The sequence below is a fragment of the Pseudomonas asplenii genome, assembly GCF_900105475.1.
Lineage (GTDB): Bacteria > Pseudomonadota > Gammaproteobacteria > Pseudomonadales > Pseudomonadaceae > Aquipseudomonas > Aquipseudomonas asplenii.
This window is the reverse complement of the sequence record NZ_LT629777.1, coordinates 5049687-5162178: the sequence shown is the minus strand read 5'-3', so window position 1 is coordinate 5162178 and position 112492 is coordinate 5049687. Positions and strand designations below refer to the sequence as shown.

The window sequence follows — 112492 nt, the reverse complement described above, 5'->3', positions numbered from 1 at the left end:
AGTCCTACTGAATCAGCTTCCAGTTCTTGTAGAACACCCGGCGCAGGGCGAACACCGCCCCTGCGAAACCGGCGATCACCCCACGCAGAATGAATGGCATGCGCGACGGCCGCACGATGTCGATGAACAGGCAGTAGCGCTTGCTGTCGTTCTTGTTGAACGAGGCGTGCAGCAGTGTGTCATCGAAGATGAACAGCGGATCGTCGTGCCAGAAGTGTTTGTCCTTGCGGCACTGGATGTAAACGCCGTCATGATGGGGCGCCGGTGCCATGTTGTAGAGCACGCGGAACATCATGCGCAGCGGGCCGAAGTGAAACGAGGTCGACTGGTTGGCGTTGAACACCGAGACGCCGATGGTCTTCACGTAGGGATACTTCTGTTGCAGTTCAGCGATATCCAGCTCGGTGTCGATCTTGCGTCCGTACCACTGGAAGAACAGCATCCCGCGCTTGTTCTGGGCCATGCGGCCGTCGAGGAACTCGATGATCTCGTCCTTGTGGGACATGGCCCGGTCGATGACCTGCTGCAGTTCACGCTGGCAGTCTTCGGGCAGGTCCTGCATCCGGTAAACGCCACGGTTGCGGCGGCTCAGCAGGTCGAACAGGGTGTTGAACGGCGATAACACCCACGTGTTGCGACCGCTGCCGATGAAGTATTTCTTCGCCAGTTCAGCGGTGTAGATACCATTGCGCAGGAAATCGTAGATGCCGCAGACCACCACTAGCGCGAGAAAGCCGAAGACGGTTTTCGGGAAGCAGTAGATGATCAGGAGCACGCCCAGCGTCCAGAGAAGCGAGACGATTTTCTTGCGGATGTTGAGGATACTCATGAACCTGCTCCCTTAGAGCGAATGCGTCAGGTGTGGCGGGCGCCGGAATGGCGCGTTGGAACCCAGGGAAAACCGTGACCGAGGCGACGGCTTGCCCGGATCAGCAGGCCGTGTCGGTATTACGGTACCTAGCATGATAGAAGTTCGGGCGATGGATAATCGTATCAAATGTTACTGTTTTGTAAGGTTTCTTAACAATTTATTTAATGCGGTTCGTGTATGCAGTCATTGATTATCGGGGATTGGATATCCGACCCCAACAAGGAGCAGGGCGTGAAGATGAAGTGGATTGCTGGGGTATTGGCCGTATTGATGTTGTCGATGGGCGGCGCGCAGGCAGATCAGCCGTCTTCATCGGGAAAGAGCAAGCAGAAGGGCCAGGCCGGTGAATTCGACTATTACTTGCTGAGCCTGTCCTGGTCGCCGACCTTTTGTCTGACGCATGCCGGTAACGAGCAATGCAAGGGCAAAGGCTACGGTTTTGTGCTCCATGGCCTCTGGCCACAGTATGCCAAGGGTGGTTGGCCACAGTTCTGTGCGCCGTTGACGCCACTTTCGTCCGCACAACGTCAGCAGGGACGCACCCTGTTCCCGACGGCAAAACTGCTCGAACATGAGTGGAACAAGCACGGCACTTGCAGTGGCCTGGGAGCCGACAATTACCTGAATACCACCGACCAGGCGTTGGGCAAGTTGCAGATCCCCGAGGCGCTGCAGCCGTCAACCAGCGTACGCGAGTTCTCCGCCGAGGAAATCGCCCAGTTGTTCCAGCAGAGCAATCCGGGTCTGCCGGCGGACGGGATTGCCGTGGGCTGCAGCGGTCCTCAATTGTCGGAAGTGCGTGTTTGCATGGGCAAGGACCTGGGCTTTGAGTCGTGCGGCAAGGGCGTGAAGAACCAGTGCCGAGACGGCAAGGTCCGCCTGCCGCCGATTCGCTGAGGGACATCGATTCCATGGGCGGTGCCGGATGACGCCGCTCATGTTGCAAGATCGTTCAAGACAAAGCGCAAATGACCTGCCACAGTCGGCTGCCATTTCCTGAAGTCCGAGCTTTATGTCAGAACATTCCTTGCCCCGCGCCGCGTTCCTGCGCGGTGCTGTGGCTATCATGCCGCTGTCGCTGGCAACCGCTCCCTGGGGGCTGCTGGCCGGCTCCATGGCCATCGAGGCCAACCTGACTCCGCTGCAAGGCCAAGGTCTGTCCAGCATTGTGTTTGCCGGTGCCGCGCAACTGGTGGCTATCGGCATGCTCAAGGGCGGGGCGGGGATCTTCTCGATTCTGCTGACCACCGCGCTGCTGACCTCACAACATCTGCTCTATGGCATGAGCCTGCGGTCGATGATCGCGCCGTTGCCGGGGCGTTGGCGCTTCGGTCTTGGGTTCCTGTTGACCGACGAGTTGTTCGCCCTGATCAGCCAGTATGACAAACAACAGTTTGATCGCTGGTACGCGCTGGGAGTGGGTCTGACGTTTTATATTGCCTGGAACCTGTTCACTCTGGCGGGGATCGTGCTGGGCAGCAGTATTCCCGGTCTTGAACATCTGGGTCTGGATTTTTCGATCGCCGCGACCTTCATTGCCCTGATCACCCCGGTGGTGCGTGATGTGCCGACGCTGCTATGTGTGGCAGTGTCACTGTTCTGTTCGGTGCTGTTCAGCTACTGGCAGTGGGGGACGGCGCTGGTGTTGTCGGGGCTGGCGGGAATGGCGGCAGGATTTGTCTGCAACAAGCTGTATCGGAGGCGCGAATGATGGTCTGGGCGGTAATTTTCGGGATGGGGCTGCTGGTGTTTCTCAACCGCTATGTATTTCTCGAACCTCGGCTGCCGTTGCGCCTGAGCAGCAACGCCCGGCAGTTTCTCGGTTTTGCGGTACCGGGCATGCTGACAGCGATCTGCGGGCCGATCGTGTTCATGCCCGAGCGACAACTGAACCTGCATCTGGACAACCCCTATCTGATCAGCTCGCTGGTGGCCGTCGCTCTGGTGCTCTATACCCGTAATACCCTGCTGAGCATGTTGCTGAGCATGGCGTTCTTTTTTCTCTTGCGCTGGTGGCTTTAGGGCCAGGTTCGTGGCTTTGAACTCGTCGCGTTTGCGTCGATAGCTCAGTTGCCCAAGGTCACCAGCGTTCCGGTGTCGGTATAGGCCAGCGACGCAGCGCAGTGCTCAAGAACCGCCCAGCAAGTCGTGGGCGTTGAGCAGTTCGTAGGCGATTTCCGGACGTTTTTCCAGCCCACGGCGAATCGCCGCCGGGATCGCCTGACGAGTCTTGCGGCACAGACCGGGGAGTTCTTCGATGTGAATGCCGATACCACGCATGGTCCGCACTTCGTTGGGCCCCGGGGCAATGCTCAGGCGAATCCCCAACTGCTCGTACATCCGTTGTTGCAGGCGCTCCAGGTCAGCCAGGGTTTTGAAATCTTCGAGTCGTTCGAGCAGGATTTTTTCTTCCTGACGAGTCAGGCGCAGGATCCGTCTATCGCTGCCGGGTGTCTCCAGCAACTGATCCCGCTCGCAGATGCAGGCGCCGGGAGGACAGGACTGGCGAATCGGAGGCATGGTGTTCATGACCTCCGATCATAGCCAAGCGCGAGGGCTTTTGCCCATGGGCAAATTTCATCTGGCGGGTGTATGAGCGGTTGAGTGTTACTGCATTTTCGCCACCGCGCTCAGCACCTGGTAGGCGGCCTTGACCCGCACCGGATTGGGGTAGTTCTTGTTGGCCAGCATCACAATACCGATGCCCTTGGATGGCACGTAGGCGACATAGGCGCCAAAGCCATTGGTGGAACCGGTCTTGTTGACCCAGCTGTCGGCACGGGGCGGTTTGGGCGTCTTGAACCAGGTGGTCTGTTGCGGCTCCAGCATCGTGTTCGAGTTGCCCGCGAGCAGTCTGTCCAGCGTAGCCGGGTAGGGGTACAACTCCCAGCCGAGGCCCTGGGTGGTATCGGCAAATTGATAGAACCCGCTGTGGGTCAAGGTAATCGCCTTCTGCAGCGGTGCCTCAAGCTGTTGCGGCTGCATGTTCACCTGGGCGTAATGCAGCAGGTCGCTGGACGTGGTCTTGATGCCGTAGGCCTCCGAGTCCAGTGCTCCCGGGCCAACCCGTGAAGGGCTGTCGTTCTTGGTGTAACCCTGGGCGTAGCGGCTCTGTTGGTCCTTGGGGACGGTGATGTAGCTGTCCTTGAGCCCCAACTTGGGCAGCAATGTCTTTTCCATCAGTTCGTTAAAGGGCTGGCCGAGACTCCGGGCTGCCAGGTAGCCGAACAGGCCGATGCTCGGGTTCGAATACTGTCGCTTCTCTTGGCCCGGATATAGCGGTTTCCACTGTCGGAAGTAACTCATCATCTTGTCCGGATGGTCGGCTTCGCTAGGGAACTGCAGCGGCAGGCCGCCGCCGGTGTAGGTGCCAAGGTCGAGTACGCTGATCTTGTCGAAAGCACTGCCGCGCAGTTCGGGCAGGTAACGACTGGCGTTTTCCGAAAGCGACAGTTTGCCTTCGGCCACGGCATAGGCGCCAAGGGTGGCGGTAAAAGTCTTGCTGACCGAACCGATCTCGAACAGGGTGTTTTCCGTTACCGGCTGTTTCTCCGTCTTGGAGCTGATGCCGTAGTTAAAGTAATGTGCCTTGCCGTTGACGAGCACTGCCACGGCCATGCCGGCAATGTTCTGTTCCTGCATGACCGGTTGAATCGCGGCATCGACGACGGCCTTGAGCGGGTCGACTGTCGTACTGGCTGCAACGCTGTTTGCGCTGCCGAGCAGGCACAGGGCAGTGATGAGCAATGTGCCATTAACTGGGTTTTTTCTAGACATAATCATGGAATTTTCCGTAATTTTGATTTTTTTCCGCATCCTGTCGGATTGATGGTGGCGCCTCTCGCCCATCCTCAAACGTGTGGCCTGATGATCGACTGATCTGGACGGTGGTTGCGGTGCGGAACTCAATCTAGGGGATGGGGCGACCGTCGACAAACGATGAAATCTCGGATTAGCCATTAGAAAAATTAGGAGCAAAACATGGTTCGGCCCAGTTTGCCGCTTAATGCCCTGCGGGCTTTCGAAGCATCGGCGCGGCATCTGAGTTTTACCCGGGCAGCGGTCGAGTTGTGTGTGACCCAGGCAGCGGTCAGCCATCAGGTCAAGAGTCTCGAAAACCAGTTGAAGGTTGCGCTTTTCAAGCGTCTGCCCCGTGGGTTGATGCTCACCGCCGAGGGCGAAAGCCTGCTGCCGGTGTTGTGTGAGTCCTTTGACCGGATTGCCCTGGCCCTGGGGCGGTTCGACGGCGGACACTACCGGGAAGTGCTGACAGTAGGGGCGGTGGGGACTTTCGCCGTGGGCTGGCTGTTGCCGAGACTGGCGGATTTTCGCGATAGCCATCCGTTTATCGACCTGCGTCTTTCCACCAATAACAACCGGGTGGATGTGGCCGCCGAAGGGCTCGATTTCGCGATTCGCTTTGGATTGGGAGCCTGGCATGGTGTCGAGGCCATGCGCTTGCTGGAAGCGCCACTTTCGGTGTTGTGCACCGCACAGATTGCCCAGCAGCTGCAATCACCGGCCGACGTGCTGACGCAGACACTGCTGCGTTCCTATCGTACAGATGAGTGGCCCGAGTGGTTCCAGAGCGCCGGTTTGCCGGCAAACAGCCTGGTAGCCCACAGTGTCGTCTTCGATTCGTCGTTGGCGATGATGGAGGCTGCGCGGCAGGGCGTGGGGGTGGCACTGGCACCGCCGATGATGTTCTCCCGTCAGTTGGATGCCGGTGATATCCGACAGCCTTTTGATATCGGTATCGTGACGGGCAGCTATTGGCTGACGCGTTTGCACTCACGCAGCGAAACACCGGCGATGTTGGCTTTTCGCAGTTGGTTGAGCGAGCAGCTTGAATGAGCTGTGTTCATGTATGGATCAGCGCCACGGCGAAAGAAACTACGATCGCGCAGGCAATGGCCAGGTTCAGGTTCATGGTCGAGCGTCCGACAGGTTGAGAGGTGGCTTATCCTGTCTTGAGTGCGCACAAATAAAAAATTCCGTTTTGCGATTTGAATGATCAATGGAAATGATGACTCCATTGACGAGCCGGGCCCCAGCAGCGCTCGCCGTTGCTAGCGCCGGTTCAACGCGTGAGCAAGTCGAACGCCAGCTTGAACAGCGGTACCGCTACACAGATGATGATCAGGCCGATCTGCCAGCGCATCACGTTGATCTGTGATTGCAGCCCAGACATCGATAATCGAAGGTCAGCTCCCTGCTGCTGTATCGATAGGCGTAGCTCGCTGCCTTGCTCCCTGATCTCGGCGCGCAGTTCGGCACCTTGTTCAAAGATCAGCGTGCGCAATTCATGATTCTGTTCCCTTAGCTCGTTGCGAAACTCGTTGCCTTGCTCCTTGATCAATGTCCGTAGCTCGTTGCTCTGCTCCCTGATCAGTGTCCGCAGCTCTTTACTTTCCTCGTTGAGGATCTGACGCAGTTCGTTGATCTGCTCATTCATCGTGGTACGCAGTTCGTTGATCTGCCCATTCATCGTGGTGCGCAGTTCGTTGATCTGCCCATTCATCGTGGTGCGCAGTTCGTTGATCTGCTCAGTCATCGTGGTGCGCAGTTCGTTGACCTGCTCAGTCATCGTGGTGCGTAGTTCGTTGACCTGCTCAGTCATCGTGGTGCGTAGTTCGTTGACCTTCTCGCTCATCGTGGCGCGTAGTTCGCCACACTGATCCTTGATCAGGTTGCGTAGATCCTGGCCCTGCTCCGAGAGCGAGGTCCGCAGACGTTCTTCGGTCTGTTGCAGATCAGATTTTGACGCAAGGTTTTGCACATCGGCCTCCCAGGCATCTGCCGCTGCCTTGGCTTTTTCGGGTGGGGCGCTGGCCGCAGTCAGCGCCTCGTATAAGCTCAGGGATAAATTCATCATGGCTCCTGTAATAGACAATAGCGATCCAGATGCGATAGTCGATTCAAACTGGCAGGAGCTGATAGTCAGGTCGTTCTTCAGATTTTGTAGGTAATTACCTGGCTTTTTGCATGCAATTGAACGGCGTTGTGCTGTCTGACAGCGGGCCATGGCACTATCGGTGCCGACAGGTTTTTCCGGCAGCCTGAAACACCTTTCATTGACTTGAATATCCCCGAATCGATCGCGAGGCATGATAATGGCCGCATCCTTTCACTCCAGGCACCTGTACCGATGTTCGAAATCAAACCGTTCAACCCCGAGACCTATCGGCAGCAGACCCGTCGCAGCACGCTGATCATCGCGGCGACCTTCGTGTTGCTGGCCATGTTGCTGTCCGGGCTGGCCGTGATGTTGTTCGGTACACCCGGTGGCGACAATTTTCGCTTCAATGCTGGTGGGGTGTTGGTCGCCGTGCTGCTGATGGCGGTGTTGATGCGCCAGGTCTTCTGGTCGCAACCCTGGATGGCCGCGGCCGTCTACGGCTGGCAGCTCAAGCGTAGCCTGATGCGGATCACCAACGTCATGCATCGGTTGAAGGCGGCGGTACAAACCCGTGATCCAGCGGCGATGAAACTGCTGCGCTTCTATCACCTGGGCTTGAACCAGATGCATCTGTTGGACGGCAACACCAGCAGCCTCGACCAGATGGCGGATGAGGTGGAGCAGCACAGGATTGCCATGCAGGAGCAGGGTCTGGACCCCGAGCAACTGCGGCTCGACCGGCAATGGCTGGAGCTCGTCAAGTAGGTCGGTGTCGGCTGAACATGTGACGCCAACTCCTCACCAGGTCTCCTATAGGATAGAGTCGACGCCTACGTCGATGTACCTCATTCGAGATCCGAGTCCTACAATGCAGCCACACCCGCAACGTCGCCTCTGGCAGGTCTATCTGGTTTTCCTCGCACCCATGGTGCTGTCCAATTTCCTGCAGTCGTTCTCCGGCACGCTGAACAGTATCTATATTGGCCAGATGCTGGGCACCGAGGCCCTGGCGGCGGTGTCCGGGATGTTTCCGGTGGTGTTTTTCTTCATTGCCCTGATCATCGGCCTGGGGGCCGGTGCTTCGGTGCTGATCGGCCAGGCCTGGGGCGCGCGTGAACCGCAGGCCGTCAAGGCCGTGGTGGGGGCAACGCTGACCCTGGGCGCGTTGATCGGACTGGGCGCGGCGGTGCTCGGGAGTATTTTTGCCCGGCCGGCCCTGCAAGGGCTGGGGACTCCTGCCGATGTGCTGGATGCCGCGGTCGGTTATGCGCAAGTGATGATGCTGACCATGCCGCTGTTGCTGATCTTCATCCTGTTCACTCAACTGCTGCGAGGTATCAGCGACACGCTGTCGCCTTTGCTGGCGTTGCTGGTGTCCACCTGTATCGGCCTGTTGCTCACCCCGGCGCTGATCCGGGGCTGGTTGGGGCTGCCGCAAATGGGCATCCAGAGCGCCGCCCTGGCCGGTCTGGTGAGTACGGCCTGTGCGATGTTGTTCCTGGGGCTGCGTCTGCGGCACAAGAACAGCGTCATGGCGCCGGATCGGGCGATGCTGGCGGCGATGCGTCTGGATCGCGACATCCTCGGCAAGATCTTGCGTATCGGTTTGCCGACCGGCTTGCAGATGATCGTGCTGTCCTTGTCCGAGCTGGTGATCCTGGCGTTGGTCAACCACCACGGATCCCAGGCCACGGCGGCTTATGGTGCGGTGACGCAGATCGTCAACTACGTGCAGTTCCCGGCACTGTCGATTGCCATCACCGCCTCGATTCTTGGCGCACAAGCCATCGGGGCAGGGCACCTGGAGCGTATCGGGCCGATCCTGCGCACCGGCATGCTGATCAATACCTGTCTGACCGGCGGACTGGTCGCCCTCGGATACGGGCTGTCCCATTGGTTGCTGGGCCTGTTCATTACTGACGCGGCGACCCAGGCAACCGCCGAGCACCTGTTGCATATCATGCTCTGGAGCCTGCTGGTGTTCGGCTTCCAGGCGTTGATTGGCGGCATCATGCGTGCCAGCGGGACGGTGATGGTGCCGGTGTTGATCATCATTTTCTGTATCGTCGGGATCGAGTTGCCGGTGGCTTATCTGCTCGATGCGCGCCTGGGACTTGAGGGGGTGTGGATGGCCTTCCCGGTGACGTACATCAGCATGCTGTTGTTGCAGATTGCCTATTACCGGCTGGTCTGGCGACACAAACGGATCGAACGCCTGATCTGATCGCCTGAAAAACCTTTGCGGCAGAGGGGCGCAGCTTGAATCGGGACACGCTTGAACAGCACCAGATACCGGTCTATTTCGTCGCGGTGATCGTCGCCATGCTGGTCGGGTTGGTGTCTCCAGCTATCGCGCAGGGCCTCGCGGCCCTGGTCACACCGGCAATCGCGCTGCTGATGTACGCGATGTTCCTGCAGATTCCCTTTCTCGACCTGCGCCGGGGGCTTGGCAACAAGGGCTTCATGACGGCGTTGCTGCTCGCCAACTTCGTACTGATCCCATTGCTGGTCTGGGGCCTGAGCCGTGGCCTGGCGGGGCATCCGGCCATTTTGCTGGGTGCGCTGCTGGTCCTGCTGACGCCCTGTATCGACTACGTGGTGGTATTCACTCAGATCGGCCGAGGCGATTCGCGGCGCATGCTGGCGGCAACGCCGATCCTGCTGCTGCTTCAACTGATCCTGCTGCCGGTCTACCTGGCCTTCATGCTGGGCGAGCAGTCGGTGCTGGTGATTTCGATCGGGCCGTTTGTCGAGGCTTTTCTATTGCTGATCGTCGCGCCGTTGCTGTTGGCCGTGATGACCTCGGCCCTGACCCGACGCTCGCGCCTCGCCACGGCCTGGTGCAATATCTGGGTCTGGATGCCGGTCCCGGCCATGGCGGCGGTACTGGTGGCGGTGGTTGGTTCGCAGATCGCCGCCGTGGTACGTGACATCGACCGTCTTGCGCCCGTGTTGCCGGTGTATCTCGGCTTCATGCTGCTGGCACCGCTGATGGGTGCCTTGGCCGCACGCCTGTGCCGGCTGCCGGCGAGCCCCGCCCGGGCGGTCATCTTCAGTGCCTCGACGCGCAACTCCCTGGTGGTGTTGCCGTTGGCCCTGGCGTTGCCCGAGGATATCCGCGGTCTGGCGGCTGCTGCCGTGATCACCCAGACCCTGGTCGAACTGGTGGGGGAGCTGATCTATATCCGCGTGATCCCGGCACTGGTCTGGCGCAAACGTCCCGACGACTCCTTGAGCTGAAGCCGTCTACAACTCCTCGATGGCGGCCCGGATCTGATTGGCGACCGGTTGCTCCAGGGTGCTGTAGAGCTGCGCCAGCACCCGGCCGCTTTTCGAGCGATAGACATGCGGGCCGGCCAAGGCCTTCAAGGCATGAAAATGCTCCTGCAGGTGATCGCAGTATTCGCGCGTTTCGCAGACGAAGAACTGGCCGCCCTTGGGCGCGATGCTCGGGAACGCCACCTCCACCCGTTCCTTGTAGGTGTTGGGCAGCAGGCTCAGGGGCTTGCGTTTGGGGTAGCTCACGGCCCCGAAGGGCACGCCATTGGCTTTCAAGGCTTCCAGCACGGCACTGGCGGTGGGTGGGGTGTCGCTGCCGCAGGCGACCAGGGGCAGGCCAGCGATTATCAATAGAAGGGCTTTCATCCTGACATTCCTTGTTTCATCACGCTTTTCATCAGTGGCGACCGATGGAAACTGACAGGTGGATCGGGTATTTCTGTCCGTGCAGATTGTGCAGGAGGCGTGTTTGGCGGCTTGTCAGCCATGTCTCGATATTTCCAGGCCATTATTGCGCGTGGTGTCAGTCACTTCGTATGGCGGCCCTGTCCGAATAGACAGGGCTATTCGCCTTCTAGCCGTGCTGCACTCCGGCACGCTTGAGCAACTGCTTGCAGCGCTCGGACAGGTGTTCGACCCGCAGGTGCTTGCCGGCCTTGGCATAACGTTCCCGCAGGCTTTTCAGCGCGGCAATTGCCGAGTAGTCGACAAAGCTCAGGTGGCGGCAGTCCAGCACCACCTTCTGTGGGTCGTTGGCCGGGTCGAACAGGTTCTGGAATGGCGTGGTCGAGGCAAAGAACAACGTGCCATGCAGGCGATACAGCTTGCTGCCGTCGGGCTCTTGGTGGGTGTCGGCGTACAGTTCACGGGCATGTTGCCAGGCGAAATTCAGCGCGGCGATCAGGATCCCGCACAGCACCGCTGTCGCCAGGTCGGTCAATACCGTGATCACGGTGACGGCAATAATCACCAGCACATCGTTCACCGGCACCTTGTTCAATACCCGCAACGAGGCCCAGGCGAAGGTCTGCTGGGACACCACGAACATCACCCCCACCAGCGCGGCCAGCGGAATACGTTCGATCAGCGGCGACAGGAACAGCACGAACAGCAGGATCATCACCCCGGCCACCACGCCGGACAGCCGGCCACGGCCACCGGAACTGAGATTGATCACGGTCTGGCCGATCATGGCGCAGCCACCCATGCCGCCAAACAGCCCCGAGACCATGTTGGCGACACCCAGCGCCGTGCACTCACGGTCCGGGTAGCTGCGGGTCTCGGTGATTTCGTCGGTGAGGTTGAGGGTCAGCAGGGTTTCCAGCAGCCCCACCAGGGCCATCAGCACCGCATAGGGTGCGATGATATGCAGGGTTTCCAGGTTCCACGGTACTTGCGGCAGCGTTGGTAGCGGCAGGCCGCCGGCAATGTGCGCCATGTCGCCCAGGGTACGGGTGGGCAGACCGCACAGGTAGACCAGCAGGCCGACCCCGAGGATGGCCACCAGTGCCGGCGGTACAGCGCGGCTCAGACGTGGCAACAGGTAGACGATGGCCATGGTCAGTGCCACCAGCGCGAGCATCACGGTCAGGGGTTCACCACTGATCCAGCCTTCGCCGTCCTTGAACTGCTCCAGTTGGGCCAGTGCGATAATGATCGCCAGGCCGTTGACGAAGCCGAGCATCACCGAGTGAGGCACCATCCGCACCAGCTTGCCCAGGCGCAACAGGCCGAACGCAACCATGATCAGACCGCCGAGCAGTACCGTTGCCAGCAGATATTGCACACCGTGTTGCACCACCAGCGCGACGATCACCACAGCCATTGAACCGGCAGCACCGGAGATCATGCCTGGCCGGCCTCCGAACAGCGCGGTCAGGGTGCAGATGATGAAGGCGCCGTACAGGCCCATCAGCGGGTTGAGGTGAGCGACCAGGGCAAAGGCGATGCACTCGGGCACCAGGGCGAAAGAGGTGGTCAGTCCGGCCAGGACATCGGCGTGTAGGCGGGCGGGTTTCATGGTGTACCTGAGGTAGGGGCCAGCGGGGGCAAGCGAGGGGTCTATGAAAGGCGGCGAATGTTACGGAAATGTCACAGGTCCTGCAAAAAACTCGGTCATTGCCACTAGGTGAATTCTTCCCCAGCGACTACCTTGGTAAAGGCCTGCGCAGACAGGAGTCTGCGTTTCCAGCTCATAAGAAAAAGAGAAATCGGTCCATGAAATTCGAACCCCTTTCGCGCTCGCTCCTGGCGACGGCGCTGATTCTGGCTGTTACCCCTGGTCATGCTGCTTCTCAGGCGCCGGTCGCCGGTGAGAACGGTATGGTTGTCACCGCGCAGCATCTGGCTACCCATGTCGGGGTCGATGTGCTCAAGGCCGGTGGCAATGCGGTGGATGCCGCAGTGGCAGTCGGTTATGCCCTGGCCGTGGTCTATCCTGCTGCCGGCAACCTGGGGGGCGGTGGCTTCATGACCGTGCAACTGGCCGACGGCCGCAAGACCTTCCTCGACTTCCGTGAAAAGGCACCGCTGGCAGCCACGGCCAACATGTACCTGGACAAGGACGGCAACGTCGTCCCCGACCTGAGTTCGAAAGGGCACCTGGCCGTTGCCGTGCCGGGTACGGTGTCGGGCATGGAGCTGGCACTGCAAAAATACGGCACGAAAAAGCGCGCCGAAGTGATCGCTCCGGCCATCAACCTGGCTGAAGAAGGCTTCACGCTCGAGCAGGGCGACGTCGACCTGTTGCACACCGCTACCGCCGAGTTCAAGAAGGATATCCACGATTCCGGCGCGATTTTCCTGAACCAGGGCGAGCCGATGCAGGTCGGCCAGAAACTGGTGCAGAAGGACCTGGCAAAAACCCTGCGGGAAATTTCCACCAAGGGCACCGACGGTTTCTACAAGGGCTGGGTTGCCCAGGCTATCGTCGATTCGAGCCAGGCCGGCAAAGGCATCATCACCCAAGCCGACCTCGACCAGTACAAAACCCGTGAATTGGCGCCCATCGAATGCGATTACCGTGGCTACCACATCGTTTCGGCGCCGCCGCCCAGCTCCGGTGGCGTGGTGATCTGCGAGATCATGAACATCCTCGAAGGCTATCCGATGGAGCAACTGGGCTATCACTCGGCCCAGGGCCTGCATTACCAGATCGAGGCCATGCGCCACGCCTATGTCGACCGCAACAGCTACCTGGGCGACCCGGATTTCGTCAAGAACCCGGTGGCGCATCTGCTGGACCGGGCCTACGCGGAGAAACTGCGGGCTGCGATCGATCCCCACAAGGCCGGGATCTCCAAGGATCTCAAGCCGGGCGTCGCGCCTCATGAGGGCAACAACACCACCCATTACTCGATCGTCGACCAGTGGGGCAACGCGGTGTCGGTGACCTACACCCTCAACGACTGGTTCGGGGCCGGGGTGATGGCCAGCAAGACCGGAGTCATCCTCAACGACGAGATGGACGATTTCACTTCCAAGGTCGGCGTGCCGAACATGTACGGTCTGGTGCAGGGCGAGGCGAATGCCATCGCGCCCGGCAAGACGCCGCTGTCGTCGATGAGTCCGACCATCGTCACCAGGGACGGCAAGACCGTCATGGTGGTCGGTACGCCAGGCGGCAGCCGGATCATTACCGCGACCCTGCTGACCATCCTCAATGTCATCGACTACAAGATGAACATCCAGGAAGCGGTGGATGCGCCGCGTTTCCACCAACAATGGCTGCCGGAGGAAACCAATCTCGAGACCTACGCGGTCAGCCCGGATACGCAGAAGATTCTCGAAAGCTGGGGCCACAAGTTCACCGGGCCCCAGCCGCTGAATCACCTGGCCGCGATCCTGGTCGGGGCACCTTCGCTCGGTGGCAGGCCGGTGGGGAACAACCGCTTCTACGGTGCCAATGACCCACGGCGCAATACCGGGTTGTCACTGGGCTACTGATTTTGCCCGCTTAGCGGCCCGGAGCTTGCGGGCCGTCCTCGGTTCAGCAACTGGCGTTGCTCGACGTGTAGTAGCGACCCTTTAAGGGCGGCTTTCCGTGGGCTCCAGCGGCCCGTCCCGCCTTGGAGTATAGGCCACGCTGCCATCCTCGCGGTTATGTGTCAGCCGGGCGCCGTTGGTGGGTTGGGTCACCACGGTGTCATGGTCGGCTGCGAGGTAGTCCAGGGGCAGTGCATCACCGGCCTTGAAACTGGTGATGATCAGCGTCCGCGTCGGGTCCCAGCGGCGGCCACTGGTCTTTTCCAGCCAGTCGATCAGGTCGTCGCTGTTGCCGTTGCGTGGGTAGTCCTGATTTTCCTGCACATAGTAGAAGGGCGTGCCCTGGTTGTTCAGGTACATCGGCAGCTTGTTGTCGACCTCGATCATCACCATCTGCCATTCATCCCATGGCGCTCTCTGACTGGCCTTGGCCTGCACGTCGTCGGCAAAGCGCATGACACCGCCACCGCTGTTGCTCCACGGGGAGACGACGCCGATGATCAGCAGCACAAGCGCCGCTGCCCCCGCGAAGCCCTTGGCCCAGCCGGGGCCGCTGGGTTTCCCTGCGGCGCGTTTTTCGGCCATGTGCCGGGTTACCCACCAGGCCGCCAGCAGTTGCGCGAACGGTACCAGGGGTAGTACGTAGTAGCTGCGCCGGCTGCCGCTGGCGGTGAAAAACGCGAACAGCAGGCCCAGGCTCCAGATCAGCCAGCGGGTGTTGGGCTCGATCCGTCGCCATTGGCGCAGCGCCAACCAGAGGCCGAGTAGCCAGTACGGCGCCCACGGCAGGGTGTAGGCCGGTAGATAGATCAGGTAGGTGTAGATCGGACCCATGTGGTCGAACGGGTCGAAGAACCGCACGACGTTTTCCCTGAACACCAGGGCCAGGCCGCTTTCGTTGTAGTTCGGCGCACCGTAAAGGTTCGACAGCACGAAAGGCAACGCATAGAACGCGAGAGCGATCAGCAGGGCAATCAACAGCCGCAGGTTCAGATGTTTTTTCCAGCGACCTTCGGTCAGCAGGTGCGGTAGCAAGATCAGTCCCGGCAGGATGAAACCGATCAGCCCCTTGAGCAGCGAGGTCAGCGCCAGGATCAGGAAAAACACCGTGTAGCGTCCCAGGCGCGTGTCATCCGGGCCGCGCCAGTACCACCAGACAGCGGCCAGCACGCCGAACACGGTAAGGATATCGGCGGTGGCCACGCGAGCCCAGAGCACGAAGTAGAAGGTTGTCGCCAACATCCAGCCCGCCACCAGGCCAGTGCCCTTGCGCCACAGGCGCTCACCGATCAGATAGACCAGCCACACGCTCAGCCAGGCAGCAATCACCGAGGACAGGCGCAGCGAGACATTGCCTAGCCCGCCCAGCAGTTTGGCGCTGGCGGTGATCAGCCAGTAGGAGGGCAGGGGTTTGTCGTAATAGGGCAGGCCCTTGAGGTACGGCTCGAAGTAGTTGCCCGACTGCAGCATCTGCAAGGCGATGTTCGCCCAGCGGGTTTCCGCACCCCAAAGCTCCCGTGTGCCGAGTCCCAGCAACAGGAGCACGGCCGAGACGCCCAATAGCAGGGTCAGGGCGCCCCTGTCGGTTTTCCAGTAGGTCAGGTTCATGGTTGAGTCTGTGGGAAGATAATGATTTCGCGGTCACCTTTTTTATAGCGTTTGCCATCGGGAGGCAGCAGCCCGATTTCCTCCATTTCTGCCGTGCCCTTGACGCGCATGACCACCCCGACCGATCCCTGTTTGCGTGCTTCGCTCATCCACTGCCCGATGGTCTCGAGCGTGACCTGGCGACCCTGCGCATCAGGGTAACCCAGGCCATATTTCAGTTCGCCGACGGTGTTGAACAAGTCGACCTGCGGCCGTTGCAGGCGCCAGGAAAGTGCTGCGGCAGTCCCCAGTTCGTTGCTCAGCAGGCGATGGGTCTGGCGCAGTTCATCGAGATGCTCGGCGATGAACTGGTCGGGCATCTTGTTGCTCACCACGCTGGCCGGCATGCCGGCCGGCAGCAGGGTCACCAGCAGGGCGCAGCCCACTGCCGGCATCGCCCAGAATGCCACGGGGCGCAATACCTGCAGGGCATTGGCGATGATCCAGACCATCAGCATGATGAACACCAGAGATAGGCTGAACACCTCGGCATGGCTGTTGGCATAGAGGCCGCTGGTGGCCTGCAGCACGATCAGGCCCACCAGGGCCGCCACGCCGAGGATCAGGTTGAGGATGCCGTTGAGGCGCAGTGCGCGGCCTTCGCCGTGCGCCACCCGGTCGATTACGGCGTTGCCCATCATCAGTGCCAGTGGCAGCAGGCACGGCATGATGTAGGTCGGTAGCTTGCCTTTGCTCAGGCTGAAAAATACCAGCGGCAGAACGAACCACAGCCAGAGGAAACCGCTGCCAGCCAGGCGCTTCTCCTGCCAGGCCTGCTTGAACGTTGGCACCAGCAGCACCGACCACGGCAGGCACGACACCACCAGCAATGGCAGGTAGAACCACCAGGGCTGGGCGTGCTGCGCGTTGTTACCGGCAAAACGCTGGATATGCTCGTGCCAGAAGAAGAAATTCCAGTAGTCGGGCTCCTGGGCGTGGACCGCCAGCACCCAGGGCAATGCAACCGCCACTGCTGCCACGACGGCGATCGGTCCCCAGCGCAGTAACTCGCCAAGACGGCGCTGCCAGATCATGTAGGGCAGGGCGATCAGCACCGGCAACAGCAGGGCCAGAAAACCCTTGGTCAGAAAGCCCATGCCGCAAGCCAGCCCCAGTATCGCCCAGGACCACAGGCGATGACGGGATTGCTGGCTGTCGGTCGCGAACCAGAAAGCGACCAGGCTGAGGTTCGACCACAGCGTGAACTGCGGATCGAGGTTGGCATAGCCGGCCTGTCCGGCGATCAGACCGAAGCTCATGAACAGCAGGGTCGAGGCGAAGCTTTTGCGCGGGTCGTTCCACAGGCGGCGGGCGATCAGGTAGGTCAGCAGTACACTGAGCCCGGTGCTGAGCGCCGAGGCAACGCGGACGCCGAACAGGTTTTCGCCGAAGATCGCCTGGCCGATGGCGATCATCCAGTAGCCGGCAATGGGTTTTTCAAAGTAACGCAGGCCCATGAAATGCGGGGCGGTCCAGTTGCCGCTCAGGAGCATTTCCTGGCTGATCTGGGCATAGCGGGTTTCATCGGGAGTCCATAGGCCGTGAAACATCATCGGCAGCAGGTAGCACAGCCCGAAGGCGAGTATCAATATCGGCAGCGACCAGCGCTTGAGCGCGGCAAGGGAAAGAAATGGCAGGTGAGCGTTCATGGGTCGGCCTTAGCGGTGTCTACCGCCACAAGGGTTTTAATCAGGATTTGCGACTGCCAGATACACGCTTGGCCGCACCGGCTCACGCTCGGGGGAGCGTGAGCCGGTGTATTCATGACGAAGGCGAAAAGTCGGATCGGGCAGCGAGTGAGACGTCAATCGAAGTCGGCGAGGCAAGATGCATTCACATGACGGCCGGGTTTGAGGGCCGTCATGTTTAAAATTGCAAAATGTCGTTACATGTCCGCCTATATTCTGGTGCGCAGGACGCTTTGCCAATCTTCGGCATTAAGCGTTCCCAGCAGGTTCAGCTGGCCATCGGCACCCACCGAGACAAATACTGAGCTGGTGTATTCGCTCTTGTTCGGATGTCGATAGCCCAGCTGTTTTTCGAGGTCGTCGATGCAGCCGCTGTGGGTCACCAGCACCAGGTTGCGATGCGCGGCCTTGTGGGCGAGTGCATCCTGGCCCAGGCTCGGCCCACAGCTCAGTAGCCAGTCGGCGGTGAGAGCGGTCTTGCCGAACATCGCCCTTGCCGTCTGCGTGGTGCGGGTAGTCGGGCTGCTCAGCACGTCGGTGTTGGTCATGCCGATGTTCTGGAGGGCGTTGCCGACATCGGTCGCGGAATGATTGCCTAACTGGGTGATGCCGTCCGCAGGGCCCAGGCACGGGTTGCTCGAGCGATCGCAGCGTTCGGCATGGCGCACCAGTACGATCACGTCCCCGGCCTTCCAGTGGGCATACACCCCAGTGCTGTGCATATGGTCTTCTACCGCCAGGTTCAGTGGGGTACGGGGCCACAGGGCGAAACCGGTAGCCGTCATTGTGGCCAGGGTAAGACCTATCGCCAGCAGTACTGATTTGGCGCGAAATGTGAGGGGCTGCTTCAACACCGCTTGAATTGCAGTAGGGATAACCACGACTTCACCCATTGATTGATTTGGCCCCTTGGACGGGCATTGACTCTGAAAAGGCAATCGGCGTCAGGCAACTCATGGGGCTGCTGATAACGATGGGGAGAATGTAAAGAGGGACAGGTGGGCGCGAAGTGAAAGCGTTGTGAAAATTTTGAAAGTGCGGTTAACCCAACGTTTTCGGCATTTTGAGCCAATACGTGGCGTTATTTTTTGAGGGCATTACGAGGGATGTACGGCATTGCCCGTGCCGATCGGCGACTCGATCGGCACGGGCAGCAGTGTTTGGGCACAAGCGTTACTCACCGCGAATATACTGTTCCAACTGCTGAATCAGGCTGGCCTGTTCGGCGATGGCTTCCTTGACCAGGTCACCGATCGACAGCAGGCCGATCAACTGACCGTTTTCCACCACGGGCAGGTGACGCAGGTGTCTGTCTGTCATGATGGCCATGCAGGTCTCGACTTTCTGGTGTGAATCCACAGTAATGACTGGCGCATTCATGATCTCGCAGACCTTGGTTTTCACCGAACTCAGTCCATGCAGGATCACTTTGCGCGCATAGTCACGCTCACTGATGATGCCCACCACCAGGCCTCTTTCATCGACCACCGGCAGGGCACCGACGTTTTTCTCGGCCATCTTGATCAGCGCCTCGAACACCGTGTGATCGTTGCGGACGGTATACACCTCCTGGCGCTGGCTACCCTTGAGTTTCAACAGTTCTGCGACGGTTTTCATCGATGGCTCTCTCATGCGGTTTCGTGTGGTTCTTGTGTCCGGCCACACTCCATGGCGGCCGGTCTTACAGAATCGTAGACTGATCCCGTGAAGATAATGCAGAAAGCGGCCTTCAGGCGTGAAAAAACGTCATTTTCCGCTGTCATGGGTTCAACTATCGCCGTTCAGTCGCTTCCAGTCCAGATCGAAGCGTGCCAGGTATTTGCGCAGGCGATCGGCGTCGTTCGGGTTGGCCTTGGCCTGGCGCGAGGCATTGAATAGCTGGCGGCCGGCATTCGAGAGGCTGCTGGCGCGCCGGCAGACCGCGATCACCGCATTGAGCTGCAGGCGGTCGAACAGGTCGAGTTCCCGGGCACCGTCACCCAGCAGATGATCCACGGCGTCCGCCGACTCGACGAGGCCCCAGGCACGTCGCAGGCGGACGATTTCCTCCTCGACTTGATGCTCGTCGATACGCCCACTGTCTGCCAGGGTGGCCATGCGGGTGATCGAGGCCGACAGTTCGCGGAAGTTGCCCAGCCAACTCGCCTGCTCGGAGCAGGCGAAGGTCAGGTAACGACGTCGTGCCTGGGCGTTGAAACGTGCCAACTGGCCTTGTTCGCGGGCGTGGCGTTCCAGTTCGAAATCCAGGTTGGGTTCGATGTCCTCGCGTCGATCCGCCAGACCGGGCAGGTCAAAGGTCCAGAGGTTGATGCGGGCGTACAGGTCCTCGCGGAACAGCCCCTCGGCGACGCGGCTGCGTAAATCGCGGTGGGTGCCGGCGATGATCAGGAAGTCGCTTTCCACTTCTCTGTCCGAACCAAGGGGGAAAAAACGTTTCTCCTCGATGGCCTTGAGCAGCATCGCCTGTTCGTCGAGGCCCAACTCGCCGATCTCGTCGAGAAACAGCAGGCCACCGTCGGCAGCCCGCAGCAGTCCCTCGCGACTGTTCTGCGCGCCGGTGAAGGCGCCTTTGGTGTGACCGAACAGTGTCGACATGGCGCCGTCGCCGCGCAGGGTGGCGCAGTTGACTTCGACGAACCGCCCCTGCACCTGGTGGCGGTTGCGCTTGAGTTCGTACAGGCGCCGGGCGAGAAACGACTTGCCGGCCCCGGTCGGGCCAATCAGCAGCATCGGTGCGCGTGAACGCACCGCGACCCGCTCGATCTGCTCGATGGTGCGGTTGAAGGCGGCGTTGCGCGTGGCGATCCCGGACTTGAGAAAGGCCAGCCCCTCCAGTTGTCTGTCACTGAAGCGCTTGGCGATCCGGTCGTAGCGCGACAGGTCCAGGTCGATCAATGTGTGGGTGCCGGTGACCCGCGCCTCTTCATTCAGGCGTCGTGCCGGGGAAGTCTGCACCAGCCGTGCGGGTACGTAACGGGCTTCGGTCAGCAGGAACCAGCAGATCTGCGCCACGTGGGTGCCGGTGGTGATGTGCACGAGGTATTCCTCATGCTCGGTGTCGAAGTGGTAGGCGTTGGTGAAGTCGTCCAGCGCGCCATAGACCTCTTCGAAGTCCCAGGGGTTGCGCAAGGTCATCGGGTGCAGGCGCACTTCGGTTTCCGGCGACACTTGCTGAATGTCGTTGCGTACCCGTTCGGCCAGGCTGATGTCGCGGGCATCGGTGCCGTGGATCAGTTCGAAGCGGTGTACCAGCAGGTCCGGCTGCTGGCACAGGCCCACGCTCGGGCGCCAGTGACTCCAGCGGTTGGCGCCCTTGCCGACGCGATCGAGGTTGGAGCCGATGAAACCGATGGTCACGCAACGCTTCGCAGACATTTTTATACTCACAGATATATCCTGATATCAAAGGATAAATAAATCATCGGGCGTCGTCACGAATGATGCAGCTTGGATAAGCTTTTTTAATATAAAAATACTTATAAAACATGTAGTTATGGATATTTTTGCGATTTATTGAAAAGTTGGCATCCTCGCTGCAATACCGTATTCAGCAGACAAGCCGGCAGACGCAAGCAGCCAGGCACTTGTCGTTGCTTTATCAGGACAGGGCCGGGATATCGGCCATCAGGAAGTGAAGAATATGCAAGACCAGACTTACACCTTGCTCGAAGTCGCCAACGGCAAACCGATCAAACTCTGGACCCAAGGGGTTCCGGTCGAGCCTGAAGCTCGCCAGCAATTGATGAATACGGCGAAGATGCCGTTCATCTTCAAGCACATGGCAGTGATGCCCGATGTGCATCTGGGTAAGGGGTCGACCATCGGTAGCGTGATCCCGACGGTGGGCGCGATCATCCCGGCGGCGGTGGGTGTGGATATTGGCTGCGGGATGATTGCCGCATGCACCTCGCTGACGGCCAGCGACCTGCCGGACAACCTGCAAGGTCTGCGCAGCGCCATCGAGCGGGCCGTGCCCCATGGTCGTACCAGCCCTCGCAGCGGGCGTGACAAAGGCGCCTGGGAGGATGTTCCGAATGTGGCCGACCTGGCCTGGTCGGCACTGGAGCCGCGATTCAAGGCCATTACCGACAAGTACCCGAAGCTGAAGAACGCCAACCATCGCAAGCACCTGGGAACCCTGGGATCGGGTAACCACTTCATCGAGGTCTGCCTGGATGAAGCGAACCGCGTCTGGTTCATGCTGCACAGCGGTTCGCGTGGTGTCGGTAACGCCATCGGCAACCTGTTCATCGAGCTGGCCCGGGCCGACATGCGCGAACACATCGTCAACCTGCCGGACCGTGACCTGGCGTATTTCGAAGAGGGTAGCCAGCACTTCGACGACTATGTGCAAGCGGTAGCCTGGGCGCAGGACTTCGCCCGGCAGAACCGTGCGGTAATGATGGAAGCGGTGATCGCTGCCACGCGCCAGGTGATCCGCAAACCATTCGACGTGGCGCTGGAGGCGGTGAACTGCCACCACAACTACGTACAGAAGGAGCGGCATTTCGGCGAGGAGGTGCTGGTGACCCGCAAGGGCGCGGTCTCGGCGCAGAAGGGTGAGCTGGGGATCATTCCAGGTTCGATGGGCGCCAGAAGCTTCATTGTTCGTGGATTGGGTAACGAGCAATCGTTCTGCTCCTGCAGCCATGGCGCCGGGCGGGTGATGAGCCGGACCAAGGCCAGGCAGATGTTCACCGTCGAGGATCAGATCCGCGCGACAGCTCACGTGGAGTGCCGCAAGGACGAGGCAGTGATCGACGAAATTCCGATGGCCTACAAGGACATCGACCAAGTGATGCACGCCCAGCGTGAGCTGGTAGAGGTGCTGCACACCTTGCGGCAGGTGGTGTGTGTAAAGGGGTAGGATCATGAATGATGGATATGAATCGAGGGGCCTGCGAGGTTGGCTTCCCGCGCTGGAAGACTACGAAGCGGCGCAGGTTCACGACGTGTTGTATCGGCACGATACGCTTGCCGCGCTGTTGATCCTCAGCCGGTCTGGCAACGGCTTTGTGCGTGAGGCTGCGGTTCGCGAGTTGTCGGGGCATGTGGGTGCCGAGGCGCTGGAGGTGTTGTTCGAACGCTTGAACGACTGGGTGCCGCAGGTACGGGAACAGGCCGCGTTGGCGCTGGAGCCTTACCTGGTGTCCGAGAACGCCAGATTTCTGCTGCAAGCGCTGAACGCCTTGCTGGCATTGGCAGGTGGCCGGCGTGCAGATCATGTCGACATCCTTGCCAGGGTGCGCTCTGCATTGCTGCTGGCGCCGTTACGTCAACCTATGGAGGAGGTTTTCCGGGCGAGCAAGGGCAAGGTCGCACGGTTTCTCTTCGGTGTCCTACTCGAAGATTCGACTACGCGCCTCGGGTTGCTCGAGGTGGCGCTGCGTCACCCGGACATGACCGTACGGCAGTTGGCGGTGGACACCTGTGCTGCATTGCCGGCGAAGGAGGCCCTGCCATTGCTGGACGAGGCGATGCGCACTTCGGCTGCCAGTGTCAGGGTCAAGGTGCTAAGGGTGTTGTTGACGCTGCTCGATGATCCAGGAGACGCCTTGGTCAAAGCCCTGTTGGATGCTTCGGCGAGCATGCGCAACCTGGCGATCTGGGCAGCGCCACGTTGGCAGGTGGATTGCCGCCAGGTGTTGTCGACTCGGTTGGCTGGCCCCGTTCCAGCCAGCAAGCATGAGTGGTTGGGGGTGATCGGCTTGGCCAGGGATCTGGATGAGCCTCAGGCAGATCCGATGCTGGTACAGGCACTGCGGTCCCGCTCACTGCATGTTCGGTTGCAGGCGTTGAATGCCTTGGGTGAACGAGGTGTTGCACAGCAGATCGAGGCCTTGGGCGATCCGTCGGAAAAGATCTTCAAGGCGGCGGTGGCCCTGCTTCGCAAGCAGCCCTGGGGGCTCTTCGACGGTGCGCTCGAACGGCTCATGGATGCCCAATGGCACCAACTGCCCGAGTCGCATCGCGGTCCGCTGTTGAGTCTCAAGCCGGGATGGCGACAGTTGGAATACCTGCTGCGGCGCCATGAGCAGGAAGGCAGCGGATCGAATGAATGGCTTGATCGACTGGCTGGCTGCTGTGCTTGTAGATGTACCTGGGGCGACACGAGTACACCCCGTGAGTTGCGCCAGGCATTACTGCGGCAATTACAGGTGCTTGAGGTGCAGGGGGCATTGCCCAGGGGCAGCGTTGATCGGCTCCGCTAGGAAAAGGGAAGGTATGAAGATGGAACACACCGAACGCCACCCGCTGGATGACGCCATGCGCACCCGGGTGCTTGAGGAGCTGGCGCGGATCGAGCGTGAGCGCAATGTGAAGGTGCTGTATGCCTGTGAGTCGGGTAGTCGCGCCTGGGGTTTTTCGTCGACCGACAGCGATTACGATGTGCGCTTCGTTTATGTGGAGAAGCCAGACTGGTTCGTCCAGGTCAGCGAGGCGCGGGATGTGATCGAGCGACCGCTGGACGATGAGCTGGACATCAGTGGTTGGGAGCTGCGCAAGACCTTGGGGTTGTTGCGCAAGTCCAACCCGACCCTGCTCGAATGGCTCGACTCGCCCCTGGTGTATCACCGTGAAGAGGCCGCGACCCGCTCGTTGCGCGAACTGGCGGAGGCGTTCTACAGCCCGCCTGCCGCGCGTAATCACTACCTGTCGATGGCCAAAAAGAATTTTCGCGGTTATCTGCAGGGGGAAACGGTGCGCTTCAAGAAGTACTTCTACGTGCTGCGGCCATTACTCGCGGTGCGCTGGATTGACCAAGGGCTGGGGCGGCCGCCGATGACCTTCGATGCGCTGCTGGGGACGGTCGATGATCCATTGCTGTTGGCGGAAGTCGATGAGCTGCTGCAACTCAAGCGCAGCGCGGATGAGGCCGCCTTCGGCCCGCGACGTCCGGCGTTGCACGGGTTTATCGAAGCGCAACTGCAGCGACCAGTGCCGGTATTGCCGTGCACCCACGAGAACAGTGAACGACTGGACCACTACCTGAGGGAGATGGTTCGTACCTATGCGTGACAGGAAGGCTATGAAAAAGGACATGATCGAACTGGACGGTGCCATGGGGGGCGGCCAGGTCTTGCGTAGCGGCTTGAGTCTGTCGATGCTGACGGGGCGGGCACTGCGTATTGGCAACATTCGCGCCAAGCGCAGTCGGCCCGGCCTGCTGCGCCAGCACCTGACTGCCGTGCTGGCAGCCGCCGAGGTCTGCGGTGCGAACGTGGACGGCGCGCAGCTCGGTTCGCAAAGCCTGTACTTCGAACCGGGACCGATTCGCGGCGGGGATTTTCGCTTTGCCATCGGCACGGCCGGGAGCTGCTCGCTGGTGCTGCAGACCCTGCTACCGGCCTTGTTGCGGGCTCCCGAGCCAAGCCGGGTGCTGATCAGTGGTGGCACCCACAATCCTCTGGCGCCGCCGTTCGAGTTTCTTGAACGGGCCTGGTTGCCGCTGTTGCGGCGGATGGGCGCGAAGGTCGAATTGCAACTGCTGCGCCATGGTTTCGTGCCGGCCGGAGGTGGCGAGCTGGAAGTGTTTGTCCAGCCTTCGACCTTGCAACCCCTACACCTGACCTCGCGTGGCGAGGTGCTTGAGCGTGATGCCCGGGTACTGCTCGCTTGCATTGCCGAAGGTGTCGCCGCGCGTGAACTGGCCAGGGTCGCCTGTCGCCTGCATCTGCCCGAGGAGGCGTGCCGTACGATATTTATCGACTCGGCGGACAGCCCGGGCAACGTGCTGCTGCTGGAGTATCGCTGCGAGCAGTTGAGCGAGCTGTTCTGTGCCTTCGGGCAAGTCAACATGCGCTCCGAGGCCGTGGCCGATGTGGCGATCAACGCCGCCAGGCTCTGGCTGAACAGCCAGGCGGCGGTGGCCGAGTATTTGGCCGATCAACTGCTGTTGCCCATGGCCATGGCGGGCGGAGGGAGCTTCACCACGCCGAAGATGACCGAGCATCTGCAAAGCAACATGCAGGTGATCGAAGCCTTCCTGCCGCTGAAAATGCGCTGTACGTCGGATGCAGATGGCGTATTGCGGGTCGAATGTCGAGCCTGATTCAGCGTTCCTGCTGCTGACGCCGGAACTGGCCCGGCGGCAGACCCTGAGTCGCCTTGAAACGGCGCGAGAAGTAGGCTTCATCGGCAAAGCCGCACAGTCTTGCGACCTGGCTGATGGGCTGGTCGCTATTGAGCAGAAGGGTGCGGGCCAGGTGCATGCGTCGTTCCAGGACCAGCGCCGAGAAGGTGTTGCCGATTTCCTTGCGCAACAGGTGCGTCAGGTAATTGGGTGAGAGGAACGCCGCGTCGGCGGTGTTCTTGAGGTTCAGCGCCGGGTCGGCGATGTGCTCGCGCAAATAGCGCGAGACCCGCGCCATGGCATCTCGCCGGCCCCGCCGGGCGGCCTTGTTCGCTGACAGGGCTTCGAGTTCGTTGCTGTAGCGGCTGCAGACCTTGCCGGTCAGTTGCAGCAGGCAGCCCTTGAGTGCCTGGCGGGTGCCCAGGTCGCGGCCCTGATCCAGTTCGCGCATTTTTTCCAGCAGCGCCAGAACGTCGGCGAAATCCTCTTCGTCGAGGATGAAGTCCAGGTGCTCCTGGTACTGGAACGGCGACAGCTCCGGCAGGTCCTGGATGGACAGGTCTTCCAGGTCCAGCGGATCGCAATCCAGATGCGCCAGGAAAAACGCCTGGGAAAAATTGATCAGGACGAAATTGCTGTCCTGCGGATGCGGGATCAGGTGCAGGCGATGGGGCAGGATAAACGCCAGGGCTCGTCGTGGGTAAGGCCGGATGGCGCCGCCAATGTGCTGCACGGTATCGCCGCCCAGGTTGATCTGGATCTGGAAGTAGTCGTGTCGGTGCGGGGTGACAATGGCCGGGCGTGCCTGCTGGTCACGAATATAGAAGTCCGGGCGGTCGCTGCGTTGTTGCATGCCATAGGTGCGCACGCGGGAGGAACTCGACATCGACACTGTCCTTGAGCGGCTGAAGCGGGATATCGGCATTCTAGGGCAATGGCGACATCCCGACATCCGGCTACCGCTTAGCGCTGGCCGATACTCAGCTCGAAGGTGTCGAGACCGTCGATCCCGGCGCTGATCCGATCGCCCGGCAGCAGGGCGCCAACGCCCGCCGGGGTGCCGGTGAAGATCAGGTCGCCGGCGCGCAGGGCAACTGAGCGTGACAGGTGGCTGATCACCTCCGGTACCGACCAGATCTGGTCCGCCAGGTCGCCGCGCTGGCGCTCGACCTCGTTGACCTTCAGCCAGATCGCACCACGTTGCGGATGCCCCAGGCTGCTGGCCCGGTGCAGTGCCGTGCAGGGGGCCGACTCATCGAAACCCTTGGCCCAGTCCCAGGGGCGTCCGAGTTTCTTGGCCTGGGCCTGGATGTCCCGGCGGGTCAGGTCGAGGCCGACGCCGTAGCCCCAGACATGGGCGAGGGCATGATTCGGCTCGATATTCTTGCCGCCTTCGCCGATCGCGACCACCAGTTCGACTTCGTGGTGCAGGTCTTCGGTCAAGGGTGGGTAGGCGACCACGCCGCTGGCCGGCACCACTGCATCGGCGGGCTTCATGAAAAAGAAGGGTGGTTCGCGATCCGGGTCATGACCCATTTCCCGGGCGTGCTCGGAATAATTGCGGCCCACGCAGAACACCCGTCGAATCGGGAAACGGGCGGACTCGCCGGCAACGGGCAGGGACGGGGTGGCTTGGGGGGCGAAAACATAGTCGCTCATGAGCAGTTCTCCTTGGTGGAATCGAGCCGTTGGTGATCGGCGATGACACCAGTGTGGAAGAACGGAGCGGCTTGGAGTTGGACAAATCCAGCAGGCTTCTGGACTTTTGCACGGCAGTTTGCCGCAGTGGGAGGAGGGGGCGGTGAGCAAGATGACAGGGCCATGCAAGCAGGCTGATCCATGACGGTAGAGCCTGCCCATCGCGGGCAGGCTGCAGGTTCAACTATCAGGCGCTCTTGGCCAACGCGTGGTGGGAGGCCCATTCGGCTTTCAGGGTCTGGAGTACGCGACCCATGAAGTCCTTGTCTGCGGCCGCCTTTTTCCCGGTATAGCCCTGGCCGCGACGGTACATCGCGAGGCAGGCCAGCAGGTTGGGCTGGGCGCGGCTGAAATGCTGTTCATCGATATGGGACGAGCGTCGATCGAGTTTTACCTCGCCGGTTTCGCTGATCCAGAGGATATGGTCGTCGTGGCTGTCCTTGCAGAATGCGAAGAGACCAGCCAATTGATCGATAGTCGGATGATTGTTCAGATTCATGTTAAAGCCCCTTTGACCACTCGTTAATCTGTCTGGTTTACGCGTGTATCGTTGCCAAGACGGCGAATTGCTGAGGTGCCGCATGCGGGCAAATACTGCCCGTGGATGTGGCGCCAGCCCTGGGGTGTGATGTGTGTAGCGGGGGGTGAGGTCCGCTACACGTGGCGTCTCGGCGAGAAGAAGCAGCGCTATCCTTGAACGGCGCTGACGACAGTAACGAAGTCAGCCACAAGCATTTTGAGGACGTTAGGCCGGTGCTTCTCGCCCGTTGGGACGATCACGACAGGTCAGCTTCATCAATCTGCCTTGTGGGCAGTACAGATCCGGAACAGCTCGACGGCTTGTCGAGCCTGTTGTCACAACAGCTTTTGCAGCGCTCCCGATCAGGGAGTGGCTTCATCATGCAAGTGCGAAAAGCGCGCGTCAATGGTTTTGTAGTGATTTTTTTATCTCACTACATATTGCGAATTCATGCCCACTTGCAATTTAGCCAAAGGGCTGATTGGCCGGAAAATGACCGGCAAGTCTTGGTTTTGTGGTGAAAACCAGTGGCGCCGCAGGTCTGGAGGGCGTCAGACTGTTGCAGAAGGTGCAACAGAGCGTTCGGCTTCTGCCGGTATAAACCGTCGGTCGATTGCCCTAAGCTCGATAACCTCTGAATCCGTCTCCGACACTGTTTTGGGAAACTCCATGTCACAGCTATTTCCGACCACGCGCTTGCGTCGTCTGCGCCGAAACGAAAGCCTGCGCGGCCTGTTCCAGGAAACCGAGTTCAGCCTCAACGACCTGGTTCTGCCCATCTTCGTCGAGGAGGGTATCGACGATTTCGTGCCCATCACCAGCATGCCTGGGGTGATGCGGATTCCGGAAAAGAAGCTGGCGAGCGAGATCGAGCGTTACGCTCGCGCCGGGATCAAGTCGGTGATGACCTTCGGTGTCTCCCATCATCTCGATGCCACGGGCAGTGATACCTGGAACGAGCAGGGCCTGGTGGCGCGCATGGCGCGAATCTGCAAGGACACTGCGCCGGAAATGGTGGTGATGTCCGATACCTGCTTCTGCGAGTACACCTCCCACGGTCATTGCGGTGTACTGCACGGCGATGCGGTGGACAACGACGCCACTCTGCGCAATCTCGGGCGCCAGGCCGTGGTCGCGGCCCAGGCGGGAGCGGACTTCATCTCGCCGTCGGCAGCGATGGACGGCCAGGTCCAGGCCATCCGCAGCGCCCTGGATGCCGCCGGTTTTCTCGATACCTCGATCATGGCCTACTCGACCAAGTTCGCTTCGGCGCTCTACGGGCCGTTCCGCGAGGCTGGCGGCACGGCGCTCAAAGGTGACCGCAAGGCCTACCAGATGAACCCGATGAACCGCCGCGAAGCGGTGCGCGAGTCGCTGCTGGACGAGCAGGAAGGGGCGGATGCCTTGATGGTCAAGCCGGCCGGCGCCTACCTCGACATCATCCGTGATATCCGCGAAGCCTCGCGCTTGCCGCTGGCGGCGTACCAGGTCAGTGGCGAGTACGCGATGATCAAGTTCGGCGCCCAGGCCGGTGCCGTCGATGAGCATCGGGTGTTGCGCGAGAGCCTGGGGGCGATCAAGCGTGCGGGTGCCGATATCATCCTCACCTACTTTGCGATGGATATCGCCCGCGACGGGATCTGAGCCACGGCTCGATATCCGCAGCCGTTTGCTTCATCCTGAGGGCTTCTCAGCCCTCGGGATCCTGCCTGCCCATGCGTTTGCGTCGATTCAGCATGACTCTTGCCGCCTTGTTGGCGCTGGCCGGTTGCGGTTCACAGCGTGCTCAGCAAAGCCTTGTCGAAGACCCGCAGCAGGTGCGTGCGCAGATCCTGCGCCTATTGCCGCCCAAGGTCGTGGACCGTGCCGGCTGGGCCGCCGATATCCAACTGGCGTTTACGCGTCGAGGGCTGTCACCGAGCGTCGAGAATCTCTGTTCCGTGCTGGCCGTGACCGAGCAGGAGTCGAACTTTCAGGTCGATCCAGCGGTGCCTGGCATGGGTCGGATTGCCCGGCAGGAAGTCGACCGGCGTGCGGCCAGGGTCCATGTTCCCGGCGTATTGGTGAGTGCAGCGCTGCGATTGCCCTCGTCCACGGGCAAGAGTTACAGCGAGCGGCTGGACAGCGCACGCACGGAAAAGGACCTGAGCCTGATTTTCGAGGACTTTATCGGCCAGGTCCCGCTGGGGCGTACCCTGTTCGATGGCTTCAACCCGGTGCATACCGCAGGTCCCATGCAGGTCAGCATCGCCTTTGCCGAACAGCAGGCACGGGATTATCCCTATACGGTCGAAGGCTCTATTCGCAATGAGGTGTTCAGCCGACGGGGCGGCCTGTACTTCGGCATCGTTCACCTGCTCGGTTATCCGGCGAACTATCCTGAGCCGCTCTACCGTTTCGCCGATTTCAATGCCGGTTGGTATGCCAGTCGTAATGCGGCGTTCCAGAGTGCGCTCAGCCAGGCTTCCGGGGTTCCGCTGGCCCTGGATGGCGACCTGATCAACTACGGCGCGCTGCTGCCCGGCACCACGGAACGCGCAGTCCGCCAACTCGGTCAGCGGTTGGGGCTGCGCAACCCGCAGATCCGCAGTCAACTGGAGCAGGGCGAAAGCATCACCTTCGAAAGCACCGAGGTCTACCGAAAAGTCTTCGCCCTGGCGGAAAAGGCCGCGGGCAAGCCGTTGCCGCGGGCGATCCTGCCGGGCATCACTCTGCAAAGCCCGAAGATCACCCGCACATTGACCACGGCCTGGTTCGCCAAGCGTGTCGACGAGCGTCGCCAGCGCTGCATGGCCAGGGCTGGCGGCTAAATCGCGAGACTACAGTGGCGCCGCCTGTTCATGGGCGATCAGCATCATCGCGGCCGACAGCGTGTGTCCGTCGGTGATGCGGCCAGCGGTGATCATCGCCAGCAATTCCTGGCGAGTGACGAGCAACACCTGGTCGACTTCACCATCGGTGCTTTCGGTCGCGTCCCCCTCGATGTCCACCCGGCAGACGGCGACTGCGCTGGCGATCAGCGAGGTGTTGCTGTGCAGCAGCCCCAGTTGCGTGACGTTGCGTGCCGGCCAGCCGGTCTCTTCCTGCAGTTCGCGGGCTGCGGCGTCGCAGGCGGTCTCGCCCTGGTCGATCGCGCCACGGGGAAATTCGATGGATTGGCCGCCGATGGCTCGGCGACGCAGCTGTGCCAGCATCAGGCGTCCGTCAGGCAGCACGGGGATCGCGACCACGCCGTTGATGGCCTGGCGTTCCTTGACGATGAAATAGCCGCCTTGCTTGACCACGTCGAAGTAGGGCGTGTGCAACAGGCATTCGGATTCGGTATCGGGCTTCATGCGGGATGTCACTCCAGAAAACAGCGGTCGAACAGATAGAGCGCGTCGGGCTTGAGGTTTTCCAGGGTGGCTTGCGGACGGCCGCCGTCCCCCTGTTTCTTGCGCCCGGTTTCGCGCAGGTAGCCGGCTTCGGTCATTTTCAGCAGGCGTTGTCGGGTACTGGTCTTGAGCACGGGACGTGCCAGTACCAGAGAGAAGATCGCGGTGGCTTCCGGGGCGCTGAACTCGGTGCCGAGGAACGTCAGGGGCAGGCTGCTGTAAAGCGATTTGGACAACAGTCGCTCCTGTGTGGCCGCCACCAATGCGTTGTGATCGAAGGGCAGGCGCACCGAACCGTTGGCGACACTGTCCAGGGCGAACCAGGCCTGTTGCTCGTTCAGGGGCGATGGCTGGTCGACGATGGCCAGGTAGAAGGTCGAGGATGACCAGCAGCGCGGGTCGCGAAAGGCATCACCGACGGTACCGACCTGTTCGATCCAGGCCAGCGGCAGGTTGACCTTGTCGCTGGTGCGCAGGCGTTCCACCGCATCGGCCAGCGTCAGGTCGGGCACCGCGCCGTTGACCACCAGGCCGGGCAGCGCCCAATGGGCCTGAAACGGCTCGGCCTCACGTTTGTGCAGCAGGATCTGCAGCGCCTGGGCTTCACGGCAGTAGAAAAGCACGCACAGGTCGACGGTGTGCAGATAGTCGCTTTTTTTCGGTGGGCTGGGTGTCGGGTCCGGCATATCAGTTCCTGTGTGCGGCGTAGAGGCCGTAGTCTACCGGATTCATCCCCGGTGCCATCCAGTGCGCGGGCAGTGTTTCGCCCAGCGCCAGGCGCTCGCGGAGCAAGGTGCTGCGCACGCCGACCTGTTCGTCCACGCAGAGCACCGAAAAACGTTCGAGCAGTTGCGTGCCCAGATGGAAATCCGGCAATTGCGCGGCGACGTCGTGGCCGACCACCAGGGCGATCTGCCGGGTCGGCAGGCCGGTGATTTGCGCGAGGGTGCACAGTAGCCCATAGCTGTAGACCGGTGCATCGGTCAGTTGGGCCAACTGTTGCTCGATCCGGCAGGTCGAAATGGCCGAGGAACAGAACGGACGCACCTGCTCGACAATCGCCTGCAGCCAGCCCAGGCGCAGTTCGTAGTCAGCCATGCGCTTGCCGTGGGGGTGCCTGAAGGAGGGGACCACCCACACCGAGCGGGCGTGGCGCGAGGCCTCGATCATCACCTGGGCGTGACCGGCGTGAGGTGGATTGAAGGCACCGCCATAGACTGCGAGTTCGTACATGGGAAGGTCTCCTTTTTTATGAAAGTATATGTCATGTACTTATTGGTCAAGGAGATTTCATGGGCTGATTTATTTATTGGTCAAGGTCCAAATATTTTCTTAGATCGGGCTTGATTTGAAAGTACATGACATGTACCTTTGTCTCATCGCAAAGGGAGAACCCGCCATGAACGCTCAAGTGATCAAGACCGCCGCCTTCGATGTCGATGCCCAGAAAGGCTTCACCCCTCTGTGCCCGGATGAGCTGCCGGTGGTCGGCGGCCACCTGATCGGCGCCGAGTTGAACTTCATGGCCTCGCTGGCCGAGATCCGTGTCGGCAGCAAGGACGCCCACAGCCCCAAGGCACCCTGGGTCGTCGAGTCCCATGAGCAGATGCTCAAGCCCACCGGCCTGGAACACGCTGACCTGACCTGGGTCAGCCACTGCGTCCCCGGTACCGAAGGCTTCACCCTGCTCGATGAGCTGCCGGCGCCCCAGGACTACGACTACTTCGTCTGGAAGGGCGTGGAGCCGGCGTTGCACCCTTACGGGGCCTGCTTCCACGACCTCTATCACCAGCTCTCGACAGGGGTGATCGAGTACCTGAATGCCCGTGAGGTGCAACAGGTGATCGTCGGCGGCCTGGCCCTGGATTTCTGCGTCAAGACCACCGCGCTGCAACTGGCGGGGGCCGGTTTCAAAGTCATCGTTTATCTGCCAGCCTGCCGGGCCATCAGTGCCGATGGCGCGCAACAGGCCATCCACGACCTGCAGCAGGCGCGGATCGCAGTCGTCAACAGTCGTGAACAACTGGTCCGTGCGACCGGCCACAAGGAGTAACTCATGGAAAGCGCATTCAACCGCGAAGGCGGCGTCATCCAGAGCTTGCTGGATACCGATTACTACACCTTCACCATGATGCAGGCGGTGCTGCACCAGCACCCCAACGTCGAGGTGGAATACCAGTTCATCGTCCGCTCCCGGGAGAAGCTCGGTCATCTGATTCCCGAAGTGCGCGCCGAGCTGGAGAAACTTGCCGGCCTGCAGATGCGCGAAGGCGAGCTGCGCTTTCTGTTCAACCGGCGCTTTCGCGAGTATCTGACGGTGGACTTCGAACAGTTCCTCGGCCTGTTCCGCTTCAACCTGCGCTACATCCACGTCAGTGAAGTGGACGGGCAACTGTCTATCCGCGTGCGGGGGCCGATGCTGCACTGCATCATGTTCGAGCAGCCGGTGCTGGCCCTGGTCAGTGAGTTGCGCAACCGCGACAAGTACCCGGATGTGGCATTGGAGGACGTCAGCCGCAAGCTCTACCAGAAGTTCGAATGGCTGGAGAAGAACTTCAGTCGCGAGGAACTGGCCGACTTGCGGGTCTCGGACTTCTCGACCCGGCGGCGCCTGTCGTTCCGCGCCCAGCGCGAGGTGGTGGACATCATGCGCCGCGACTTCCCAGGCGTGTTCGTCGGCACCAGCAACGCCCACCTGGCCTACGAATTCGACCTGCCGCTGATCGGCACCATGGCTCACCAGTGGCTGATGGTGCACCAGCAACTCGGTCGCCTGCGGGAAAGCCAGAACGCGGCCTTGGAAAACTGGGTGCACGAATATCGCGGCCGACTCGGTATCGCCCTGACCGACTGCATCAGCACCGACTTTTTCCTTGCGGACTTCGACCTGTATTTCGCCAAGCTCTACGACGGTCTGCGCCAGGACTCCGGTGATCCGATCGTCTGGGCCGACAAGGTGCTGGCGCGCTACCGGCAGTTGGGGATCGATCCGATGAGCAAGGAGCTGATGTTCTCCGATGGCCTGAACTTCGAGAAATGCCTGCCGATCATGCGCCACGTGCGGGGCAAGGCGCGTTTCGGTTTCGGCATGGGCACCAGCCTGGCGTGCGATGTCGATGGCGTCGAACCGCTGAGTATCGTGATGAAACTGGTACGGGTCCATGGTGAACCGGTGGTGAAGTTTTCCGATGACCCGGTGAAGAACGTCTGTGAAGACCCCTCGTTCCTGCGCTATGCGGCGCAGGTGTTCAAAGTGACTGAAATCAATCGGCAACTGGAGGTGTGAGATGGCAACCGTGGCTCAGGATCGTATTGCCCAGGCGCTGGGTGTGAACCGGCAACTGGCTCCCGGCGACGAAGCCGGAGAACTGGCCCGGCGTATCGAGTTCATCAAGGCCACGCTCAAACGCTCCGGCTGCCGGGCACTGGTGCTTGGCATCAGTGGTGGCGTCGACTCGCTGACCGCCGGCCGTCTGTGCCAGTTGGCGGTCGAGCAACTGCGTGAGGAGGGCGTTACCGCACGTTTTATCGCCATGCGTCTGCCGTACCGGACCCAGGCCGATGAGCACGATGCCCAGGCCGCGCTGGCATTCATCCGGCCGGACCAGATCAGCAGCGCGAATATCTCGGCGTGCGTGGAAGGCCTGATGGGCAGCCTTGAGGCCGAAGCTGTACAGGCGACACCGGCGCAGGTCGACTTCGTCAAGGGCAACGTCAAGGCCCGCGCACGGATGATGACCCAGTATGCGCTGGCCAACTTCGTCGATGGCCTGGTGGTCGGCACCGACCATGCCGCCGAGGCGCTGATGGGCTTTTTCACCAAGTTCGGGGATGGGGCCTGCGACCTGGCACCGCTGTCGGGTCTGACCAAGGGTCAGGTACGTCGACTGGCATCGGCGATGGGCGCGCCGCAGCCGCTGGTGTTCAAGACACCGACAGCGGATCTGGAGGAGTTGCTGCCCGGCAAGCCGGACGAAGCCGCCTACGGCTGCACCTATGCCGAGATCGACGCCTACCTGTTGGGTGAGCCGGTTTCGGCGCAGGTCAGCGCAATCATCGAGGCGGCCTACGCCAAAACCGCGCACAAGCGGGCCTTGCCGTATTCGCCGGTGTGAGCCCGATCAGTCGAGGGTGTTGTTCAAGGCCACGTACTGCAACAGCATGATGGTCTTGGCATCAACGATGTCCCCGCGCCGCACGGCTTGCAGCGCGTCCTCCAGGGACAGTTCGAGGACTTCCAGGTCTTCGCCCTCGGCCTCCAGCCCGCCGCCGTGGCTGACCTTGCTGTCGCCGTCGTACTCGCCCAGGAAGAAGTGCAGTTTCTCGGTGACCGAACCTGGGCTCATGAAGGCTTCGAAGATCTTCTGCACGTTCTGCACCCGATAACCGGTTTCCTCCTCGGCCTCGGCGCGGATCCGGTCTTCGGGGGAGGCGTTTTCCAGCAGGCCGGCGGCGGCTTCCACCAGCATGCCATCGTGGCCATTGACGAACACCGGGAAGCGGAACTGCCGGGTCAGCACCACCGTGCGTTTTTCCCGGTTGAACAGCAGGATGGTCGCGCCATTGCCCCGGTCGTAGGTCTCGCGGCTCTGGCGCTGCCAGGTGCCATCGCTGCGCAGGAAATCGAAGGTGGTTTTCTTCAGCAGGTACCAGTCATCCGAGAGGACGGTGCTGTCGATGATGCGAACCCGGTCTTTCGTAGCGGTCATGATCCACGCCTTGTGGTGGGCAAAGCGCAGATCATACTTGGATTATGGGGTATCAGTGCGGACGCTTGCGCGCCGGCTCAGGCACCACTGACCTAACTGATCAGGCCGCAGCGGCCAAGCGCTTCTGCCGACCGGCCACCACCATGAAACTCAGCAGCGCCACCAGCGGTAGGGCACTGCCCAGCACCATGATCGCCGCCCAGCCGCCTTGTTCGTACAGACTGCTGGCCAGTGCCGAGCCGATGGCACCGCCGATGAAGATGCTGGTCATGTACAACGCATTCAGCCGACCACGGCTGGCGGCGTCGAGGGCATAGACCGAGCGCTGGCCGAGCACCATGTTCATCTGGACCGCGAAGTCCAGTACCACGCCGGTCACCGCCAGGCCGATCACGCTGTAGGCCGGGTGGATCAGCGCCGGGGCGAAACTCAAGGTTGCCAGCAGCATCGCCATCAGCGAGGCTCGGTGAGTATGCCCGGCATCCGCCAGACGCCCGGCCAGCGGCGCGGCCAGCGCACCCATCGCCCCGACCAGAGCGAACAGCGCGATCTGTGACTGCGACAGACCATGGACCCGCGACAGTTCCAGCGGCACGGCGGTCCAGAACAGGCTGAAGGTGGCGAACATCAGGCCCTGGTACCAGGCGCGCTGGCGCAGCACCGGCTGGTCGCGGAACAGCTTGCCCAGTGAACCGAGCAGTTGCCCATAGGTGGCGCTGTGGTTGGGCTGGCGCTTGGGCATGGTGGTCAGGATCACCAGCATGATGAACAGCATCAGCACGGCGGCGGCGATGAACACCGTACGCCAGCCGAAGTAGTCGGCGACCACACTGGACAATGGTCGGGCCAACAGGATGCCCAACAGCAGGCCGCCCATGATCCCGCCGACCACCCGTCCGCGGGACTCCTCGGGCGCCAGGTGGGCGGCGAGGGGAATCAGGATCTGGACCGACACCGAACTGAAACCGATCAGCAGCGACACCAGCAGAAAGACCCCGGGTTGCCGGGACAGGCCGGCCGCCACCAGGCTGATCATCGAGACCAGCACGGTAGCGAGCATCAGTTTACGGTTCTCCAGCAGGTCGCCCAGCGGCACCAGGAAAAACAGCCCCAGGGCATAGCCGATCTGGGTCAGGGAGACGATCAGGCTGGCGCTGTGGGTGGAAATGCCCAGATCGGGGGCAATCAGTTCGATGATCGGCTGGGCATAGTAGATATTGGCCACGATGGCGCCGCAGCAGAAGGCGAACAACATCACCAGGGCGCGGGTCATCACGGGAGCAGCATGGAGGTGGGTCGGCATGGCATGGAGGCTCTGGAACGGGTCAGGCCAGCCAGTTTAGTGATTGCGCCGGGGTGGTGTAAGGCGGTGGCAGAAATAGTTGATATCAGTTGCGTTGATGTTCCGCAGAGCGACGGGCAAGGGGCCGGGTGGCGTCGGCAAGCCGCCCTGTCCTCAAGGGCGGCTTGGTCGGGGTGCTGTGATCAGAGATCGGTGGATTCGACCAGGCGTACCAGCTTGACTTTCTTGACCAGCTCCTGGGTCAAGTCGTCGATGCTGTCGAACAACTGCGCTTCGCTGAAACCCCAGCGCTGATGGACGATGTAGAACTTGCCTGTGTTCCGGTCAGTGCGGATGACCGTGGTGATCAACGAGCGGTCCCGGGAGCGGTTGATCAGTACCGATCCTTGCGGGGTTTTTTCGACCATGAACATCCCGGCACGACTGAGTTTCGGATGGGTGTCGAGCCTCGGCTGGCGCAGGTAGGTGACATTGCTGAGTTCGACCACCTGTCTCAGGCCAGCTTGCTTGAGCCCCCAGATCAGGTCCTCGATGCTTTTGTAGCGCACGCCGCGTATATCGCCAAATAGCGGTGCCTCGACGTGGAAGCGGACGCTGGTATTGCCGGCGCTGTCGACCAGGCTGCTCTGCACAATCGGCAGTTCCACCGGCACCGGGAGCGAACGCTCGTTGCTGGCGGGTCGGCAGACGACACTGTACTGGTCACCTTTCTGTTCGATCAGGAAGTCCTTCTGCTGGGTCAGAAGCCCCCGGTGAGGGCCAGGTTGCTGGCGCAGTGGCTGGGCCGAAACGTTCACTTCCAGTTGGGCGTCGGCCCGCACGAACTGGATATCATGCACAAAGATGCCCTGGCTGTACTCGCCCTGGTCACGCAGCACGCGCAGCGGCAAGGGTTGCCCGCCAACATCGACGGCGCGCAGGTTGACCGCGCCCACCAGGTCGGCCAGCCCGGGTTCGCCCCGCACGGGGCTGGCATGCGAATCCTGGGTCAGGGCAATCCAGCGATGCGGGCCTTGTTGCAGTTGATCGGTGCTGATCACCTGGCGGGCGTAATATTTCATCGACCTGGCTCGATTGGGGGTGTAGCTCTGCAGGCCGCTGCGGTAGCTGGTGGCACAGTCGAGTGCCTGGACGCGAATGTCATAACGGTGTGCCGTGCGAATCACCTCGTGCAACGCCAGCGGTCCGTTCGGGTCGATCTGCTGAATGGTGTCCTGCGCCGCCAGCGTGCTTCGCAGGCGCTGCGGCATGACGCCGGTACGGTGGAAGTCGTTGAGGAGAGCCTGATCGAAATCCCTCAGCAGGTTTTCCATGTACAGGGTCTTGACCTGATTCTCATTGGCCAATACCCGCATGTTGTCGATCAGGAACTGACGACCGGCCTTGGCATGGTAGGATGCACTGATGATGATGCCGTTGCCGGTCTGGTAGCCCCGTTCGATCAGTTGTGTCGAGACGTTCGCGTCGAGCAGGTCGGCGGCCAGTGTCCGGGGCGCGGTGGCTGGGCGTTCGGCGAAGAACGACTCGGCGTCTTCGAGCAGTCGTCGCGAGAGCTGGTGCAGGTAGGAGGACGCCTGGCGCTGCAGCTCGGTGGAACTGGGGACGAACCAGCTCGGGTTGAGTCTGGCGTTATTCGTACGAATCAAGGGGTCGAGCGTGCCCCGGTGGGTGGCCTCGACTTCATAGCGAGCGGTACCGACCAGTTCGGGAGCGCCACCGCGCAGGCCTTTTATGGGCTGGGGTTGCCAACTGTCGCCGACCCGCACCAGTTCAATATCTTCCGTCCACTGATGCTCCTTGAGCAGCCAGCGTTTGCCGCCTCGGTAGCCGGTGCGGTACCACTTGCCGTCGAGTTTCAGGAACTGGTCCTTGCGCGGCGTGCGATCGACGAACAGTCCGTCGCGCAGGTAGTCCAGTTCCGGCAGCGTCTTGACTTCGTAGCCACTGAGGTCTGCGATCTGTGGCCTGAGCGGCGTGGCCGTTGAGGGTTCGGCCGTCAACAGGGGTTGCCGGATGCCGTCCCGGCCGGTGCGGGTGGTCTTGATCAGGCGGGAGATTTTCACGCCGGGGAGCGGTCGGATCTGCCGCAACAGCGGCTTGAACGCCTGCAGCGGCAAGGGTGCCGCTATATCAACGAGCGTCTCGATCAGCGCATCGGTGGCTTCCTGATAGTGCCCCAGGGCCAGTGCCTGGTTGACGTTGGCCAGGCCATACAGGCCGCGCAGCAGGTAGACCGGCAGGCTGAGCGGCAGCGCGGCGACGCCGAGGACGACCTCGATACCCACGCGCAGGCCGACCTTGATCCAATACCAGAACGTGTCGCGGTCCACTCGCTGGTTGCTGGCCGCGAAGTATTCCACGCTGCCGATCAGGTGCTTGACCCGGGCCTCGTACAGCGTGTTGAACAGGTCGCCTTCGATGGCAAAGTAACGGACCTTGGGCGCTTGGCGGGCGAACAGCTTGGCCGGATCCCACTGTTCGTTCCGCGCGGCCCGGGCAATGCAATAGTCCTTCCAGCCCGGCTGCTGCAGCAACGACTCGAGTGCGGATGCGCCCGCCAGTTCGCGCCAGGCTTTGCCATCGAGGGCTTGCGGCGAGTAGAACAGCAGGGTAGCGGCCGGATCGTCGCTGCTGACAACCAGCACCTCGTCGATGCTCACGCCGTTACGGGCCCGGTCCGTGCCGCCGAGCATCAGGTAGTTGGCCTGGACCCGGTAACCATCGAGCAGCGGGCGGCCCTGTGCCGAGGGGTATTTGAGCAGGTGCTCGATGCGCCTGTAGCCGGACTCCCGGGTGCTGCCCCTGGCGTCGAGAAAATCCCCACTCAGACGCGCCACGTAGGCCTGCAGTTTCATCCGTGCGCGTTCCCCCTCTATCCAGGTCGTGCGCAGCGAGGCCTTGTCCGGCCCCAGCAGTTTCCCTTCCAGCAGCGTCCTGTACTGACCTGGCGCGTCGACGTCGTGGACGATGGCTCTCACCTCGGCATCCGACAGGCTCAGCGTGGTGCCTGCCGGGCCGATGACTTCGGCCTTGAAATTCACCGATTCGCCCAGGCGTGTGCCCTTGATGTTCTCCAGCGCCAGGGCCGTCAACGACAGGCTGCGGGGACGTGTCCGTTGGACCGGCGGCTGGCTTTGCCAGGCCGGGCTCAGGTAGGTGGTGCCGTGGGTGGCATGCACGATGATGCTGTCCGGGGTGCTCGGTATCCGCGGATAGTGTTTTTGCAGGTGGCTCTTGAGCAGGCCGGCAGCATGGGCCTTGAGTGCCGGCAGTTCGCTGAGCGAGGCGGGCAGTGGGTCGTCTTTCAGGGTTGCTTGCCACAAGGCGGCGAGGCGGTTCTGTTCGTCCGGGCTGATGCTGTTGAGGCGGTTCAACAGATCGCTGAACATCAGGTCGCGGTTGCGCCGCTTGAGAACGGGGACGATATCCAGCAGCCCGGCCAGATTGACGGCATCACCCAGTTGCCGGGCGAATTCGCCGACGTCGTTCTCCAGGCCAGACGCACCCCTGACAAAGCGCCAGGCGTCGGCAAAGTCCTGTTTCTGGCGGGTGAGCAGCCCATCCACCAGGAACTGGAACGGATCACCTTCTTCAAGCCGGTAGCTGAAGAGGTCCGTGCCCTTGGGAACACCGGCGGGGCTCCAGTTGCGCTGTCGGCGGGGCAGCAGCTCCAGCAGTGTGCCACGCTCGACCTCGTCATCGAGGCGCTTGAGCAGATTTTTCTTGAGGGCCTGCAGGGACGCGAACTGCTCCAGGCCACGGCCGATCTGATAGAGCAGCGCCGGTAGCTTGTAGGTGTCTTCATCGGGACTGCGGGTAATGACCACGCAGCCTGCCAGTATCAGGTCGAGGGGTTGCAGGGCGATCCGGTAGATATGGATCGGCCCGCCGACGGGGAATGCCTGGCGTCGCTGGGCCTGGGTCGGGTGTTCGAGCACCCGCTCCAGATCCTGGCGGTTGCTTTCGTCCAGGTTCAGGTCCCGTTCTCGCAATTGCGCTTCGAGGCGAATCTGCGTCCGCAGGTTTTCCCGCAGCAGCGGCGCGGCGCTGACCCAGAAACTGTCCAGCTGTTCGCTGAAGCGGCTATCGAAGCCCAGGCCGGCATCTTCCAGGGTCTTGCCCAGGCGTGCGAGGTCCAGGCCGGCCAGTTGCTGGTCCTGGTCAACGGCGGTCGCGCTGGCGTAGAGGCCACTGGTGGCCGGATCGAAGGTCTGGGGGTTGCCGGCCAGGTGCCGGGCAAACACCTCCGTCAACGTGCTCGACTGGATGAGCGTGCGAGTGCGTACCTGTTCGCCGCGTTCACCACTCTCCGACAGCGGCCAGTAGAGGATTTGCTCGTAGGTGTTGAGGAAAATCGTATCGGGGTCCCGCGCGGCTGCCTGGGGAAAGTCCTGGGCCAGGCGCCGACCCAGAATCAGTGCGGCGAACCAGTAGAAGTGCGGTTGCTGGCTTGCCAGCAGCAGCGTTCGCTCATTGGTCGCGGCCAGGGCATCGAAGGTGGTGCGCTGGCGTTGGGCAAGTTCGTCGGGGCTGGCAAAGCCGGAGGGCGAGTCCTGCAGGTAGCCGTTGTCGTCGGAAAGACGTTGTGAAGGTTCCACGGGCGAGAGTCCGAACAGGGCGCGCAGGTGCGTGCGGGAAAGGGCAGGGAGCTGGCGCAGCCGTTGCAGGATGGTGTTGCGATCGCTCAGGCCGAGTCGCTTGCGCAAGGGCTCGGGCAAGGTTGCCAGGGCTGCGGGCAGGTCGGAGGTCGGCGTGGGCGCCAAGCCTTCGGTGCCAGACAGGGTGAATTGGCGACGGTTGTGCACGATGATGTGGCTCTGCTCGGCCCCCGGGGCACCGATACCGACGACCAATGGACCCTCCGGCGTCTGCTCGCGCAGCTCCAGGCGCACGTCGCTCGCCGGCCACTCCGGCCAGGTGGCGAGGGTGTGGAGCATCAGCCGGTGAGTGTCGTCATTGTTTTGGCGGCTTTCCAGGAAGAGGCCTTCATAGGCCTGGCTCAAGCGTTCTTCCTGCAGATACCAGTGGGCATCCAGCGCCTGCTCCTCGCTCAGTTCGCCTTCGGACAAGCTCATCGACTGACGATCATGCTCGTTCGAGTTGGCGAGCAGTTCATTGGCCACAGAGCGCGAAAGCTGCGGAATCCGGCTGCGCAGCAGGTTCACCAAGGGATCCCGCGACTGCTGTCGGAAGGCATAGAGGCTGTCGAACAGCGCTTGCCGTCGAGCGGACAGGAGCGAGGAGGCCCGCTGTCTGAGCGCCGACAGCTGGGCTTCGAGGGTCGAATACTCTCCGTCCAGCAGTGCTGCCCGCTGTGTCGGGCTCATCTGTTGCAACACGCTGCGCCACAGGTCGCCCTCGAGCACCAGGGCCCGCTCGATGCGCACCCTCGGCAGGCTGGGTGAAAGGTCGGGGCCGTACTCGGCCGCTGCCGAATCCTCCGGCGGATCGTACACCTGCAGCACGCTCGTTGCCGGCCAGATCAGGTCCAGGCCGAGCAGTTGCAACTGCCAGGAGAGCGTCGTCACTTTGGCTGCCGGGGGCGACGCCTTGCCCAGTGCGTCGATGAAGTCCTGTATCTCCTGTTCCAGTTCGAAACGCAGCCGGGTGTCGAGCAACAGCGCCGGCACTTGTCGGGATTCGCGGTAGGCGGCGCGCAGCGCGGGGCTGTCGATGCCGCTGGCCAGTCGGATGCGGCGGGCGGTTTCGTCGGGCAGGTCGCTGAGAAAATGCTCGATGGCGTGTTCCAGCGACACCGAGGCTTTGGTGCCGCTGGCTGGGTCGTTTGTGGTAATGGGGCTGCTCATGCTGAAGTCCTTCGTGGCGTAAAGGCGGTCATTCAGCGCGAAAGCTCAAGGTGCGGGGCGGTAGTTAATGCTCGGCGAGGATGTTCAAAGCGGTAACAAGTCTGCGTCACTGAGCCCACCGCTCAGACCGCCAGGCTCATGTCATGCAACGGGCTGGTGCTGGCCAGCAGGGTGGCGTGGTTGCGTTCCAGCGCCAGGACCTCCTCGGCCAGGTTATCCAGCAGGATACGGCCACGGGGGGTGAATTCGCGGCTGCCGGTCAATGTTGGCAGGGCCCGGCCCAGGCCGCGCAGGATGTACACCAGGTGTTCCTCGGCGCGCTGCATTTCGCTGGCTGGACGCTGGCGCACGCGCTCCAGGTACTTGAGCCGCATCAGTTGGGCGAAGAACGCCTGGAAGTACTCGGCCAGGCCACAGGGCCGGTTCGACCAGGGCAGGAAGTACAGGCATTCTTCATCGGCCTGCGGATCGACGACCGGGCAGATCTCCTCGATCCAGTAGAGCAACTGGTGGGCGGTTTCACGTACCAGTGTCGCTTCGACTTCAAGCAGCGAATGATCCCTGGCCGATAGCAGGATTGCGCCGCTGTAGCGTCTGGCCGAGCCTTGGCGGAAATGGCCGTCGGGCAGGTAGCAGATGAGCCGGACCAGATGGCGAAACTGCTCGTGGCAGCCGGGCCAGGTCATTGCGACGCGCGACAGCGCGACATTCACTACGTCACTGAAGAAATGAAGGGAATAGCCGCTGTTTTCCAGGCGCTGGCGGATCGCTTCGTCGGTCGGGAATTCGTAGCAGGGGGGCAGTTCGGCGACGATCAGCGGGTCGATCTCGAAACGCCGGACCGGCGGGCGATGGGCATGCCGGTGCTCGGCGGCGGCTTCGGCGAGACGCTGCAGTACCCCTGGTAACTCCCGCAGGCTCTGCAACAGGTGGTCACGCCCGCACTGCAGGCCATCGAGCACCTCTTTGCTCTGGCGGATGGTCCGGCGTGCCCAGATCTGGAAGGCCGGCTCATTGATGATCGCCCGCCGTTCGAGTGCCGGCAGCAGGATCAGTCTGGCCGTGTCGGCGAAGAACCCTTCGAGTTCGCGGCTGGCGGGAAACAGGCGATAGGCTTCGGCATACAGGGTGGCCAGGGCGGTGTAGCGATCCTGGCTGACCTGGGCCAGCAGGCGATTGAAACGATTGGGCGTCGAGTCGGGCAGAAAAGTATTGTGCTGGAACAGATCATCGAGTTCAGCCGGATGACACTGATGCATGGTAGTTGGCCTCCTGGCACATGTTTTCATTCTTGTCGGGGAAGTCCATGGGCTGGACTTTAACTTGGGTGGCTTGCGTACTTTTCTTGTTGCTTATGGTGCTGCCGAGGCCTATGGCCTAAGTGGTTGCGGGGTTTTCTATTGTTGGGGATGAAACCTGAATATAACGATTTGATTGTTCTTTTCAATATTGTTTTAAGTTGTTTTGGTGAGTCGGTTTGTTGTTTTTATTTTTATTGTTAGAGGCATTTCCTACCTATACTCAGTTTGTAGGATAAGTATGTAGGTCAATTCAGGTTTTAGGGTTTTCATGTGTTCGCAAGAGTGGGTGTACTGCTTGGGCGGCCAGCCCCCAGCTTCGCCGAAATTGCCGTGCGAAGCCGGGATTTCCGCTGACCTCAGTCTTCAGCCTTGACCGTCGCCACATCGGCAGCCTTGACCCGTACCACTTTCCCGGAAATGTCGCGGAACTCATAGAAACCATCGGCACTGTAGGTTTTCGGCATGTCCTGGGTCAGGTACTGGGTGCCGTTCTGCAAGGTCACCACCGTGGGCGTCGAGCAGCCGGCCAGGGTCAGCAAGGCCACGGTCAGCAGTGGCAGGCTCAGGGTTCTCGGCATCATGGGTATCTCCAGGTTCAGTTCCAAAGCGCAAATTGCCCAACCCAACGAGGGTGAGTGTGTCTGTCGGCTGTGACTATAATCGGGCGACGTTGTTCCCAGTCGCCAGCCGGAAGTCTTTCATGACCGATCTTTCGTCGTTCGCCATTACGCAAAAATGGCCCGCTCAACATCCAGACCGTCTCCAGCTGTATTCGTTGCCGACCCCCAACGGCGTCAAGGTGTCGATCCTGCTCGAAGAGCTGGGCCTGCCCTACGAGCCACACCTGGTGAGCTTCGCCACCAATGACCAGTTGACCCCGCAGTTCATGTCGTTGAACCCCAACAACAAGATCCCTGCGATTATTGATCCGGATGGTCCAGGTGGTCAGCCGTTGCCGTTGTTCGAGTCCGGGGCGATCCTGATCTATCTCGCCGAGAAGACCGGACGCTTCATCTCCGCCGACCCGGCCACCCGCTACGAAACCCTCCAGTGGCTGATGTTCCAGATGGGCGGGATCGGCCCGATGTTCGGCCAGCTCGGCTTCTTCAACAAGTTCGCCGGCAAGGACTACGAGGACAAGCGCCCACGCGACCGCTATGTCGCCGAAAGCAAGCGTCTGCTGGGCGTGCTCAACCAGCGCCTGGAGAGCCGTCGCTGGATCATGGGTGACGACTACAGCATCGCCGATATCGCCACCTTCCCGTGGATCCGCAACCTGATCGGCTTCTACGAGGCTGGCGACTTGGTCGGTATCCAGGACTTCCCCCACGTCACCCGTGCGCTGGAAGCGTTCCTCGCTCGCCCGGCGGTGATCAAGGGGTTGACCATTCCGGGGTGAGTCGACTGTTCGAGTCAGCCCAGGCGTTCGGCGAGCAACGGCAACAGTTGTTCGCAGGAGGCTTCGAACTTGAAATCCAGCAGGTCATCGGCGCGGGTCTTGCCCAGGTTGACGGCGATCAGCGGCTTGCCGCGTTCGGCCACGCGCTTGCACAGGCGAAAGGCTGAGTAGGCCATCAGTGACGAGCCGATCACCAGCAGTCCCGCGGCCTGCTCGGCGCCGGCCATGGCTCTGCTTGCAGTCAGTGGAGCGACGTTCTCGCCGAAGAACACTACATCGGGTTTCAGCCGCTCGCCCTGGCAACGGGGGCAGCGGGGTACCTGGAAGTTCGACTCGAAGTGGGCATCGAGCAGGGTGTCGCCATCAGGCGCCGGCACCGCCTCGACCTCCAGCAGATAGGCATTCTGTGCTTCCAGCGCGAGCTGCACGGCATCGCGTTCCAGGCGTATACCGCAATCCAGGCACAGCACCTTGTGCAGACTGCCATGCAGTTCGATCACGTCCTGGCTGCCGGCCTGGTCATGCAGGGTATCGACGTTCTGGGTGATCAGGCCGCTCAGGCGCTGGCGTGCCTGCAGGCTGGCCAGCGCCTGATGGGCGGCGTTCGGCCGGGCCTGGCGGACCCGCGGCCAGCCAAGCATGGCCCGGGCCCAGTAGCGACGGCGGGCCTGGGGGGAGCCGAGGAACTCCTGGATCATCATCGGCGGCTTGCCGCGGCGCACGCCGGCGCTGTCGCGGTAGTCCGGGATGCCGGAGGAGGTGCTGATGCCGGCACCGGTCAGTACCAGGAAGGGTTGCTCGGCCATCAGCGGCAGGAGGGTTTCCAGGGCACTGTCGACTTGCAGGTCGGGCATGAGTCATCTCCGGTGATCGAGAGGCTGGCAAGGATAGTCGCAGGGTTTGCTGGGCAACAAGCGTGTCCTTGTGCAGGCAGCGCGCTGCGTAGGGTAGCTCCGGGAGTCAACGGACGCTTGAGGTCAGCTCCCCCTGGTGGTCGCCTGAGCGCCTCAGTCGTCTCGCGTCAGCACTTCCAGCAATTCGATCTCGAATGTCAGGTCGGCACCGGGTGCAACCCGCGAGCCCATGCCGCGTTCGCCATAGGCCAGGTGCGCCGGCACGAACAGCCGACGCTTGCCACCGACCTTCATGCCCATCAGGCCGATATCCCAGCCCTTGATCACGCGGCCGGTGCCGATCACGCACTGGAACGGTTTGCCACGGCTGTGGGATGAGTCGAACTCGCTGCCATCGGCGAGTGTGCCGCGGTAGTGGGTGGTGATCAGCGCGCCCTTGACCACGGCCTTGCCGTCGCCTTCGAGCAGGTCGCTCACCTGCAGTTCAGTGTCTGTCATGACTTCTCCAGGGTTGGGGCCCCATGAACGATTTTCAGGCCGATGTTTCACAGCCGCTTCAAGAGGTCTTACGGGATTATCTTACGTAACTTATTTTGCCATGGATTAAGATGGCCACTGGCTATTTATCCTTTGTGTGCTCATGTTCAAGTCGACTGGTTTTCGCGGATGATCAACTGGATCGAGATATTTGTCGCGCTGACGATGGTCGTCCTGATCGTCGTGCTCGGGCTGCGCGAGCGCAGGGCTCGTCGGGAGTTGGCCGAGTGCCGGGTGCTGTTGCATCGGTTGCGCGAGTACCACCGTCACCGCGAGACCGCTGACGATGCCGAGCGCTTCCGGCGCAGCCAGTACTTTGCCCGGATCGGTACCTGGGACTGGCACGTCGATACCGAGAAGCTCTACTGGTCGGAAGCCATTTACGGCATGTTCGGCTACAAGGTCGACGAGGTGGTGCCGTCCTACGAACTGTTTTGCGCCAGCGTGCACCCCGATGACCGGGCCAAGGTGCGTGCCGGTGAGTTGCGCTGCATCGAGACGGGTGAGAACCACGATGAGGAATACCGGGTGATCTGGCCAGACGGCAGTATCCACTGGCTGCGCGAGACCGGTAACGTGGTGAAGAACGCCCGCGACACGGTCACCCGGATGATGGGGGTGGTGCGCGATATCACCGAGGAAAAGGACTGGGCCAACCAGTTGCATACCCTGGCCCACAACGATGCCCTGACCGGGCTGCCCAATCGTCTGGTGCTGGAGGCGCAGTTGTCCAGGGCCCTGGAGCGTGCCCGTGAGAGCGGAACGCGGGTGGCTCTGGTGTTTCTCGATTTGAACGGCTTCAAGGAAATCAACGATACGCATGGGCACGCCGCAGGTGACCAGATTTTGATTGTCACTGCGCACCGCCTGAAGAACCTGATGCGAACCAGCGATACCGTGGCCCGTATCGGTGGTGACGAGTTCGTGCTGATTTTCGAGGGGTTGGCGCAACAGGGGCTAGGGCTGACGGAAGAAATTCACCGCCTGTGCGCGAAGGTGCTGATCGAGCTGTCGGTGCCGATCAGTCTCGATACACAGCAGGTTCGCATCGGTTCCAGCCTGGGTGTGGCCGTTTTCCCCGATCATGCCGTCAGCATGGACACGCTGATCCATATTGCTGACCTTGCGATGTACGACGCCAAACGCAGCGGCAACAATCAGTATCGTCTTGGCCGATCGGGTGCACTGGCGGCCAGCCTCGACTGAACTTCAGGGCACGCGCATAAACGCATGTAGGACATGCATGTCGTCCAGGCTGCGATTTCCTGTCTGAATAGAGTATTGTGTTTGCCTACGAAAAAAATGTCATGAACCCGGTTATCCGGGCCGTTATCAGATTGAGGGTGTCATGGGTCAGGAAAGCATCAACTGGGACAAACTGGGTTTCGACTACATCAAGACCGACAAGCGCTACCTGTCTTACTTCCGGAATGGCGAGTGGGACAATGGCGTGTTGACCGAAGACAACGTCCTGCACATCAGCGAAGGCTCGACTGCGTTGCATTACGGCCAGCAATGTTTCGAAGGCATGAAGGCCTATCGTTGCAAGGATGGTTCGATCAACCTGTTCCGGCCTGATCAGAACGCCGCCCGCATGCAGCGCAGCTGTGCCCGCCTGCTGATGCCGGCGCCGTCGACCGAAGCCTTCATCGAGGCCTGCAAGCAGGTGGTCAAGGCCAACGAACGCTTCATTCCGCCCTACGGTACCGGCGGTGCGCTGTACCTGCGTCCGTTCGTGATCGGTGTGGGTGACAACATCGGTGTGCGGACCGCTCCGGAGTTCATCTTCTCGGTGTTCTGCATCCCGGTAGGCCCGTACTTCAAGGGCGGCATGAAACCGCACAACTTCGTGATCTCCAGCTTCGACCGTGCTGCCCCTCAGGGTACCGGTGCGGCCAAGGTCGGCGGCAACTACGCGGCCAGCCTGCTGCCAGGTTCCGAAGCCAAGAAGAAGGGCTTCGCCGACAGCATCTACCTGGACCCGCTGACTCATTCGAAGATCGAGGAAGTGGGCTCGGCCAACTTCTTCGGCATCACCGCCAACAACGAGTTCGTCACGCCGAAGTCGCCATCGGTACTGCCGGGTATTACCCGCCTGTCGCTGATCGAGTTGGCCGAGTCGCGCCTGGGCCTGAAAGTGGTGGAAGGTGATGTGCTGATCGACAAGATCGCCGACTTCACCGAAGCCGGCGCTTGCGGGACCGCTGCGGTGATCACGCCGATCGGTGGTATCGAGTACCAGGGCAAGCTGCATGTGTTCCACAGCGAGACCGAGGTCGGTCCTGTGACCCAGCGCCTGTACAAGGAACTGACCGGTGTGCAGACCGGTGACGTCGAGGCGCCAGCGGGTTGGATCGTCAAGGTCTGATCGGCCGATTGGCGGCACCTTATGGGCCGCTCGCGACGCTGACGACCCGTTGAGTCTCCAGATGCCACAAGGCCCGCTTCCGAGCGGGCCTTGTGGTTTTTGGCATCCTTTCGCTTTGCCCCGTATGTACTCAGAGCACGAACACGTTCACCTGTTTCTCCAGATTCTGGGCCAGTTGCTGCAAGGCCCGCGCGGTTTCGCTGGTTTGCTCGACAGCCTGGCTGTTTTGCTGAGACATCTGGGCGATGCGTTCGACGTTGCGTGCCACATCCTGGCTGGCTGCAGTCTGTTCGCGCAGGGCCAGGGAGATCTGGTCCACCACATTCACCACATTGCTCGACGCTTGGCGGATATTGACGATGGCCTCACCGGCTTGCTGAGCCAGTTCGACACCGCCTTTGACCTGGTTCACGCCGATATCCATGTTGTCGACCGCGTCTCGGGTTCCAAGCTGGATTTTCTTCACCATCTCGGTGATTTCCTGGGTCGAGTTGGCGGTACGTTGTGCCAGTAGCCTGACTTCATCGGCCACCACGGCGAAACCACGGCCCTGTTCGCCGGCACGGGCTGCCTCAATGGCGGCATTGAGCGCCAGCAAGTTAGTCTGTTCGGCAATGCCCTTGATAACGCTGACGATGCTGGATATCTGCTCGGCATGTTGATCCAGTTCGGCGATCTGGTTGGCTGAGGCCTGCACGGTCTCGGCAATCAGGCGCATGCTTGCCAGGGTCTCCTGGATGACGCTGCCGCCTTCGGTGGACTGGCGTCCCGACTCGCTGGAGAGGGTGTGGGCATCGCCAGCGTTGTCTGCAACGTGGTTGATGCTGACCGTGAGCTCTTCCACCGTGGCGGCCATGGAGGACGCCGATTGGGATTGTTCCTGGCTCGAGGCCGAGAGTTGCAACGAAGCACTGGAAATATTCTGAGACGCGCTCACCAGGTGTTCGGCCCCCAGTTTGATTTCGCCGATCATGGTCCGCAGGCGTTCCTGCATGGTGGCGAAGGCTTGCAGCAGGATGCTGACTTCATCACGCCCATCGCTGGCGATCTTGCTGTCGAGGTGCCCGTCGGCGATGGTCCTGGCCACATCCACCGCCTGGCGGATGCGCCTGACCAGGGTGGCGGACAGCGACCAGGCAATGAGCATCGCCAGCACGGCCGCTGTTATGCCGCCGCCGATGAGAAGGTTAAACGCTGCTGCCTTGGCATCGGACATGGCATTGGCACGTGCATCCTGCAGGGCTTTTTCCGCATCGCGTAGCTGAGTGATGAGTTGGCGCATTGCGTCCATCTTGGCCTTGTCGTGACCGGCACTGATCTGATCGATGAGGGCGGTGATGGGCTGTCGGCCTGCATTGATTTCTTTGCGCAGGTTGATGTTGGCCTGGATGTCATCGTTCATCCATTGCTGGTAGAAGGCCTGGAGTTGTTCCAGCCGTGTTTGTTGTTGAGGGTTGTCGGCGGTCGCGCTCTTGAGTTGGTTGTAATAATCGCCGAAGGCCTTCTCGCCCAGTTGCATGGGTTCCAGGAAGCTCTCGCGACCGGTCAGCGCATAACCACGCATGCCGGTTTCGATATTGATCAGGCTGCGCAGCACGGCGCCGGACTGGTTCAGGACTTCGTAGCTGTGGATGTTGCTTTTGACGCTGCTGCTGACCTGATCGAAACCACGCAGGGCCGAAAGCACCAATACCACAATGATCAGCAGGACCAGGCCGAAACCGGCGTAGAGCTTCTGTGAAATGCTCAGATTGGAAAACATAGGAAGTGCTGCTCCCGAACCGTTGACTGAATGCATCACCAGTGCTTGCTATAAGCAGCGCAGGGTGATGGCCTATTGATGCCTAATTGGCATCATTGGTCGGACTTTTCTTATACAAAAAAAGTTCACTGTATAAGTAATTTTTATCGAGGTTGTCGGTGCGGGAAGGTCAGGCGGGGTCTTGTCAGGGCAAAGGCGAGGGGTAGAGCAGGGGGGCGATCAGTCATGGCCGACAGGGACTTGTCGGCCATGACGGGGTTCATCTCAAAGCTGGAACTGCCGGGTCAGGCGATTCAGGTTGGCTGCCAGGCCAGACAGTTCGGCCGTGGCGATAGCGGTTTGACTTGAGCCTTCTGATGTCTCGCTCGACAGATCGCGGATACTGACGAGATTCTGGTCGACTTCCCGTGCCACCTGCGCCTGTTCCTCGGCAGCGGTGGCGATCATCAGGTTGCGCTCGTTGATCTGGCCCAGGGAGTCGGTGATGTTGACCAGCACCTTGCCCGCGCCATGAGCCATCTCCAGGGTCTTTTGTGCCTGAGTGCTGGTCTGGCTCATCGAGGATACGGCATTGGAGGTGCCGGACTGAATCGACCCGACCATCTGCTCGATTTCCTGCGTGGATTGCTGGGTACGATGGGCCAGAGCCCTGACCTCGTCGGCGACGACCGCAAAACCTCGACCGGCCTCACCCGCACGCGCAGCTTCAATCGCGGCATTGAGGGCCAGCAGGTTGGTTTGTTCGGCAATGGCGCGAATCACATCCAGAACCTTGCTGATGTCGGTCGCCATGTTTGCCAGGGCCTGCACTTCCGTAGAGGTCATCTGAACACTGGAAACCATCTGGTTGATGGCCGCCACCGTCTCTTCGACCTGGGTGCGCCCCGCGATGGCCGCAGAACTCGACTGGGAGGTCAGTTGAGAGGTGGAAGCGGCATTGCTGGCCACTTCCTCTACAGCGGCACTCATTTCGTTGACCGCAGTGGCCGCCATTTCAATTTCGTTGCCCTGACGTTGAATGGTGCGTGAAGCGCTTTCAGTTACTGCGTGCATTTCTTCCGAGGTTGCCGCCAACTGTGTCGATGAGTCGCCAATCAAGGTCAGCGCATTGCGCAGATTGGTCTGCATTGCCGCCAGTGCCGCGATCATCCGTGCGGTTTCGTCCGAACCGTCGGCGTTGATGGGTTTGCTCAAGTCGTTGGCAGCGATCCGCTCGGCAGCTCTCAACGCTTCGCCAAGGGGCAGGGTCAGGCTGCGTGTGTAGAGCAATGCGAGGAACAGCGAGGCACTAATGGCAAGCACAATGAACACGCCCACGATCAGCAAGGTCTGCTGATAAATCTGATCCGCCTCTTTACCGGCCCTGCTGGCTTTTTCTTCATTGATGCTGATGAGTTTGGTTATCGCTGCTTCTACGGTGTCTGCGGCTTCTTTCATGCTGCTATTGGATATCTGGACAGACTGCTCCAGTTGTCCTGCGGCGACCGAGGCGAGGTACTGATCCTGGGCTTTGGTGTAAATCTCTTGGGCCTGCGTAAACTCTTCAAAAGCTTTACGCCCCATGGGGGTAACGATCAGCTTGCCCAGTGAGTCTTTTTTCTCTTTGATCACTTCTCGAGAGCGCTGGATGTCGCTGAGCGCTTTCACCTTGCGTTCCTGAGGCTCGATCGGGTTTCGCAAGCGAGCGTTGTTGCCCCGAATGGAGACGAACTCTTTATCGAGTTGCCCCAGCAACTTGACACTGGGTACGACGTTGCCTTCGACGAATTTTTCCGAATCGTTGAGACGATCGACCTGCCGCAAGGCAATCAGGCCAATGGCAAGTATCATCAGGCAGAAGAAACCGAAGCAAGCGGCGGAACGAGGGGCGAGGTTCAATTTACGAAGAATCATGGGGGTATATCCTGTACGGGCTCAATAGCCTATCGCCCATGCGCCGGGATACTTGAATATTCCAATTGCTTATCAATAGCCGTCTATCGGTAGGGGAGATATTGAGTAACTTTTTGTTTCGGGAGGCCGTGTAAGACTTGCAAATTTTAAAATGTAGGCATGCAGGTTCGACCGCCATGAATGATGGATAGAGTGTGGCGGCTGGAGACCGGCACGATGTCTTTTTTCGACCCGTTTTCTGCGGTTCTGGACATGGCCCGATCTGCGGATATCGCAGAATATCTGCCACAAGACTACTGCGCGTAGGCGCGATTCCAGCCAGGTACTGACGATCAATGGGCTTGTTGAAAAATGCACTGGGCGAACAGGCATTCGTGTGCCTGGTCGAATTCGTCCCCAAACCTTCCGCCCAGCACTTCGGCGCTTTCGAGCAGCTCATGCAGCGCTCGACGCTCTGCGGCTGGCCGATGATCGCCGCCGTTGCCGATCGGGTCGGTGGCAATCTCGACCTGTCGCCGTTGGATGCGATAGCCGAGTTCAATGGTTCGCGCTCCGCACTGGTGCATTTTTCCGGCAAGGACCGGGAGCGCCGCGAACTGCTGGCGCAACTCGAGCGGATGGCGGCGGCCGGGCTGGATGAGCTGCTGATGCTCACGGGGGACCGCTTGCCCGGCCATGATCCCGGACAGCGGCTGGTGCGCTACCTGGAGTCGGTTCCGGCGTTGCAGATCGCTCGCCAGGCCCGGCCGGAATGGCTGCTGGGGGCTGCGCTCAATCCCTTCAAGTACTGCGAGGAAGAGGGCGCGGCACAATACTTCAAGGCTGAGAAGAAACTGGCCGCCGGCGCGGATTTCCTCACGCTGCAACTGGGTTTCGACATCGCGAAGCAGCGTGAGGCGTTGGCCTGGATGAGCCGGCAGGCAACGCCCAAACCGCTGTTGGCCTGTGTCATGGGACTGACCAAGGCGCGTGCGGCGATGCTCGATCAGGTCGCTGGCGTCGTTATCACGCAATCGATGCGTGATCTGCTGGAGGCCGAAGAGGCGGTGTCCAAGGCTTATGCCCAGGAACGCAGCATCAGTCGTCTCGCTCTGCAGATCATCGGTTTACAGCGAATGGGATATGCGGGCATTCATCTCTCCGGTGTTCACCAGCTCAAGCAACTGCAGGCGCTCGAACAGGCGCTCACGGATTGGCAAGCCAGCCTTCACACCCAGGCGCAGTGGGACGCGGCCTGGATGGCCAGTTGGAGCATGCCTGATATTCCAGGGGTGACGTTTCATGCCGGCGCGTCGAACTGGCGCCTTGGCGAGTCGTACGTTCAAGCGTCCCGCCGGGAGAAGGTCCGCTATTGCCTGATGTCTGGTGTTCACTCGCACCTGTTCAACCGCACGAGCCGGCTGAGCCAGGCATTCGGTTGGGTGGTGACGCGTCCGCTGTGGTCCACAGCCACTGGCGCGGGCTGGTTGCACCGGGTGGAGCGCAGTCTCAAACGCCCACTGGTCGGCTGCGACACCTGCGGCCGTTGTCGCCTTGAAGACACCCTGTACATCTGTCCGGAGACCTGTCCGAAGGGATTGGCCAACGGGCCATGCGGTGGCACCCGGCTCAATCGCTGCGAGTTTGGCGACCGCGAGTGTGTACACAGCGTCAAGTACCGCACGGCCAAGGCGGTTGGGCAGGAGGCGGTACTGACCGATCGGCTGATCCCCTGCATTGAGGTCGAGACACGACATCAGAGCTCGTGGCCAGGCTGGTTCGAGGCGGACGTGCCCGTGCCGGCTGACGGCTGGAAGGCGGCACAAGGCTGAAAACCTTACCCTCCCGATTCTGTTTTCCGGCTGCTGGCGGTTTTGTTCCTGATGACACTGAGGCTCCGATATCCCAGTCAGGAGCAACCCATGTTCGATGTCATCGAAGGTAAACTCGGTCCTCTGCGCAGCGCCATGCAACTGACGTTGCATACCTTTCATGCCGTACGTCTCTGGCAAGGCCGGGCGGCCAGCGAGGAGAAAACCGCAATCATCGGTTTCAACGGTTTCGTCAGCGCGATCAGGAGAGTGACGCAGGGCGCCGAGCAGGGCGATCCCTACGCCGATCTCTGGATGCTGCGCATCCAGGAACGATTGCAAGGCTGCAAGGCCGAGTTGGCGCTGATTCAGGATAACCTGGAACTGCTCATGAGAGCCTTCCCGGACGCGATCAGCGTGGAGGAAAACTTCAATATCCGGCCGGTACGACTGCCCATCGTGATCACCACTCAGTACGGCTACCTGGCGATGTACCTGCTGATCGCCTATGACAATATCGTCCGTCGCCTGCTGCAGGCTCATCACGTGGCGCTGATTGATCGGCGAGAGATGGAAAGCCGGATCCATGCCGGCGCTCGCCAGTTGCGCGGCCTGTTCGGGTTGCCTCGCCAGTACCGCAGTTCGGGGGTGACGCGGGCCGATTTCGCCGCCGATAACGACCAGGCTCGCCAGGCCAGGGCGCTGTTTGGCGAGTTGCCATTGGACGTGCTGGAGGGCAGCCGCCGTGCCGATTTCGCGCCGCCGCTGATCGGGAGTCGACTCGGCGTGGCGGCTGACGGGCTTGCGCTGGAGGGCTCCTGGCCTGCCGCCGTGCCCGGGGTCGATGAGCACCCGGTCGCACGGTTGCGGGCCAACGACTGAATCCATCGGTAGGTCCCCGGCGACCCGACATGTGCAGGCCCTTATCGGCTGGCCCGACGAAAATGCTCGATTTTCGTCAGCGCACGCGCAACGTTCGGGTCGCCGTAGACGACGTACTGCCGGTCGACGACGACGGCCGGAATCTTGCTGACCCCCAGACTCCAGGCATTGACGATGTCTTGATGAGCGCGATCGATATCGGCTGCGGCATCGGCCGTCATGTGCTCCTTGAAGGCCGCTTGGGCCTGGGCGGGGTCAGCGGGCAGATCCTGAAAAAGACTGACTTCCAGTTGATCGAGACGGTCGAGCTGGATCAGTTGCGTATCGGCCGGCAGGTCGACGGGGTGTGCCGAATCGGTGATGACCCAGGTTTCAGCCAGGCAGGGAGATAGGCAGGCAAGCAGGGTCGCGGGGCTACACAGTCGCAGCAGTCGCAGGAGCAGAGGGTTCGTCATGGCGAGGGTCCGGTTGACAGAAAACCGAATCCTCGCGAAAAACCTGGGTGATCACAGCCGGAAAACTGTTTTGCGGGTTGCCGCTTTTATCGCGGCGGCTCTGCCTCTTCGTCACGGTAATCGATGTAGGCCGCACCTTCTGCCAGTGTAGTGATGCCGCGCGCCTGATCCATCCGTTGGGCCACGGCCATGGCTGCCTCCAGTTCGCTGATGCCCCGGGCATTCATCAGTGCAAAGCGTTCGGCCTTTTCTTCCGGCTCCGTCATCGCCATGGTCAGGTAGAGGCTTGGCGGTACCGCGCGAAATAGCACCTCCATGGACTTGGACAGGATCACCCCCTCGGTGAATTTCCCCGACTCCTTGCGGGCGGACAGCATCAGGGTTTTCTGCGCGTCGGTGAGCGAGCGGAAGCGGGCGATCTTGTTGACCTCATCCGGCGGCATGTTCAGGCAGATCCACCATTCGATCATGTTCAGCATCGGTTCTGCGGCCTTGGGCAGGTCGTCGACGTTCTGGGTGGCGAGCCAGAACCAGGCACCGAGCTTGCGCCACATCTTGGTGATCTTCACCACGTAGGGCGACAGCAGCGGGTTCTTGGTGATGATATGGCCTTCGTCGGTGACGTTGATGATCGGTCGTCCGAGCATCTGGTCACGTTCGGCGATGTTGTTCACGGTATTGATCAGCGAGATATAGGCAATCGACAGTTGGGCGTTGTAGCCCTCGCGGGCGTAGGTCGCGAGGTCCACCAGGGTGATGTCGGCTTCCGGCCAGGGTGTGCCGTCGCGGTTGAACAGGTCACCGTCGGCACCCTGGCAGAACATGTCCATGGCATCGGCCATTTCCTGCAGGCGCAGGCGGCGTGGTTCCGGCAGGCCGCTATCCTGGCCCATGTCGCGCAAGGCATCGCGTACGTCCTCGGTCAGCACGGTCTTGCCCCGTGCGGTGCAGGCCTGGGCGGCGTTGAGCAGGCTCTGGCGAATCAGGCTGCGGTCGGCACGGGTCAGGCGTTGCTCTTCCTTGTCTTCGCCGCCGGTGATCATCAGGCGCGCGGTGATTTCGAGTTCGCCGAGTACATCGCGCTCGTCGCCGTCGTTTTCATCGAGTTCATCGGTGTCCGCAAGCATCGCCCTGGTCGGTGTGTCCACCAGTCGGTGGGCATCGGCGAAGGGGGCCAGGCTGACGCCGGAACCGGGTGCGAGTTTGACCCGGTGGACCTTCAGGCCCAGGCGCCGGGCGAAGTCGGCAAACAGGCCGAAGCTGTTGCCGGCCTCGGCGATGAACAGCCGTGGCCGATACATCGCAACCACCTGGTTGAGCAGGTTGTTGAGGGTGGCCGACTTGCCGGCGCCGGTCGGGCCGAACAGGAACAGATGGGCGTTCATCTGCCGATCGAGGCGGTTGAGAGGGTCGAAGGTCAATGGCCCGCCGCCGCGATTGAAGAAGGTAAAGCCGGGATGCCCGGTGCCTTCACTGCGCCCCCAGATCGGCGCCAGGTTGGCGACGTGCTGGACGAACATCAGCTGGGTGTACCACTCGCTGTGGCGTACGCCGGGGTTGAATACGCACGGCAGCCAGCGCAGGTAGCTGTTGAGGGGGGCGACTTCATGCTCGTCGCGTACCGGCTGCAGCCCGGCGTTGAGCATCACATTGTTGAGTTGCAAGGTGCGCCGATCAAGCACCTCAAGATTCTCGCCGCGCAGGTAGAACGCCACGGCGGCGCGGTACAGTTTGTGGGCGCTGCCCAGGTGCGAGCGAGCCTGCTGCACGTCGTCCCGCGTCTGTTCGGACGCCAGGGTATCGCCCACGGATTTCTTGGCCAGGTGGTTGAGGTGCGCCTCCAGATTGTCCTGCGGGGTGATCACCAGCGTGATGCAGAGTACGGTGTCTTCGGGCATCTGATCGAACAGGGCGTTGATGGCGTCGCCACCCTTGGCCGTTTCTCCGGTCAGGTGGCCGGTCATCGGCGCGTTACGCAGGCGGTCGAGCACCACGACACGGTGGGGCATCCGGTCGAAGTACCACAGCCCATGCTCCCTGTCCGAGCTGGGTTGTTCGAAGAACAGGCGTTGGGCGAAGTCAGTGCCGCTGGCCAACGACAGTTCATCGTCGGCGTCATCCGGCGGATAGCCGGCCTGTTGGTAGAAGCGCTTGCGATCCTGCGGGGTGTCGCCCAGCAGATCCGGTTGCGGATTGAACCAGCGCAGCAGCCAATGGTGGATCTGCGCGCCATCGAGGCGGCGGGCTTTCACGCCGGCATTGCCCAGGCCGCCGACCAGGCGTTCGCACAGGCTGTTGAGCGCCTGCTCGCTGTTTTGTCCGCGTTGCCTCGGCGTGCCCTTGCTGCGCCGGTACACCACCAGGCGGATTTTGCGGCATTGCCCGCGCCAGGGCAGCTGGGTGACCGCCGTGTCTTCGAACAGTCCGCCCGCTTGCGACAGCGCCTCCAGATGCTGGCCGAACATCCGCAGATAGCAGCGGGTGAACGCCGAGCCATGGGCGCGCGGCTGGACGTAGGCGCCGAGTGTCTGCAGATAGCCCTCCCAGTCGGTTTCGTCCTGGGCATAGAGTTGCAGGACCCAGGGCTGTTGCTCCAGTTCGTCGAAGCTGTCTTGCAGGGCGTTCTCCAGAGCATCGCGCACGTTGCGCAGCCAACTCGCCTCGCGTCCCTCGGTGCCGATGGCGGTGAGCTCGAAGAACGCCGCCACCGACTCGCCATCCTCCAGCAGCAGGCATTGCGACTCGGGCAGGAACTCGACCCAGGGCAATAGTTCGACGAAACTGGGGGTGACGCTATAGAGGGCCTGCTCATCGGCTTCGGTGGCGGGTTTGCGCTGTTTCGATGGCATCAGTATTGCTCCGTGCGTTCGCCGGGCAAGGCGTATTGCACCCGTTGGTAGAAGGGAAACACCGTGCTGTAGCCCGGCACCGGTACCGGATCGGAGCCGGCCAGATGCGCAAAGACGTACATCACCAGGTCCGGGTTGGGCAGGCGCTTGAACTGGCTGTGGATCTCGTTCCGGGCGGTTCGGGTATAACCGGGCGTGTCGGTCGGGCGCTCGTCGATTGGGCGGTTCAGGGTCTGGCGCGTGTCTTCGAGACGGCGGTTCAAGGGCGCTTGGGTGGCGTGCCCGGACTGGCTGTCCCAGATATCCGTCATGGTCTGCGAACCATGGGGCAGCAGGTGCGCCTTGTCGGTGCTGCAGCCGCTGGCGAGCAGCAAGCCCAACAGCAGGCTGGGCAGTGGCTTAATCGAGGGTAGTGGCATGGGCTGCTCCTGCAACGTGCCGCACCTGGCGGCCAAGGGTTTCGTAGTCGATCTCCAGTTGCCGGTCCAGGTGCACGGCCACTTGGGCGCCAGGCTGCACATAGACCGCCGCGAAGGCCTGGCCATAAAGCTTGTTGACCCAGTCGCCGACGTCTTTCACGCCGCCGGAGAGAACGCTGTTGAGCGCCGACGGACCGGCGCCGACCGTGGCTCCGCCGGGCGTGAGGACGGTACCGGTATCGGCCTTGTCGGCTTCGAGCAGCGCCGCGACACCGGCTCCGGCGGCAGTGATCAGGCTTCGGCTGGCCAGGTACTGTTGGGCATTGGAGCGTCGTTCGCCGGCAATGCAGGGCACGCCATACGGGTCGCTGAGCCAGCCGATGCCGCCCTGGATCTTGCCGGACGAGGCGCCGGTCGCTTGGCTGTTGCCCTGTCGGCTGGTCAGCTTTTGTGGCGTCGGCAAGGTGCGTATGCGCCCGTCCTGGAAGACGAAGGTGAGGCTGAGGATCTGCCCGCGTACGCAGGACAGGGTCCAGTCGCCAGCGGCCGTACCGCTGAGCACGGCGCCAGCGACGTCTGGCAGGTCGATGCCATTGGCGGTCAGGTTGTCCGGGCCGATCAGTACCTTGAAGGGGTAGGGGTCATTGACCACGCCGTCCACCGGGACCCGTCCGATCAGCGCGGTCATGGCGACGGAGCCGGTCAGGGTGCTGTTTTCCGGCAGGGTGTAGACGGGGCTGGCAGACGCCTGGGTTTCAGCGTTGCTCAGGTCGCGGCTGACGGCACCGGTGTTTTCCTTCGGTTGGCCCTGATCGCTCCCGCTGTTGAAGGCGTTGGGGAACAGCAGGCCCTGCGTGGCCTTGCCGGAGGCCGCAGCCAGCGGCTTGCCCTGGTGGTCGAGGGCACTCGCGTCCTGAGGCTCGGTCCAGACCAGTTCGTCCTGGGCGAAGCGGCTTTCGTCGCCCGGCTCGAGACCGAGGCCAATGGGCAGGTCCGGGTCCTGCCTGCCCAGGAATTGAGTCGACAGCTTCTGCTGCAAGTCTTCCAGCAGGCTCTGCCGCTGTTGTGGGCTCAGTCCCTGGCTGGAACCCTGTGGGCTGCGCTGCAATTCGGTATTGAGGATCTTCTGGATGCGCTGGTCGATCTCGCTGTCGCGCTGGCGCAGGCGGGTGTTTTCCTCCTGCTGGTCCTTGTTCTCGGCGAGCAGCGCCTTGAGTTCCTCGCGCATGGCCTTGGTCTGGGCGACCAGGGTGGCGACGGTGTCGTGCGGGGTGTCGCCGTCGATCCCCAGTTGTTTCATTTCCTCAGGGGTCAGACGGTGCCCGCTCTGGTCGGAGGGGTCTTGCCCCGCGTCCTTGCCGGAACAGGCCCGCAGCAGGCCAAACAGTGCCAGCAGCACCAGGGGAAGCAGCAACCATTTGAGCAGGGCATTACTTTTCATCGGCATTCCCCCGCAGGGTATTGGCGCGCTGCTCTCCACCGAACGGGCTGATTGTGGGCAGCAGCGATTGCGCGAGGTCGCGTCCGCGTGTCACCAGATAGACCACCGTCGTGTCGCTGGGCTGGCCGCTGGCACCCAGGTAGGCATGCTGGAAGGTGGCACTGATGAAGTCGCCCTGCAGCTCGCGCGGGTCGAGCGCGAGAGTGGTCTTGGCGAGGTTTTTCAGCCTGACCGCGCTGACGATGTAATCGTCCAGTTGCCAGGCCCCCAGCAGATGGGGCGACACCGGCTGGCTGGGCAGCAGGCTGGAAAGATCCGGTGATCGGCGTAGCTGCATCGCGACCACATCCGGCAACGGTTCCACCGTCCGCAGCGGGGCGTAGAGATTTTGCGCCGCGTAGCGGGTCAGGGTGACCGGTATCGGTGTCTCCCGGCTGGTATGGGCCTTGTCGGTTCGCTCGTTTCTGTCTTTTCGCGGCGAGGTCGTCGAAGCGCCGGCATAACGGGCAGGCCGGGTGACGCCCTTGACGATGCGGATCGGCTCAAGGGCCGTCGCGCCTTGCCGATCGCTGGCCGCGATATCGATCAGGATGAGTTCACCGCTGTGCACGTCCTGCAGTTGCAGCCGGGTCGGTTCGATCGGCGCATTGGCCCGCAGGTACAAGGTGCCGCCCGTACTCTGGATACGCAGCTTGTCGCCGAGCGAGCGGGGTACGCCGACCCGCACGTTCTGGTCGATGAACAGCACACGCTCTTGACCCACCTGTAACGGCACGGCCAGGGGCAGGCGTTCCCAGGTCATCAGCTCGACGCCGTGTGCCGCGCCGTGGCCCAGGCAAAGGGCGATGAAAAAGCAGGTGTGGCGCATCAGGGGTGTCCTTACCGGGGATTGGCGTCGTCGTTAGACGACCAGGTGCTGATGCGCTGCGGCGCGCCGTCGTAGCAGTCCAGGGCCAGGCCGAACGGGTTTTTCTCCGGATCGATGTCCCGGCGCACCACCTTGAGCGGGTAGCGCACGAAGCTCTGCTTGACCCGCTCCGAGCCGTAGAACTCTTCGGTGGCGAGGTCGAGATTGAGTACCCATTGGTCACGCCCCAGCACCTTGACTCGCCGTTGCGGGGACTGGCCGTAGCTGCGCTCGGGAATCTCGAAAACCCCTCGGGTGCGGCTACGAAGTTCGCCGGCGGTCTGGCGCTGCTGGAAGTCTTCCTCCAGCAAGGCCGTGCAGTGGGGCGTGAGGTAGGCGGAGAGCTTGTGGATGGCGTGCAGATAGTCTTTCTCGCCATCGGTGGGCCAGCGGTTGAGTTGCTGGAAGATGTACAGCCCGAAGGTATAGACCGACTCCGGCGGTACTTCCCACCATTTGCGCGTGCTGCCTGAACGCAAGTCCGGCGGGATGTTGATGGTCAGGTTTTTCGGTGCGTCCCACCAACCCAGCCCCAGCAGTAGGGCCACACCGAACAGCAGGCCGCAACTGGCACGCAGGGAGGTGACGTGGGCCTGCAAGCGGCTCACTTCATTCTTGAAGCGGCTCATGGTCGTGGACTCCGGCGTGTGCTCCACAGGCCCGAACGGGTCACCAGATCGCTGGCACCGAGCCAGGCGCTCAACAGGGGACAGCCCGTTGCCAGGCGCCATTGCAGGTATCGGTACAACCAGGTCTGAGGCTTGCCGCGTTTGTGGCGACGCAGCAGCCTGCCACCCGTGAACAGGCCCAGGCCTATACACAACACGATCCCAGACGGTACCAGGGCGATACTCTGCAACAGCAACGCCGCGACGATCCCCACGCCGGTGCCGACCAGCGCGGCGACGGTGACGGTGATCCACATCTCATCCGCGGTGAGTCCCAGGACAATGACGGGTTGATGGTTGAGGCGCGACGGCAGAAAACGAATGGTGCCGTCGGGCAGGCAGTGATCCGGGTCGTAGGTCATTTCGGCTGTCTCCTCAACGCACCGCCATGGCGCTCAGTGCAACAAGGTGTCTTGAGGAACGAGAGGATGATCATTGGCGGCCTCCATGGCGTGCTGGGGAATGGGTGAACTCATCAGGTCGCCTGCGCGAGATCGTGCGGGCATTTCAAGGCAAGAGGCATGCAGGCGTTGCGCTTGAGGACCGTTCAGCGAGCGTGCCGCAGGCTGTACAGGCGCGCAGTCGGAAAACAGGACTGGCGCGCGTGGGTTTTGCGGTTCGACTTCTCTACGGGCATGGCGAGGTCTATTCCCTTCAATGAATGGTCACTTCGCGCAATTCGAAGCAGAGCAGCAATGTCCCGGCCACGGGGTCCTGGACCTCGATCCCCTTGGCCCCGACCCACCTGGGACTCAGGCCATGTTCCTGCAGCAGGGGGTAGAGGTTGTGGCCATCGAGCAGTCCCAACTGGGCCGCGCCCAACAGGGCGTTGAGGTCGGCGCAGATGGCCTGGGTCGAGGTGCTGGGCGCCCACAGTGCGACAAAACGCAACTCGACCCGGGAGGCCCATTTCATGGCTGCCTCGGCATCGGGTCCGCGGTGCGGGCAGGCGTGTCGCTGGCAAGGCTCAGTAATGCAAGGCGCAGTGACGCAAGGGGAAGTGACATGGCTATTGATCCAGGCCGGTGGCGGTGACGAGTACGGGGTAGTGTTCGATGCCCAGCCGCTGCGCCAGGTCGTCGGCTGGGGCCGGGGTCATGTCCAGTCCTCTGCCCAGTTGGCGTAACTCGTTCAGCGCCTGGAGGTTTGGCACATTGATCAGCAGACCGATGGCCTGCAGGTCGCGCAGCACTTCGAGCCGTTCCTGTAGCCAGCGCCGCGACAGGTCGTCATCGCCCACCAGGAAAATCGGGCGCAGGCCGGGGATGTTGTGTACGCGTGCAGCGACCCGGCCGGGCTTCAGGGCAGGCGAGCGGACCGGCAGCATGTCCGCCTCGCTGTAGGGGTTGCGGCGTACGTTGGGCAGGCGGATAGCGGCGGTGGGCGTTTGCCGTGTCGACAGATTGAGCGAGCGGTAATAGGCCAGCGCGGACGTGCCACCCAGGTCCTCGACGACCTGGAGCTCAGCCTCGATGCCAAGTGATACCAGCAGCGCCAGGGCACCGACAAAACGAATGGATGTCATGGGACGTTTCTTCCTTGAGCGGAGCCCGGCGAAACCCGGGCCAGATGGCGGGCAAAGGCCCTGCGATAACGTTCGGCCGGCGTGCCGCCGAGGGGGCGGTGATAGCGCCCGGCGGTAGTCACCCAGTCGATGCCGGGCTCCTTGTGTGCCCGCAACAGGCGGGCGGCAACGCTCAGGTTGTGGTAAGGGTCCAGCGCCTGGCAGGGATGGCTGAAATGCTGGCCGTTCCAGCCCAGGTTGATCTGGCCGAGCCCGGCATCCACGCGTTTGGCGCCCACGTCATCGAGGGCCAGCAGCAGGGCCCGGCAGGCCGAGCGACGGTCGGCAAAGCGCTGGCCTTCACCGGCGACATTCAGGGTCCAGGGCCAGGGGACCCGCCGGCCCCGCAGCCAGGCGCCACTTTCCTGCAGGGCCAGCGCGTACAGAACGGCTGCCGGGACCTCGGTGCCTTGCGTGGCCCATTGATAAGCCAGGGGCGGTGATGACGCGGTGGCGGGCAGGGCCAGCAGGCAGCCGCTCAGCAATGCACCGTATAGCCATGGATGAGCGCCGTTCATTGGCGTGTCCAGCGACCGTTGGCCGATCGCATCACGGCCGGCATGGCCCCTTGGTCGCCCAGGCGTGCCCAGTGTCCGGAGTCGTGATTGAGGGTGATCTCCCGCAGGCGTACCTTGTGCGGGTCGATGCCGGCCTGTCTGGCCCAGTCGCGCAGGAGGCTGTCATTTGCCTGGGCATCGGTCAGGTAGAGATCGAAGGGTTGTCCTTCCCGTTGTAACTGTCGGACCCGGCTCATGCAGGCCTTGCACCGGGGTTTGACGAACACCGCGAGCCGGCCTGTGGTTTCCAGTGGCGAGGACAGCGGCGACTGGCCGTTGCCCAGCAGGTTGACTGGCAAGTGACCGCTGTACAGGCGTTTGTAGGCCCGGTCATAGGCGTTCTGATAATCCATCAGTTTTTGCAGGCGGACGAACTCGATCTGGACCTGCAGATGGGCGTAGCGCTCCTGTTCGGCCGAATCGCGGGCCTCGATGCCCAAGGCCGTCAGTGGATCGAGATGGGGTGAGTAGACCCCCAGCGGGCCTTCCATCAGGCGTCGATAACGCTGCCATTCCTCATGCTTGAGCCCCCAGTCGGTGGCGCGCTGCTGCTCGAGCTGGCTCTCTTGGTAAACGCTGCTTTCTTCGGCCGGCGGGTTGAATGCCTGGGCCTGTGCCACGCCAGGCAATGACAGGAGCGCCATGCTCCACAGTGACCACATCGGGTAGGCGTTCATGGTTCGGCCCTCATGGAATCGACAGCGTGGCAACCGCGCCGTCTGGTTTGAGCCAAGCGGCCTTTGTCGAATCCAGGGCCGTCAGTTGCCAGCCTTGGAGGCGCATGCCGGGGCGCAGCAGGTGCACCTCTGCCAGCCGCTGAAGGCCTTGGGGAATGACGGCCAGAAATGACTCGCCCGCGCGTGACTCAAGGCCTATCAGGGTGAAAGGTGGTGGACCGGGCTGGCGCAGGGCCGGGCTTTTCGCGCGGGTTTTCCTGCTGGAAGGCGCTGGTGTGCGGGCGGGCTCCGTAGTGGCGGCGCAGGCCAAGGGACATTTCTCCCCGGCAGCTTTCAGGGTCAGCAACGTGGCTTCGAGGTCTTGTACCTGGGTATTTATCGTGGTCACGTTCGAGGCGACGCTATCGACCGCACGGGCGCTGGTTTCCAGGGCCGCAAGTCTCTGCAGGGCCGACTGCTGGGCGTGCTGGTAGTCCTCCTTGAGCACGCCCGGGAAGGGTTGCAGGCCTTCCAGTTCGTGATCGAGCCTCTGCAACTGCTGTTGCAGACGTTGTATCTGTTCGGCGCAGTGCCGTGATTGCACCGCTTGCGAGAGCGTCGCGAGCTTAGTGGCGAAGAGCACTGCGCAACCGACCAACAGCAGCACTGCGGCTCCTTGTATCAGCACAAGCCGAGAAGGGCGTTTCATCGTGGATCTCCCGCCAGTTGTGTCGCACTGAAGCAGATTCGTCTGGCACGCTCGTCGACCTCGACCTGCCAGGCCGGTCCCGCCAGAGCCAGCAGGGCGTTGCCGAGCGTGACCGGGCCCAGGTGGTAGTGCGCGGCGGGTAGCGGATGGGCATACAGCACCTGCACGCCCTCGGGGGCGGTGCACAGGCGATAGCCCGACTGGCGCAGGACATGCGTCATGGCGTCTTGAACGTTGGGGTTCAGGTGGTCCGGTATGCGGATCTCGATCACCTGTTGCAGAAGATCGAGCTGATCGGTGCGTGGCAGTGTGTTGGTCAGGGTGTAGCGCCCCGTGCGTAGCGGCGGCGAACGTTCAGGCTGCAGCGGGTGGGGTTTGGATGACACGGGCAGTCGCGTGACCGTCGCCAGGCCGGGCACTGCTGGCGCAGGTGACGGTTCTGGCGAAACGCAGCCCGACAGCGCGATCGCCGTCAGCGGTAAAGCAAGGGTGACAAGAGCGGCCAGGGGCCGGGTAGGGGAGTGATGCATCCGGGTGTCCTCACGCGGTGATGAGTACACGGTTGCAAATCAGCCGGAGCGTTGCTGCAAGGAAACTGGATCGGGGTGAGTGGGGTTTTGCAGAAAAAAGCCCGACAGCGTCGGGCTTGAGTGTGGTTTGCCGAGGGGCAATCCCGAGGGTCACGCGTTCGATTCTTCCTTGAGCGAAAGGAGCAGGTACGGTGGCCCGTGGATGGGGTTCACCAGGTTGAGTACCAGCTTCAAACGGAACCGTCTCTCCAGAAGCGGGTACAGGTCGAAATGAACCTGCTGCGCTTGCGGGTGTTGCCTGTGTGCCTTGGCCGTTGCCTGAAGCACTTCGCGCAGCCGGCTTTCAAAGGTTGAACCCCGTTGGTTCTTGTAGCCCTTTACGGCTTTCTTCCAGACCAGCGGGGTCAGCACAATGGCGTATTGAGGGGTATCACCCGCCTGTTGCAGAGGGGACATATGACTTCTCCTGATCGAGAGAAACCACCGGTCCCGACCGGGAGGTGATTTCCCGGTTGAGGTAGCAAGGCGATGCAGCAGGTCGCGCCCGTGTCGTTGAGCACCTGCTTTGAGCGGAGGGTGTAAAGGGGAGAACAGCGGCGTGACAGCAAGGCTTCCATCGACGCAGGTCGATTGGTCGCATGACTGGAAGCGCTGCGACCTGGGGGCGGACCCTACGCAATGGCGTAGCGTAGCCCTTCGGATCCAAGCTACATCGGCAAGGTGCTGACGAGGTCAGCGGTATGCCCTCTCACAATGAACAACAGCGAGAGGGCTGTCAAAACCCCTTCTGCAACAGGTTTTTTCCGCTGTCGCCCGTCAAGGCGTGACGAACAGTGCCGACGTCCAGACCCGCGACTGATCACGCTGGCGGGCGCTGATGAACAGCGGATGCTCGCGACCTTTTTCCAGATTCAGCGAACCCAGTTCGATCCGCCCTGAGACCTCGCGCGGCAGTGGTGCCTCGCTGATCTGCTCCAGCGAAACCTGCAACTCGGCACCCGGTAGCTGCCTGATGATCGAACCACTGGCCAGCAGTTCCTCGCCGCTCAGTTGCAGCGCCACCGTAGGGGCATGCACATGCGGGTGCGGTTCGAGCGGGTCGCCGACCTTGACGTAACCCTCGATCCGCAACTGTACGGTGATATGGCTGCCAGTCAGCTGCGAAATATCGATTTCCAGGCTATCGGTGTCGCCGTTGGTGTCGGTCTTCAGCGCCAGGGTGGTGGCGTCCTTGCGCCATGCCACCTGTTCGGGGTGGTCGGCACCGAGGAAGCGGAAGGCGTTGAGGGTGGCTCCGGTGAGGCTGATCTCGCCGCTCCAGTAGGCACCGCGATAGCGATCCTTGATCCGCGCACCGCCCAGGCGCAGGCGAATCCGTCGTGACGACAAGCCTGCCTCGGCATGCAGGTTGCGCGACCAGATAGGTTGCTCGCCACGGAACAGTTCGATCTGTTCCCAGCCGGCATCGCCCAGCAGGCGGTAGTCCAGGGCCGTTTCGCCGTTGACCGTCACCACATCGCCCATCAGGTGCTCGCCCAGCCTTAGTGTCGCCAGGCTGCGTTCGCCGGTAGTCGCGAAGGTATGGCGGGCGCGCAAGGCACGGCCAACCCCGGCGCGGTCGAAAGTTTCGGCGATCACGCCGGTCAGGCCGCCGCGCGAGCCGAATACCGCTGTGGCCGGTACACCGCCGCCGCAACGCCCCTGGTGCTCGTCGCTGTTGGCAGCAGCGCCGACGCGGTAGCCGCGTTGCAGGGCCTCGGCGTAGACCCAGTGGAACTGGCCCCAGGCCGAGCCGACTTCCACCAGGCGCTCCAGCTCGGGGTGGTGCCAATCGAGGTTGCAACGCCGGCCGCCGACGTGGGGCATCATCAGGTGGCCTTCCGGGTTGTGCGCGTAGGCCGCGTACAGCTCATCCACCGGCCAGGTGCCGGGCTTGATGGTGCCGGCAGTGAACTCGTTCCACTCGAAGGATCGCACCAGGCGTCCCTGGGCGTCGAACGGGAACTCCGGCTTGCCCTCGTGGAGGAATACCACGTTGCGGTCGCCACCGGCGCAGGAGTTGCCGCACCACTCGGTGCCTGGGTAACAGACGAAACGTCCCGGTTCGTTGAGTTCGTGGATCAGCTTGACCGCCGCGTCCCAGCGTTGTTCGGTGATGTTGAAGTCGTTGGCGGTGTAGCCGAGCACATCCAGACCGGCGACATCGCGGCCGTAGCTCAGGTTGTACAGGGTGTCATTGGTACCCACGGTATCGTCGGAGTGGACATGCAGGTCGGCATACAGCGGCCGTAGGGTGTCGAGCGCCGTGTCGACGTTGACGAACGCCGAGGCCGGTTGGACGCCGGCCTGATCGGTGACGGCCTGGATTGACCATTCGCCTTGCGTCTCCAGCTCGATGGACGGCACCCGCAGGATGGCCCAGCCGTCGCTGGCCAGGGTGAAGGGCAGGCGTTGCATTTGCGCGGCGGGCCCGGCCAGGCTGAGTTCACCCGCCAGCGGGGTGTGTCGGCAGGTATTGCCCCAGGCGTCGTCGGCCCGGAGCAGGATGTCGAACGGCTGGCCTGCGCCGACCAGGCGTGGTGCGATCACCTGCAACCGCTCCGGCGCGCCGGGGACGATGTCCAGCAACAGGTCGCCCGGTACTTCGGCGAACTTGGAACTGCCCAGCGGATCGATGAACAGCCGCAAGCGGAAGTCCTTCTCGACAAAGCTCTGCACGCGGGTGCCAGCGCCACCCTGGCGACGGTCGCCGAGACGGATGATGATGCGGTCGCCGGGGTTGAGGTAGCCGTCGACGATGTCGATCAGGATGGCCTTCTGGAAGGGCCGCTCATGACCTTTCTGGTCGAAGCGCACCTTCAGGTGCTGCACCGTGGCCGGGCTCTGGCCCGGCACCAGTTCGCCGGCCTGGTACTCGGCACTGACGTAGTTGGCGGCGCTCGGGTTGGAGGTCTGGAACAACGCCCAGTCCGAATAGAACTTGAACGCCAGCTTGAGCCAGGCACCGTCGGCCAGGCCACTGGCGCCGACTTCGTAGACGAAGGTGATCTCGTCCCACTGGCCGGCGACCAGGGTCTGGCGGTCGCAACGGATGCTGCCAAGGAAGGGCAGCGCCTTGTTGCGGGCGTAGAGTCCGCTCGGCGCGATGTACTCGCCGGCATCACGGGGATCGAAGGTCTGGCTCACGGAAATACCTCGTTGGACGTCGTGAAGAAAAAAGGGAGCAGCAGGGCGCCTCAAGCGGCCCGCCAGGATTGGTAGTGATGTTCCAGCCTTCGGAACACCAGGCTTTCCATCAGCCAGGCGAGCAGGCCGATGATGACAATGCCCAGCAGCACCTGGCTGCTGTTGCCGATCTGGCCGCCCATCGAGACCATCCAGCCGATGCCCTGAGAGGCACCGATCATTTCGGCGGCCACCAGCGCGCGCCAGCCCTGGCTGAAACCGATGCGCAGTGCGGCGGTGAGGAACGGTAACGACGCTGGCAGGTAGACATGCACCAGCAGTTGCAGCGCGGTGGCGCCCAGGGTACGGGCCGCGCGCACTTCACCGTCGCGGATGCCGAGTACGCCTTCCTGCAGGGTGACGATCATCGGGAATACGGCAGCGATGAAAATCACCAGCATGATCGAGAAGAACCCCAGCCCGAAGATGATCAGGATCAGCGGCGCCCAGGCGATCGGCGGGATCGCCATGAACAGACTGTTGAGCGGCGCGACGAACTCGCGCAGACGCCGCGACAGGCCGGCGGCGGTGCCGACGATGACCGCGACGATCGCCGCGCTGCCGAAACCGACCAGTTCCTCCAGGGCGCTGGCGCGAAACTGCTTCCACAGCGAGCCATCGTCGATCCAGCGCAGCGCCTCGGCGGCGACCACCCAGGGTTGCGGCAGCACATAGCTCGGGAAGCGGCTGGCCAGGGCGATCCAGACCAGCAGCAGAAAGGGCAGCGAAGCCCAGCCCCAATTGGGCCTTGGCAATTTCATGGGCGACTCAGCGCGAGGCTTTCTGCAGGTAGGAGGTGTCCACCAGGTCCTTGAGGGGCACGGTGGTGTTCATGAACTTGAGCGTGTTGGAGTAGCCCATCAGCCGCTCGATGAATTGCTGGTCGGCATCGCTCAGCTCGGCCGACCAGCCCAGGCGCTTGCGGGCTTCGGCGACGATGGCCCGGCCATCGGCCTGGCTGCCGTCGGGACGTTGCACCGGTTCCAGGCGGAACGCCTCGGCGATGATCGCGTTGGATTCGTTCGGGTGCTCGTTCAGGTAGGCGATGGCGCGGCGATGGGCGCGCAGCAGCTTCACCACGTCGTCGGGACGATCACGCAGGGTTTCCGGCAAGCCGATAACCACGTACCAGGGGTAATGCGGCAGCGCCTGGTTGACGTCCAGCAGCAGGCGCGCCGAGCCCCGCAACAGCGCCTGGCTGACGAAAGGTTCCCAGGAAAACGCGGCATCGACGATACCTCGGTCGAGCGCGGCATTCATGTTGCCCGGCGGCATGTCGACGATGTCCAGGTCGCTGTCCGGATTCAGCCCGGCGCGCTCGCCCAGTACGTAGCCGCGCAACAGTACGTCCATCCCGCTGCCTTTCTTCACCCCGGCCAGCTTGTGGCCCTTGAGGTCGGCCAGGTCGTGGATCGGGCTGTTGCTGCCGGCGAGCACGGCGGCCTGGCCGTAGTTGACCTTGGCCAGGATCACGCTTTTCAGACCACGGGCGTACCACTGGTACACCGGTGGCGCGCCGACGTAGGCGACATCCAGTTCGTGGGCGGCCAGGGCCTGTTGGATCACCGGGCCGTCACCCAGGGCCTTGAGGTCGACGTCCAGGCCCTCGTCGCGGTAGTAGCCGAGCTTGTCGGCGATCAATACCGGCGCGTTGGCCATGGCGAACACGTAGCCGATGCGCAGCGGTTCGGCGGCCTGGGCGCACGCCAGCCAGGAGGATGCCGCCAGGGCGACGGGCAGGAGCAGTTTCTTGATCATGCGGGGCTCGTTATCAGTGGGTGGAGTCGATGCGCAGGGGCGACGCGGCCATGACCTCGCTGATGCGCGCCATCAGCTCATTGCGGTAGTCGAGGAACGCCGGCAAGCGGCGGGTTTCCAGGTTGCTGCGCGGGCGCGGCAAATCAATGCTCAGTTCACTGTGAAGGCCGCCGGGCGCGATGTTCATGACCACCACGCGGTCGGCAAGAAACACCGCCTCGTCGATGTCATGGGTGATGAACAGCACGGTCTGGCCGAGGGTGGACCACAGCCGCAGGGTTTCCTCGTTCATCGCCGCGCGGCTGATCGCGTCGAGGGCGGCGAACGGCTCGTCCATCAGCAACACTTCGGGCTCCAGCACCAGGGCGCGGGCCAGCGAAACACGTTGCTGCATGCCGCCGGAGAGCTGGCGCGGCAGTTGGTTCGCGGCGTGTTCCAGACCGACCAGGCGCAGGTATTTCAAGGCCTGCCGGCGTTGCTGCCCAGCATCACCGCGGCCAGCGAGCTTGAGGCCGAAACGCACGTTCTCCAGGGCGCTGAGCCAGGGGAACAGTTGCGGGCTCTGGAACACATAGCCGAGCCTGGGCAACTCCGGCTGGGTGGCCTGGCCGTTGACCAGCACCTGTCCGGCTTTCGGTTTCTGAAAACCGGACAGCAGGTTGAGCAGGGTGGTCTTGCCACAGCCCGACGGGCCGAGAATGGCCACGAACTCACCGGGGCTGGCCCGCAGACTCAGTCCCTTGAAGACGGCATGCCCGTTCGGGTAAGCAAATTCGACATCGCGAACGCTCAGCGCATCGGGGGGCAGGTAAAGTTCGGCATGGGACATGGCAAGCGGCACCGAGTCATCTAGAATAGTCAATGCCTGATATAATACGTATTAATACAAGTTGTCCCAAGACGAAATGGTCATAACCTTAGAAGCGAAGCGCCATCACTCGACTTCATTCATTCCAACGGATCGGTAATCACGTGACTCTTCAGCGAGCAAGCGCCACCTCCCTCTACGAACAGATCGTCCAGCAGTTGCTGCAGGAGATTCAGCAGGGCCATTACGGCATCGACGGCAAGCTGCCGTCCGAGGCCGAATTGATGGCGCGTTTCGCCGTCAGCCGGGTGACCATTCGCCTGGCGCTCGGCAAGCTCGAAGAAGAGGGCGTGGTGGAGCGCAAGCAGGGCAAGGGCACCTTCGTCGCCGCCCAGCAAGTGCGGCACAACCTGGATGCCTTGCGCAGCTTCCATGAGTCGTTGTTGCTGCAAGGACTGCAGCCGACCATGAACATGCTGGGGCATGCGCGCATCCCGGTGCCCGAGGAGCTCAGGCTGCTGTTCGATGACCACTGCGTGAAGGTCGAGCGCCTGCATTGGGTCGATCAGGAACCTATCGCCTATGCCTGCAGCTACCTCACGGACGAGCTGCGGGAGGTTGACTGGAAGGAGATGGCAGAGGTGCCGTTGTATTCGGTGCTGGAGCGCACCACCGGACGCGCGGTGATCCGCGCCGACATGGCCATCCGTGCCCGCGAGGCGGACAAGGCCCTGGCCGCGCATCTGGGAGTGAAGCGCGGTACGGCGCTGCTGGTGATGGAGCGCACCTCCTGGTTCGACGACGACCGCTGCTGTGATCGCACGACGTTCTTCATCCGGCCGGAGCGGTATGCGTTTGTGCTCAGTGGGGTGTTCAAGACTCGCTGACTGGCAGCCGGGCTCCGTCAGGCTTTTACCTTCTCTTGTAGGTTTTGTGTTTTGCGATGCTGGAATTTTGCATCTGGGGTCAGTAGGCAGGGGCGTTTTTTGACGGTACGACCCAGGCGTTGCTTATAGTCTTTTGCCATTGCGTTGAAACCGGATTCTGCCACGGGGCGGTCGTTATCCAGATCGACCGCTCTGGCGTTTCAACGTGAATCGGCCAAGAGGGCATCTGTTGAAGTAGGGATTTTATGGGCTTGGTCTTCGCACTGTTGCTGAAAGCGTCGTTCGGGGCTTTTCGCAAGTGCCGCAAGGTACGAGCAACATGCCAATTGATATTCGGGGTGGGCTGGGCGGTGCGTCCGTGCAGTCGATTTCCGGGCCGCCGATCGAGCGCGCCCGGTGTGATGTCACCTTATTGGGTCGGTCGCTTGAGACGGTTCGCAATACGCAGACCTACTCTTCGATACTGCAACGTGCGCCCAGGCCTGTACCGGCTGTAACGCCCTCAAGCCTCAAGGCAGTGCCTTGCGTCGATGGGACGGTTGCCAATCGATTGCAAGGTGCGGCAAACGTTGCCGGATGCCAGGTCATTGAGCCGTCCAGCTCGATCAAACCACCTGTTTTCAATGGCCTGCTCGGTGGGTTTGCCAATACGTCGGCGTTGTGTCGTTTTGGCGTGAGTGTCCGCGAGGGCTTGTCCAGTGCTGGCTATGATAATGTCGAGCCGATTCTTCAGGGCAGCGCTGTAACGGGTAAGAACTTCCGCACAGGGCAGGCCTTTGATGTTCGCCGGATCAGCGATTTCGATGTGGCGCTGGCCGGCCCGACAATCCTGGAAAAGGCCGAGTCCCTGGGCATTGGACTCAGAAGTGGCGGCCGGCGTACGGGGCCACTCGCTGCCAGGGATCTCAAGCGATTGGGCCTGGATGATCTGGCGGATCGATTGAGCCGGCAGGCAGGACGGGAAGTCAACTTCATGATTTTTGGCTCAGTCGCTCTGGCAACCAGCCGGGCCCCCAGTGTCATTTTGCCGAAGTGAGTGTGATGAGTATTTATGCGTTGTATGGCCTCAAGGGCCTGAGCCTTATGGATGCCCGGTCGAAAGTCGAAAGTGCCTTGGGCTGTACTTTCGAAGAAAGGGAAAGCTCATATCAGGCTGGGATCTACTACCGGTTTCAGGCCGGCGAAGAAGAATCCTTCGTGTTGAAAAACAATCTCGACCCTTTTGATGGGGAGGCTGTTGAAGCACGGTTTGCCGAGTATGACGTGTTGCTCTATGTGGATGCTACGCAGCGCTCTGCACCAATCAGGTCGTTGTTGAGCCCCGAGTTCTGCCTGCTCAGGGAGGAGGCATACGATTAGACGGGGACGATGCTGATAACATGATGTGATCTTTGATTCACTTTCTGGAACACATTCATGAGTACCCCGCATTTTCGCCAACCTGTCGCCCCAGACGCCGAGCGCTGCTACGAGATCGAAATTGGCGCCTATGAGGGTGATGAAGCCGCTACCCTGGAAAAGATCCGCACCCGCATCACCCAGTACCCGCAGGGTTTCCTGCTGCTTGAGGCAGACGGCGACATCGCCGGCTTCATCAACAGCGGCTGCGCCCATGAGGTGGTGATGTCCGACGAGGCGTTCAAGGAACTGGTTGGCCATGATCCGCTGGCGCCGAACGTGGTGATCATGTCGGTGGTGGTCGACCCTGCGCATCAGGGCAAGGGCTACGCCAAACTGCTGATGAACGAGTTCATCGCGCGCATGAAGTCGTTGGACAAGCAGACCATCCACCTGATGTGCAAGGAACAGCACGTCGAGTTGTACCGCAAGATGGGCTATGAGTACGTACGGCCGTCGCCATCGGATCACGGTGGCATGGCCTGGCATGAAATGATCCTGTCGCTTTGAGCGGCTTGTAGAACTTGAGAACGCTGATAAAGTAGAGTTCATAACAAATTATGTTTGAGCCTCTACATAATGAGTTGGCTTCTTCTCGTACTCGGCCTCCCCACCGCGAACTCGACCGAACGCATGCGGGCCTGGCGGGCCCTTAAAGCCTGTGGCGCCAGCGTGCTTCGCGATGGCGTGTACCTGTTGCCCGACCAGCCGGCGGGGCGGGAGGCTCTGGAGTCGGTAGAGCGCGAAGTCCTGGCCATCAACGGCACCGCCTACCTGTTGCGGGTCGACGATGACGGCGAGCGATTTGTCCCGTTGTTCGACCGCAGTGACGAGTACACCAGACTGCGCGAGGAGATCGCGGCCTGTCAGCGTGAGCTGATCAGCGAGAACGCCCTGCAGACCGCCCGACAGGTGCGCAAGCTGCGCAAGAGCTTCGCGCAGATCGGCATGATCGATTTCTTCCCCACGCCAGCCCGGCAACAGACTGATGAGGCCCTGCAAGGGCTGGAAACGGCGATCAGCCGCGCGCTGTCGGCGGACGAGCCCAGTCGTGGCGACGAAACGCCGCGTCTGTTGGCCATCGCGGACTTCCAGAACCGCCGTTGGGCCACCCGCAAGCGGCCGTGGGTAGACCGCCTTGCCAGCGCCTGGCTGATTCGCCGTTTCATCGACCGAACCGCTGAAATTCTCTGGCTGGACGCCCCGAGCGATTGCCCGGCCGACGCGCTGGGATTCGATTTCGATGGGGCGACCTTCAGCCACGTCGCAGAGCGTGTCACCTTCGAAAACCTGCTGGCCAGTTTCCAGCTCGATGACCCGGCGCTGAAGCGTATCGCGGCGCTCGTTCACTATCTGGATGTGGGCGGCCACCAGCCGGCCGAAGCGCCCGGCATCGAGCGGGTGCTGGCGGGACTGCGCGAAAGCCTGATTGACGATGACCAACTGTTGCTGGCTGCGAGCGGTATCTTCGATGGCCTTCTGGTTGCCTTTGCAAACGACGAGAAAAACCATGACTGACTCCACTGTACATGCCGCTGGGCCGGCGGCCGAGGCAAGGCCACCCGTGAGCCTGTTCGAAGCCTTCCTGTTCTGGTTGAAGCTCGGCTTCATCAGCTTCGGCGGCCCCGCCGGGCAGATCTCGATCATGCACCAGGAACTGGTCGAGCGCCGCCGCTGGATCAGCGAGCGGCGCTTCCTGCATGCCCTCAACTACTGCATGTTGCTGCCGGGCCCGGAGGCGCAACAGCTCGCCACCTACATCGGCTGGCTGATGCACCGCACCTGGGGCGGGGTGATCGCCGGGGTACTGTTTGTGCTGCCGTCGTTGTTCATCCTGATCGCCCTGGCCTGGATCTACGTGGCGTTCGGCGAGGTGCCGGTCGTGGCCGGCCTCTTCTATGGGATCAAGCCTGCCGTCACCGCCATCGTGCTGCACGCCGCCCACCGGATCGGTTCGCGAGCGCTGAAGAATGCCTGGTTATGGGCCATCGCGGCGGCGGCCTTCGTCGCGATCTTTGCCCTCGATGTGCCGTTCCCGGCCATTGTCCTGGAGGCGGCGTTGCTGGGTTACCTGGGCGGACGTTTCCTGCCGGGCCAGTTCGTCATTGGCGGTGGGCATGCCGCGGCGAAGGCGAGCCATGGCCCCGCGTTGATCGACGACGACACACCCACGCCCGAGCACGCACGCTTTCGCTGGGGGCATCTGTTGCGTCTGCTGGTGATCGGCGTGGTGCTCTGGACGCTGCCCATGGGCCTGCTGACCGCCGCCTTCGGCTGGCAGGGAACGCTGACGCAAATGGGCTGGTTCTTTACCAAGGCCGCCTTGCTGACCTTCGGCGGCGCCTACGCGGTGCTGCCCTACGTCTACCAGGGGGCGGTCGGCCATTATGGCTGGCTGTCGCCCACCCAGATGATCGACGGCCTGGCCCTGGGCGAGACCACGCCGGGGCCGTTGATCATGGTGGTGGCGTTCGTGGGGTTCGTCGGCGGCTACGTGCAGCCGATGTTTGGTGCCGACCAGCCGTTTCTCGCCGGGGCGGTGGCCGCCAGCCTGGTGACCTGGTTCACCTTCCTGCCTTCTTTCCTGTTCATCCTGGCGGGCGGGCCGTTGGTGGAATCCACCCACAACGAACTGAAGTTCACCGCGCCGTTGACCGCCATCACTGCGGCGGTGGTCGGGGTGATCGTCAACCTGGCGCTGTTCTTCGCCTACCACGTGTTCTGGCCGAACGGCATCGAGCACGGTACCGACTGGCCGTCGCTGATCATCTGCGTAGCGGCCGCCGTTGCCCTGTTCAGGTTCAAGCGTGGGGTGATTCCGGTGCTGTTCGGTTGTGGCTTGATCGGCATGCTGGTGTATCTGGTGCGGCACGGGCTGCTGTCTTTTTGAGTGGATCCGCGAGAGGCCAGCAGGCACCACACAAGACCCGTATCAGCCAGCAGAGTCCAGCGCACTCAGGCAGGTATGGGCACCCCATCGAGCAATGCATCCACCACGGCCCGTGACAGGCCGACTGCGTGGACCAGCCCCATCATCAGGTCCCGTTCAAAACCCTCCAGGCGCGGGCAGATTTCGTCGGCGTTCAATTCGGCGGATCGCAGCAGTTCCGACACCTGAGTCAATCCGATCTGTGCGCTAACGCCTGGCGTGACGCAGAACAGCGGCGGGGTGGAGGTGTTGCCGGGCTCGACGTTTCTGAAGGCGGTGGTGCCGAGCGTTTCAAGCGGTGTCGGCTCTTCAGGCGGCGATGGCCTGGATTCGATCTGGGCCAGCGAGTCATGCATGACCTGGCTCAGGTATGCGGCTTTCTCTTCAAGACTGGAAGTGCTGCTAGGTGGGGCGGGGGTGATTTTCTTGGTCATGAAGAATCTCCTATTCGGGTAAGGAGCCCGCCACGTTTCGTTACCAAGCGAAGGGGTGGCGAACTGTACGCAGGTTGGTAAACCGGTGAATAGGAACCGGCAGGCGAAGCCTCCTGCGCACAGCCCGCCATAACAGCGAACACAAAAAAGCCACTTTCGCGGCGCTGTGCGCCTACTCAAATCCGGGTTACCAAGCCCGGTCGCTGAATGTGCAGCGACCCTTGGACTCTAGTCACCACCGTAGACGCACACAATATTCTCCCATGCCGATAACACGTAGGAAACCGGCGTATTTTCGGAAAGTCGTTTCGTCTCTTTACCAAGTGTTGCGAGATTGGCTGACCGTCAGCATGCGATGGCCGGAGATCACGTGGTCGCCAATCTCATCAGATCAGATCTGCGCCTGGCCGCCGTCGACGAACAGTTCTGTGCCGTTGACGAAGCTGGCGTCGCTGGAGGCGAGGAACAGTGCGGCGCTGGCGATTTCTTCCGGTTCACCTACGCGTCCTTGCGGGATCTGCGACGCGAGGTAGTCCAGCAGGCCTTGCTGCTGCGCCGCGTCCGGGCCGGCCAGGTCGACCAGGCCAGGCGTGCGGGTGGCACCAGGGCTGATGGTGTTGACGCGGACATTGCGGTCTTTCAGGTCGAGGATCCAGTTGCGGGCGAACGCACGCACGGCAGCCTTGGACGCGGCGTACACGCTGAAGGCGGCGGTGCCGGAGCTGGCGGCGGTGGAGCCGGTGAGGATCACCGAAGCGTTGTTGGCCAGCAGCGGTAGGGCTTTCTGGACGGTGAACAGCACGCCTTTGACGTTGCGGTCGAAGGTGTCGTCGAAATGCTCTTCGGTGATCTGTCCCAGTGGCAGCATCGAACCGCCGCCAGCGTTGGCGAACAGCACGTCGATGTGGCCGCGCTCGGCCTGGATACGCTGGTAGAGGGCGTCGAGCTGGTCGAGGCGGGTCGAGTCGACCTGGACGCCGGTGGCGTTGCCGACCTGGGCCACGGCGGCGTCCAGTTCGGCCTGGCGGCGGCCGGTGATGTAGACGTGGGCGCCTTCCTGGGCGAAGCGTTTGGCGGTCGCCAGGCCGATGCCGGTGGTGCCGCCGGTGACAACTGCGATTTTGCCTTCAAGTTTGCCAGTCATGATGTTTCTCCGATTCGGTAAGTGGTTGCGGTGTGGGAGAAGCTTATCGACGGGTCGATTTTTTCAAAATAGAATTGCCTGAAACTTATCGTTGCAGAAATGAAATGAGCAAATTGCCCGATTTCGAAGGCCTGGCGATGTTCGCCAAGGTCGCAGAAGAAGGATCGTTCGCTGCTGCTGCCCGGGTCATGGGCGTGTCGGTGCCGACGGTGTCGCGCGCCGTGGCCAGGCTGGAAGAGCGATTGGGCGGCCGGCTGTTCAATCGCACCTCGCGTCAGTTGTCACTCACCGAGTTCGGTTTGAGCATGGCGGCCAAGGCCGGGGACATCTATCGCCAGGCCGAAGAGGTAGAAAGCGAAGCCCAGGAACTGTCGGTGCAACCGCGTGGCCAGGTGCGCCTGGCGATTCCGATGGTGTTCGGCCTGCGCTGGGTGGCACCGCTGCTGCCGGAGCTGATCCGTCGTTATCCGGAGTTGTCGGTCGACCTGCACCTGTCGGACGCCTCGGTGGACCTGATTGCCGACGGCTTTGATGCTGCCTTGCGGATCGCCGCGTTGCCGGACTCTTCCCTGGTCGCCCGGCGGCTCTGCGCGGTGACCCAGTTCCTGGTGGCGTCCCCCAGCTATCTGGAACAGCACGGTCGCCCGCAGCATCCGCGTGATCTGGCGAATCGGCGGTGCCTCAGTTATGCCTATCGGGCGCGGACCCAGGTGTGGCGGTTCACCCAGGACAATGGCGTCGAAGAAGACGTCGTGCCCAATGGCCCACTGCGGGTGACCAACTCCAATGCGATGATTCCGGTGTTGCTGGAAGGGCTGGCAATTGCCGAACTGCCGGAATTCATTGCCAGCGAATACCTGGCGGACGGTCGCCTGGTGCGCCTGCTGCCTGACTGGAGCATGACCCATGGCGGCCTGTACTTCGTGACGCCATCGGCGCGTACACGGCCGGTGAAGATCCGCGCACTCTCGGACTTCTTCGCCGAGCACCTCAGTGAGCCGTCCTGGCGTTGGCCTGGGTAGTGCAGAGCCGTACCGAAGGTGTTTGATTTCAGCAAGGAAACCCTCGGGGCTTCAGGCCACCACCGCCGTCGTGCCTTGAGAGACGGCCTGGTACTGCCCATTCTTGATCGAAATCAAGGTGCCCGCGCGCCCGGCACGCTAGGTTGAAAGCCACTTCCGTTTGCCTTGCAAGGAATGCCATGGCCAAGCCCTTTCCCATCAATCCCAAGCATCCCGAGCGTATCTGCTGGGGCTGCGACCGTTATTGCGCAACCAACGCGCTGTCCTGTGGTAACGGTGCAGATCGCACCATGCATCCTGCCGAGATGCTCGGCGAGGACTGGTATCTGCACGGCGACTGGGGGATTGAGCCGGTTCCGGTCAAGGCGCCCGCGGTGGATGACCCGGTTGCGAAGGGTTGATCCAGACAACTCGTAGACTTTACCCGTGAGCTGAATGAGCCGGTGCCGTCTGCTCCATCGCCTCATGTGCTTCTACGGCGTCGCTCAGATCCTGGGTCATGCGCAGTTCGACGCCGGTGGCCGAGTATTGACTGGCCGCAGCAAACGGCGCCGCAGCGATCGGTACCGGGTGCGCGCGGCGGCGCCAGACGAAGAACGCCACCAGCCCCAGATTGAGCACCGCGAAGGCCCAGAACAATCCGGAAGGCCCCGCCCAGCCCATCAGTGGCGAAATCGCCAGTGGGCTGATCGCCGAGCCAAGGGAGTTGATCAGCAGCAGGCCCTGGATCATCCGCACCAGGGCGCCGGACGGCGCGCTGTCGGCCGCGTGGCTGACCGCCACCGGATACACCGCGAACACCCCGCCGCCGAGCAGGAACATCACCACCAGCATCGGCCAGCCCGAAGGCGGCAGCAGCAGGGTGATCGCCGACAATACGACGCAGGCGGCACTCAGCACGATCAGTACGGTCTGGCGGTCCTTGCGGTCGGACCAGCGGCCCACCGGGTACTGCAACACCATTGCGCCGAAAATCACGGCGGCCATGGTGTGGCCGACCTCGGTCACGCTCAAGCCCACTTTCTGCAGGTACAGCGGCAGCAGGGTGTACACCGCCGCGATGATCACCCCGGAGCCGAAGCAGCCCATTACGCCAGTCGGGGTGATACGGATCAGTTGGCTGGCCGGCAACGGCTCGGCGCGCTCGACCAGGGGAGTCACCCGGGGAATCATCGCGATCGGCACCAGCGACAGTGAGGCGAGCATCGCCGCAAGAGTGAAGGGCACGCTTTCACCGGCGCCCATCACCGGGCCGAGGCTCATCTGGCCGATCAGGCCGGCGCCGTACAGCGCGATCATGTACAGCGCCAGCAGGCGCCCGCGAATCTTCGGTTCGGCCACCAGCAGCAACCAGCTTTCCACCACCAGGTACACGCCGACGAGCGCCCAGCCGCCGATCAGGCGCAGGCCGGACCAGATCCACGGGTCATGGCTCAGGCCCTGCAGGCCAATGGTGACCGCGATCAGCGCGGCGAAGCAGCTATAGGCACGGATATGGCCGATGCGCACGATCAATCGTTCGTTGAAGATCGAACCCAGGGTCAGGCCGATGAAGTAGGCTGACGACACCACCCCGATCATGCTCGCGGAAAACCCCATGGCATCCAGGCGCAGGGTGGTCAGCGACGACATCAGTGCGCTGCCGATGCTGATGATGAACAGACCCAATAGCGGTGCCAGCGCCATGGCCAATAATTGCACGGACATAATGACCTCAAGAGAACAGACGGAGTAGCGGTGTTGCAGGCGGGGTTTTATAAGAGTTCTGGGCTGGCAACGCAGGCGCGAATCTTAACGGGCAGGGTTGCGCAAAAGAAGACACAGGCGCGCGTTTTTCGGCAGGCTCGTCGGATGTGTGATGATTTGTCGCAGGGGGACGATAGAGCGGCTGGCGGCGGCATCGGCCGCTAGCGCGGACTCCAGCCATCGGCCCCGGCGAGAAACCGTGCAGGGTCGGATTGTTGGGCGAGGGTGGCGGCATCGAGCTTCACCATGAACGCCTCGCGCGCTTGCGGGTTGCGCCCGGCGCCCCGGGAGCCGACTTCCGCATAACGTGCGGTCGGCAACCGATGTTCCTGGTTCCATTCGGTAAAGCCTTGGGGCAGGACTCGCCCATCCAGCTCACAGCCTAGGTAGCTGACGGTAGCCAGGTCGCGCCAGGGGCGGCCCAGGCTGATGGTCTGGACCGACGAATCGGCGCTGACCGTGCAATCGTGAAAGACGAACCCGCTGTGCTGCCCGGCTGACACCCGGCTCTGGGCGGTGAGGGTGATCGAATTGCGTTGAATACCGCGCAGCTCGACGTGTTCGAAGTAGGCCAGGGCATCGCCAAAGATGAAATCGACGGTGCCGGTGATCAGGTCGTCCTGGTAATACTGCCGGTGGCCGTTCCCGCCGGCGTACAAGGTGTCCTGACTGCCCAGAAGGTGCAGGCCGATGAAGCGTTGCCGGTCACCCGTCGCCGACAGCGCAATGGCCTGGGCACCGTCGCTGACCTCGGGGTGGTGTTCGTGGAAACGGTTGGCAATGGTCAGATGATCGATCTGCAGGTCGTCGGCCTGGGCAAACACCGTGGCGGACTTTGCGGTGCCGCCACTGTCACCGGCACTGTGATCGGCTTCGATGACCACGTCGTCGGGTTGGCTGCCGGCGCCGGTCAGCCGCAGCCTGGGCACGGTGATGTGCACGACTTCGTGGTAGACGCCGGGATCAATGCGGATGGTGTCGCCTGGGCGTGCGGCATCGACGGCCTCCTGGACTTGTCGATAGCGTTGCGTTGCCCCGACCTTGAGCACGCCGGGGCTGTCGGCCGGCTGCGGAAAACTCGTCCAGCGCTGGTCGCAGGCTGACGGCGCCGGGCTGCCTGCCGGGGCGTTGAGGCCGGGTACGGGCGGGCTGACGCCGCCGGGGCCTGCCTTGAGGTCGGCGCGGCTCACCTGCCATTGCGCGGTCGGTGCGAAGTGGACATCGTCGAGGGTCAGGCCAATTGCTGGCGAGGCGCCGGTGGCCTGGATACGCAGGATACCGTCGGCGCCATGGACGTGCTGCAGCACAATGTCGCGATAGACCGGAATGGCGTTACCGGTCACATCCTTGGCGTAGGCCGTGTCGATATCGATCGGCTGACGATTGTTGCGCAGGCAGATGTCCTGATAACGAACGTCCTGGACGATGCCGCCACGCGACGCATCGCTTTTGATCCGGATGCCCGAGGTGGTGCCGTCGAGGGTCAGGCCGCGTACCAGCACATCGGAGACGCCCGAGTTGGTTTCGCTGCCGATCGACATGCCGTGGCCGCTGTAGAAGTGGTTGTCGAGGATCGACAGGTGCCGGCTGGGGCCTTGGGAACCGGCCTTGATCGCGACATTATCGTCGCCGGTACGAATGAAGTTGTGGGCCAGGGTAACGTTGCTCGAGCCCATGGGGTCGATGCCGTCGGTGTTGCGGGCATCGGCGGCGGTATCGATGATCAGGCCCCAGGCGGTGAAACCGTCCACCTGATAGGCGACCACGTGGAAGTTGGCCGCGTTGTGCAGGCGCAGGCCATAGAGGGTGATGTCGCGCGAGCGGTCGATCTCGATCAGGCGCGGGTTGTTCTGCTTGCCATTCTCTCTTTGGGCCTGGCGTGCCAGTTGCCACCAGCTCTGGTCGGTGCCCTGGATGGCTTTGTCGCCCTGGCCATCGATCTCGCCCTGACCGACGATGGCGCTGCCACGGGCCTGGACGATATGAATGAAGGGGCGACAGCCAGTGCCCTTGTTGTCGATACGACCGCAGGTTCCGGCGCCATTGTCGTAGGCCCGGGCATCGGTGGTGGCGGTCAGTACCACGGTTTTATCCAGCCACAAGGTCACGCCGGAGGGAATCTGCAACGGCCCGCTTGGGAACACCGCACCCTTGGCTCCGGCGGCCAGGCGCACCGCCTGGCCCTGCGGGCAGCGATTGAGCGCATCCTGCAAGCGCGCGGTTTCACTCTGCCAGGCCGAGGCGGACAGTGGCTCCAGGGTTGCGCAGACCTGGCCGGGCAGGCGAGGCTCCTCGACGTGACGGGTGTCTTCGGCCCAGGCACTGTGGGTCGCCAGCGAGCACAGCAGCGTGACAGCAATTGAAAGGCGCGACATGGAACGGCTTTGGCCTCCAGGTTGGAAATTGAAGGCCATGATTGGAGGGAGCGTCGGGATTAATCAAATGAAGATTGCGACTCGATCGCCCGGACGGGTCGCAGCCTGATGCCTGCTCAAGGGCCATGGCCCGGTGCATCGGGCATGACGGCCAGGTCAGCGCCGCTGAAGCTGAATGGATGCGCGCGGTGGCCGACATTCTCGATTGCCCGATGCCGCCATTGCTCGCGGCATGACAGGGCGCAAGCTTGCCTGCATCTATCCGGGTAATCGATGCGTTACACTGATCAATCAGTGTCCGATGAGAATACCCCGTGGCGATCAACTTCGATTTGAACGATCTGCAGGCCTTTCGCGCCGTCGTCGAACAAGGCAGCTTTCGCAAGGCCGCCCAGGCCATCAGCATTTCCCAGCCTGCCTTGAGTCGAAGGGTGGAAAAGCTTGAAGAGGCGCTCGGCGTGCGGCTGTTCGAGCGCACCACCCGGCGTGTCAGCCTGACCCAGGTCGGCCGGTCGTTCGCACCGACGGTGGAACGCCTGCTGGATGACCTGGATGTCGCGCTGCTGGGCATCACCGACGTTGCCTCGACCCGGCTCGGCCATGTCACCGTGGCGTGTGTGCCTTCGGCCGCGTATTACTTCATGCCCAAGGTGATTGCCCATTATCACCGGCAGTACCCGAAGATCAGGATCAAGGTGCTCGATTCCAGTGCCAATGACGTGCACGCCGCAGTCCTCAGTGGCGAGGCGGATTTCGGGTTGAGTTTTACGGGCAACCTGCAGCCGGAAATCGAGTTCGAGTTGCTGGTGGAAGAGCGTTATGTAGTGGCCTGTCGTCGCGACCATCCGTTGGCGCAGCGCACGAGCGTGACCTGGACAGAGCTGTACCAGCAGGACTACATCAGCCTCGACAAGACCTCGGGCAACCGCTTCCTGCTCGATCAGGCGCTGATTCGTATCACGCCGGAAAAATCAGGAGTGTGCGAGACCCGGCATGTGACGACCATGATCGGCTTGGTGGAGGCGGGGTTGGGGGTGGCGGCGGTACCGACCATGGCGCTACCGGGGCCTGGGCATCCGCTGCTGACCGGGGTGCCGCTGGTCGAGCCCGAGGTAATGCGCAAGGTCGGTTTGCTCAAGCGCCGGGGCAGGGTGTTGACCCCGGCGGCTTTGGAACTGGAGCGGTTGATCGTGGAAATGAAGCAGTCGTTCAGCGAGTGACGGAATCCAGCCCGGTGGCCTTGACCGTTTCCTGAGCAGCCGGCGCGGCCATGTATTGGAGCAGTGCCTTGGCCTGCTCAGGGTGCTGGGCGTCCACCGGAATCCCGGCAGCGAAGCGCGTTACCGACTGCACCGACTCCGGGATCTTGCCGACATACGTCACCCCTGGCACCGGCAGCAGCTCACTGACCTGCTGGAAGCCCAACTGGTACTCGCCCGTCGCCACGACCGAGGCCACCGGAATCTTCGGTACCATGCTTGCCTTGGGCTTGAGCTGGGCTTCGATACCCAGGCGCTTGAACAACTGATCCTGAATGTACACGCCGCTGGCGCTGTCGGAGTAGGCGACGGACTTGGCCTTGAGCAGCGTGTCTTTCAGTTCCTGTTCGGTGCCGATGGCCGGTTTGGCACTGCCTTCGCGTACCACCAGACCGATGCGCGAATCGGCCAGTTCGACCCGCGATGCGGGCAAGACCTTGCCTTGCTTGATCAACTCGTCCAGGGCGTAACCGACCATGATCACCACGTCGGCTTTCTCGCCACGCGCCAGCCGATTGGGGATCGCTTCCGGCGCCTTGCCCATGGACGGGCCGAGCGTTGTATCGAGGGTGTTGCCGGTTTCGGCGGCGAATTTCGGACCGAGGATCTTGTAGGCGGCGGTGAAGCCACCAGAGGTCATCACGCGGATTTCCTCTGCCTGGGCGATGCCGCCCAGTGCCAGGGTACCGAGCAGGCTCAGTTTCAGGAACAGTGCTTTCATTGGGTTTCTCTTGTTTGAGTTGGAACGATGGAACCCCGCTTTGCCTTGTGAAAGTCGACTTCCACAGGGCAGAGCGGTGCTCCGACTTACATCGCTGGCTTGAACTGCACTTTTGCCTTGCGATACAAAAACAGCGTCGCACACAGTGCACAGATCGCCGCGAAGCTCATCCAGTAACCCGGTGCTGCCTTGTCGCCGGTGTATTGGATCAGCGCCGTGGAGATCGCCGGCGTGAAACCGCCGAACACCGCTGTCGCCAGGCTGTAGGCCAGGGAGAAACCGGCCACACGGACTTCTGCCGGCATGATCTCGGTCAGCGCGGCAACCATCGCGCCGTTGTACATCCCGTAGAGGAACGACAACCACAACAGCACCAGCAGCATGCTGTTGAAGCTCGGCGCCTTGACCAGCAGCGTCAGCGCCGGATAGGCCGTGGCCAGCGTCAGCCCGGCCATCGCCAGCAGGACCGGACGCCGACCGATACGGTCGGAGAGGGCGCCGCCTACCGGCAGCCAGCAGAAGTTCGAGATACCCACCAGCAGGGTCACCAGCAGGCTGTCGGCAGTGCTCAGGTGCAATACCGTCTTGCCGAAGGTCGGCGCGTAGACGGTGATCAGGTAGAACGCGGTGGTGGTCAGTGCGACCATCAGCATGCCGGCGACCACGATGACCCAGTTCTGCGCCAGGGTGCTCATGACTTCGCGCATGCCTGGGCGACGTTTGCGTTGGGTGAACTCTTCAGTTTCCGCCAGGTTGCGACGCAGGAAGAAAATGAAGGGCACGATCAGGCAACCGATCATGAATGGAATGCGCCAGCCCCAGTCGGCAACGATGCCGGGAGCCATCCATTGGTTCAGCGCATAACCCAGGGCGGCGGCGACCACCACGGCAACCTGCTGGCTGCAGGACTGCCAGGCCACGTAGAAACCCTTGCGGCCCGGTGTGGCGATTTCCGCCAGATAGACCGAGACCCCACCCAGTTCCGCGCCGGCGGAGAAGCCCTGCAACAGGCGCCCCAGCAGAACCAGCGCCGGAGCCAGCAGGCCGATGCTTTCGTAGCTCGGTACCAGCACGATCAGGATGGTGCCGCTGGCCATGATCGACAGGGTGACGATGAGTCCCTTGCGCCGGCCGACTTCATCGATATAGGCGCCGAGAATCACCGCACCCAGCGGACGCATGAGGAAGCCGGCGCCGAATACGGCGAAGGTCATCATCAGTGAGGCGAATTCGCTGCTGGCGGGGAAAAAGGCCGCGGCGATGTAAGTGGCGTAGAAGCCGAACAGGAAGAAGTCGAACTGCTCGAGGAAGTTGCCCGAGGTAACGCGAAATACCGCGCCTGCCTTGGCACGGGCAGAACTGGCAGTGGGAAGTGTGGCGTGCATCGTGAGGTCTCCAGCGTTTTTATGGCCTGCATTGCGGTGCAGATTTTTATTGGCGCAGATACTGGAGCAGCCTTATCGATTTGATAAGTGCATTTTTAGAATGGATTGATGCGTATTGCGGATCAATTGGCTCAGAAAAACGCTACTGTATCAAGTCGGGCCAGGAAATCATCGTGGGCAAGTGAGGTGCTGTGAGGCTTTGTTTGATGTTGTACAGGCAGGGTTCAGCAACCTGTCGTTGTCGATATTGGGCAAAAAGCTATGATCTGCGTCATAGAGCGGATTTTGGGGGTGTGTGATCAGCGGGTTATCAGGAATTTTCGGGGTGCGCCTGTCGCGGCAGGCCAGGGGCATGTTGGCGATCCTGATCGCCATCGGCCTGTCATCGCTGGACACCGCCATTGCCAACACGGCACTGCCGGCCATTGCCAAGAGTCTGCACACCACGCCGGCGGCCTCGGTGTGGATCATCAACGCCTATCAGTTGGCGGCGGTCGCGACCCTTCTGGCCTTTGCTTCGCTCGGCGGTATATTGGGACATCGCAAGGTCTACCTGTTCGGTCTGGTGTTGTTCACCGTGGCGTCGGCGCTGTGTGCGATGTCGACGACCTTGACCCAGTTGACGCTGGCGCGGGTGCTGCAGGGTGTCGGCGGCAGCGCGATCATGAGTGTCAATGCGGCGCTGATCTTCAGCCTGTTTCCACCGGAGAAGCTCGGCAAGGGCATGGGCCTCAATGCACTGGTGGTGGGTATCTCGTTCGCCGCCGGGCCGACCGTGGCTTCGCTGATCCTGTCGGTGGCCGACTGGCCCTGGTTGTTCGGGGTGAATATTCCCATCGGCCTGATCGCGTTGGCGATGGCGATTCCTTCGTTGCCGCACACACCACCCAATGGCCAGCGTTTCGCCTGGGGCACTGCGGTCCTGAGTGTGCTGACGTTCGGTTCACTGATCTACGCGTTGGGCGAGGGCGCCCAGTTTGCCGGGGCGCTGGCGATCTGCGGCGCGCTGCTGGTGTGCGTTGGGGCCGGTTACCTGATGATCCGCCGCGAGGCCGGGCATCCGGCGCCGATGTTCCCGATCGATCTGCTCAAGCGGCCGATGTTTGCCCTGTCGGCGATGACCGCGCTCTGCGCGTTTGCCACTCAGGGTTTGGCGTTCGTCTCGCTGCCGTTCTTTTTCGAGACGGTGCTGGGTCGCGACCCGGTACAGACCGGCTACCTGATGACGCCCTGGTCGGTGGTGGTGGCGGCGATCGCACCCTTCGCCGGGCGTCTGTCGGACCGTTATCCGCCGGGCCTGCTGGGAGGCATCGGGTTGGGCGTGCTGTCGCTGGGCATGTTGTCGCTGGCCATGATGCCCAGTGATCCGAGTGCGCTGGATATCGGCATTCGTATGGTGATCTGCGGGTTGGGCTTCGGATTCTTCCAGTCGCCGAACCAGAAGGCGTTGCTGACCAGCGCGCCGCGCGAACGCAGCAGCGGAGCCAGTGGCACCATTGCCACGGCACGCTTGCTCGGGCAGTCGACCGGGGCGGCGCTGGTGGCATTGAGTTTTGGCATCTCGAGCCATCAGGGGCCGACCTTGGCGCTGTACATCGGCTCGGGATTCGCGGCGGCGGCGTGCCTGGCGAGTTTCTCCCGCTTGCTGGCACGTAACCCGGTTTGAAAGCGTGATCGCCTGGCGTTAGGACAGCGCTGTCCCGAAGCGTGAGGAATGTTTTATGCTCGCGCTTTGGGAGGGAGAACTCGATGGGCAGGGATTACCTGGCGTTTTTCGTTTCGCTGTTTCTGTCACGGCTGGCCGATCAGATCCTGCTGTTCATCGTTCCGCTGCTGGTGTTCCAGACCACCCAGAGTGCGTCCTGGACAGGGCTGGCCTTTTTCGTCGAAACCTTGCCGCGATTTATTGCCTTCCCTATAGGCGGGGCGTTGTGCGACCGTTTTTCGCCGGTGCGCCTCCTGCACCTGAGCCAGGCTTTTCGGGCGCTGGCCTGCGTGATCGCGGTCGGCGGTCATGGGCTGTTCGATGGTCTCTACTGGCTGGTGGCGCTCTCGGCACTCTGTGGGGTGTTGACCACCCAGGGCATCATGGCCCGTGAGGTGCTGTTGCCGCATGTCTTTACCCGTTACAGCTACACCAAGACGCTGTCCTATTCGCAGATCGCCGACCAGACTGGCCTGGTGCTCGGGCCGCTGCTGGCGGCGCTGTTGCTGCAAGCCATGGCCTGGCCCTGGGTGGTGCTGGGCGTGGCCGGGCTGTTCGTGCTCGCCGACCTGGCGATGCGGGTCTGGCAACGCACCAGCGTCTTTACCCTGCCAACCGTCGAGCAACCGCCCTCGGGTCTCTGGCTACAGCCGTTGCGCATAGCCTTCGGGCACATCCGGGCTTTGGCCGAACTGCGCCAGATCATCGGCCTTGCGGTCGGGGTCAACCTGATCGTCGGCGTGACCCTGGCCACCTCGGCGGCGCTGGTGGTGGGCAGTTTCGCCCAGGGCAAGGACGATTACGCCGTGCTCCAGGCGGTCGGGGCTGGAGTGACCATTGCCATCCTGTACCTGCTGGCACGGGTCAATCTGCCGTTGCGGGTGCTCGGCGGGTTGTCCTATTCGCTGATCCTGCTGGGTGGGTTCATCAGCGGCTGCAGCCTTTCGATGAGCGGGTATGTGCTCGGCTTCCTGCTGGTGGTCGGCTTCGACAAGATGTTCAACGTCTATATCCGCAGCGTCCGTCAGCGGGTCATTCCGGTGCAGGACTTTGGCAAGACCGTCGGGGTGATCACCCTGCTGAACAATCTGTCGCAGCCTCTGGCCGGCCTGCTGGTGGCCGTTCTGGCGGCGCCACTGGGAACACGTGGCGTGGTGTTGGTGCTGACTGCCATGAGTACGCTCATCGGTGTGCTGGTGCTGTGGTGGTGGCGTTCCGGCAGGCCGACGCTGTCACTGGAAAAACCCGCCTGATTGGATATCCTGTGCGGCGATTCTCGACCCGGCCAGCCGCCCGGTCGGCAAGTCCGATTGATAGCGTAGGGGATGTGGTGATGGCGGGCAGGTTGATCTATCTCATCGGGCCGTCGGGTTCCGGCAAGGACAGCTTGCTCGATGCGGCCCGCGAGCCCCTGGCACAACGTGACTGTCGCATCGTGCGGCGGGTCATCACCCGTTCCGCCGAGGCCATCGGCGAGGCGGCCCACGGGGTCAGCGCCGAGCAGTTCGCGACGATGCAGGCGCAGGGTGCCTTTGCCCTGAGCTGGAAGGCCAACGGCCTTAGCTACGGCATTCCCATCGACATCGAGCAGTGGCTGGCGGCTGGGCAGGATGTGCTGGTCAATGGTTCGCGCGGCTACCTGCCGCAGGCCCGCGAGCGTTATCCCGAACTGCTGGCCGTGCTGCTGACGGTGGACCCTGCGGTATTACGCGAGCGTCTGCTGGCGCGCGGTCGCGAGTCGCTGCCGCAGATCGAGGCGCGCCTGGAACGTAACGTGCAGTTCACCCTCGGCGAAGGCGCCCTGGCGGCAGATGGTCCGGCGCTGGTGCTGCTGGACAACTCCGGTCCGATCCGGCAGACGGTGAGCCGGTTGCTGGCCCTGATCCAGGAGGCGTGAGCCGCTGCCTGGGCTTGCGCTTACCCCAAAAAGCCCGTCTGACCCGGCAAACGGTCTGTCCTCAATACGGCCTGTGCTCCCGGTTGATCGAGGGTGCAAAAAAGCCCGTGATGCCCTATAACGGCTGTCATCACAAACCCGACACGGCGTTACGCCGGTCGTGTTTTGTCTGGGGGTGAGGTTGACGATGTTGCGTATTCGCGGGTTGAGCAAGGCTTACGCTACGGCCCAGGGACCGCTGGCCGTCTTGCAGGGTGTGGATCTGGCGTTGGAGCAGGGCGCGAGCCTGGCACTGATGGGGGAGTCCGGCAGCGGCAAGAGTACCTTGCTGCATCTGGTGGCCGGCCTGGATCATGCCGACAGCGGGGCGATCGAGGTCGCCGGACGTGATCTCTGCCAGATGAGCGAAGTGCAGTTGGCCGCTTGGCGCCGCCAGGAGATCGGCCTGATTTTCCAGCAGTTCAACCTGATCCCCAGCCTGACCGTGGCCGACAACCTGGCGTTCCAGGCCCGACTGGCGGGCCGGCATGACCGGCGTTGGGAAGCGCAGTTGGTCGAACGCCTGGGGCTGGGGCAAACCCTGTCGCGCTATCCCGAACAACTGTCGGGTGGTCAGCAGCAGCGTGTGGCCCTGGGCCGTGCGCTGGCTGCCCGTCCGCCGCTGATCCTGGCCGACGAGCCCACCGGCAGCCTCGACGAAAGCACCAGCGACGAGGTGCTGGACGTATTGCTGGAACTGCTGGCCGACAACGCCACCAGCCTGCTGATGGTCACCCATAGCGAACGCATGGCCAGTCGTCTGGAGCGTCGGATACGCTTGCACAATGGCCGATTGAGCGAGTCATGAGGACGTTCTACTGGGCCCTGCGGACCCTGCTCAGTCACTGGTGGCGTCATCGGGTGCAACTGGCCAGTGTCTTGGCCGGGTTGTGGTTGGCGACGGCCTTGCTCACAGGCGTGCAGGCCCTCAACAGCCAGGCCCGGGACAGTTATGCGCGGGCCAGTCAACTGATCGGCGGGGCGGCGCCTTATCGTTTGGTCAGCCGTGATGGCGGGCGTTTCGAGCAAGCGGTGTTCGTTCAGTTGCGCCTCGCCGGCTGGCCGGTGTCGCCGCTGTTGCAGGGCCGCCTGGAACTGGACGATCCACGCCAACCCGGCCATGTCCGGCACTGGCAGGTATTGGGTATCGATCCGGTCAGTCTGCCACGGGGCAGCACCCTGGCCGGGCAGTCGGTGGACAGCGACTCGTTGCTGGCTTTCATCGGTGTGCCGGGGCAGACCTGGGTAGCGGCGGATACCTTGCAACGCCTGGGACTCAAGGTCGGCGACCGACCCCGCAGTCCGCAAGGACAGCTATTGCCGCCATTGGCTCTACGCCCGCAGTTGCCGCCCGGCCTGCTGCTGATGGATATCGGCGCGGCGCAGCAGGTGCTCAATGCTCCGGGACAGCTTTCGCAGTTGTTGCTGGCGACCGACTTCGCCCGCGCCGAACCCCAGTTGCCAGCCGACCTGCTCAATCGTCTGCGCCTGCAGGCTCCGGGTGATGAAAGCGACTTGGCGCATCTGACCGAAAGCTTTCATCTCAATCTCAGTGCCCTGGGTTTTCTGGCATTTATCGTCGGTTTGTTCATCGTGCATGGCGCCATCGGCCTGGCTCTGGAGCAGCGCCGTGGACTGCTGCGTACCCTGCGTTCCTGTGGTGTCAGTGGCCGTTGTCTGCTCAGTGCGCTGGCGGTGGAGCTGTTGGGCTTTGCTCTGGTGGGCGGCGTGCTCGGTGTGATCAGCGGTTATGGCCTGGCCAGCGTGTTACTGCCGGATGTCGCGGCCAGCCTGCGTGGACTCTACGGCGCAGAGGTGGCCGGCAGTTTGAACCTGCCGCCCAGTGACTGGCTGGCGGGGTTGGGGCTGTCGGTGGGCGGTGCTCTGCTGGCCGGGACGGGCAGTGTCTGGCGAGCGGCGCGCCTGCCGTTGTTGGCGTTGGCCCAGGCCGAGGCGTGGCGGGCGGCCCAGGCGCAGCGTCTGCGTCAGCAGTTCGGGCTGGCGCTGCTGTTGGCGCTGGTGGCGTTGGCCTGTATCGGTTGGGGCGACAGTCTGGCCAGCGGCTTCGCCTTGATGGCCGCGTTATTGATGGCGGCCGCATTGTTGCTGCCGGTGTGCCTGAACGCGCTGTTGAGCGGCCTGTTGCCGGCCTGTCGCCGACCCTTGAGTCAATGGTTCATCGCCGACAGCCGCCAGCAGTTGCCGGCCCTGAGCCTGGCGCTGATGGCCTTGTTGCTGGCCCTGGCCGCCAATATCGGCGTCGGCAGCATGACCTCGGGCTTTCGCCAGACCTTCACTGCCTGGCTCGACCAGCGTCTGGCTGCGCAGTTGTACATTACCCCGCAGGGCCCCGAGCAGGATGCGCAACTGGAGCACTGGCTGGCCGCTCGTGGTGATATCCAGGCGGTATTGCCTGGTTGGGACGCCGAGATCAGCCTGCAGGGCTGGCCGACCCAGGTGCGGGGTATTCCGGATGAGCCGACCTATCGTCAGCACTGGCCGTTGCTGGAGGCTGCTGACCAGGCCTGGTCGCGCTGGGCGGCGGGTGACGGGGTGATGATCAGCGAACAATTGGCGCGGCACCTCGGGCTTGCCCTCGGCCAGCGTCTGGTCCTGCCGACACCGGTCGGCGACTGGTCGCTACCGGTATTGGCGATCTACGCCGACTACGGCAATCCCAAGGGGCATCTGTTGCTCGAAGGGCGGGCGCTGCAAGCTCATTGGCCGGACCTGCGGCCGAGCCGCTACAGTCTGCTGACATCGGCCGAGGGGGTGGCGCCGCTCAAACATGAACTGCAGCAGACCTTTCATTTCGATGAAGCGCACCTGATCGACCAGAGCGAACTCAAGGACAGCGCCGGCAAAGTCTTCGAACGCACCTTTGCCGCAACCACCGCCCTCAACAGCCTGACCCTGGGTGTGGCGGGTGTAGCGCTGTTCATCAGTCTGCTGAGCCTGAGCGAAAGCCGCCTGGGGCAATTGGCGCCGTTGTGGGCGCTGGGTGTCGGTCGTCGGCAACTGCTGCTGTTGAGCCTGGGACAGACCCTGTTGCTGGGTTCACTCACCTTGTTGCTGGCGATTCCCCTGGGCCTGGCGCTTGCCTGGTGCCTGGTCGCCGTGGTGAACGTCCAGGCCTTTGGCTGGCGTTTACCGATGATTGTCTTTCCAGGGCAGTTGCTGCAACTGTCGTTGTTGGCGCTGGTGGTGACCCTGGTGGCGGCGGCCTGGCCGCTGTGGAAGTTGCTGCGGGTCAGCCCGGTGGCGTTGCTGAGGACGTTTGCCAATGAGCGTTAGGGGCTTGTTCGCACTGCTGTGCAGTTTGCTTCTGGCGGGTTGCGATCAATCGCCCCCCGCAGACTCGGAAGGCTTCGCCGGGCTGGGTTCCAATGCTGCCGACTTCGCCCAGGTCGTGCCAGGAAAGACCCTGGAGTTTCCCCGTGACCACGGTGCCCATCGTGACTACCGCATCGAGTGGTGGTACATCACCGCCAACCTCAAGGATGCCGAGGGGCATCGTTATGGCGTGCAATGGACCCTGTTTCGCAGCGCCCTGAAAGTGCCGGGCGAATTGACCGGCTGGAGCGAGCCGACCTTGTGGATGGGGCACGCGGCGCTGACCAGCGAGCGCGGTCATCATTTCGCTCAGGCCCTGGCGCGCGGCGGGGTCGGCACGGCGGGCGTCGAGGCCGAGCCTTTAAACGCCTGGATCGACGATTGGCAACTGCGCAGCCTGTCGCCGAGCAATCAGGGGCTGGGGCAGATGCAACTGTCGGCCCACGGCAGCGATTTTGCCTATCGGCTGAACCTGAGCAGTCAGCGCCCGTTGGTGTTGCAGGGCGATCATGGCTACAGCTTGAAATCCGGCAAGGGGCAGGCGTCGTGGTACTACAGCCAACCGTATTTCCAGGTGAGTGGCAGCCTGCAGGTCGATGGGCGCGAGGTCCAGGTCAGCGGCCAGGCCTGGCTCGACCGCGAGTGGAGCAGCCAGCCGCTGGCTGCCGAACAGTCGGGGTGGGACTGGTTTTCCCTGCACCTGGCCGATGGCGCTAAGGTCATGTTGTTCCAGGTGCGGCAGCAGGGTGGCGAGGCCTATCGGGCCGGGACCTGGATCGGGGCTGATGGCCAGGCGCAGGTACTGAAGGGCGACGATATCGTGCTGACACCCGGACGGCAGGCCAGCGTCGCCGGGCGTAAATTGCCAGTGGAGTGGCGGTTGGAAATTCCGAGCAAGCATTTGCGCATCGAAACGAAACCGCTACGGGACGATGCGTGGATGGGCACCACATTTTCCTATTGGGAAGGGCCGATCAGTTTGAGTGGCAGCCAGCAGGGCGTGGGTTATCTGGAGATGACCGGGTATTGAAACCCGGACTGCGCGGTCGGGCTACTCCACTGGTTGCTGGCTCACAGTTGGCATGATGTTCGAATCGAGTCACTCATGCCGGGCGGGGATAACGATGAACTCGATCTATCTGGAGGGTTGATCGTCAAGATGCTCCTCACTTCTGAGTTGCAGGCTCATGGCATCACAACTGTCAGACCAGGAAGTCAGCCAATTCGGCATCTCGGGTGATTGCTCGGACAATCCCAATGCCTGAACAAATTCGCTCGGGGGCACTGTGCCTTTCGCTGAACGAAACAGCCCGCGCATGATGACCACTCCAATCACTCTGCCTTTACTGACAAAACGATGCTCCATGAAGCTCCACTTGTCATCCCAGCCGAGCATCTTCGTGTGGATTTCAAAGGACTCGAACAGCTTCAACTCACGACGGAATTTACCCCAGGTATCTCCTACGATGGGCAGCGCCTTTTTGCGCAGTGCCACTCGATAGGCGCCGCTGCGCAGAACGAAGTCCATGCGTCCGACATCTGCCAGGGTGAAGTATCGGCCATTGGTGACGTGTCGATTGAAGTCGAGGTCCAGTGGCCATACGCGCAGGCGAATAATGGTGGTTTCCAGCGCTTTGGCCGGCTTTCGCCAGGGGCGGCGCAAGATCATGAGGAAGAGTCGGAACCAGAGATTCATGAGTACGTCATTGGTGGGATGAGCCCTGCACTCTAGAGTGAAAGGTGCGGCCCAGGTAGGTTCATAAATGACAGTTTTCGCCTGAGTCGTGCATTTGGATCATTTGTCCGCTGCAACTTGCGGAAGATCCAATGATGTTCTACCTGGAGAGGGGGCGGACTTACTTGCACCTGGGGAAGTAAGCCCGTCCTTTCAAGTCACTTGGCGACGGTGTCCTTCGGCGAGCCAGGGGTGCGGTACAACGCCAGGTGATTGGCAATGCACATGTCGTAGGCTTCCACCAGGAACAGATGGGGCCTGGATGCAATCGGTGGAACCAGGCAGCGGGTGGTGACGCGTTTGCCGAGTATTTCCGTGTCGATATAGATGAGATTCACCGGAGACTTTTTCGGGTTTTCCTCTGCAGTGAAGTACGCCCGGGTGTATTCCTCTTTGCCCTCGGTTTTATCCAGCGACTGGCTGTCGATCTGGGTGGTCAGGACTTCTCCGGCCGGAAAGGTCTTGTCCGCCATCAGTGCAACGCCGATAGGACCGGTGAACCCGGCCAGCAGCGAGTTCTTGCGCAGTTGCGATTGCAGGTTGGCGTAGGTGACGAAGTGCAACACCTTGATCGAGGGCTGTTTGCTCAGTTCCGGCAGCGTTTCATAGGCTCGATGAGCCAGCAGGCGCGGTCCCGTAGGCTTGGTCGCGGTGTCCGCCACACGGTAAATGGCATAGGCATCGCTTGTAATCAGCAGGCTGAAGATCTCTTTTTCGCTCTCGGTATGGGGGCGCAGGTCCTGGATGGTGATCTTGTCGGACTGCTCCAGTCCCGGAAACTCCGGTGGCGGTACTGGAGGCTGGCTGGCGCAGCCGGCAATGGTGAGGGCACTGAGGGCGAAAAGCATTTTCAATCGGTGCATGGAACGTCCTGTTGTCATGAAGGGTAGAACTTTGAGTGAGCTTCGCATTGATCTGCTGGATGAACGATGAACGTCCATCGGAGAAATAATGTCGCATAGCCATCTTCATGATAGGCGGCAAGAGGCTGAAAAAGGTATCGGTTTAAGTGATTACCGTGCTCGGTACGGTGGGTAGAATTCCACGGCAGGATCCTGAACATAACAAGTCTTGATGCATGGCACCCGGGAGAAAGACGATCAATGAGTTCTTTTGGCATTCGCAAACTGGAAGAGACCGACACCCAGGCGTTACTGGCATTCGAAGTCCGTAATCGTGAATGGTTCGAATCCCGGATCGATGCACGCGATCCGGCTTTTTACTCATTGCAGGGCGTGACCGGACATATAAGGGACTATCTGTGCGGCTTTGCCGATGGCATCTGGCATCCGTTTGTCATTGAGGACGAGGCCGGCAATATCGTGGGGCGGGCGAACCTGAAGGACATCGACTCGTCGACGGGCACAGCGGAGGTCGGCTATCGGGTCGGTCAGGACGTTGGCGGGCAGGGGCTGGCAACACTGGCCCTGAGGCATCTGATTGAGCAGGCGCAGCAACACTGGAAACTCACGCAACTGGTGGCATACGTCTACCGGGACAATGTCGGTTCGAGAAAGGTGCTGGATCGTTGCGGATTCCTGATGGAACAGCAACCACACGAAAACGCAGCGGATGAGCTCTGTCGATTCGTGTTGTCGATTTAGCCGATCCTTGCGGGCGCATAGGGTAGGGGGCTTGCTACGCTCGACTTGCTGAATCGTTTCACTAGCGTTATAAAAGTCGAACAATTCCAATAAGGACCGCCCATGAACACCCTCCGACTGATTTTCGGCGTCACCGCTCTCACCACTGCTTCCCACGCCCTGGCCTGGGACTATGTGCTGCTCGACAGCGACACCCCCGCGCAGAACCGCCAGATCACCAGCCAGCAACTGGGAATCAAGACCGACAAGCCCTTCTCCGTCACGATGCGTACCTTGCACGGCGGCCGCCAGGAAGGGGTCAGCATCGTCGATATCGATAACGGCACGATGAAGCTCTCGGTGGTGCCGACCCGGGGCATGAACGTTCTGCATGCCTCCGTGGGCAATGTGCGCATGGGCTGGGATTCGCCGGTCAAGGAGGTGGTCAACCCGGCCTTTATCGAACTCAACGGCCGTGGCGGCCTGGGGTGGCTGGAGGGGTTCAACGAATTGGTGGCGCGCTGCGGCTATGAGTGGGTCGGGCATCCGGGGCTGGATAACGGCGAATTGCTCACCCTGCATGGACGGGCGGCGAATATTCCGGCCAGCAAGGTCACCCTGCATATCGATGAACAACCGCCTTACGCCATTCGTCTTCAAGGCGAACTGAAGGAACAGGCGTTCAAGAAAGTCGACTTCTCCGTGGTCACCGAACTGTCGACGTTGCCGGGTAGCGTGAGCTTTGCGCTCAATGACACGCTGACCAACAACGGCGACTATCCGAAGGAATACCAGGCGCTGTATCACAGCAACTTCAGCACTCCGTTCCTGGAACAGGGCGCGCGTTTCGTCGCGCCGGTGAAACAGGTATCGCCGTTCAACGACAAGGCCAAGGGCGACCTGGCGGACTGGCAGACCTATCGCGCGCCGACCAAGGACTACGACGAGACGGTCTATAACGTCGTACCTTACGCCGATGCCAAGGGCGATACCCTGGCGGTGCTGCACAACAAGGCCGCAAACCTTGGGGTTGCGGTTGGCTTCAACACGCAACAGTTGCCGGTGTTCTCCCTGTGGAAAAACACCGACACCCAGGGCCAAGGTTACGTGACCGGGCTGGAACCGGGCACCAGCTTCTCCTATAACCGCCGTTACCAGCGGCCGCTGGGGCTGGTGCCAACCATCGGTGCCGGGCAGAAACGGCAGTTCCAGATCAGCTACAGCCTGCTGGCGGACAAGGCCGCAGTGGATAAGGCGGTGCAGCGGGTGACGCAGATCCAGGAAGGGCGCAAGACGGAGGTACGGGGTACGCCGTTGGTGGATTTGAGTAAGGAATAATCCCCCTCAAACGCAGCACGAAGCGGGCCCTGATCGTCTCGGCCGGCCACCCAGGCCACTAGCCAACGGCGATCAGGTTGTCCCGACACTCCAGAATCAACCGGGCACCGGTGTTTTCGCCGGTGCCGATCTTCAGGTTGAAACCGTGCAGGCTGATGATCGCCGCGACAATCGACAGACCCAGGCCGAAGCCGCTCTGCTGGTTGCCGTCGTCGCACCGGTAGAAGCGCTGGAACACCGCGTCGCGTTCCGAAGGCGGGATGCCCGGGCCGGTGTCGATGACCTCGATCCGCGTGCTGCCGTGGTCGTTGACCGCCAGCAACACCACCTCGCCGCCCGGTGGGGTGAACTTGATCGAGTTGCTCAGCAGGTTCGCCAATGCCTCGAAGAGCAGAGCGCGGTCGCCGGTGATGGCGGGTAGCGTCTCAGGCAACTCCAGGCGCAGGCTGATTTGTGCTTCTTCGGCCAATGGCAGGTAGAAGTCATGCAGCTCGCGCAGCAGCGGCAGCGGGTCGAGCACCACGAAGCCGGAGCGACGCTGGTGGTCTTCCAGCTCGGAAATCCGTAACAGCCCCTTGAAACGCGCCATCAGGGTGTCGGTCTCGGCGATCACACCGTCCAGTTGCTGCGCCTCGGGTGAGTCTTCCGGGGCCTGCTGCTGGATGCGATAGAGTTGCGCGCGCAATCGGGTCAGCGGGGTGCGCAGGTCATGGGCGATGTTGTCACAGACGCCCTTGACCTCATTCATCAGCCGTTCGATGCGGTCGAGCATGGCGTTGACGATGGCGGCCAGCATGTCCAGCTCGTCACGGCGGTTGGACAGTGGCAGACGGTGACCCAGGTCACCGGCGACGATGGCCTCGGCGCTGGCCTGGATGGCCCGGATGCGGCGGATCGGTCGGCGCCTGAGCAGGTGCCAGCCGGCTACGCCGGGCAGGATGGTCAGCGATACCGCCCAGAACAGCGCATGGAGGATGATACGTGTCACGCCGAACAGCGAGCCGTTGTCACGTACCAGCAGCAGCCAACGACCGTCATGGGTCTGGGTGGCGACGGCGTCGCAGCTGTCCTGCGGCAGGTTGGGGTCGTCGGAGTCGATGCAGTTGGCCAGCTCGTGGATATGACCGTCCATGATCAGGTCTTCCGGCATTGCCAGGATCGGGCCGCTCAAATGCATTTTTTGCGCGTTGAACAGACCGTAGGCATCTACCCCGCGCATGTCGAAGGTCATGCTGGTGGTCAGCGCGTCCAACAGTTGCTGGCCCTGGAAACGCGAGAACAGGTGCTGGCGCTGCATCAGCGAGTGCCGCGCCAGGGTGTCGAGGTAGCCGGACACTTCGTAGTAGAGCACGCCCATCAGGCTGCAGCTCCAGGCCACGAAGAGGAAACTGTACAACGCCAGCAGGCGGCTGGCGGACGAGCGCCAGCCCTTAGAGGGGTTCGGCAATGACATAGCCCGAGCCCCGTACCGTGCGGATCAGCGGTGGCAGGCCCGGACTGTCGATTTTCTTGCGCAGACGGCCGATGTGTACGTCGATCAGGTTGGTACCAGGGTCGAAGTGATAGCCCCAGACCTCTTCGAAGATCATCATCCGCGAGAGGATCTGCCCGGTGTTGCGCATCAGGAATTCCAGCAGCTTGTATTCGGTCGGCAACAGGCTGAGCAACTGGTCGGCGCGGGAGGCTTCGCGGCTGATCAGGTTCAGTTCCAGGTCGGCGACGCGCAACGAAGTCTCGAATTCCCGTGCCGGGCTCTTGCGTCGCAACAGCACTTCGACCCGCGCAGCCATCTCGTCGGAGGCGAACGGCTTGGTCAGGTAGTCGTCGCCGCCGGCGCGCAGCCCGCGCACGCGTTCGTCGACATCGGACAGCGCGCTGATCATCAGGATCGGCGTGGCCACGCCAATGGTCCGCAGGGTGGTGACGATGGCCAGGCCATCGAGTTCCGGCAGCATGCGATCGAGTGTGATCAGGTCATAATCGCCGCTCACGGCGCGCACCAGGCCTTCGCGGCCATTGTCCACCCAGTCCACTTCAAGCCCATGGCTGCTCAGTTCAGCCACGATTTCCTTGGCGGTTACAGCATCATCTTCGATGGTCAGGATGCGGGTCATTGCAGTTGCCTCGTACGGACCTTTCACAGCAGGTGTGGGATTTTGCCAACAAAAGGGTGAAAGCTTTCTGAAGAAATCTTCACGTCCATCTGGCGGTCGTTAAGGGGTCGCCTCGACATCGGTATGAGGCTTGAAACATCTAGCCACACCTTTGCTGAATAAAGCCTGTCACCAAGTTTTCCAAAGACGTTGCGAACGTTCATCAGGATTTGGTATCTGTTTGTTGGCAGCCACCGAGAGTGCGTGGTGGTTGATTCCCCTGTCTGGCACCTTGGGTTTGCGGTGTCCGGATCGTCCTCAGTACAGGTCTTTTTATGCATCGCCGTAATCTCCTGAAAGCTTCCATGGCCCTGGCGGCCTACACCGGCCTGTCGGCCAGCGGTCTGTTCGCGGCGCGGGCGCTTGCCGCCACCGCGGACGGTGACATCGAACATTTTGATTTCCAGGCGCTGCAGGCCCAGGCCAAGCAACTCGCCGGCAAGCCTTATGTGAGTACCCGGCAGGTCCTGCCGCCGACCCTGGCGAACATGACCCCGCAGCAGTTCAACGCGATTCAGTACGATGCCCGGCATTCGTTGTGGAATGAACTCAAGGGCCAACTGGATGTGCAGTTCTTCCATGTCGGCATGGGGTTCAAGCAGCCGGTACGGATGTACAGCGTCGATGCGCAGACGCGCCAGTCGCGGGAAGTGCACTTCCGGCCGCCCCTGTTCAATTACGCCAACAGCGGTATCGACCAGGCCCAGCTCAAGGGCGATTTGGGGTTTGCCGGCTTCAAGCTGTTCAAGGCGCCGGAGATCGATCGCCACGATATTGTCTCGTTCCTCGGCGCCAGCTACTTCCGCGCGGTGGACAAGACCGGCCAATACGGCCTTTCGGCGCGCGGCCTGGCGATCGACACCTACGCGCACAAGCGTGAGGAGTTCCCGGACTTCACCAAGTTCTGGTTCGAGACCCCGACCAAGGAAAGCACCCGGTTCGTGGTCTATGCCTTGCTCGATTCGCCGAGTGCCACCGGCGCCTACCGCTTCGACATCGACTGCCAGGCCGAACAGGTGGTGATGAGCGTCGAGGCCCATGTCAATGCGCGGGTGGATATCGAGCAATTGGGCATCGCACCGATGACCAGCATGTTCAGTTGCGGCACCCATGAGCGGCGCATGTGCGACACCATTCACCCGCAGATCCACGACTCTGACCGTCTGGCGATGTGGCGTGGCAATGGCGAATGGATCTGCCGACCGCTGAACAACCCGGCCAAGTTGCAGTTCAATGCCTTTGCCGACAAGGATCCCAAGGGTTTTGGCCTGGTGCAGACCGATCATGAGTTCGCCAGCTACCAGGACACGGTGGATTGGTACAGCCGCCGGCCGAGTCTGTGGGTCGAACCGACCACGCCGTGGGGCGAGGGCTCGGTGGACCTGCTGGAGATCCCGACCACCGGCGAGACCCTGGACAACATCGTGGCTTTCTGGACGCCAAAGCAGCCGGTGAAGGCCGGCGACTCGCTGACCTATGGCTATAAACTGTACTGGAGCGCGCTGCCGCCGGTGGGTACGCCGCTGGCACGGGTACATGCGACGCGCTCGGGCATGGGCGGTTTCATCGAGGGCTGGGCGCCGGGTGAGCATTATCCCGAGGTCTGGGCCCGGCGGTTTGCCGTGGACTTCAATGGCGGTGGGCTGGAGCGGCTGACGCAAGAGACCGGGATCGAGCCGGTGGTCACCGCTTCCAACGGTCAGGTGAAGGATTTCAGTGTCCTCAAGCTGGATGAGATTGGTGGGTATCGGGTGATTTTCGACTGGTACCCGACCAATGACAGCGTCGATCCGGTGGAGCTGCGGCTGTTCATCCGCAGCGGCGAGCGGACGTTGAGCGAAACCTGGTTGTACCAGTACTTCCCGCCGGCGCCGGACCAGCGGCGTTATCCTTGAGGGTGAGGCACCGCCTGGAATGGGCGGTGCCTGTTCTGGTCTATTCGCGGGCAAGCCCTGCGCCTACAAGGATGTGTCGAACGCAATAGTTGCGTACTGCACAAACGGTAGGGGCGGGGCTTTCGGGGCGCCGCGACGAGGCCCGCTGACTCACTGCATATTCGGCACCAGCACCGGATCAGCCCGATACAGCTGCGGCTCCATCCGCTTGAGGTTCTCTACCTTCGGCAAATCGTTGAGGGCAATGTACGGCGCATAGGGATGCAGCGTCAGGTAGTTCTGGTGATAGCCCTCGGCCGGATAGAACACCTTGTGGTCCTCGATCCGGGTGACGATCTTCGAGGCAAACACCTTCGCCCCATCCAGTTGCTCGATGTACGCCTGGGCGACCTTTTCCTGTTCGGCATTCACCGGGAAAATCGCCGAGCGGTACTGACTGCCGCTGTCCGGGCCCTGGCGGTCGAGTTGGGTCGGGTCGTGGGCCACCGAGAAGAACACCTGCAGCAGCTTGCCGTAGCTGACCTGGCTCGGGTCGTAGGTGACCTGCACCGCTTCGGCATGGCCGGTATCGCCGCCGCCGACCTGTTCATAATGAGCGGTGCTCGCCGCGCCGCCGGCATAACCGGACACCGCGTTCTGCACCCCGCGCACATGCTGGAACACGCCCTGCACACCCCAGAAGCAGCCGCCGGCAAAAACCGCCGTGGCCTGGCCGGGGGTGGCCGGTTCATCGAGCGCCGGTGGGGCGATCTGCACCGCCGGTTCGGCTGCGAAGGCAATACGCTGGACCAGCAGGATCGACAGGGCCAGACCGGCCACTGCGGCAATCGTCAACAACGGCGAGGTGGATTTTTGCGGCATTACGGATTTGCTCATTTCATGGATCCTCTTGGCAATCAACCGAAGGTAAAGGCGTAGGCCTGTGCACCGGGGTCGAGAAATTCGATGGAGAAGGTGTGTTCGCCGACATCACCGGCCTGACGCACCAGTTGATAGAGGCGCTGCTCGGTCACTGTGCCCAGGCCACTGGCGTCGGTATCGGTACCATGACTCGCGGCGGGCGCCTTGCCGTCGATCAGCACCTTGAAGCGAACGGGGCTGCCATCGCTCGAAGGACCCAGCACCAGATGCAGGTCGCGGGCCTGGAAGCGGAAGACGATGCCACCGCCGGCCTGGTTCAACGCAGCCTGCTCCGAGCGTACGGTCCAGTTGCCGCTCAGGCCCCATTGGTTCAACAGCAGTTGTTGTGGCGCGCTGTAGTGCTTGGGCTGGTCGGCTGTCTGCTGGCCTGGAGAGGCGAAGTGCTCGGCACGTTCATAACCGATGTAGGTTTCCGGGGATTTCACTTCGGTTAAGTCGGCCGCCTGCATCACACCGCTGGCTTGAGCGTTGACCATACCCTCGGCGACGTGCGTATTGCCGGCTTCGGCCAGCAATTGCTGGATGACGCGCTCGGACCCGGCATAGTCGCCTTCGCCGAAGTGGTGGTAGCGCACCCGGCCCTGGGCATCGATGAAGTAATGCGCAGGCCAATACTGATTGTTGAAGCCGCGCCAGATCGCATAGTTGTTGTCGATCGCCACCGGGTACTGGATGCCCAGTTTGCTGACGGCCTGGCGGACGTTGTCAATGTCGCGCTCGAAGGCGAACTCCGGAGCATGCACGCCGATCACCACCAGGCCCTGGTCGTGATACTTCTGCGCCCAGGCGTTGACGTAGGGCAGGCTGCGCAGGCAGTTGATGCATGAGTAGGTCCAGAAGTCGATCAGCACCACCTTGCCCTTGAGTTCGGCGGCGTTCAGCGGTGCCGAGTTGAGCCACTGCACGGCGCCTGAGAGGTCGGGCAGGGTGCCTTCCACCGGCAGGGCGCGGTCGGCGGTCTTGGCGACCATCGCCATCATGCTGCCGCTTGGCTGTTCATCCTGGGCCACCGCAGCCATCATCGCACCGCCTTGCAGCATGGCGCTCTGTGGTGGCGCTGGATTGAGGGTATCGAACAATTTCTGTTCGAGGCCCGAGGTGGCGACCGTCGACACCCGGGTCAGCAGACCGCTGTCCAGGCCCAGGGCAATCGCCGCCACGCCGGCCAGCATCGCCGCGCCGAGGCCCCGACGCAGCCATTGACCGGTGCCGAGGTGGCGTTTCATCGCGCTGAATACCCGTCCACCCAGCAACAGTGCCGCGGCCAGGGAGCTGGCGGCGCCGGCAGCGTAGGCCAGCAGCAACAATGTGGTGCCGATATTGGCGCCTTGCAGGGCCGCTCCCGTGAGGATCAGACCGAGAATCGGCCCGGCGCACGGTGCCCAGAGCAGGCCGGTGGCGATACCGAGGACAAAGGACGAGCGCACGCTCGGTTGCTCGCTGCCGCCCTGGGCCGAGCGTGACAACCGGTCACCGGCCGACACCAAGGGCCGGGCCAGGCGGTCGGCCAGATGGGGAAAGAGCAGGGTGATCGCGAAGAACGCCATCAATGCCATCGCCAGCCAGCGTCCGTACTGGTTGGCCTGTACCACCCAGCCGCCGCCGACGGCAGCGAGGGTGGCGACCAGCGCAAAGGTCAGGGCCATGCCGCAGAGCAGTGGCAGGCCGCTGCGGCGGAACGATTCGCCGGAGCGGGCGAATACGAAGGGCAGCACCGGCAGGATGCAGGGGCTCAGGATGGTCAGCAGACCGCCCAGATACGCCAGAATCAGTAGAAACATGGTGAAGATCCTTGTCGGTGAAAGGAGGTCCGGCAGCAAACCGGCTGCCATGACAGAGCGTCAGGCTGCTTGCGCGCTTGGCGTAAAACTCATCGCCACGCCATTCATGCAGTAGCGCAACCCGGTCGGTGCCGGCCCGTCAGGGAACACATGGCCCAGGTGGCCGCCGCAGCGATGGCAGTGCACCTCGGTTCGCGCCATGCCCAGCGTGCCGTCGCGGCGGGTGCCGACAGCGTTCTGCAGGGGCGCGGTGAAGCTCGGCCAGCCGGTGTGGCTGTCGAATTTGGCCGATGAGGAAAACAGCGCCTGTTGGCAGCCGGCGCAGGCAAATACGCCGTCGCGATGCTCGTCGTTGAGCGGGCTGCTGTAGGGGCGCTCGGTGCTTTCATGGCGTAGCACCTGGTACTGGTTGTCGTTGAGTAGCGTGCGCCATTCGGCGTCGCTGTGGCTGACCTCGAAGCTGTCGTTCGGCTCGCTCGGTGCAGCGCTGCCGCCCAAGGTCGCGGCAACTGCACGCCAGTCGACAAACCCGGCGGCGAGCACAGCAGCGGTACTGGAGAAAAGAAAGCGTCTTCTGGAGAACATGGCGTCACGTCCACGGCGGTTGATCAGGCTTTCAGTTTCGGTGGGCAACGGTCGCCAAATCCTCCCGCAAAGTTAAATTAATCGTGAACATTTTCTCCCTGCCGATTCGGCACAATGGGCTCGACGTCATATGCTGTGAACGTCACGGATCATTCTCTTGCAGGAACGCCGCCCCATGGATTCACCCAAACGCATTCTGATCGTCGAAGATGACCTGCACCTGGCCGGGCTGCTGAGCCTGCACCTGCGTGATGAAGGCTACGAGGTCACTCATTGTGCCGACGGCAACCTGGGCCTGGCGCAACTGGAAAAGGGCGGTTGGGATGCGCTGATCCTCGACCTGATGCTGCCGGGCGTCGATGGTCTGGAAATCTGTCGCCAGGCGCGGGCCATGGCACGCTACACGCCGATCATCATCACCAGTGCCCGCTCCAGCGAGATGCACCGGGTGTTGGGCCTGGAACTGGGCGCGGACGATTATCTGGCCAAGCCGTTTTCCATGCTCGAACTGGCGGCTCGGGTCAAGGCGCTGCTGCGCCGGGTCGATGCCCTGGCCAAGAGCCTCAAGGTCGACGCCGGCCGCCTCGAACTCAACGGCCTGAGCCTCGACCCGCTGACCCGCGAGGCGAGGGTCGACGGCCAGGAACTGGACCTGACCCCACGGGAGTTCGATCTGCTGCATTTCTTCATGAAGCACCCCGGCACGGTCTATTCGCGCCTGGACCTGCTGAACCAGGTCTGGGGTTACCAGCACGATGGCTACGAGCACACGGTCAATACCCACATCAACCGTCTGCGGTCGAAGATCGAGGCCGACCCGGCGCAGCCCGAACGGATTCTCACGGTTTGGGGCCGCGGCTATCGCTTCGCTCCTGCGGGACACGCAGAATGAACCTGACCCTGTCCCAGCGTCTGTCGGTGGTGTTCTCGATCCTGTTGCTGGCCTGCTGCGGCGCCTCGGTGTGGCTGCAGGTGCGCGCCAACGACATGCACGAAAAGGAAGTGGTGCAGGGGTTGTCCCGTGACCTGGCCCGCAGCATCGCCCTGGAAAATCGCCTGGTGGGCACCGAGGGCCTGACCATGGAAGGCGTGCGGACGTTGTTCGGTCAACTGATGAACGTCAACCCCAGCGTCGAGGTCTACCTGCTCGACCCCAGCGGGCGTATTACTGGCGACGCCGCACCGCAGGGCCATCTCAAGCGCGAGCGGGTCGATCTTGGACCGATTCATCGCCTGCTCGACGACCAGCCGCTGCCGATTCTCGGCGACGATCCACGCAGTACCAACGGGCGCAAGGTCTTCAGCGCCGCTGCGCTGCAGGGCGGCGGCAAAGCGTTAGGTTATCTTTACGTGGTGCTGCAGGGCGAGGAACACGACCGCTTGGCGGCGCGGGTTAGCGCCAGCTCGGTGCTGCGCACGACTCTGTGGGCGATGGGCCTGGTGGCGCTGCTCGGTCTGATCGCCGGCCTGATCGCCTTCCGTCTGATCACCCGGCCACTGCGCCGGCTGACCGAAACCATGCGCGACTTCGACACCGAGGCAGTGCCGGCCAGCCCGCCGGCATTGCCTCTGGCCGGTTCGGGCGGCGGCAATGAAATCCATGTCCTGGAAGCCAGCTTCGCGCAGATGGCGACGCGTATCGGTGAACAGTGGCGAACCCTGACCCAGCTCGATCAGGACCGTCGCGAACTGATCGCGAATATCTCCCATGACCTGCGCACACCGCTGGCCTCGCTGCATGGCTATCTGGAGACCCTGTCACTCAAGGGGGAACTGCTGGCACCGGACGAGCGCCGGCGCTATCTCGGCACCGCGCTGGCACAGAGTAACAAGGTCCGGCAACTGGCTCAGGCGCTGTTTGAGCTGGCGCGGCTGGAGCATGGCGAAGTGCGCCTGGAGCGGGAAAACTTTTCGCTCAGCGACCTGATCCAGGACGTGTTCCAGAAGTTCGAACTGATGGCCGAGACCCGTCACTCGAAGCTGTTGGCGGTGTTGCCGCGGGGCGCGTCGATGGTGAGTGCCGACCTGGGCATGATCGAGCGGGTGCTGACCAATCTGATCGACAACGCTCTGCGCCATACCCCCGAAGGCGGCAGTATTGAGGTGGCGCTGGTGCATGAGCCGGGCAAGGTGCGGGTGACCGTCAGCGATACCGGGCCGGGCATCCCGCCCAAACTGCTGGAGAATCTGTTCCGGCGGCCCTTCAATCAGGACGGCGAGCGCCGCAGTGGCGGCCTCGGTCTGTTGATCGTGCGGCGTATCCTGCAATTGCATGACAGCCAGATCCGGTTGTTGTCGATGCCTGGCAAGGGCGCGGTGTTCTGCTTCGAGCTGGCGGCCAGCGAGTGACCGGCGTCGCGGCCATTCACGGCCTCAGGCCGGTTCTGGTGTGGTGGTTGCCGGCAACAGGCCGTATTCGCGGTCGGTAGCCTGGGCCACGGCATAGCCGTGCCGGGCGATACGGTCGAATACTTCGGGGCTCAGACGGTCCAGGCTGGTTGGGAAATGCGCGGCAAACGCCGCATCGCTGCCTGGCTGGGCCTCGATCAGGGTGCTGGCGATGCCCATGTAGCTACCTCGCCCTTGCGCCTGGTCGAGGTACTCGACGAAGCTGCGTATGCGCAGAGCCCGGGACTGGTCGGACATGATGTCGGCCATGCGCTTGAGCCGCCAGGGGCTCAGCACACCAGCCTTGAAGCCAGGCTGGAGTGGCGCGCCGGCATCGCTGACGACAATCGGGTATTCGGAGCGTTTGCTGCGCCCGGTGGCCGCGTCGAAGAAGGGCTCCAGGCCAAGGTTGTCGTAGACCCCGCCGTCGTACAGATGCAGTTTGGCGAACGGCAGTTTCGTTTCCACTGCGCTGTTGAGTGGAGCCTCCCAGCCGCGTTGCATCCACTTGAAGCGCCTGCTGTCGAGCACCAGCGGACCGATCCCGCCGGGAAACGCCGCCGAGACCGCCAGGGCCTCGGCCAGGGGCATGTCGCCCGTCTCGGCGTAACCGATGGAATAGTCGCCCATATTGTTGCGCTTGAAGCGAAAGCGCTTGCCGTTCTCGGCCGTGGTGCCATTGATGGACCAGTCCGGTCGCGCATCGATCTGCGCCAGCCGGCTCTTTACGCCCCACTCATTACGGAGTCCGAGGGCCAGCAGGTTGGCTCGCGACAGGATGAAGCGCCAGTTCAGCGGATTGCACAACTGACGCAACGCACTGAACAAGAGGCTGCGCGAGCATAGCTGGGTACGCAAGGCCACATACGATTTTTGCAGGAACGCTGCAGAATCGGGCCATTTTCCGTCATTTTCATGCAGCATCAGCCCCACCAGCAGGCTGCCGCCAGACACGGTCGAAAGTTGGCTGACTCGCTCCAGCGCGCCTTGTTCGGCCAGGTACTTGAGTACCCCCAGATGAAACACCATGGCCCGGACACCGCCGCCGGACAAGGCCAGGGCGAAATCCGAACGTTGACCTGGCGAGACTGCAGGAAAATCCATTGTTCCTCTCTGAATGGGCTGATATGGGAAAAGGTGCAGTAGTAGCTTTTCGATATTAACTGGTTTGTCGGCGAAGCGTCGTGCGCGCTGTGCCCAATTCCGCACTTGCGACCGGGGAGTTGGAATAGAGTCAGTATGTTGTGTAGGACGGGTCTGGATTGCTGGCGGTGGGTACGTTTGGCATGAACGTGTCCGCGTACGCGGATCTTATGATGAACGTGGCTGCAGGCTCATTGCTTATTTGTCGTCATTGTTAAAGCTCACGGGCTGGCGATCCGCCGAAGGCGGCCATTCACTTGCCAGCCCGTGGGCTTGCACAGGACAAGGCTCAACAGGTCATGCGGTCTTGCGTTGCTCGACCTCGGTCGGCTTGCCGAGATCGGCCATCCGACGCTCGATCAGCACATTGCGCAATGCCTGACGTGAAGGCGCGTCCAGTTGATGGGCGCGTAAATTGAGTTCCAGCAGAATCGGGGTGGACCAGTTGCGGTAAGTGCGTTCGGCGATCAGTACGGGGGTCGTCATTGATTTCTCCTTGAACAATAGTCTGCAGAGCAAACGGGGATTCCATAAGTCGCAAAGGCTAGTAGAGGAAACGATGGGATGCATGCAATGTCCGACGGCTGGCATTGTGCAATCGTGCTGTTCGTCGGATAGCCGATGGCCTGCCGTGAGGTCGGGACGTCCTCCTTCAGATGCGCGCCAGGGCCTGCGCCAAGTCGGCCCGCAAGTCCTCGACATCCTCCACGCCCACCGACAGGCGCACCAGCGCATCGCCGATGCCCAGTTGTGCACGGGTAGGCGCCGGGATGGTGGCGTGGGTCATGATCGCCGGGTGTTCGATCAGGCTTTCCACGCCGCCCAGGCTCTCGGCCAGGGCGAATATCTGCACGCTTTCCAGGAAGCGCCGCGAGCCGGCGAGATCGGTTTTCAGGTCGACAGAAATCATTCCGCCAAAGCCGCGCATCTGTCGACGGGCCAGTTCGTGCTGCGGGTGTGAGGGCAGGCCGGGATAGTGCACTCGGGCCACTTGTGGCTGGCGCTCCAGCCAGGTCGCCAGTTCCAGCGCATTGCTGCAATGCCGCTCCATGCGCAGTGCCAGGGTCTTCACCCCGCGCAAGGTCAGAAAGGCATCGAATGGCCCGCTGATGGCCCCGACCGCGTTCTGCAGGAAACCCAGACGCTCGGCGAGTTCGGCGTTCTGTCCGACCACGGCGATGCCTCCGATCACGTCGGAGTGGCCGTTGAGGTACTTGGTGGTCGAGTGCACGACGATATCGAAACCCAGTTCCAGCGGGCGCTGGACCCACGGGCTGGCAAAGGTGTTGTCGGCCACGCAGAGGATACCCCGGTCGCGGCAAAGACGGGCGACGGCCGCAAGGTCGGTGAGGCTCAGGAGGGGATTGCTCGGCGTCTCGATCCAGACCATCCGTGTATCTTCCTGCAGCGCTGCTGGCAGTGCGTCGGGGGCGGTCAGGTCGACGAAGCTGAAACGATGCCCGGCGCTGCGCTGGCGGACCTTGTCGAACAGGCGGAAGGTGCCGCCATACAGATCATTGCCGGACACCACGTGGGCGCCGGCGTCGAGCAGTTCCAGCACGGTCGAGATCGCCGCCAGCCCGGAGGCAAAGGCGAAGGCCCGGCTGCCGCCTTCCAGATCGGCTACGCAGCGCTCCAGGGCGAAGCGCGTCGGGTTGTGCGAACGGCCGTAGTCGAAGCCCTTGTGCACGCCGGGGCTGTCCTGCAGATAGGTGGAGTTGGCGTAGATCGGCGGCATCAGCGCCCCGGTGGTCGGGTCGGGCGCCTGTCCGGCATGGATCACCCGGGTGGCGAAAGCGCGAGAGGCTGCGGACGGTTCGTGCTGGCTCATGCAAGGGATCTCCGTAGGTGGTTGAGCAGGTCGAAACGGGTGATCAGGCCATGGAAGCCTGAAGCGTCGGCAATGATCGCCACCAGTCCGCGATCCAGTTCCGCCTGCAGCTCGGCGAGGCTGGCGCCGGGCGAAAGGGTCTGCAACTGGTCGGTCATGACACTGGCGACACTCAGGCGGAAATGCGCGGCGTCATCGTGCATGCCGAGCAGGATGTCGGACTCGTCGATGACGCCAACCAGCCGCTGACCATCCACCAGCACCGGCAGTTGCGAGACATCCGCCAGGCGCATGCGCTGGAAGGCGGTAAGCAGGGTGTCGTCCGGGCCGACACTGATCACCCGGCCATCCTCGAAACGACGGGCGATCAGGTCGCGCAGGTCGCCGTAGCGCTTGTACTGCAGCAGGCCCTGGTCGTTCATCCACTGGTCGTTGTAGACCTTGGACAGGTAGCGGGTGCCGGTGTCGCAGACGAAGGTGACGACGCGCTTGGGGCGGGTCTGCTCGCGACAGTAGCGCAGTGCTGCGGCCAGCAGGGTGCCGGTGGAGGAACCGCCGAGAATACCCTCGGCGCGCAGCAGTTGGCGGGCGTGGTCGAAGCTTTCCTCGTCGGTGATCGAATAGGCCTGGCGCACGCTGGACAGGTCGGCAATCGATGGGATGAAGTCTTCACCGATGCC

General features: G+C 62.2%; 105 protein-coding genes and 1 pseudogene (1 of these 106 running past the window's edge). 43 read left to right on the top strand and 63 right to left on the bottom strand.

Translation table 11 applies throughout. From position 1 onward, the window contains the following. Positions 1 to 4 precede the first annotated feature (4 nt). Positions 5 to 829, bottom strand: a complete 825-nt coding sequence (locus BLU37_RS22790) for an aspartyl/asparaginyl beta-hydroxylase domain-containing protein (protein WP_090209166.1) — start codon at positions 827 to 829, stop codon at positions 5 to 7. Between the two features lie 279 nt (positions 830 to 1108). Here BLU37_RS22790 and BLU37_RS22785 point away from each other — a divergent pair, with 279 nt between their 5' ends. From BLU37_RS22785 to BLU37_RS22775, 3 genes are all read left to right on the top strand, one after another. After that, positions 1109 to 1768, top strand: coding sequence for a ribonuclease T2 family protein (locus BLU37_RS22785; protein ID WP_090209163.1), 660 nt, complete (start codon positions 1109 to 1111; stop codon positions 1766 to 1768). Between the two features lie 115 nt (positions 1769 to 1883). Further along, positions 1884 to 2582 (top strand): AzlC family ABC transporter permease, encoded by a 699-nt coding sequence (locus BLU37_RS22780; RefSeq protein WP_090209161.1) that lies wholly within the window; start codon positions 1884 to 1886, stop codon positions 2580 to 2582. Beyond that, positions 2582 to 2893 (top strand): AzlD domain-containing protein, encoded by a 312-nt coding sequence (locus tag BLU37_RS22775; RefSeq protein WP_010448200.1) that lies wholly within the window; start codon positions 2582 to 2584, stop codon positions 2891 to 2893. Before BLU37_RS22780 ends, BLU37_RS22775 begins: the two co-directional genes overlap by 1 nt. Positions 2894 to 2998: 105 nt before the next feature. On the opposite strand, the gene BLU37_RS22770 is transcribed toward BLU37_RS22775, so the two are convergent. Together BLU37_RS22770 and ampC are read right to left on the bottom strand one after the other, a co-directional pair. Continuing rightward, on the bottom strand, positions 2999 to 3400 hold the full coding sequence (locus tag BLU37_RS22770; protein ID WP_019362384.1) for a hypothetical protein: 402 nt from the start codon (positions 3398 to 3400) through the stop codon (positions 2999 to 3001). A gap of 78 nt (positions 3401 to 3478) precedes the next feature. Further along, positions 3479 to 4648, bottom strand: a complete 1170-nt coding sequence (gene ampC / locus BLU37_RS22765; protein ID WP_090210993.1) for a class C beta-lactamase — start codon at positions 4646 to 4648, stop codon at positions 3479 to 3481. Positions 4649 to 4852: 204 nt separating this feature from the next. Here ampC and BLU37_RS22760 point away from each other — a divergent pair, with 204 nt between their 5' ends. Next, on the top strand, positions 4853 to 5725 hold the full coding sequence (locus BLU37_RS22760; protein WP_010448205.1) for a LysR family transcriptional regulator: 873 nt from the start codon (positions 4853 to 4855) through the stop codon (positions 5723 to 5725). A gap of 226 nt (positions 5726 to 5951) precedes the next feature. Here the strand turns inward: BLU37_RS22760 and BLU37_RS22755 are convergent, their stop codons facing one another. Then, the gene (locus tag BLU37_RS22755; RefSeq protein WP_232000377.1) at positions 5952 to 6980 is read right to left on the bottom strand and encodes an apolipoprotein A1/A4/E family protein; all 1029 of its coding nucleotides are present in this window, start codon (positions 6978 to 6980) and stop codon (positions 5952 to 5954) included. 39 nt (positions 6981 to 7019) lie between these two features. On the opposite strand from BLU37_RS22755, the gene BLU37_RS22750 reads away from it, so the two are divergent. The 3 genes from BLU37_RS22750 (at position 7020) to BLU37_RS22740 (ending at position 10010) form a co-directional block, all read left to right on the top strand. Beyond that, entirely contained in the window at positions 7020 to 7535 is a 516-nt protein-coding gene (locus tag BLU37_RS22750; protein WP_090209155.1) for a DUF3087 domain-containing protein, read from the top strand. 103 nt (positions 7536 to 7638) lie between these two features. Beyond that, entirely contained in the window at positions 7639 to 8994 is a 1356-nt protein-coding gene (locus tag BLU37_RS22745; protein ID WP_090209152.1) for an MATE family efflux transporter, read from the top strand. Between the two features lie 35 nt (positions 8995 to 9029). Then, entirely contained in the window at positions 9030 to 10010 is a 981-nt protein-coding gene (locus BLU37_RS22740) for an arsenic resistance protein (protein ID WP_090209149.1), read from the top strand. A 6-nt stretch (positions 10011 to 10016) separates the two neighbouring features. On the opposite strand, the gene BLU37_RS22735 is transcribed toward BLU37_RS22740, so the two are convergent. After that, positions 10017 to 10415 carry a hypothetical protein gene (locus BLU37_RS22735; protein ID WP_090209146.1) on the bottom strand — a complete coding sequence of 133 codons (399 nt, stop codon included), beginning with the start codon at positions 10413 to 10415 and terminating at the stop codon, positions 10017 to 10019. A 208-nt stretch (positions 10416 to 10623) separates the two neighbouring features. Beyond that, positions 10624 to 12069 carry a SulP family inorganic anion transporter gene (locus tag BLU37_RS22730; protein WP_090209142.1) on the bottom strand — a complete coding sequence of 482 codons (1446 nt, stop codon included), beginning with the start codon at positions 12067 to 12069 and terminating at the stop codon, positions 10624 to 10626. A gap of 197 nt (positions 12070 to 12266) precedes the next feature. Here BLU37_RS22730 and ggt point away from each other — a divergent pair, with 197 nt between their 5' ends. Beyond that, positions 12267 to 13994 (top strand): gamma-glutamyltransferase, encoded by a 1728-nt coding sequence (gene ggt / locus BLU37_RS22725; protein ID WP_090209139.1) that lies wholly within the window; start codon positions 12267 to 12269, stop codon positions 13992 to 13994. A gap of 81 nt (positions 13995 to 14075) precedes the next feature. Here ggt and BLU37_RS22720 read toward each other — a convergent pair whose 3' ends face one another. The 5 genes from BLU37_RS22720 to rtcR form a co-directional block, all read right to left on the bottom strand. Beyond that, a complete protein-coding gene (locus BLU37_RS22720; RefSeq protein WP_090209136.1) occupies positions 14076 to 15641 on the bottom strand; it encodes an ArnT family glycosyltransferase in 1566 nt (521 codons plus the stop codon). Beyond that, the gene (gene arnT / locus BLU37_RS22715) at positions 15638 to 17329 is read right to left on the bottom strand and encodes a lipid IV(A) 4-amino-4-deoxy-L-arabinosyltransferase (RefSeq protein ID WP_090209134.1); all 1692 of its coding nucleotides are present in this window, start codon (positions 17327 to 17329) and stop codon (positions 15638 to 15640) included. Before arnT ends, BLU37_RS22720 begins: the two co-directional genes overlap by 4 nt. Positions 17330 to 17577: 248 nt before the next feature. Next, positions 17578 to 18153 (bottom strand): lipopolysaccharide core heptose(II)-phosphate phosphatase PmrG, encoded by a 576-nt coding sequence (pmrG, locus tag BLU37_RS22710; protein ID WP_090209131.1) that lies wholly within the window; start codon positions 18151 to 18153, stop codon positions 17578 to 17580. Positions 18154 to 18541: 388 nt separating this feature from the next. Then, the gene (locus tag BLU37_RS22705) at positions 18542 to 18985 is read right to left on the bottom strand and encodes a CBS domain-containing protein (protein ID WP_010448226.1); all 444 of its coding nucleotides are present in this window, start codon (positions 18983 to 18985) and stop codon (positions 18542 to 18544) included. A gap of 150 nt (positions 18986 to 19135) precedes the next feature. Continuing rightward, on the bottom strand, positions 19136 to 20743 hold the full coding sequence (gene rtcR, locus BLU37_RS22700) for an RNA repair transcriptional activator RtcR (protein WP_090209129.1): 1608 nt from the start codon (positions 20741 to 20743) through the stop codon (positions 19136 to 19138). A gap of 265 nt (positions 20744 to 21008) precedes the next feature. Between rtcR and BLU37_RS22695 the strand changes: the two genes are divergently transcribed. The 4 genes from BLU37_RS22695 to rtcA are packed head-to-tail and all read left to right on the top strand — an operon-like array spanning position 21009 to position 25421. Then, on the top strand, positions 21009 to 22235 hold the full coding sequence (locus tag BLU37_RS22695; protein ID WP_090209126.1) for an RtcB family protein: 1227 nt from the start codon (positions 21009 to 21011) through the stop codon (positions 22233 to 22235). Between the two features lie 4 nt (positions 22236 to 22239). Beyond that, complete coding sequence (locus BLU37_RS22690; RefSeq protein ID WP_090209124.1) at positions 22240 to 23580, top strand: PBS lyase; 1341 nt, start codon at positions 22240 to 22242, stop codon at positions 23578 to 23580. 19 nt (positions 23581 to 23599) lie between these two features. Next, positions 23600 to 24388 carry a nucleotidyltransferase domain-containing protein gene (locus BLU37_RS22685; RefSeq protein ID WP_090210992.1) on the top strand — a complete coding sequence of 263 codons (789 nt, stop codon included), beginning with the start codon at positions 23600 to 23602 and terminating at the stop codon, positions 24386 to 24388. 10 nt (positions 24389 to 24398) lie between these two features. Further along, positions 24399 to 25421, top strand: coding sequence for an RNA 3'-terminal phosphate cyclase (gene rtcA / locus BLU37_RS22680; RefSeq protein WP_090209119.1), 1023 nt, complete (start codon positions 24399 to 24401; stop codon positions 25419 to 25421). 1 nt (position 25422) lies between these two features. On the opposite strand, the gene BLU37_RS22675 is transcribed toward rtcA, so the two are convergent. The 3 genes from BLU37_RS22675 to BLU37_RS22665 all read right to left on the bottom strand — a co-directional run bounded on the left by BLU37_RS22675 (position 25423) and on the right by BLU37_RS22665 (position 27639). Beyond that, complete coding sequence (locus tag BLU37_RS22675; protein WP_090209116.1) at positions 25423 to 26328, bottom strand: helix-turn-helix transcriptional regulator; 906 nt, start codon at positions 26326 to 26328, stop codon at positions 25423 to 25425. A 77-nt stretch (positions 26329 to 26405) separates the two neighbouring features. After that, complete coding sequence (locus BLU37_RS22670; RefSeq protein ID WP_090209113.1) at positions 26406 to 27101, bottom strand: fumarylacetoacetate hydrolase family protein; 696 nt, start codon at positions 27099 to 27101, stop codon at positions 26406 to 26408. Positions 27102 to 27327: 226 nt separating this feature from the next. Next, positions 27328 to 27639, bottom strand: coding sequence for a hypothetical protein (locus BLU37_RS22665; protein ID WP_090209111.1), 312 nt, complete (start codon positions 27637 to 27639; stop codon positions 27328 to 27330). A 194-nt stretch (positions 27640 to 27833) separates the two neighbouring features. Between BLU37_RS22665 and BLU37_RS29125 the strand changes: the two genes are divergently transcribed. From BLU37_RS29125 to BLU37_RS22655, 3 genes are all read left to right on the top strand, one after another. After that, positions 27834 to 28181 (top strand): hypothetical protein, encoded by a 348-nt coding sequence (locus BLU37_RS29125; RefSeq protein WP_157696403.1) that lies wholly within the window; start codon positions 27834 to 27836, stop codon positions 28179 to 28181. Positions 28182 to 28329: 148 nt separating this feature from the next. After that, positions 28330 to 29304: a porphobilinogen synthase gene (gene hemB / locus BLU37_RS22660; protein WP_090209108.1), complete on the top strand. Its 975-nt coding sequence runs from the start codon at positions 28330 to 28332 to the stop codon at positions 29302 to 29304. A 71-nt stretch (positions 29305 to 29375) separates the two neighbouring features. Continuing rightward, on the top strand, positions 29376 to 30470 hold the full coding sequence (locus BLU37_RS22655; RefSeq protein ID WP_090209105.1) for a DUF1615 domain-containing protein: 1095 nt from the start codon (positions 29376 to 29378) through the stop codon (positions 30468 to 30470). Between the two features lie 9 nt (positions 30471 to 30479). On the opposite strand, the gene BLU37_RS22650 is transcribed toward BLU37_RS22655, so the two are convergent. Genes BLU37_RS22650 through BLU37_RS22640 form a run of 3 tightly spaced genes read right to left on the bottom strand, consistent with a single transcriptional unit; the run spans position 30480 to position 32267 of the window. Beyond that, positions 30480 to 30995: an NUDIX hydrolase gene (locus BLU37_RS22650; RefSeq protein ID WP_090209102.1), complete on the bottom strand. Its 516-nt coding sequence runs from the start codon at positions 30993 to 30995 to the stop codon at positions 30480 to 30482. Between the two features lie 8 nt (positions 30996 to 31003). Continuing rightward, complete coding sequence (locus BLU37_RS22645) at positions 31004 to 31720, bottom strand: NUDIX hydrolase (RefSeq protein ID WP_090209100.1); 717 nt, start codon at positions 31718 to 31720, stop codon at positions 31004 to 31006. 1 nt (position 31721) lies between these two features. Beyond that, positions 31722 to 32267 (bottom strand): adenylyltransferase/cytidyltransferase family protein, encoded by a 546-nt coding sequence (locus BLU37_RS22640; RefSeq protein ID WP_029532873.1) that lies wholly within the window; start codon positions 32265 to 32267, stop codon positions 31722 to 31724. Positions 32268 to 32433: 166 nt separating this feature from the next. Between BLU37_RS22640 and BLU37_RS22635 the strand changes: the two genes are divergently transcribed. From BLU37_RS22635 to nadE, 3 genes are read left to right on the top strand one after another with little or no spacing between them, the layout of a single operon-like run. After that, entirely contained in the window at positions 32434 to 33087 is a 654-nt protein-coding gene (locus BLU37_RS22635) for an isochorismatase family protein (protein ID WP_029532874.1), read from the top strand. A 3-nt stretch (positions 33088 to 33090) separates the two neighbouring features. Then, positions 33091 to 34320, top strand: coding sequence for a nicotinate phosphoribosyltransferase (gene pncB / locus BLU37_RS22630; protein WP_010448246.1), 1230 nt, complete (start codon positions 33091 to 33093; stop codon positions 34318 to 34320). A 1-nt stretch (position 34321) separates the two neighbouring features. Continuing rightward, positions 34322 to 35149 carry an ammonia-dependent NAD(+) synthetase gene (gene nadE, locus BLU37_RS22625; RefSeq protein ID WP_090209096.1) on the top strand — a complete coding sequence of 276 codons (828 nt, stop codon included), beginning with the start codon at positions 34322 to 34324 and terminating at the stop codon, positions 35147 to 35149. Positions 35150 to 35155: 6 nt separating this feature from the next. Here the strand turns inward: nadE and BLU37_RS22620 are convergent, their stop codons facing one another. The 5 genes from BLU37_RS22620 to BLU37_RS22600 all read right to left on the bottom strand — a co-directional run bounded on the left by BLU37_RS22620 (position 35156) and on the right by BLU37_RS22600 (position 44735). Next, positions 35156 to 35743: an NUDIX domain-containing protein gene (locus BLU37_RS22620; protein ID WP_010448248.1), complete on the bottom strand. Its 588-nt coding sequence runs from the start codon at positions 35741 to 35743 to the stop codon at positions 35156 to 35158. Positions 35744 to 35843: 100 nt separating this feature from the next. Beyond that, on the bottom strand, positions 35844 to 37046 hold the full coding sequence (locus tag BLU37_RS22615; protein WP_010448249.1) for an MFS transporter: 1203 nt from the start codon (positions 37044 to 37046) through the stop codon (positions 35844 to 35846). A 182-nt stretch (positions 37047 to 37228) separates the two neighbouring features. Beyond that, positions 37229 to 42853 (bottom strand): membrane-targeted effector domain-containing toxin, encoded by a 5625-nt coding sequence (locus BLU37_RS22610; protein ID WP_090209093.1) that lies wholly within the window; start codon positions 42851 to 42853, stop codon positions 37229 to 37231. 122 nt (positions 42854 to 42975) lie between these two features. After that, the gene (locus BLU37_RS22605) at positions 42976 to 44112 is read right to left on the bottom strand and encodes an aKG-HExxH-type peptide beta-hydroxylase (RefSeq protein WP_090209090.1); all 1137 of its coding nucleotides are present in this window, start codon (positions 44110 to 44112) and stop codon (positions 42976 to 42978) included. A 398-nt stretch (positions 44113 to 44510) separates the two neighbouring features. Beyond that, on the bottom strand, positions 44511 to 44735 hold the full coding sequence (locus BLU37_RS22600; RefSeq protein ID WP_010448252.1) for a YgdI/YgdR family lipoprotein: 225 nt from the start codon (positions 44733 to 44735) through the stop codon (positions 44511 to 44513). A gap of 119 nt (positions 44736 to 44854) precedes the next feature. Between BLU37_RS22600 and BLU37_RS22595 the strand changes: the two genes are divergently transcribed. Next, the gene (locus BLU37_RS22595; protein WP_090209088.1) at positions 44855 to 45553 is read left to right on the top strand and encodes a glutathione S-transferase N-terminal domain-containing protein; all 699 of its coding nucleotides are present in this window, start codon (positions 44855 to 44857) and stop codon (positions 45551 to 45553) included. 14 nt (positions 45554 to 45567) lie between these two features. Here BLU37_RS22595 and BLU37_RS22590 read toward each other — a convergent pair whose 3' ends face one another. Both BLU37_RS22590 and BLU37_RS22585 read right to left on the bottom strand, forming a co-directional pair. Next, on the bottom strand, positions 45568 to 46407 hold the full coding sequence (locus tag BLU37_RS22590; protein ID WP_090209085.1) for an NAD-dependent protein deacetylase: 840 nt from the start codon (positions 46405 to 46407) through the stop codon (positions 45568 to 45570). Between the two features lie 153 nt (positions 46408 to 46560). After that, positions 46561 to 46905 (bottom strand): FKBP-type peptidyl-prolyl cis-trans isomerase, encoded by a 345-nt coding sequence (locus BLU37_RS22585; RefSeq protein ID WP_010448257.1) that lies wholly within the window; start codon positions 46903 to 46905, stop codon positions 46561 to 46563. A gap of 168 nt (positions 46906 to 47073) precedes the next feature. Here BLU37_RS22585 and BLU37_RS22580 point away from each other — a divergent pair, with 168 nt between their 5' ends. Both BLU37_RS22580 and BLU37_RS22575 read left to right on the top strand, forming a co-directional pair. Further along, complete coding sequence (locus BLU37_RS22580; RefSeq protein WP_090209081.1) at positions 47074 to 48150, top strand: sensor domain-containing diguanylate cyclase; 1077 nt, start codon at positions 47074 to 47076, stop codon at positions 48148 to 48150. A 142-nt stretch (positions 48151 to 48292) separates the two neighbouring features. Next, positions 48293 to 49312 carry a branched-chain amino acid aminotransferase gene (locus tag BLU37_RS22575; protein WP_010448261.1) on the top strand — a complete coding sequence of 340 codons (1020 nt, stop codon included), beginning with the start codon at positions 48293 to 48295 and terminating at the stop codon, positions 49310 to 49312. Positions 49313 to 49442: 130 nt separating this feature from the next. Here the strand turns inward: BLU37_RS22575 and BLU37_RS22570 are convergent, their stop codons facing one another. The 3 genes and pseudogenes from BLU37_RS22570 to BLU37_RS30025 all read right to left on the bottom strand — a co-directional run. After that, on the bottom strand, positions 49443 to 51074 hold the full coding sequence (locus BLU37_RS22570) for a methyl-accepting chemotaxis protein (protein WP_090209078.1): 1632 nt from the start codon (positions 51072 to 51074) through the stop codon (positions 49443 to 49445). Positions 51075 to 51338: 264 nt separating this feature from the next. Further along, complete coding sequence (locus BLU37_RS30030; protein WP_397428765.1) at positions 51339 to 52067, bottom strand: methyl-accepting chemotaxis protein; 729 nt, start codon at positions 52065 to 52067, stop codon at positions 51339 to 51341. A gap of 129 nt (positions 52068 to 52196) precedes the next feature. Beyond that, positions 52197 to 52967 (bottom strand): annotated as a pseudogene (locus BLU37_RS30025) (MCP four helix bundle domain-containing protein); the annotation flags it as partial. A gap of 335 nt (positions 52968 to 53302) precedes the next feature. Here BLU37_RS30025 and BLU37_RS22560 point away from each other — a divergent pair. Both BLU37_RS22560 and BLU37_RS22555 read left to right on the top strand, forming a co-directional pair. Next, complete coding sequence (locus BLU37_RS22560) at positions 53303 to 54778, top strand: methylenetetrahydrofolate reductase C-terminal domain-containing protein (protein ID WP_090209075.1); 1476 nt, start codon at positions 53303 to 53305, stop codon at positions 54776 to 54778. 90 nt (positions 54779 to 54868) lie between these two features. Then, complete coding sequence (locus tag BLU37_RS22555) at positions 54869 to 55639, top strand: PFL_4669 family integrating conjugative element protein (protein ID WP_010448270.1); 771 nt, start codon at positions 54869 to 54871, stop codon at positions 55637 to 55639. 41 nt (positions 55640 to 55680) lie between these two features. Here the strand turns inward: BLU37_RS22555 and BLU37_RS22550 are convergent, their stop codons facing one another. From BLU37_RS22550 to BLU37_RS22465, 18 genes are all read right to left on the bottom strand, one after another. After that, the gene (locus tag BLU37_RS22550) at positions 55681 to 56094 is read right to left on the bottom strand and encodes a TIGR03757 family integrating conjugative element protein (RefSeq protein WP_029533101.1); all 414 of its coding nucleotides are present in this window, start codon (positions 56092 to 56094) and stop codon (positions 55681 to 55683) included. A gap of 86 nt (positions 56095 to 56180) precedes the next feature. Then, complete coding sequence (locus tag BLU37_RS22545; RefSeq protein WP_090209071.1) at positions 56181 to 58943, bottom strand: conjugative transfer ATPase; 2763 nt, start codon at positions 58941 to 58943, stop codon at positions 56181 to 56183. Continuing rightward, on the bottom strand, positions 58943 to 59362 hold the full coding sequence (locus BLU37_RS22540; RefSeq protein ID WP_090209069.1) for a TIGR03751 family conjugal transfer lipoprotein: 420 nt from the start codon (positions 59360 to 59362) through the stop codon (positions 58943 to 58945). The genes BLU37_RS22545 and BLU37_RS22540 overlap by 1 nt, the downstream gene beginning before the upstream one ends. Further along, positions 59343 to 60803 carry a TIGR03752 family integrating conjugative element protein gene (locus BLU37_RS22535; protein ID WP_090210991.1) on the bottom strand — a complete coding sequence of 487 codons (1461 nt, stop codon included), beginning with the start codon at positions 60801 to 60803 and terminating at the stop codon, positions 59343 to 59345. Before BLU37_RS22535 ends, BLU37_RS22540 begins: the two co-directional genes overlap by 20 nt. Beyond that, positions 60793 to 61671, bottom strand: a complete 879-nt coding sequence (locus BLU37_RS22530; RefSeq protein WP_090209066.1) for a TIGR03749 family integrating conjugative element protein — start codon at positions 61669 to 61671, stop codon at positions 60793 to 60795. Before BLU37_RS22530 ends, BLU37_RS22535 begins: the two co-directional genes overlap by 11 nt. An 11-nt stretch (positions 61672 to 61682) precedes the next feature. Further along, a complete protein-coding gene (locus BLU37_RS22525) occupies positions 61683 to 62339 on the bottom strand; it encodes a PFL_4703 family integrating conjugative element protein (protein ID WP_090209064.1) in 657 nt (218 codons plus the stop codon). Beyond that, the gene (locus BLU37_RS22520; protein WP_090209059.1) at positions 62336 to 62740 is read right to left on the bottom strand and encodes a TIGR03750 family conjugal transfer protein; all 405 of its coding nucleotides are present in this window, start codon (positions 62738 to 62740) and stop codon (positions 62336 to 62338) included. The genes BLU37_RS22525 and BLU37_RS22520 overlap by 4 nt, the downstream gene beginning before the upstream one ends. Positions 62741 to 63032: 292 nt before the next feature. Next, the gene (locus tag BLU37_RS22515; protein ID WP_019361369.1) at positions 63033 to 63293 is read right to left on the bottom strand and encodes a hypothetical protein; all 261 of its coding nucleotides are present in this window, start codon (positions 63291 to 63293) and stop codon (positions 63033 to 63035) included. A 94-nt stretch (positions 63294 to 63387) separates the two neighbouring features. Continuing rightward, entirely contained in the window at positions 63388 to 63903 is a 516-nt protein-coding gene (locus tag BLU37_RS22510; protein WP_090209056.1) for an integrating conjugative element protein, read from the bottom strand. Beyond that, a complete protein-coding gene (locus tag BLU37_RS22505; RefSeq protein ID WP_090209053.1) occupies positions 63900 to 64460 on the bottom strand; it encodes a lysozyme family protein in 561 nt (186 codons plus the stop codon). Before BLU37_RS22505 ends, BLU37_RS22510 begins: the two co-directional genes overlap by 4 nt. Beyond that, positions 64457 to 65176 (bottom strand): TIGR03759 family integrating conjugative element protein, encoded by a 720-nt coding sequence (locus tag BLU37_RS22500; protein WP_090209051.1) that lies wholly within the window; start codon positions 65174 to 65176, stop codon positions 64457 to 64459. The genes BLU37_RS22505 and BLU37_RS22500 overlap by 4 nt, the downstream gene beginning before the upstream one ends. A 10-nt stretch (positions 65177 to 65186) precedes the next feature. Further along, positions 65187 to 65864, bottom strand: a complete 678-nt coding sequence (locus BLU37_RS22495; protein ID WP_090209047.1) for a hypothetical protein — start codon at positions 65862 to 65864, stop codon at positions 65187 to 65189. Next, positions 65861 to 66394 carry a PFGI-1 class ICE element type IV pilus protein PilL2 gene (gene pilL2 / locus BLU37_RS22490; protein ID WP_090209044.1) on the bottom strand — a complete coding sequence of 178 codons (534 nt, stop codon included), beginning with the start codon at positions 66392 to 66394 and terminating at the stop codon, positions 65861 to 65863. The genes BLU37_RS22495 and pilL2 overlap by 4 nt, the downstream gene beginning before the upstream one ends. Positions 66395 to 66544: 150 nt before the next feature. Then, complete coding sequence (locus BLU37_RS22485) at positions 66545 to 66850, bottom strand: hypothetical protein (protein WP_029533109.1); 306 nt, start codon at positions 66848 to 66850, stop codon at positions 66545 to 66547. A gap of 360 nt (positions 66851 to 67210) precedes the next feature. Beyond that, entirely contained in the window at positions 67211 to 69580 is a 2370-nt protein-coding gene (locus tag BLU37_RS22480; RefSeq protein WP_090209041.1) for a PHP domain-containing protein, read from the bottom strand. A gap of 50 nt (positions 69581 to 69630) precedes the next feature. After that, entirely contained in the window at positions 69631 to 70380 is a 750-nt protein-coding gene (locus BLU37_RS22475) for an ABC transporter permease (RefSeq protein ID WP_010448292.1), read from the bottom strand. A gap of 7 nt (positions 70381 to 70387) precedes the next feature. Then, positions 70388 to 71377, bottom strand: a complete 990-nt coding sequence (locus BLU37_RS22470) for an ABC transporter substrate-binding protein (protein ID WP_090209039.1) — start codon at positions 71375 to 71377, stop codon at positions 70388 to 70390. 13 nt (positions 71378 to 71390) lie between these two features. Further along, positions 71391 to 72206, bottom strand: coding sequence for an ABC transporter ATP-binding protein (locus BLU37_RS22465; RefSeq protein WP_090209036.1), 816 nt, complete (start codon positions 72204 to 72206; stop codon positions 71391 to 71393). Between the two features lie 143 nt (positions 72207 to 72349). Here BLU37_RS22465 and BLU37_RS22460 point away from each other — a divergent pair, with 143 nt between their 5' ends. Next, positions 72350 to 73072, top strand: coding sequence for a GntR family transcriptional regulator (locus tag BLU37_RS22460; RefSeq protein WP_090209033.1), 723 nt, complete (start codon positions 72350 to 72352; stop codon positions 73070 to 73072). A gap of 17 nt (positions 73073 to 73089) precedes the next feature. Here the strand turns inward: BLU37_RS22460 and BLU37_RS29120 are convergent, their stop codons facing one another. Then, complete coding sequence (locus BLU37_RS29120; protein WP_155250486.1) at positions 73090 to 73236, bottom strand: hypothetical protein; 147 nt, start codon at positions 73234 to 73236, stop codon at positions 73090 to 73092. A 155-nt stretch (positions 73237 to 73391) separates the two neighbouring features. Between BLU37_RS29120 and BLU37_RS29565 the strand changes: the two genes are divergently transcribed. The 5 genes from BLU37_RS29565 (at position 73392) to chrA (ending at position 77360) form a co-directional block, all read left to right on the top strand. Next, positions 73392 to 74108, top strand: a complete 717-nt coding sequence (locus tag BLU37_RS29565) for a hypothetical protein (RefSeq protein ID WP_172832982.1) — start codon at positions 73392 to 73394, stop codon at positions 74106 to 74108. 5 nt (positions 74109 to 74113) lie between these two features. Next, positions 74114 to 74431 (top strand): hypothetical protein, encoded by a 318-nt coding sequence (locus tag BLU37_RS22450; RefSeq protein WP_090209030.1) that lies wholly within the window; start codon positions 74114 to 74116, stop codon positions 74429 to 74431. 57 nt (positions 74432 to 74488) lie between these two features. After that, a complete protein-coding gene (locus tag BLU37_RS22445) occupies positions 74489 to 74980 on the top strand; it encodes a GNAT family N-acetyltransferase (RefSeq protein WP_010448303.1) in 492 nt (163 codons plus the stop codon). Positions 74981 to 75046: 66 nt separating this feature from the next. Beyond that, complete coding sequence (locus BLU37_RS22440) at positions 75047 to 75988, top strand: chromate resistance protein ChrB domain-containing protein (protein WP_172833133.1); 942 nt, start codon at positions 75047 to 75049, stop codon at positions 75986 to 75988. Next, entirely contained in the window at positions 75981 to 77360 is a 1380-nt protein-coding gene (gene chrA, locus BLU37_RS22435; protein WP_090209024.1) for a chromate efflux transporter, read from the top strand. The genes BLU37_RS22440 and chrA overlap by 8 nt, the downstream gene beginning before the upstream one ends. A gap of 65 nt (positions 77361 to 77425) precedes the next feature. On the opposite strand, the gene BLU37_RS22430 is transcribed toward chrA, so the two are convergent. Further along, on the bottom strand, positions 77426 to 77833 hold the full coding sequence (locus BLU37_RS22430) for a DUF6124 family protein (RefSeq protein ID WP_090209021.1): 408 nt from the start codon (positions 77831 to 77833) through the stop codon (positions 77426 to 77428). A gap of 391 nt (positions 77834 to 78224) precedes the next feature. Then, positions 78225 to 78977, bottom strand: a complete 753-nt coding sequence (locus BLU37_RS22425; protein ID WP_090209018.1) for an SDR family NAD(P)-dependent oxidoreductase — start codon at positions 78975 to 78977, stop codon at positions 78225 to 78227. Between the two features lie 104 nt (positions 78978 to 79081). Between BLU37_RS22425 and BLU37_RS22420 the strand changes: the two genes are divergently transcribed. Together BLU37_RS22420 and BLU37_RS22415 are read left to right on the top strand one after the other, a co-directional pair. Beyond that, positions 79082 to 79999, top strand: coding sequence for a LysR family transcriptional regulator (locus tag BLU37_RS22420; protein ID WP_090209016.1), 918 nt, complete (start codon positions 79082 to 79084; stop codon positions 79997 to 79999). A gap of 179 nt (positions 80000 to 80178) precedes the next feature. Next, a complete protein-coding gene (locus BLU37_RS22415) occupies positions 80179 to 80400 on the top strand; it encodes a DUF3079 domain-containing protein (RefSeq protein ID WP_029533120.1) in 222 nt (73 codons plus the stop codon). 19 nt (positions 80401 to 80419) lie between these two features. Here the strand turns inward: BLU37_RS22415 and BLU37_RS22410 are convergent, their stop codons facing one another. Both BLU37_RS22410 and BLU37_RS22405 read right to left on the bottom strand, forming a co-directional pair. Then, on the bottom strand, positions 80420 to 81706 hold the full coding sequence (locus BLU37_RS22410) for an MFS transporter (protein WP_010448309.1): 1287 nt from the start codon (positions 81704 to 81706) through the stop codon (positions 80420 to 80422). 200 nt (positions 81707 to 81906) lie between these two features. Continuing rightward, the gene (locus tag BLU37_RS22405; RefSeq protein WP_090209013.1) at positions 81907 to 84120 is read right to left on the bottom strand and encodes a pectinesterase family protein; all 2214 of its coding nucleotides are present in this window, start codon (positions 84118 to 84120) and stop codon (positions 81907 to 81909) included. A gap of 314 nt (positions 84121 to 84434) precedes the next feature. Here BLU37_RS22405 and BLU37_RS22400 point away from each other — a divergent pair, with 314 nt between their 5' ends. Continuing rightward, the gene (locus BLU37_RS22400; RefSeq protein ID WP_010448317.1) at positions 84435 to 85340 is read left to right on the top strand and encodes a LysR family transcriptional regulator; all 906 of its coding nucleotides are present in this window, start codon (positions 84435 to 84437) and stop codon (positions 85338 to 85340) included. Here the strand turns inward: BLU37_RS22400 and BLU37_RS22395 are convergent. Both BLU37_RS22395 and tcuC read right to left on the bottom strand, forming a co-directional pair. Beyond that, complete coding sequence (locus BLU37_RS22395) at positions 85330 to 86100, bottom strand: substrate-binding domain-containing protein (protein ID WP_010448319.1); 771 nt, start codon at positions 86098 to 86100, stop codon at positions 85330 to 85332. The two genes, BLU37_RS22400 and BLU37_RS22395, sit on opposite strands and share 11 nt — an antisense overlap. Positions 86101 to 86186: 86 nt before the next feature. After that, complete coding sequence (gene tcuC / locus BLU37_RS22390) at positions 86187 to 87485, bottom strand: MFS transporter (RefSeq protein WP_090209009.1); 1299 nt, start codon at positions 87483 to 87485, stop codon at positions 86187 to 86189. A 352-nt stretch (positions 87486 to 87837) separates the two neighbouring features. Here tcuC and BLU37_RS22385 point away from each other — a divergent pair, with 352 nt between their 5' ends. The 6 genes from BLU37_RS22385 to BLU37_RS22360 all read left to right on the top strand — a co-directional run bounded on the left by BLU37_RS22385 (position 87838) and on the right by BLU37_RS22360 (position 95489). Beyond that, on the top strand, positions 87838 to 89151 hold the full coding sequence (locus BLU37_RS22385; protein ID WP_172833132.1) for an MFS transporter: 1314 nt from the start codon (positions 87838 to 87840) through the stop codon (positions 89149 to 89151). A gap of 83 nt (positions 89152 to 89234) precedes the next feature. Further along, entirely contained in the window at positions 89235 to 90443 is a 1209-nt protein-coding gene (locus BLU37_RS22380; protein ID WP_090209006.1) for an MFS transporter, read from the top strand. 80 nt (positions 90444 to 90523) lie between these two features. Then, positions 90524 to 91087 (top strand): phosphonate metabolism protein/1,5-bisphosphokinase (PRPP-forming) PhnN, encoded by a 564-nt coding sequence (phnN, locus tag BLU37_RS22375; RefSeq protein WP_090209003.1) that lies wholly within the window; start codon positions 90524 to 90526, stop codon positions 91085 to 91087. 187 nt (positions 91088 to 91274) lie between these two features. Next, a complete protein-coding gene (locus BLU37_RS22370; RefSeq protein WP_090209001.1) occupies positions 91275 to 91934 on the top strand; it encodes an ABC transporter ATP-binding protein in 660 nt (219 codons plus the stop codon). Further along, a complete protein-coding gene (locus tag BLU37_RS22365) occupies positions 91931 to 94420 on the top strand; it encodes an ABC transporter permease (RefSeq protein WP_090208998.1) in 2490 nt (829 codons plus the stop codon). The genes BLU37_RS22370 and BLU37_RS22365 overlap by 4 nt, the downstream gene beginning before the upstream one ends. Further along, positions 94410 to 95489, top strand: coding sequence for a lipocalin-like domain-containing protein (locus tag BLU37_RS22360; protein ID WP_090208996.1), 1080 nt, complete (start codon positions 94410 to 94412; stop codon positions 95487 to 95489). The genes BLU37_RS22365 and BLU37_RS22360 overlap by 11 nt, the downstream gene beginning before the upstream one ends. A gap of 105 nt (positions 95490 to 95594) precedes the next feature. On the opposite strand, the gene BLU37_RS22355 is transcribed toward BLU37_RS22360, so the two are convergent. Both BLU37_RS22355 and BLU37_RS22350 read right to left on the bottom strand, forming a co-directional pair. Next, positions 95595 to 96155: a thioesterase family protein gene (locus BLU37_RS22355; protein ID WP_090208990.1), complete on the bottom strand. Its 561-nt coding sequence runs from the start codon at positions 96153 to 96155 to the stop codon at positions 95595 to 95597. A 197-nt stretch (positions 96156 to 96352) separates the two neighbouring features. Then, complete coding sequence (locus tag BLU37_RS22350) at positions 96353 to 97057, bottom strand: hypothetical protein (protein WP_231986144.1); 705 nt, start codon at positions 97055 to 97057, stop codon at positions 96353 to 96355. 240 nt (positions 97058 to 97297) lie between these two features. Here BLU37_RS22350 and BLU37_RS22345 point away from each other — a divergent pair, with 240 nt between their 5' ends. Both BLU37_RS22345 and BLU37_RS22340 read left to right on the top strand, forming a co-directional pair. Continuing rightward, on the top strand, positions 97298 to 97798 hold the full coding sequence (locus BLU37_RS22345) for a GNAT family N-acetyltransferase (protein ID WP_081354526.1): 501 nt from the start codon (positions 97298 to 97300) through the stop codon (positions 97796 to 97798). Positions 97799 to 97900: 102 nt separating this feature from the next. Beyond that, on the top strand, positions 97901 to 99115 hold the full coding sequence (locus BLU37_RS22340; protein ID WP_029529915.1) for an aldose 1-epimerase family protein: 1215 nt from the start codon (positions 97901 to 97903) through the stop codon (positions 99113 to 99115). A gap of 58 nt (positions 99116 to 99173) precedes the next feature. Here the strand turns inward: BLU37_RS22340 and BLU37_RS22335 are convergent, their stop codons facing one another. Both BLU37_RS22335 and BLU37_RS22330 read right to left on the bottom strand, forming a co-directional pair. Continuing rightward, positions 99174 to 100568 (bottom strand): sensor histidine kinase, encoded by a 1395-nt coding sequence (locus BLU37_RS22335; RefSeq protein ID WP_090208987.1) that lies wholly within the window; start codon positions 100566 to 100568, stop codon positions 99174 to 99176. Beyond that, positions 100546 to 101229 (bottom strand): response regulator transcription factor, encoded by a 684-nt coding sequence (locus BLU37_RS22330; protein WP_010448343.1) that lies wholly within the window; start codon positions 101227 to 101229, stop codon positions 100546 to 100548. Before BLU37_RS22330 ends, BLU37_RS22335 begins: the two co-directional genes overlap by 23 nt. A 314-nt stretch (positions 101230 to 101543) precedes the next feature. Between BLU37_RS22330 and BLU37_RS22325 the strand changes: the two genes are divergently transcribed. Continuing rightward, complete coding sequence (locus tag BLU37_RS22325) at positions 101544 to 103163, top strand: glucan biosynthesis protein D (RefSeq protein ID WP_090208985.1); 1620 nt, start codon at positions 101544 to 101546, stop codon at positions 103161 to 103163. Positions 103164 to 103313: 150 nt separating this feature from the next. Here BLU37_RS22325 and msrA read toward each other — a convergent pair whose 3' ends face one another. Genes msrA through msrB form a run of 3 tightly spaced genes read right to left on the bottom strand, consistent with a single transcriptional unit; the run spans position 103314 to position 106450 of the window. Beyond that, positions 103314 to 104039, bottom strand: coding sequence for a peptide-methionine (S)-S-oxide reductase MsrA (gene msrA, locus BLU37_RS22320; RefSeq protein ID WP_090208982.1), 726 nt, complete (start codon positions 104037 to 104039; stop codon positions 103314 to 103316). Between the two features lie 20 nt (positions 104040 to 104059). Further along, positions 104060 to 105865, bottom strand: coding sequence for a cytochrome c biogenesis protein DipZ (locus BLU37_RS22315; RefSeq protein ID WP_090208979.1), 1806 nt, complete (start codon positions 105863 to 105865; stop codon positions 104060 to 104062). A gap of 60 nt (positions 105866 to 105925) precedes the next feature. After that, positions 105926 to 106450 carry a peptide-methionine (R)-S-oxide reductase MsrB gene (msrB, locus tag BLU37_RS22310; RefSeq protein ID WP_172833131.1) on the bottom strand — a complete coding sequence of 175 codons (525 nt, stop codon included), beginning with the start codon at positions 106448 to 106450 and terminating at the stop codon, positions 105926 to 105928. Positions 106451 to 106625: 175 nt separating this feature from the next. Here msrB and BLU37_RS22305 point away from each other — a divergent pair, with 175 nt between their 5' ends. Then, positions 106626 to 107342: a response regulator transcription factor gene (locus tag BLU37_RS22305; protein ID WP_090208974.1), complete on the top strand. Its 717-nt coding sequence runs from the start codon at positions 106626 to 106628 to the stop codon at positions 107340 to 107342. Beyond that, the gene (locus BLU37_RS22300; RefSeq protein WP_090208971.1) at positions 107339 to 108799 is read left to right on the top strand and encodes a sensor histidine kinase; all 1461 of its coding nucleotides are present in this window, start codon (positions 107339 to 107341) and stop codon (positions 108797 to 108799) included. Before BLU37_RS22305 ends, BLU37_RS22300 begins: the two co-directional genes overlap by 4 nt. Positions 108800 to 108823: 24 nt before the next feature. Here BLU37_RS22300 and BLU37_RS22295 read toward each other — a convergent pair whose 3' ends face one another. From BLU37_RS22295 to BLU37_RS22280, 4 genes are all read right to left on the bottom strand, one after another. Continuing rightward, positions 108824 to 109942 (bottom strand): patatin-like phospholipase family protein, encoded by a 1119-nt coding sequence (locus tag BLU37_RS22295; protein ID WP_090208969.1) that lies wholly within the window; start codon positions 109940 to 109942, stop codon positions 108824 to 108826. A gap of 336 nt (positions 109943 to 110278) precedes the next feature. Continuing rightward, positions 110279 to 110467 carry a hypothetical protein gene (locus BLU37_RS22290; RefSeq protein WP_010448362.1) on the bottom strand — a complete coding sequence of 63 codons (189 nt, stop codon included), beginning with the start codon at positions 110465 to 110467 and terminating at the stop codon, positions 110279 to 110281. 166 nt (positions 110468 to 110633) lie between these two features. Continuing rightward, a complete protein-coding gene (locus BLU37_RS22285; RefSeq protein ID WP_010448363.1) occupies positions 110634 to 111812 on the bottom strand; it encodes a cystathionine gamma-synthase in 1179 nt (392 codons plus the stop codon). After that, positions 111809 to 112492 carry the end of a pyridoxal-phosphate dependent enzyme gene (locus tag BLU37_RS22280; protein ID WP_019363497.1) on the bottom strand. 693 nt of this gene lie beyond the right edge of the window, so only the last 684 of its 1377 coding nucleotides appear in the window; its start codon lies beyond the right edge, outside the window; the stop codon is at positions 111809 to 111811. The genes BLU37_RS22285 and BLU37_RS22280 overlap by 4 nt, the downstream gene beginning before the upstream one ends.

Bases quoted from the DNA above. Each gene is read 5' to 3' on its own strand.
- BLU37_RS22790 (WP_090209166.1), bottom strand. From the start codon at position 829: ATGAGTATCCTCAACATCCGCAAGAAAATCGTCTCGCTTCTCTGGACG.
- BLU37_RS22785 (WP_090209163.1), top strand. From the start codon at position 1,109: ATGAAGTGGATTGCTGGGGTATTGGCCGTATTGATGTTGTCGATGGGC.
- BLU37_RS22780 (WP_090209161.1), top strand. From the start codon at position 1,884: ATGTCAGAACATTCCTTGCCCCGCGCCGCGTTCCTGCGCGGTGCTGTG.
- BLU37_RS22775 (WP_010448200.1), top strand. From the start codon at position 2,582: ATGGTCTGGGCGGTAATTTTCGGGATGGGGCTGCTGGTGTTTCTCAAC.
- BLU37_RS22770 (WP_019362384.1), bottom strand. From the start codon at position 3,400: ATGAACACCATGCCTCCGATTCGCCAGTCCTGTCCTCCCGGCGCCTGC.
- ampC (WP_090210993.1), bottom strand. From the start codon at position 4,648: ATGTCTAGAAAAAACCCAGTTAATGGCACATTGCTCATCACTGCCCTG.
- BLU37_RS22760 (WP_010448205.1), top strand. From the start codon at position 4,853: ATGGTTCGGCCCAGTTTGCCGCTTAATGCCCTGCGGGCTTTCGAAGCA.
- BLU37_RS22755 (WP_232000377.1), bottom strand. From the start codon at position 6,980: ATGCCTCGCGATCGATTCGGGGATATTCAAGTCAATGAAAGGTGTTTC.
- BLU37_RS22750 (WP_090209155.1), top strand. From the start codon at position 7,020: ATGTTCGAAATCAAACCGTTCAACCCCGAGACCTATCGGCAGCAGACC.
- BLU37_RS22745 (WP_090209152.1), top strand. From the start codon at position 7,639: ATGCAGCCACACCCGCAACGTCGCCTCTGGCAGGTCTATCTGGTTTTC.
- BLU37_RS22735 (WP_090209146.1), bottom strand. From the start codon at position 10,415: ATGAAAGCCCTTCTATTGATAATCGCTGGCCTGCCCCTGGTCGCCTGC.
- BLU37_RS22730 (WP_090209142.1), bottom strand. From the start codon at position 12,069: ATGAAACCCGCCCGCCTACACGCCGATGTCCTGGCCGGACTGACCACC.
- ggt (WP_090209139.1), top strand. From the start codon at position 12,267: ATGAAATTCGAACCCCTTTCGCGCTCGCTCCTGGCGACGGCGCTGATT.
- BLU37_RS22720 (WP_090209136.1), bottom strand. From the start codon at position 15,641: ATGAACCTGACCTACTGGAAAACCGACAGGGGCGCCCTGACCCTGCTA.
- arnT (WP_090209134.1), bottom strand. From the start codon at position 17,329: ATGAACGCTCACCTGCCATTTCTTTCCCTTGCCGCGCTCAAGCGCTGG.
- pmrG (WP_090209131.1), bottom strand. From the start codon at position 18,153: ATGACGGCTACCGGTTTCGCCCTGTGGCCCCGTACCCCACTGAACCTG.
- BLU37_RS22705 (WP_010448226.1), bottom strand. From the start codon at position 18,985: ATGAAAACCGTCGCAGAACTGTTGAAACTCAAGGGTAGCCAGCGCCAG.
- rtcR (WP_090209129.1), bottom strand. From the start codon at position 20,743: ATGTCTGCGAAGCGTTGCGTGACCATCGGTTTCATCGGCTCCAACCTC.
- BLU37_RS22695 (WP_090209126.1), top strand. From the start codon at position 21,009: ATGCAAGACCAGACTTACACCTTGCTCGAAGTCGCCAACGGCAAACCG.
- BLU37_RS22690 (WP_090209124.1), top strand. From the start codon at position 22,240: ATGAATGATGGATATGAATCGAGGGGCCTGCGAGGTTGGCTTCCCGCG.
- BLU37_RS22685 (WP_090210992.1), top strand. From the start codon at position 23,600: ATGGAACACACCGAACGCCACCCGCTGGATGACGCCATGCGCACCCGG.
- rtcA (WP_090209119.1), top strand. From the start codon at position 24,399: ATGAAAAAGGACATGATCGAACTGGACGGTGCCATGGGGGGCGGCCAG.
- BLU37_RS22675 (WP_090209116.1), bottom strand. From the start codon at position 26,328: ATGTCGAGTTCCTCCCGCGTGCGCACCTATGGCATGCAACAACGCAGC.
- BLU37_RS22670 (WP_090209113.1), bottom strand. From the start codon at position 27,101: ATGAGCGACTATGTTTTCGCCCCCCAAGCCACCCCGTCCCTGCCCGTT.
- BLU37_RS22665 (WP_090209111.1), bottom strand. From the start codon at position 27,639: ATGAATCTGAACAATCATCCGACTATCGATCAATTGGCTGGTCTCTTC.
- hemB (WP_090209108.1), top strand. From the start codon at position 28,330: ATGTCACAGCTATTTCCGACCACGCGCTTGCGTCGTCTGCGCCGAAAC.
- BLU37_RS22655 (WP_090209105.1), top strand. From the start codon at position 29,376: ATGCGTTTGCGTCGATTCAGCATGACTCTTGCCGCCTTGTTGGCGCTG.
- BLU37_RS22650 (WP_090209102.1), bottom strand. From the start codon at position 30,995: ATGAAGCCCGATACCGAATCCGAATGCCTGTTGCACACGCCCTACTTC.
- BLU37_RS22645 (WP_090209100.1), bottom strand. From the start codon at position 31,720: ATGCCGGACCCGACACCCAGCCCACCGAAAAAAAGCGACTATCTGCAC.
- BLU37_RS22640 (WP_029532873.1), bottom strand. From the start codon at position 32,267: ATGTACGAACTCGCAGTCTATGGCGGTGCCTTCAATCCACCTCACGCC.
- BLU37_RS22635 (WP_029532874.1), top strand. From the start codon at position 32,434: ATGAACGCTCAAGTGATCAAGACCGCCGCCTTCGATGTCGATGCCCAG.
- pncB (WP_010448246.1), top strand. From the start codon at position 33,091: ATGGAAAGCGCATTCAACCGCGAAGGCGGCGTCATCCAGAGCTTGCTG.
- nadE (WP_090209096.1), top strand. From the start codon at position 34,322: ATGGCAACCGTGGCTCAGGATCGTATTGCCCAGGCGCTGGGTGTGAAC.
- BLU37_RS22620 (WP_010448248.1), bottom strand. From the start codon at position 35,743: ATGACCGCTACGAAAGACCGGGTTCGCATCATCGACAGCACCGTCCTC.
- BLU37_RS22615 (WP_010448249.1), bottom strand. From the start codon at position 37,046: ATGCCGACCCACCTCCATGCTGCTCCCGTGATGACCCGCGCCCTGGTG.
- BLU37_RS22610 (WP_090209093.1), bottom strand. From the start codon at position 42,853: ATGAGCAGCCCCATTACCACAAACGACCCAGCCAGCGGCACCAAAGCC.
- BLU37_RS22605 (WP_090209090.1), bottom strand. From the start codon at position 44,112: ATGCATCAGTGTCATCCGGCTGAACTCGATGATCTGTTCCAGCACAAT.
- BLU37_RS22600 (WP_010448252.1), bottom strand. From the start codon at position 44,735: ATGATGCCGAGAACCCTGAGCCTGCCACTGCTGACCGTGGCCTTGCTG.
- BLU37_RS22595 (WP_090209088.1), top strand. From the start codon at position 44,855: ATGACCGATCTTTCGTCGTTCGCCATTACGCAAAAATGGCCCGCTCAA.
- BLU37_RS22590 (WP_090209085.1), bottom strand. From the start codon at position 46,407: ATGCCCGACCTGCAAGTCGACAGTGCCCTGGAAACCCTCCTGCCGCTG.
- BLU37_RS22585 (WP_010448257.1), bottom strand. From the start codon at position 46,905: ATGACAGACACTGAACTGCAGGTGAGCGACCTGCTCGAAGGCGACGGC.
- BLU37_RS22580 (WP_090209081.1), top strand. From the start codon at position 47,074: ATGATCAACTGGATCGAGATATTTGTCGCGCTGACGATGGTCGTCCTG.
- BLU37_RS22575 (WP_010448261.1), top strand. From the start codon at position 48,293: ATGGGTCAGGAAAGCATCAACTGGGACAAACTGGGTTTCGACTACATC.
- BLU37_RS22570 (WP_090209078.1), bottom strand. From the start codon at position 51,074: ATGTTTTCCAATCTGAGCATTTCACAGAAGCTCTACGCCGGTTTCGGC.
- BLU37_RS30030 (WP_397428765.1), bottom strand. From the start codon at position 52,067: ATGGCGGCCACTGCGGTCAACGAAATGAGTGCCGCTGTAGAGGAAGTG.
- BLU37_RS22560 (WP_090209075.1), top strand. From the start codon at position 53,303: ATGGGCTTGTTGAAAAATGCACTGGGCGAACAGGCATTCGTGTGCCTG.
- BLU37_RS22555 (WP_010448270.1), top strand. From the start codon at position 54,869: ATGTTCGATGTCATCGAAGGTAAACTCGGTCCTCTGCGCAGCGCCATG.
- BLU37_RS22550 (WP_029533101.1), bottom strand. From the start codon at position 56,094: ATGACGAACCCTCTGCTCCTGCGACTGCTGCGACTGTGTAGCCCCGCG.
- BLU37_RS22545 (WP_090209071.1), bottom strand. From the start codon at position 58,943: ATGCCATCGAAACAGCGCAAACCCGCCACCGAAGCCGATGAGCAGGCC.
- BLU37_RS22540 (WP_090209069.1), bottom strand. From the start codon at position 59,362: ATGCCACTACCCTCGATTAAGCCACTGCCCAGCCTGCTGTTGGGCTTG.
- BLU37_RS22535 (WP_090210991.1), bottom strand. From the start codon at position 60,803: ATGAAAAGTAATGCCCTGCTCAAATGGTTGCTGCTTCCCCTGGTGCTG.
- BLU37_RS22530 (WP_090209066.1), bottom strand. From the start codon at position 61,671: ATGCGCCACACCTGCTTTTTCATCGCCCTTTGCCTGGGCCACGGCGCG.
- BLU37_RS22525 (WP_090209064.1), bottom strand. From the start codon at position 62,339: ATGAGCCGCTTCAAGAATGAAGTGAGCCGCTTGCAGGCCCACGTCACC.
- BLU37_RS22520 (WP_090209059.1), bottom strand. From the start codon at position 62,740: ATGACCTACGACCCGGATCACTGCCTGCCCGACGGCACCATTCGTTTT.
- BLU37_RS22515 (WP_019361369.1), bottom strand. From the start codon at position 63,293: ATGAAATGGGCCTCCCGGGTCGAGTTGCGTTTTGTCGCACTGTGGGCG.
- BLU37_RS22510 (WP_090209056.1), bottom strand. From the start codon at position 63,903: ATGACATCCATTCGTTTTGTCGGTGCCCTGGCGCTGCTGGTATCACTT.
- BLU37_RS22505 (WP_090209053.1), bottom strand. From the start codon at position 64,460: ATGAACGGCGCTCATCCATGGCTATACGGTGCATTGCTGAGCGGCTGC.
- BLU37_RS22500 (WP_090209051.1), bottom strand. From the start codon at position 65,176: ATGAACGCCTACCCGATGTGGTCACTGTGGAGCATGGCGCTCCTGTCA.
- BLU37_RS22495 (WP_090209047.1), bottom strand. From the start codon at position 65,864: ATGAAACGCCCTTCTCGGCTTGTGCTGATACAAGGAGCCGCAGTGCTG.
- pilL2 (WP_090209044.1), bottom strand. From the start codon at position 66,394: ATGCATCACTCCCCTACCCGGCCCCTGGCCGCTCTTGTCACCCTTGCT.
- BLU37_RS22485 (WP_029533109.1), bottom strand. From the start codon at position 66,850: ATGTCCCCTCTGCAACAGGCGGGTGATACCCCTCAATACGCCATTGTG.
- BLU37_RS22475 (WP_010448292.1), bottom strand. From the start codon at position 70,380: ATGAAATTGCCAAGGCCCAATTGGGGCTGGGCTTCGCTGCCCTTTCTG.
- BLU37_RS22470 (WP_090209039.1), bottom strand. From the start codon at position 71,377: ATGATCAAGAAACTGCTCCTGCCCGTCGCCCTGGCGGCATCCTCCTGG.
- BLU37_RS22465 (WP_090209036.1), bottom strand. From the start codon at position 72,206: ATGTCCCATGCCGAACTTTACCTGCCCCCCGATGCGCTGAGCGTTCGC.
- BLU37_RS29565 (WP_172832982.1), top strand. From the start codon at position 73,392: ATGCCAATTGATATTCGGGGTGGGCTGGGCGGTGCGTCCGTGCAGTCG.
- BLU37_RS22450 (WP_090209030.1), top strand. From the start codon at position 74,114: ATGAGTATTTATGCGTTGTATGGCCTCAAGGGCCTGAGCCTTATGGAT.
- BLU37_RS22445 (WP_010448303.1), top strand. From the start codon at position 74,489: ATGAGTACCCCGCATTTTCGCCAACCTGTCGCCCCAGACGCCGAGCGC.
- chrA (WP_090209024.1), top strand. From the start codon at position 75,981: ATGACTGACTCCACTGTACATGCCGCTGGGCCGGCGGCCGAGGCAAGG.
- BLU37_RS22430 (WP_090209021.1), bottom strand. From the start codon at position 77,833: ATGACCAAGAAAATCACCCCCGCCCCACCTAGCAGCACTTCCAGTCTT.
- BLU37_RS22425 (WP_090209018.1), bottom strand. From the start codon at position 78,977: ATGACTGGCAAACTTGAAGGCAAAATCGCAGTTGTCACCGGCGGCACC.
- BLU37_RS22420 (WP_090209016.1), top strand. From the start codon at position 79,082: ATGAGCAAATTGCCCGATTTCGAAGGCCTGGCGATGTTCGCCAAGGTC.
- BLU37_RS22415 (WP_029533120.1), top strand. From the start codon at position 80,179: ATGGCCAAGCCCTTTCCCATCAATCCCAAGCATCCCGAGCGTATCTGC.
- BLU37_RS22410 (WP_010448309.1), bottom strand. From the start codon at position 81,706: ATGTCCGTGCAATTATTGGCCATGGCGCTGGCACCGCTATTGGGTCTG.
- BLU37_RS22405 (WP_090209013.1), bottom strand. From the start codon at position 84,120: ATGTCGCGCCTTTCAATTGCTGTCACGCTGCTGTGCTCGCTGGCGACC.
- BLU37_RS22395 (WP_010448319.1), bottom strand. From the start codon at position 86,100: ATGAAAGCACTGTTCCTGAAACTGAGCCTGCTCGGTACCCTGGCACTG.
- tcuC (WP_090209009.1), bottom strand. From the start codon at position 87,485: ATGCACGCCACACTTCCCACTGCCAGTTCTGCCCGTGCCAAGGCAGGC.
- BLU37_RS22385 (WP_172833132.1), top strand. From the start codon at position 87,838: ATGTTGGCGATCCTGATCGCCATCGGCCTGTCATCGCTGGACACCGCC.
- BLU37_RS22380 (WP_090209006.1), top strand. From the start codon at position 89,235: ATGGGCAGGGATTACCTGGCGTTTTTCGTTTCGCTGTTTCTGTCACGG.
- phnN (WP_090209003.1), top strand. From the start codon at position 90,524: ATGGCGGGCAGGTTGATCTATCTCATCGGGCCGTCGGGTTCCGGCAAG.
- BLU37_RS22370 (WP_090209001.1), top strand. From the start codon at position 91,275: ATGTTGCGTATTCGCGGGTTGAGCAAGGCTTACGCTACGGCCCAGGGA.
- BLU37_RS22365 (WP_090208998.1), top strand. From the start codon at position 91,931: ATGAGGACGTTCTACTGGGCCCTGCGGACCCTGCTCAGTCACTGGTGG.
- BLU37_RS22360 (WP_090208996.1), top strand. From the start codon at position 94,410: ATGAGCGTTAGGGGCTTGTTCGCACTGCTGTGCAGTTTGCTTCTGGCG.
- BLU37_RS22355 (WP_090208990.1), bottom strand. From the start codon at position 96,155: ATGAATCTCTGGTTCCGACTCTTCCTCATGATCTTGCGCCGCCCCTGG.
- BLU37_RS22350 (WP_231986144.1), bottom strand. From the start codon at position 97,057: ATGCACCGATTGAAAATGCTTTTCGCCCTCAGTGCCCTCACCATTGCC.
- BLU37_RS22345 (WP_081354526.1), top strand. From the start codon at position 97,298: ATGAGTTCTTTTGGCATTCGCAAACTGGAAGAGACCGACACCCAGGCG.
- BLU37_RS22340 (WP_029529915.1), top strand. From the start codon at position 97,901: ATGAACACCCTCCGACTGATTTTCGGCGTCACCGCTCTCACCACTGCT.
- BLU37_RS22335 (WP_090208987.1), bottom strand. From the start codon at position 100,568: ATGTCATTGCCGAACCCCTCTAAGGGCTGGCGCTCGTCCGCCAGCCGC.
- BLU37_RS22330 (WP_010448343.1), bottom strand. From the start codon at position 101,229: ATGACCCGCATCCTGACCATCGAAGATGATGCTGTAACCGCCAAGGAA.
- BLU37_RS22325 (WP_090208985.1), top strand. From the start codon at position 101,544: ATGCATCGCCGTAATCTCCTGAAAGCTTCCATGGCCCTGGCGGCCTAC.
- msrA (WP_090208982.1), bottom strand. From the start codon at position 104,039: ATGAGCAAATCCGTAATGCCGCAAAAATCCACCTCGCCGTTGTTGACG.
- BLU37_RS22315 (WP_090208979.1), bottom strand. From the start codon at position 105,865: ATGTTTCTACTGATTCTGGCGTATCTGGGCGGTCTGCTGACCATCCTG.
- msrB (WP_172833131.1), bottom strand. From the start codon at position 106,450: ATGTTCTCCAGAAGACGCTTTCTTTTCTCCAGTACCGCTGCTGTGCTC.
- BLU37_RS22305 (WP_090208974.1), top strand. From the start codon at position 106,626: ATGGATTCACCCAAACGCATTCTGATCGTCGAAGATGACCTGCACCTG.
- BLU37_RS22300 (WP_090208971.1), top strand. From the start codon at position 107,339: ATGAACCTGACCCTGTCCCAGCGTCTGTCGGTGGTGTTCTCGATCCTG.
- BLU37_RS22295 (WP_090208969.1), bottom strand. From the start codon at position 109,942: ATGGATTTTCCTGCAGTCTCGCCAGGTCAACGTTCGGATTTCGCCCTG.
- BLU37_RS22290 (WP_010448362.1), bottom strand. From the start codon at position 110,467: ATGACGACCCCCGTACTGATCGCCGAACGCACTTACCGCAACTGGTCC.
- BLU37_RS22285 (WP_010448363.1), bottom strand. From the start codon at position 111,812: ATGAGCCAGCACGAACCGTCCGCAGCCTCTCGCGCTTTCGCCACCCGG.